Raw genomic sequence first — 115,343 nt, forward strand, 5'->3', positions numbered from 1 at the left:
TTGATCACCGAAAAATGATTGAGGTACGCCAACACTTTGCCTGATTTGTCTATTTGAAACGGATAAAGCGATCTTTTCATTAATACATAGGTGCCGTCGGCATGCAATAGCGGGAGCTGAACGACTATTCTGGGGCTCATAAAACCAAGTGTAACTTCTGGGGTATTGGCGGTGTCAAATGCAGACATAGCACTGAGGTTTAAAGCCGCACGATGTCGGGGGTGTATAATTTTAAAATAATCAATAAATCCAAAAGTATCGTCTGGGTAGCCCAGCCATTGACTTATTCCGTGTACGTGTTCAAGTTTTCGCTTTAAGAGATTTACCACAAAAAAGCATTGCTCGTATTTAATCGCTTTTGTTAAGTTTTCTATTTCTGCAATTTGTGTTTTTTCATCTATCAGGGGTTCATAGATGCCATTTATTGGGTATCTTTTTTCAAGTTCGGTTAGTGCAAATTCTAAAAAACTTTTGGTTTCCATATATTTTTTTTCGGTAGGATTATCCTACAAGTTATTCAAAACCAGTGTGATATTTTTGCTTAAGGATAATTTTTTTGTGGATTTTGCCTTAAAAAGTTAAATATTTAAGATACAATTCAGTATTTTAGAATCGAATATCCCCTATAATACCACAAAATGAAAAAACACTACTTTTTCGTATTTCTTATATACGCGGTTCTTTGCTCCCTAGGTAGCATAGCTCAAAAGTACCCCCTCATCCAATACACCACCCGTGACGGTCTGTCGCAGATGCAGTGCATGAGCATTTTCCAAGATAGCCGTGGTTTTGTATGGGCAAGTACCAAGGGTGGTTTAAGTAGATTTGACGGTGAAAAATTCACAAACTTCAAGCAAAAAGACGGGCTATTTTTTAATTCAAAACTAGGCGGAATAGTCGAAACAGCATCAGGCGAGCTTTACATTCAAAACAGTATTGGCCTAGTTAAGTTTGATGGTAAAAAGTTTAAGCAATTGCCATTTCCAGATGACTACATAACAGATTTTGGTAAAAGTACCTTTATCGACTCTAATGGGAAACTATTGGTGATGGTTTACAAAGTAAAAGACGAATATGCGTCTTCCACAATTTTAAAATATGATGAAAAATCAGGGTTTAAACCCTGGACTTTTCCATTATTAAAAGTCAATGTTAAATTCTATCCGAGATATTATGATAAAAAGACAGAAGGATGGTACGGGTTTTCGTATAATTTAGAAAGTAACGTTACCAAAGACTTTTATTTTTTTAAAAATGGCAAGTATGAAAGAGTATTTGAAACCTATGAAAACCAAGAAGTTAAAATCAGTGAGCTCAATTGCGATCAGCTTTTGTTTAGCTTGATTAATCCAAATAAAAAAGAAGAAGTATACATAGAAACTAGTCCGAGGAAATTTGAGAAATGGATAGATATAGACAGCAATGGAAAAATATTTAGCCTGTTTAATCTTAAAAATGACCAATTGTTTGAGATAAACAACATCCTTTATTTTTTTAACTCGGGCTCGGGTAAAATCGAGAAGGTAAATGATGACTTTTATCACGCCAATAAAATAATCCAAGACCGCAACAAATTTAGTTATTGGGTGGGGTCCGAAAGCGGCCTGCTTTACTTCCCGAATAATGGATTTAGGTATTTTGATGAAAAAGAAGCCCCAATAGTATGGAGTGTGGTAGAAGACAGCCAAAAAGACTATTGGTTTTTGGCTTATGGGAGCAGTCTAAAAAAGTTTAAAAATGGCAAATTAAGCACCGAAACCCGTCACACCAATCTTTTTCCTTTTAAAAATTCTGTAGGAAGTATATCTAATTTAACTTCAGCCATAAACTACTATTATAACCCATTTACAGACCGAAATGGCATCACATGGTTTCCAAACGAAGCTTGTTTGATAAATTATGACGGGAAAAAGTTTAATCGAATAGTCAATGGTGCGGCATTTTATATTTTAAATGATGAAAAAGAGAATATAATAATTCAATGTTCTTGGGATGGAATCTACATTATAGATAACGCTCCGGGTTTTCCAAGGTTTAAGCTTTCCAAAGAAAAAGACCTGATAAGCTACCCAAACTATATGTATGCCTATAAAGACCAAAAGGGTAGGTATTGGCTTGGTGGCTGGGGAGGCATGAACCGTTTTGAGAATTTCAATGATTTAAAAGCTAAAAAATCGAAAGAATATTCGTTTAAAAAAGGCACGATTCCTTTCCAAGGTTTTATTACAATGTGTACCGACCCCAAAGGGAATATTTGGGCCGGAACAGAGGATGGCCTTTATTTTTATGAAGAAAAAAATGACCGCTTCATAAGAATTGCTCCCGAAAAATTTGAAGGGATGATATTATCCCTAATTCTGATAGATGATACGCACATGTTGGTTGGAGCAAACGAAGGAATGTATGCCCTAGACCTTGAAAACTATTATAAAAGTGGAGGTGTATTTGCAAAGTTATATAACCACCACAATGGATATTTGGGATTAGAAGCCGGACAAAATGGAGCAACAAAAGACTCAAAAGGGAATATTTGGCTAACCTCAAACTCGGTGCTATCGTACATAGAGCCGGGCAAGCTTGACTTGTCGGTTAATCCGCTGATGCCATACATAGAGCAAATAAACAAAGAAAATGTCTCATGGGACACCACCCAAGTTTTTATGGTTGCCAACCGCTTCAATGACCTTTTTCTGAAAGTTGGAGCCACGGGGTTTAACAAATCATTTAGCACACAATACAGTTATTTTATAGAAGGGGTTTCCAAAAAATGGTCAGACTGGCAAACTTCTAACGAGCTTTCGCTTCTAAATCTCCCAAATGGCACGTATGACATTAAAGTAAAAGCCAAAACCGAGGGTTTGGTTGGCGAAGAGCCCAATATCGCCAAAGTAAGGGTCAATGTGAATGCCTATATTTGGCAAACGCCCAATTTTTATAAATACGCTTCACTTTTGTTTTGCCTACTGAGTGCACTTATATTTTATTATTATTATAGAAATGTAATTTCAAAAAGACGCCTAAAAGCACAGGAACAAGAGCTAAACTACCTGCAGGTGCAAACCCTACAGTCGCAACTAAACCCGCATTTTTTGTTCAATGCCTTGAGTTCTTTGCAGTATTTGATTCTTAAAAAAGAAACCGAAAAAGCCGACCGCAGCCTAACGCGACTCTCCAAACTGATGCGAAACTACATGGAGGCCTCGGTGGTTTCAAACGGCTCGCCCCGCACAGGTAACAAGATAGGAAATGAATTTAGTTTAGAAAGAAAAATAGAACTTATACAGTCGTACCTCGAGTTGGAGCAAATCCAATATGAGGATAAATTTGACTTTGAAATAATAGTTGCAGACGGAGTTTCAATAGAGCAACTCACCGTGCCGCCCCTGATAATACAGCCCTATGTAGAAAACGCCGTGAAACACGGCCTAGCACATAAAGAAGGAAAAGGAAAGATTAAAGTCACGTTTGAATACAATGACAATGTGCTCATATGCACCATAGAAGACGACGGAATTGGCAGAAAAAAAGCACAAGAAATAAAAGAAAGATCGAAGCACTCTTACAGGTCTATGGGCACCTATTTGGTCCAAGATCGCGTGGCGTTGCTTAACAAAGTCGGGTACAACATATCGATAGAAACCTTTGATAGACCCGATGGAGGCACAATTGTAAAAATAAAAATCCCTAATAAAAATGAAGATTAAAACAGCCCTAATAGAAGATCAACTAAAAATTAGAGAAACCCTAAAAATGATTTTGGAAGTTCACTTCCCTAACCTCGAGATTGTATGTGAGGCAGAAAGTGTAGAGGAAGGATATCAAAAAATTAAAGCCTGCAAACCACAGTTGGTTATCTTTGATATTGACCTAATAAACGGCACCAGTTTTGATATTCTAAAAATGCTTCAAAACGAAGATCTAATCGATTTTCGTCATATATTTTTAACAGCACACGACAACTCCCAAAATACCATAAAGGCCATAAAATATTCGGCCTCTGACTATATAGTAAAGCCGCTAGAGCTCGAGAAAATTAAGCCCGGGTTAGAAAAAGCGATTAACGAAATTGTTCAGAAAGTATCTCAAAACAAGAAAGTTGACCTACTGCTAGAGTTGTTAGAAAAGCCTTTTGGACAAAATAACCAAATAGTGATAGAAGGTCTTAAGGGCTTGCAGTCGCTCGTGAAAGTGCACGACATCATCCACTTTGAATCCGACGAAAATATAACCGTTTTTCACCTTGTGGGAGGAGCAAAAATAATAGGAAATCGAAACATCGGTCATTTTGCCAAAAGCCTATGTGTTGACTTTGATTTCCTTCAGGTTTCGCAAGGGGCTGTTATAAACTTGGCACACCTAAACACCTACCAACACGCCAACAAAACCCTGAGCCTCTCAGAAAATAAACACGTAACGGCCTCAAGAAATGGAGGAAAAATGTTAAAAGAATACCTAAAAAGCCACGACCCCAAGCGACTAAAGGCCAACTTCATAAAAGACTGGATAGAAAACTTAAAGTGGAAAAACTAAGCATTACGAAATGCACCGCTTAATAATATAGCCCACTCTCAAATTAGCTTACCAAATCTTACGAATATCTACCAAATTATATTTGGCATTTGCTGCACAATACAGATGTATTTATCTTCGGATTGAAACATAATCCCATATATAATGCATTTTAATCCCAGTAAACCCGAACAGCTTACTTTTCTCGAAGCGTCTGTTAACTACACGATATTGCACTATGCAGACGGAAGCACCGAAATTCATTCCTATACACTCAAAAAGTTCGAAGAAAAACTCGATTCCCTAAAAAGCTTTTCCCGCATCCACCGAAGGTACTTGGTTAACACCGCCTTCGTAAAACGCAGAAACACCGAAGAAGTCCTCCTATTTTGCGGCAAGCGTCTGCCTGTGGCTAGGAGGAGAAGGGTTTGAGAGTGGGGCTTTTAAAAAATATCCCAAAACCAATAAATAATATTTATATGAAACGTTTATTCCTAAAAAAACATATTAAAACTTTAATACTTATATTATTTATTTTAATATCAATTGATATTAATGGTCAAAAAAATGAAGTTTGTGGATTAAGTTTTAATAAAGAATATTCTACTAATGTTAAAACAATAAATAATCATTTAATTAAACCAGACTCTAGTATTATAATTAAAATCCCAATTGTCTTTCACATTTATCACCATGGAGAACCTGTTGGGTTTGGTAATAATTACCATATTGATTCATTGAAAAAGGCGATTTTTAATTTGAATTTAGCATTTTCAGGTAAAGGGGGATATAGAGAGTCTGTGGATACCAAGATAGAGTTTTTTTTGTTAAAAGATAGTCTTTCATGTGATGCGACAAATATCCCATCTAATGGAGTAGATCGAGTTAATTTGCATGATTTACCACAACTTTCAAATTTAGTTTATTTTTCATATGGCATGACTAAAAGTAATTATTATGTTTATTTTAATAAAGATATTTTTCAATTAAGCCCTAATCCTTTAACGCAAAAATGTTTAAATATAAGATTAATTCCAAATTTTTCAGAAGCACGTGGATTGGTGGGAGAAGGTGAGTTCGAAGATGTAGTGTTGAGGTCAAATACAATTGAGAATAGGGAAAACTCTTCCGTTTTAGTACATGAATTAGGCCATGTACTTGGGTTAAGCCATACCTTTAATAATTATGATGATAATTGTATAGATGGAGATGGAATAAGTGATACTGATCCTCATATGGTTTCTGATAATTCTAATCCTGATGATATTAATATTTGTACGGGAAAAAGAAAAGGAAAAATTATATACAATTTCATGAGTTATGGATCTTTTCAAAATAACTTCACCTCCATGCAAAAAGATAAAATGAGGTCTACAATAAATTATTATTTTCCAGAATTTATTAATAACAATACTAATCAATTATCGCATCCAGCAATTAAAGGTGGCCCCTCACTTTCTTGTGTATTTACAGCAAACCAAAATGCAGAAAATTTTAAAACACCAATTTCTTTTCATTTTAATAGCATCAATTATTCTAATTTTTATGAAAAAAATTTAAATTATTTAGACTATTCATGTGCTTTAAAAACAGAACTTGTAGCAAATAGAAGTTATAATTACAGTTTTTTTGATTCTAATTCTGAAAGCTTATTTTACAAGTTATTAATCGATTTAAATAATGATGGAGATTTTGAAGATGCAGGAGAGGTAATAAAATCGGGCATAAAAAATGCAAATTCAGAAATTTCAGGAATTTATTTTACTCCACCCAATTCGGCTCAATATACATGGCTACGAATGCGAATAATTCGGTCAAATACAGATTTGGCATCAAATTGTAATACTCCAAGTTACGGGAATGCAATGGATTTTAGTGTAAAAATAATATCAAATTGTGAAAAGCCTAATAGTCCTTCTGTAAATAATAAAAAAATAAATTATGGAGAAACAGTTATTTTAAACTCTACTGGTTGTGTGGGGTTAACAAAATGGTATTCTAATGGAAATGAAGTAGGTATAGGTGGCTTATATACAACAGTTAATTTAATTGCGGATACTTATTATCAAGTATCTTGTATTTTTAATGGTTGTGAAAGTTTAAGTACAATGGTTAAAGTAGAAGTTACTGAGAAATTTGAATTCGGACAATTTTCTAATAACCTTTGCATTAACAGTACATTAAACATACCGTTAAACACATCTAATATGGGCAATGATATATTATTTTTATTAAAAAAAGGAGATATAATATTATATTCAAAAATATATAAAAATGAAGGGGTTTTAAATTTTAAAATCCCTAGTTTTTTTAAACTTTACACAGGTGGTTTAAATGAAAAAATGACTTACGGTCAAAATTACTATTTTCAGATTGAAACAGTTAATGTATTTAATGGAAAGAAACAAACAAGTAGAAGTACGAATATAAATATTGGGGCTATTCGAAATGGCCATAGAATAGTTGAAAATCAAAATGAAATATATGATATTAACAGTAACGACCTAACTAAGGTCGATTATATTTGCAGTGGTAAGTCCAAGGTGTATTTTGCTCAAGTATTAAATTATTTTGGAAATTCTTTTGAAAGAGAAGGGTTAAATTTTAGTTGGAAAAGGAATGGAGTTTTACTTGGTACTTCAACATCGAGTCAAATTGAAGTAGGTCAAGATGGTGCCTATACTTTTGAGGTTAGTCAAGCTGGTTGTATTGGTATATCTGCAACTCAATATTTGTACAATAGTAATAATATATCTAATTCGATAAAGACTGTTGGTGAGGAATACGCTTGTGAAGGAACAAAAAAAGAAATTTTTTCTAATTATATTAGTAATTCGGCAAATTATAAATGGGAAAAGGATGGAGAATATATAATGAATGAGAATAAAAGTAGCTTTTTAGCTGACCAATCAGGTAATTATAATGTGATTGTGAATGAGAATAATTGCACAATCTATCAATCAAAATCTGTGCCATTAACTTTTTCAAAGTCTTTACCAACTAAAGTCTTAACTTATGGAGGTGATACTACTTTATGTTTCTCTTCTTCGTTTGGGTATATTTATTCAAACAACGTTATTCGGATAGAGGAATCATTTCAAAATAGCACTTCTTTGTCTTCTGAATTTAAATATCAATGGCTGAAAAATGGTTTTGTCCTTATAAATGAAGACAAATCATATATTGATATTAGTAGTGTTGGTCAGTATTCATTATTAAAAAAGCAAGGTAATTGTATTTCTAAAAGTAATACTTTAAATATTAATGAAAACACACAATTGCCGAAGCCGAAGCTTTATTATGGTTCCACTGTAAATGTTTGTCAATCTTCAATAGACTTAATGACTAATTTTATGTTGAGAGGTAATTGGTTCAAAAATAATGCTTCAACCGGAGTTTATTCTTATATATTAAACGCTTCAACATCAGGTATATATAAATATGTTGTTGGTGTTGGAACTTCTTGCGAAAGTCAATCAGATCCTATAAATATCACCATTGGCACTGGTTTTATTCCTAAGATTACTTATAAAGATTTTGATAAAAAGAACCTTTGTGGTGTAAATGATAATTTGTCTTTAATTTTTGATTTTAATAATTCTTCAAATTCTTTTTCATTCCAATGGTTAAAAAATGGAATTGAAATACTAGGAAATACTGGTAATAATATAAATATTAATTCACCTGGAACTTACTCTTTAAGGGTTAATAATGGGTTGTGTATTGCAATTTCAAATGAGATAATTGTTTTAAACAATAATAGTGATATTAGATTATTAACGACAGATACCGATTTGGATTGTACAAACAGAGCTGCTAAGCTTGAATTAAAAGGGCTCTCAATGAATACTATTAATGATATATTTGTTTGGAAGGAAAATGGGACAATTATTCCATTTGCAAAAACAAGTTATATTTATGTAAATAAGGAAGGAAATTATACTGTGGAATACAATAATGGGTTTGGTTGCTTATATTTCTCTAACGTTATTACTATTAAATCAGGAGGAGGAGAAATTACAGTTCCAGAAATTTTCACTTCCAAGGGTCAAGCAAGTCAATTGGTAGCTACTGGTTGTACAAATGGTACAGTAAAATGGTATTCCTCTTTAGATATGGAGTTAACATTAAAACTTGGAAGCGTTTTTAATGCTCCCCCTTTGGATTTATCAAGAAGTTATTTTTCTACTTGTTACAAGGGTGGGTGCGAAAATTATTTTCCAGTGGAAGGAAAAATAAATGTGTCAGGTTGTTTACAAAATCAAAGTTTTGAAAGTGCAGGTTCTCCAGCTGGAACCTATAGAGCTTTAAATAAAATTCGGTCAACTGGAATAGTGAATGATAAAATAATTTATTCCAGCGGAGCGTCAGTAGAGCTTTTACCAGGGTTTATGGTTCAAAATAACTCATCTTTTGAAGCTAAAATTGGAGGGTGTGAAAACTAGTTTATTTGTGATAAAAATTAAGTCTTTTAAATAAAATAGGATACAATAAATAATAAGTTAAAATGAAGTGTTTCATTTATAGTTTAATTGTCATTTTATGTTTTAATCGGTTTTATATAAGTGCCCAACAACCTATACAATGTGGTACCGATCAAGCTCTTCTAAATAATCCACAACTTCAACAGAGGCTAAAAGAAATAGAAAAAGACTATCAAAAAAAGAAGTTAACTTCTAATGTAATCCCTGATATGAACACGGTTTATACCATACCAGTGGTTTTTCATGTATATCATTTAGGAGAAGCAGTTGGTACAGGATCAAATGTTTCTGATGCTGCAATTCAGATAGCATTAAGTGAATTAAATGGGGTATTTAGAGCTCAAAATACCTACTCTGGCGTTTCTCCAGATGTAAAAATTCAATTTGTTTTAGCTTCGCGAACACCAAACTGTCAACCTACAAATGGTATTGTTAGAATTGATGGAAGGGTAATTTCTGGATATGAAATTAACGGGATATCCTATACTGATAATAGTATAATAAATCAAATTAGAACCTTGTCCACTTGGACTAATAGTAGTTATATTAACGTTAGAATTGTTCATAAGATAATCGGAGCAGGAGCATTTGCTAATTACTTAGGAGATTTATTTATGCCAAAATCAATAGTTCAGTCTGGTTATCAGGATGTTTGGGCTCATGAGATGGGTCATTCCATGAACCTTTATCATACTTTTGAAGGAGATGCGGGAGGTACTCAATGTCCTGTTAACAACAATCCAGACACGGATGGGGACCGAATCAGCGATACTGATCCACATAAAGTAAATATTTGTTGTGATGAAAATGTAATAAATGACTGTACATTAAATCCAATTGGCGAAGTTTTTAAAAATATAATGAGTTATTCATCTCCGCAGAAATTTACTATAAAACAAGTAGAAAGAATGCGATATGCATTAGTAAATTATCGACCTGGTCTTATTAATTCTCTAGGAAAAGTACCACCCAGTGGTTCTCTTCCAGCGTTAGCATGTATTCCAACTTCAGGTAACGGATTAAGTATATATTATGGCATTTCATCATTTAACTTAGGAGCCATTTCTTACACTAGTAGTTCATCTAGTAATGTTGGTATTAATTATCAAGATTTGACATGTCTTACTTTAACAGAATTTCAAATAGGTAGTTCAAATAGTTTCAGTTTGACGGGTACTTATGGAAATTCAATGTGGGGAAGTATTTTCATTGATTATAATAATGATGGGGATTTTGATGATTCAAATGAGCATGTTTATAATAGTAATGGAGCTTATACAACTTTTTCGGGAGTTATAATAACACCCATAATACCATTGACCAATACTTTGTTGAGAATGCGTGTTGTGTTAGACGGGGGGTATAACCCAACCGCATGTAATTTGCCTGGTAATTCAGGCTACGGCTCAGGTTCAATTGTGGACTTTTCTGTAATTGTTAAATCCCCCTGTCCAATTAATTTGGATATCAATACTAACAGTATTGTTGCAGGTGAACACAAATCATCCAACGAGATAAAAATAAACCAAAACGTTCCTACAGGTGTAATACTTAATGCAAAGAATAGGGTTATTCTAGAGCAAGGTTTTCAAGCTGGTTCAAATAAGGTTTTTGAAGCTAAAATTGGTGGGTGCCAAAACTAATCCCCACCCTCATTTTTATTATACGGTAATTATAATATTGGCAAAAGAGAGTAAATTGCGAAAACACAAATTGTCTTTCTTATGCTACAAAAAATTACGCTAACTTGTTTGATATTTGGGAGTTTGGGGCTTCGTGCTCAGTCCTTAGAATTGTATAAGGCCTCCAACACAGCGGGTGTTTATGCGGTTGGCTATAACCCCGCCATGATGGCCGACTCACGCATCGGCACCATGGTAAGTTTAGGTTCTTTTCATGTAAATACCGCACCAGAGGCTGTTTTTAATCCCTTTGTTCCGTCTTCTAAAATAAACCTGGGCCTAAAAGGAAACGCATTTAAGACCTCCGAAATCACGTTGCTTGGGCCATCGTTTATGAAGCAACTCAAGCGAAATGCCGCTTTTGCGATAAGCACACACTACCGAGCCATTCAAACTTCAAAAGGAAACTTGCCTCAGCTTTTTTCTGAAAACCTAAACTTAGGTACCAACCAAAGTTTCGATGGGGCATATATATCGAGGGGTTTAAAAGAAATAGCGTTTTCGTATGCACATCCTTTGGCTTTTAATAGCCACTTTCTCAAAATTGGGGCTACAGTAAAGTTGGCGTCGCTGTACCACAGCAATGACCTGCAGTCTATTGATTTAAAAAATACGGGCAATGTTTTCAATGGATCACTGGTGGGCAACTTAAGTACGACGGGTCAAAGTTTCAATTGGTTAAACATGGTAAAAAGTAAATCTATGGGTACGGGCTATGACCTAGGATTTGTCTATGAGTTTCGACCGAAATATTTAAGCTACGAATACGCAATGGATGGCCGAAAAGAGTATGACCCAACTCAAAACAAGTATTTGGCTAGGTTAGCGGTAAGTATTACAGACATTGGTGGGGTTAAATATTCATCATTCAATCAAATTGGAATTTATAATTCGACATTTTTAAATCCCAATAATCTAAAAGAGGGTGTGCCTACGGCATTACAAGAACTGAATCTCTCAGGCGAAAAATTAACGGAACAAAAGTATCTATTGCCTACTCGTATAAACATATTGGCGGAGGTGAAATTGGGCAAAAAAGGTTGGCATTTAGGTACTGCCTATCGTTCGGCTACAAAAAATACAGACACGGGCCTTAACCAACAAAGCATTTTGGCATTTTTTCCGCGTAAAGAAGCCAATGATTTCGAGTTTTCTACGCCCATTATTTACAATAAAACCACCAAAAAACTTGGGCTTGGCTTCCACCTTAAACTTGGAGCATTGTTTTTCGGTACAGAATCACTCAATTATCTGTTTGCTAAAAATGCTCCTTCGCCAAGTTTTTATGGCGGGTTTAGTTTTAACGGTTTTTCGAAAAAAATCAAAGACACCGATAACGATGCAGTTTCAAATAAAAAAGACAAGTGCCCTGATATTCCGGGGCTTTGGGTATTTAAGGGTTGCCCCGATACGGACGCAGACGGTATTCAAAATAGCGAAGATAAATGCCCAGACCATGCAGGACCTAAAGAAACTCAGGGTTGCCCTGATGCTGATGGAGATGGTATTTTTGATAATTTAGATGCCTGTCCACAGGTGGCAGGTTTGGCGAGGTTTAACGGCTGCCCTGATACCGATGGCGATGGCTTGCCAGACAGTGAAGATGATTGTCCGCTAAAAGCAGGGCCAGAAGAGTTTGGTGGCTGTCCGGATACCGATGGCGACGGCTTGATAGATTCTGAAGATAAATGTCCTGAAGTGGCCGGATCCAAACTTTTGGGTGGCTGCCCAGACTCAGACAGCGATGGCATTATTGATTCAGAAGACAACTGTCCCGAGGTGTTTGGAACTTTAGAGCACAATGGCTGCCCCGATACTGACGGAGATGGCATCATAGACAAAGATGACGCATGTCCAAACTTGGCAGGACCTGCTAATACCAAAGGCTGCCCAGACCAAGACGGTGACGGCATTAGAGATACCGATGATGCCTGCCCAAGCGAAAAAGGAAGCCAAGAGTTAAAGGGTTGCCCTGATACTGACGGAGATAAAATTCCAGATTATTTAGACAAATGCCCGACAGAGGCGGGTATAGTGGAGTGGCAAGGCTGTTTATTAGTTACTAGTTTTGACAGTTTGTCTTATTTAACTCCGGAGCAAAACAGTACGTTTAAGCTTTTTCTAGATGAACTCGCTAATCATCAGCTTAAAGAGGATTTGGGTCAAAAAGTCTCTCAAATTATTAGAACCTTACCAAATCCGGTTAAAATGATAGTTAAAGGAAACTTGTACGAAAAGCTTGTTGGGGATTTTGGTGAGAAGTTAAAAACTTTAGGGATTGAGGTAAGTAAAGAAGAAGGTTTAGGCGGAAAAAATACGATTCGTATAGAATGAAAAAACAAGTAATATTCTTATTAAGTATATCAGTTTTAACTTTTGGTCAAGGCAAAACCAGGCTGCCTAACCCCATAAATACGCCCAAAACCATCGAATATGCACCGTCAGTTACAGCAGATGGCCAAACGTTGGTTTATCAGTCTGATCAGTTTGGCTTATTTGTAAATTCAGCTAAAAAAGTCCCAAAAATAGATGCAGAAGGAAAAACGGCTGTGGTGTTAGATGAGTTTGAAACAAACTTTTTTGGTGTATATGAGGCCAAACTTCATCCTTCGGGCACATGGATGCCGCCTAAGCAAATAGCTGCCATAAACGAATACGCCAACGAAAACATGACACCCGTTATGGGAGGACCCAGCATCAGTTATGATGGGAACACCTTGTTTTTCTTTGCCAATTTCGGGAAAAGTGGTTTCGGGAGAGAGGATATTTATTTTTCGGAAAGAACAAAGTCGGGATGGACAAAACCCGAAAATGTAGGCTCAAATATTAACACGGATAACTACGAAGGCTTTCCTTCAATCTCGCCTGACGGCAAAAGGTTATATTTTACAAGAGAGATTTTGGGTAAAAAGGTAGACAACAAACAGTGCTACAAAATCATGGTTTCGGAAAAAGGCCGAAATGGAAAGTGGAGGTTACCATATGAACTACCAAGCCCTGTTAATCTTGACTGTGAAAAAGCACCTAGAATTTTAGCCGACGGAAAAACCATGGTCTTTTCGTCTATAAAAAAAGAAGGAAGGGGCGATTTTGACCTCTATAAAAGCACCATGCTAGACAACGGAGGATGGTCCGAACCACTAAACTTAGAGTTTATTAATTCAAAAAAATCAGATTTGTTTGTCTCGGTTAGTCCCTGTGGCGATTTAATGTATTATGTAAGCGACGGCGATATTTTTACGACTACAATTCCCGAGTCATTGCGACCCATAAAAAGTGCTACTATTCAAGGTTTTGTTTTAGACTCCATCACAAAGGCTCCATTAAGTACCAAAGTGGTAGTAAAAGAAAATGAGACAGGAAACATATTGTCGGTTTTGGATAATAACCCTTCAGACGGAAGATATACGGCTATCGTTCCTTTTGGCAAATCTTATAATTTGTCTGTAAATATTCCGCAATATTTTACAAAAACCATAAACCTTGATGGTGAACAAATCAAAGATTGTGAGCCTATTCCATTGGATTTTAAACTTCAAATTATTCCTACCAACAAAGAAGAAATTGTAAAGTTGGCTTTAGAAACCAATAGAGACAAAGTTGTGGTAGACCAAGTAAGGCTAGACGCAGAAAAGCAGAAGCAAGAACTGTTAGCCTTAGAGAAAAAACAAAAAGAAGAGCAGGAGAAACTTCGCTTAGAAAGTGAGCGGTTAGCCTTAGAGAAACAAAAGGCCGAACAGTTAGCATTAGAGAAAAAGCAAAAAGAGGAGCAGGATAAACTTCGTTTAGAAAGTGAGCGATTAGCTTTAGAAAAGCAGAAGCAAGAACAGTTAGCATTAGAGAAAAAGCAAAAAGAGGAGCAGGATAAACTTCGTTTAGAAAGTGAGCGATTGGCTTTAGAAAAGCAAAAGCAAGAACAGTTAGCATTAGAGAAAAAGCAAAAAGAGGAGCAGGATAAACTTCGTTTAGAAACCGAGCGATTAGCCTTAGAAAAGCAGAAGGCCGAACAATTAGCTTTAGAAAAGATGCAAAAAGAGGAGCGGGAGAAATTACGAATAGAATCGGAGCGATTAGCCTTAGAAAAGCAGAAGCAAGAACAGTTAGCTTTAGAGAAAAAGCAAAAAGAAGAGCAAGAGAAGTTACGCTTAGAAACCGAGCGATTAGCTTTAGAAAAGCAGAAGCAAGAACAGTTTGCTTTAGAAAAAAAGCAAAAAGAAGAGCAGGAGAAGTTACGAATAGAAACGGAGCGATTGGCTTTAGAAAAGCAGAAGCAAGAACAGTTAGCTTTAGAAAAGAAGCAAAAAGAGGAACAGGAGAAACTTCGCTTAGAAACAGAACGATTGGCCTTAGAAAAGCAAAAGCAAGAACAGTTAGCCTTAGAGAAAAAGCAAAAAGAAGAGCAGGAGAAGTTAGCTTTGGAAAAGAAAAGATGGGCGGATTCTGGCCTAACAATTACCCTATTAGACATAAATACCAATTTGCCCATTGATGGTACTGTGGTTATTTATAGAAAAAACAACAAGGACTCTTCTTCTTACCCTATTAAAAATGGCACGCTTCGTATTCCAATAGTCGAAAACGATACTTGGCGGATAAAAGCAAGTGCCCCAAATTATAATTCAATTGAGCAAGTTATAAAAATTGAGGTTCCGAAAGACGCCTCAAAGAATTTTACCTTGGAGCTTAAACTCGAAAAAGAAGTTTATAAGATTGAATTATTTGCGATTGACCTTAATACCGCCACACCTATTGTTGATGCCAAATTTGTAATCTTAGATTTCCAAAATAAAAAGATAGTAGAGCTCAAAGCTGACCCGAAAGGGTTTGCGTCTTTTACACTTCCTCAAAAAGGAAAATACACGGTGCAGTTTTCGGCTCCAAACTATAAAGAAGACGAACAAGTAATAAACGATGTAAAGCTTAATACCAAAGTTACCTTTAAGCCAATTGAGATAAAAATCCCATTGCACGAACTCAAGCTTTTCGTTTATGATAGATTTACAGAAGAAGAGCTTTTTCCTGATGTGACGTCAAATACTAAGGCAATAGGATTAGCTCCGGCGTTTATAAAAGGACCAGAGAAAACGGTTTTCGATATTGACCTAAAAGGAGAAAACATAAAACCTGAAAAGTACAGGTTGGCGTTTGTAGATAGCCTAATCAACAAAGTAAGTTGTAACCTTTTGGCACAAAAACTCTTTTACGAGTTTGAGTTTAGGTTTTATGATAAAAAAACCAAGAAACCCATAGTTAGGTTAGATCATAAAATTATTGATAGCGATACAAAAAGCGAAGTTCAACGTTTCTCTTCAGGGAAAAACCTTGCTTTGTTTGCCCCAGAGAAATCATACGTTTTTGTATTAAATAACCCAAACTACGAACCGATAACACAGAAAATAAACGCCCTCGACTGGATAAAAGAAAGAGAATTTGAAAGAAATATTTTCTTAAACCCAATAACCCAAGAGGTTGCTAAAGTGGAGCCCAAGGTTGAAAAAGTTATTTCTACAAAAACATTCGGAGATATAACAAAAGGAAAAAAAATAACGCTTGAAAACATTTATTTCGACCAAAGTAGCCCTGTGCTTAGAGAAGAGTCTTTTACGCAGCTCGACGAGCTTGTAACTGTGCTAAAAGACAACCCCGATCTGAAGATTGAAGTTAGGGGTCACACAGACAATGTGGGCGATTTGTTTGAAAACGTAAAACTTTCAAAAGAGCGTTGCGAGTCTGTTATCACATACTTAACCAAAAAGGGAATTAACCAAACTCGTATGGTTCCCGTTGGTCGTGGTCCTGTGGAGCCAGTGGCTACCAATAACACCGAAGAAGGCCGAAAACAAAACCGCCGCGTAGAGTTTGTCGTGCTGTAAAACTTTGTTGCTTTGATTCGGAAAAAACTCATTTGGGTTTACTTACCTTTGTCAAAAATTTAAGCATCAAAAGTAAGCCATGAGAAAACTGATATTAATTGCGTTGTTTAGCTGTATAGCTGTTGTTACTTCTTACGCACAAGCCGACACCATTTCGGTGGAACAAGCCGACAAGTTCATTGGCAAAGACGTAGTTTTAAAGGGAACATTGAAGGGTTTCAAGGAGTTTACAGACAAAAAAGGAAACTTGATTATGTTTCTTGATATTGACGACACCTATCCGAACACTTTAATTGGGGTTACTATTTTTCCAAATGCTTTTGCAGATATTAAATTGACAAAATCGGATATCGGTAAAACTGTTTATATCTCTGGCACAATGGAAACCTATAGAGAAAAAGCAAGTTTGCCTATTCATGAGGCCAGCCAGTTTAAAATAGTCAACTGACGTTAGGTTAAAACATAATATTCCCTTTCGAAGGCGAACATTTCTTTGAAGTGTTCGCTTTTTTCATTTAGGCCATAATTTATAGCGTACACTTCGCCTACAAGCTTTTTTAAGGCATTGCTCGTAATTTGTATCGGAATGTTTCCTCCTAATATTAACAAGGTTTGGTAAGTAGGAGTGGAGCCGTCTAGGGCAGGCAATATGTAGTTAAAGTCTTCAATTTGTTTCGCTCCTGATTTTCTGTAAAACGAAACACGTCGTTTTTTTTGTTCTGTATCAGTGCCAAAATCAGGGTCATCAACCTCCAAAAGGATTGATTTTCCTGAAAGTATTTCTTTCAATTTAATTAAAACTAAGGCTCCATATCCGGCATTTCGGCTCAATGAGTCAATGGCGAGGTAGTCTAATAAGTAGATGTCGGACTTGGGAAGATATAACAAAAAAGCGAAGCCAATAAAGGTCTCGCTTTTTTTGAATATAAATAATTTTTCAGATCTGTTTTTAACCCTTTCAATGAGTAATTCTGGCTTTTGTTGCTCATTTTTTGGAAAAGCCGAGGCATAAAGTGGCCAAACATTTTCCCAGTTTGGGTCAAAAGCAGTTAATATTTCTTCAGCAGTTATCATTCAATACCTTTTCCGGTAGCTGCCCAGTAAATACCGCCATAAATGTGGTCTAGAAACGTTTGGTCTGAGAAGGTAGCCGGAATATGTCCGAGGGCTGTATAAAACGCCCTGCCGCCGTCATACGGGTGATACCAGCTGATTGGGTGGAAATCGCCCATTCCTTTTCCTACGTTATCGCCCCATTTTGCGTTAGGGTTATATGTTTTCTCGTCTACTGTTACCAAAAACTTTAAGTCTGTAGACTTTGCGGCACTAAACTCGTACCATTCGTCTGTCCAAAGTAATTTTTTGGGAAAACGCTCCATACCTGGGAAGTTATGATCCAAAACTCGCAAATAGGCAGTTTGCTGTTCTGGGTGAATTTTAAACATCATACCCACCATTTTGGTGTACCATGGCCATCCGTATTCGGTATCTGATGCACTGTGTATTCCCACAAAACCCTTGCCTGATTGGATGAATTTTTCTACTGCTTTTTGTTGCTCGTCGTTAAGTATGTCCGCTGTGGTGTTCAGGAAAATTATGACTTGATATTTTTCAAGGTTTTTCTCAGTTACAAAATCCGTATTTTCCTGCCAGTCTACTTGAAAGTTATTTCTTTCGGCCAGTTTACGTATTGCAGCCACTCCTTCATGTATAGACTCATGGTGCCATCCGGCGGTTTTGGTAAACAAAAACACTTTAAATTGCTGGGCAGATAAAACCTGGCTGGTAAAAAGTAAAAGTAAACAGATAAAAACTAATCTCGCTTTCATAATATTGATTTGGTTGAATAAGCTTCAAAAATAAAAAAAAATCCTCGAATGTTAACTCGAGGATTTCAATAATGATTTTATAAAACGGAATTTAAGCGTGTACAAAAAACATTTTTTGTAATAAAAATACGCCAATACCCGCAAAGTATCCGATTAGTGCTAACCAAGAGATTTTCTTTAAATACCAGAAAAACTCAATTTTCTCAAGACCCATAGCAGCTACACCAGCTGCAGATCCGATTATTAAGGCACTACCGCCGGTTCCGGCACAGTATGCCAATAACTCCCAGAAAGGAGAGTCTGTTGGGAACTGCTCAAGCGAATACATGCCCATAGATGCAGCCACAAGAGGCACGTTGTCTACTACCGACGATAGCAATCCAATAACAGTTACAATTAGCGTTTCATTTTGAAGTGTATCTGTTAGCCAGTTTGCCGCCCCAGTTAAAACCCCTACAGTTTGAAGAGCAGAAACGGCAAGTAATATTCCTAAAAAGAATAATACACTTGGCATATCAATTTTTTCAAGAGCTCTATAAACCGACAGTTTCTTTTTCTCGTCTTCTTCCTTATTTTTTATCAATACCTCAGCTATGGCCCAAATTGCACCCAAAGCCAGTAACATTCCCATGAAAGGAGGAAGGTGAGTAACAGTTTTAAAAATAGGCACAGAGATTAAGCCGCCGATACCCGCATAGAAAATCAAAGATTTCTCAAAAGACGTATGTGGGTTTTTACCTGGTTTAGATTCTTTTTTTGCCGGTAGGTCCCCTTTTAGAGATCGTCCAAGTATAAACAAAGGGATTAACATACAAACCAAACTAGGAAGTATTAGCTCCAATACAATGTTTCCAGCAGAGATTTGCCCACCAATCCAAAGCATGGTAGTGGTTACATCACCCATTGGCGACCATGCTCCACCAGCGTTTGCCGAAAGCACGATTAGTCCAACAAACAATAGTCTTTGTTTTTGTTCGCTTACCAATTTTTTTATTAAAGTAACCATTACGATAGTGGTGGTAAGGTTATCTAAAAGAGCAGATAAGAAAAAAGTGATTATACAGATTATCCAAAGCAGTTTACTTTGGCTTCTGGTGTTAATTTTATCGGTGATGATGTCAAAGCCATCGTAGGTATCTATAAGTTCTACGATTGTCATGGCTCCCATAAGGAAAAACAAAATACTGGCGATTTCACTCACATGATGCATTAAGCTTTCTGTGGTTTCGTGCATGTTGGGCGAAATGATTGAAACTATGGTCCAACAAACTACGCCGGTTAATAAAGCTGAAGAAGACTTGTCAATGGATATATTGTGTTCTAAAACTATGGCTAAATATCCGAGAATAAATACTATTACTAGTAATGCGATCATATCTGGTTGTTTAAATGTTTTTTACGATGTTTCAAAAATACAAATGCTTATATATTTTGGGCAATTTCTGGGGCAAAAACTAAAAATAATACAGAAGTTAATGCGAATTTCCCAAATGAAAATTCAAAAAATAAGGCCAGAAATTAACTTCCTGACCTTGTTTTTTTCTATAGTTTAGGCATTTTTAATTCATTCCTTCTAAAAGAAGCTCCGCAAGGTCATATACTTTAACCTCATGCTCTCTTTCTTTGTTTTTTACGCCATCTGACATCATCACCATACAAAATGGGCACGCCACTGCGATGGCCTTTGATCCGGTTGAAAGGGCATCTTCTATTCGGGCTATGTTTATATCTTTAGTTCCTTTTTCGGGCTCTTTAAACATTTGGCCACCACCTGCTCCGCAGCACAAGCCATTTGTTTTGCATTTTTTCATTTCTACCAACTCCGCGTCAAGAGCTTTTATCAAATCTCTCGGTGCTTCATATATGTCATTTGCTCTACCGAGGTAGCAAGAGTCGTGGTAGGTGATTTTTTGTCCTTTAAATGAACCGCCGCCTACTTTTAATACTCCCGAGTTTATGAGTTCTTGTAAATATGTAGAGTGGTGTATTACTTCATATGTTCCGCCTAGTTCGGGATACTCATTTTTTAAGGTATTAAAACAATGCGGGCAAGCCGTCACAATTCTTTTTATGCCATAACCATTCAGTACTTGAATGTTTTGTTGAGCTAACATCTGGAAAGTAAACTCATTCCCAGCACGCCTGGCAGGATCTCCTGTACAAGCCTCCTCGGTACCCAATACCGCAAAATTGATATTTAATGCGTTTAAGATTTTAACAAAAGCAACTGTAACTTTTTTGTAGCGATCATCAAATGATCCCGCACAGCCTACCCAAAATAAAATTTCAGGGCTTTCTCCTTTTTGGGCCATCTCGGCCATGGTTTTTACTTTATACTCCATGATAATTTAAAGTTGAATTAAACAAAAATAGTATGCTTGCATAACATTTACAAGATTTTGATAAAATTTATAATTTGGGAGAATTTGAAATTATAACAATATAGAACTATTTTGAGAACATTTGTGAGTGGTTCATGGCAATTGGCAGATAATAATACAAAATTGCCAAGTGGTGTTTGGTTATGGTCAAAATAGCATAAAACAAAAGCCACTTAAAATCACTTTGGTAAAGGAATTCTCAATATTTTTGATAAAAATTATATAAACCAATAACATGTTAAATAAGTCAAAACTTAATAGCAGCTTCGACTGTAGTGCACTACCAGAAAAGGTCCTTCAATTTGGAACAGGAGTGTTACTTAGAGGCTTATGCGATTACTTTATAGATAAAGCCAACAAACAAGGGATTTTCAATGGTAGTATAGTGGTGGTCAAAACCACAGGGCCGGATGTTAGCGACTTTACTTCGCAAGATAACCTGTATACCATCAGCGTAAGAGGTATAGAAGGCGGATTGCTATTAGAAGAAGACATCGTTGTAGAAAGTATCAGCAGAGTATTAAGCACACACACACATTGGGACGAAGTACTAAAAACGGCCGAAAATCCAGAGCTTAATATTATAGTTTCAAATACAACAGAAGTTGGGCTTCAATATCACGAAGAAGATGTTTTGAGTGGTTGCCCAGACTCGTTTCCAGGCAAATTAACCGCTTGGCTTCATAGAAGGTTTGAAACCAACAAAAAACCGCTTGTGGTTATTCCTACCGAATTAATAGTAGACAACGGAAAAATCTTAAAAGACATTGTTTTTAAGCAAATCGAGTCTAATAAGCTATCAGGAGATTTTAAAAACTGGGTAACACAAAATGTACAGTTCTGTAGCTCATTGGTTGACCGAATTGTACCTGGCAAGCCAAATGCGGAAGAGTCAGAAGAGATATTTAAAAAACTTGGTTACAAAGATAATTTATTAATAAAAGCAGAGGCATATCGCCTTTGGGCTATCGAAGGTGAAAACCTTGAGGATATATTGGAGTTTGCAGAAGCTGATGCAGGTGTAAAACTTGAGAAAAACATCGAGAAATATAGAGAGCTCAAACTAAGGCTTCTAAACGCTCCTCATACACTATTGTGTGCTATGTCATACCTTTCGGGCTTTGACTATGTGAAAGACACGCTAAACGATGTCTTGATGGAAAAATATATCACTATTTTGATGTTGACAGAATTGGGCCCGTCTATTCCGCTTGATGTAGATTTGAAAACCACCCAACGGTACGGCAGAGAGGTAATGGATAGGTTCAGGAACCCATATTTAGACCACAAATGGATCAGTATATCGTTGCATTATACTATGAAAATGAAAATGCGAGCTATACCATTATTGACAAATTATTATGATGTATTCGGTACCGTGCCTCAGTATTTTGCAAGGTGTTTTGCGGCTTACCTTTTATTCATGAAAGCAGTGAAACTTGAAGACGGCGTTTATTACGGTCAAAGAGAAGGAGAGTTTTACCCGATAACATGCGACTCTGCGGCGTATTTTATGGATGTTTGGGCTACAAGTGACTGTAGTCATGTAATTAACACCGCATTGGCAAATGTTGAGCTTTGGGGAACTGACCTTACTAAGTTACCGGGCTTTGCCTCAAATGTTGAAAATCACCTTTCCAATATGATACACTTAGGTGTTAAAGAAGTTGCTTCGGCACTTAACGTTTATGCTTAATTTTAATAAAAAATTGACATAAAAAAATAGACGCTCAGAAATGGGCGTCTATTTTTTTTGCTTAAAAACTATATTCAGCCTTACGCTACTTTTTTAACTTCATAAAAAGTAGAATGTTCGAATTTAGCCTTGGCATATTCTAAAGAAACTGAGAATGTCTTAATGTTTTTGTCAGAAGGAAGCTCAAACATGGCGTCGGTTAAGATTGCCTCGCATATTGAACGGAGTCCTCTTGCCCCTAAGTTAAAGATGATGGCTTGGTCTACGATGTAGTCCAATGTTTCATCTTCAAATACTAGTTCTATGTCTTCCATCAAAAATAGCTTCTTGTATTGCTTAACCAAGGCATTTTGTGGCTCAGTTAATATTTTACGAAGGGTTTCTTTGTCTAATGGATTTAAGTAAGTCAATAACGGCAATCTACCGATTAACTCAGGTATAAGTCCGAAAGACTTCAGATCTTGCTGCGTTACAAACTTAAGCAAGCTATCTTCATTATTAATTTCAAACTTGTTGGCCTCTACTTTAAACCCTATAGGAGCTTTGTTTATTCTTTTGGCAATATGTCTGGCAATACCATCAAAAGCTCCACCACAAATAAACAGGATGTTTTCGGTATTAATTTGAATCAATTGCTGGTCAGGGTGCTTTCTGCCACCTTGTGGAGGTACGCCCACTATAGAGCCCTCTAGAAGCTTCAAAAGGCCTTGCTGTACACCTTCGCCACTTACATCCCGGGTGATAGATGGATTGTCAGACTTACGGGCTATTTTATCTATTTCGTCAATATAAACGATTCCTCTTTCCGCCAATTCTGGATTGAAGTCTGCTGCCTGAAGCAATCTACTCAAAATACTCTCTACGTCTTCTCCTACATAACCTGCTTCTGTCAATACAGTGGCATCCGCTATAGCAAAAGGCACTTGAAGCATTTTGGCGATAGTTCTGGCCAAATAGGTTTTACCAGTTCCGGTTTCGCCTACCATTATTATGTTTGACTTTTCGATGTTCACATCGTCGCCTATAACGGGTTGAGAAAGTCTTTTGTAATGGTTGTAAACCGCTACCGAAAGCACTTTTTTTGCTTCATTTTGGCCAATAATAAATTTGTCAAGATAGTTTTTTAACTCTATCGGTGGTTTTATTTCAAACTTGGGCAATTCACCTTTTTTCTTCTTTTTATTTTTTGGATTTACTCCGTATAGTTCTTGTTGTACAAGTTCGTGTCCTTGTTCTATGCAATGATTGCAAATATGACCTTCTGTGCCCGATAGGAGTAGTTCTACTTCATTTTTTTTTCTCCCACAAAATGAGCAAAAGGGTTCTTTGTTTGATGCCATTTCTGAATTTTTTTTCAAAATTAAGCTTTTTATCGCGTTTTTTAAACTTTGAGACCTTTTGGCCTTCTTTTATAATAAAAAAAGTGAGTCACTTTAAAGTAAAATGACTCACTTTCAAATTTTCTTACCAATGAACTTAGTTTCTGTATAAAACCTCGTCAATTAAGCCGTAAGCTTTCGCCTCTTCGGCCTTCATCCAATAGTCCCTGTCTGAGTCTTTTTCAATTTGCTCAAATGTTCGACCTGTATGTTTTGCTAAAATCTCATAAAGCTCTTTTCTAAGCTCTATAATTTGCTTAACCGTAATCTCCATGTCTCTAGACTGCCCTTGAGCACCACCACTCGGTTGGTGAATCATCACTCTAGCGTGAGGTAAAGCCGTTCTTTTTCCTGCTGCACCACCTGCCAAAAGCACTGCACCCATAGATGCCGCCAATGACGTACAAATAGTAGCAACTTCTGGTCTAACATATTGCATGGTGTCATACATTCCTAAACCTGCATAAACCGAACCACCTGGGCTGTTTATGTACATCAAAATGTCTTTTTTAGGATCTACTGATTCTAAAAATAACAACTGAGCTACTACGATGTTGGCCACTTGGTCGTCTACGCCCGTACCTAAAAATATAATACGGTCCATTATTAACCTCGAAAACACATCAATAGCAGCAAATCTCATCGGACGCTCTTCTATGATGTTTGGCGTCATGTTAGTAACATTGTGCTTCATATAATCATCAATCATGAGTCCGCTCATGCCTTGATTGTGAACTGCAAACTTTCTGAATTCTTCTCCTAAGTGCATATTATTCTATTTTATTTTTATCTATTTAAAAACTCTAATATAGGTCTAAAAGTTCAAAACAACCCACTGTCTAAAACACACAGCGTTATATTTTATTTAGAATATTAAAGTTCAAAAAATATGAGTGTTGGAATTATTAAAACAAAAATCGGATGAAAGCGATTGCTAACATCCGATTTTTTATAGTTTTTTAACTGATATTAAACTTTGTATTTCTCAGTAGCGATCTCGTTAAACTGATCTACCAATACTTGTTTTTTATCTGTTTTGATTTTCTCTTTTAAGAAACCGATTACTTTTCTACCAAATGCTTTCTCAAAGTATTTCTTAGAGTTGTCGTTTGATTTGTCTTCAAGTTGCTTCTTCGCCATGTTTTCTATAAAGTCTTCCATGCCGTCAAAACCACCTTGGCCACCAAAGTAACCTCTGATTTCGCTTTTAACTTCTTCTAAAACATCAGCATAAACTACTTTGATGTCGTTTTGCTTCGCTATTTCAGTTTTGATTAAGTCTAATTTAAGTCCTCTTTTGATTGCCTCAAATTCACGATCGATATCTTCTACAGTTGCTTTACCATCGTTGATTTCAAGAAGCCATTTTTTCAAAAACTCTTCAGGAAGATCAATTTGGGTATTATCTAAAAGCGATTTGTCGATATCAAAATCTAAAAGAAACTCAGATTCTCTGTTATAGTTAGATTTGATAATCTCTTTAACTTGAGCTCTAAATTCTTCTTCGTTTGTAGCTTTTCCTGGCCCCAAAACTTTATCAAAAAGTTCTTGGTTGAGTTCTGAAGGCTGCATTCTTGTGATTTTTTCAACAGTAAATTCAAATTCACCATTCAAAGACGCTGCTTCTTCGTCAGATTTTCCAGTAGCAAAACCTAATTCTTTAACAGATGCAAATATTGATTGGATGTCAAATTTGATGCTGCTTCCTTTTTCAAGGCCTTTAAACATATACTGAGACGCTTCTACTACTTTATCAGTAGGAATTCCTGATTGGAATAAAAACTCAGAAGATTCTTGTTTTAGGGTACCAAAAATGATGTCGCCTATTTCGGCTTCTTCACCTTCAGTTTCGTTTCCGAATCTGCTTTTCACATCTGTAATAGATTGCTCAAGTTGCTCTTCAGAAGGCTCAATTTCGTATTCAGTGATAGTAGGAAGTTTTTCTACATCTACTGTAAAGTCCGAAGCAAAACCAACCTCATATACAAATGTATACTCTTTTTGTTTTGTCCAGTCTATTTTGTAGGCATCTTCTTGTGGAAGTGGCTCACCTACTACTCTAATGTTATTCTCTGCAATACATTTGTTTACGGCATCAGAAGCAATTTTGATTACTTCGTCGATAAGTATACCTTTTCCGTAAATGTTTTTGATGTATTGAACAGGCACATGTCCAGGTCTAAATCCTTTTACTTGGGCAGTTTTAGAATATTCTTTGATTTTACTATCTACCTGTTTTTTGTAGTCTTCCTCAATTACCTCCACGGTAAGATGAGCATTGGTAGCTGACAGCTTGTCAAATTTTGTTTGCATTAAGGAAAAGTTTTTGTTCGAACTGATTTAAAAATTAAAAAACCCTTCAACCAATCATTGGTTTGAAGGGTTAAAAGTACGGGCGGAGGGAATCGAACCCCCACGCCTTGCGGCACTAGATCCTAAGTCTAGCACGTCTACCAGTTCCGCCACGCCCGCCTACAGATAAACCGAAATCGTTTATTTGGGCTGCAAAGGTAATTGCATTTTTTAATCTTTCAAATATCTAGCAAGAAATTTTTCATAATTTTTTAATTTTTTTTCCAAAGGTGCGTTTTTGCCTGTTTTTACTAGCATTAGCTTACTTTTTGTTTTTTTGTAATTATAAAAAATAGCTACTTTAAAGCCCAAGGATTTTTGTGTCGTTAAAAAATCTTTGTTTATGTTTACACAAGTGTTTTTTTTATAATTTTTATAAAAGGATATAGCAGAAGAATAAGGGGCTTTAAAAGCGGAGATACAACTATGGAAAATTTGAAAGAAGAAACCCAAAGCGAAGAAATACAATATTATAACGAAGCCGAGAAGAAAGAGATAACCAAAAGGTATCGAAGGATTCTTAAAAGTGCTAAGGAGTTTTTGAAAGAAGGCGATACTAAAATAATAAGGAAGGCCCTCGCTATTTCTATGGAAGCTCATAAAGAAATGAGGCGTAAGTCTGGCGAACCGTATATTTATCATCCTTTAGAAGTGGCTCTTATTTGTGTGGAAGAAATTGGACTTGGGCCTACTTCTATTGTGTGTGCATTGCTGCATGATGTAGTGGAAGACACAGATATTACACTAAAGGAAATCAACGCTGACTTTGGTCCTAAGGTTACGCAGATTATAGATGGCCTTACCAAAATAGCCGAGAACTTTGAGCAAACGCAGTCTGCCCAAGCCGAAAATTTTAGAAAAATGCTTCTTACGCTTTCGCAAGATGTAAGAGTTATTCTGATAAAACTTGCAGATAGGTTGCACAATATGCGGACGCTGGGCAGTATGGCCCGTAACTCACAGCTCAAAATAGCTCATGAGACCATCTATATTTATGCTCCATTAGCTCATAGACTAGGGCTTTATCAAATAAAGTCTGAACTTGAGGATTTATATCTTAAAACCACTGAACCAGAAATTTACAAAGATATTTCATCAAAACTAAACTCTTCAAAAGCTTCTAGAAAGCGTTTGATAGATAGTTTTATGCGTCCGATTTCCAAGAGATTACGAGCGGCAGGTTTAGATTTTTATATCAAAGGAAGGCCTAAACACATATACTCTATTTGGAAAAAACTTACCAAGCAGAACGTCGCCTTCGAAAACATTTATGACCTTTTTGCTATCCGAATTATCTTAAAAGGTGTTTCTCCCAACGAAAAAGAGAAAGAAAAGGCATCTTGCTGGCAGGCATATTCTATCGTTACAGATGAGTATAAGCCAAACCCCGACAGGCTTAAAGATTGGATTTCTACTCCGAGAGCAAACGGCTATGAGTCGCTTCACACTACCGTTATGAGCAATTCGGGTGTTTGGGTCGAGGTGCAGATTCGTTCGGAAAGAATGGATGAAATTGCCGAAAAGGGATATGCAGCCCACTGGAAATACAAAGGAGCAGATACTTCGCTTGACAAACCTTTAGATATGTGGCTTAACCAAGTAAGAGACACTTTGGCCGCCAAAGACAACTCCGCCATAGAGTTTTTGGAGGATTTTCAAAGTAACTTGTTCAACGAAGAGGTCTTTGTGTTTACGCCAAAAGGCGACTTAAAGGTATTGAGAAAGGGAGCTACTGTGCTTGACTTCGCATTTGACATTCATACTGAAATAGGTAGAAAGTGCACAGCCGGAAAAGTAAATAGCCACTTGGTACCTATTAGTCAAGTTTTGCAAAATGGCGACCAAGTGGAAATTTTGACTACAAAAAATCAAAAGCCCTCTGAAGACTGGCTTAGGTTTGTGGTTACTTCTAAAGCAAAAGCCCGTATTAAAGACCTTCTAAAAGAAGGAAATAAAGGGTATGTTACAGATGGAAAAGAGATAATTACCAAAAAACTGAAACATTTGGGCTTAGAAAGTAGCCTCGAGGTTTTTAATCAATTAAGGGCTTATTTTAACAAAAAAGATTATAACGAACTGTTCTATTTCTTTGGGAAAGGATATATTTTACCCGACGAAATAAAGAAGTTTAAACAAGAAAAGGATGCGATTTTAAATCGTCAGAAAAAGATTGTTATAGACGAGAAGGCTTTTAAAGATGCTAAGGCATTTGAAAAGGAGATAAAGAAAGTTAAAGGAAACGACACGCTGCTCATTGGCGATGACATGCAGCAGATAGACTTTACCCTTGCACGCTGCTGTAACCCAATTCCGGGCGATGATGTTTTTGGCTTTTTAACCATAAATGAAGGCATAAAAATTCACCGAAATTTATGTCCCAATGCTCAGCAGTTATTGTCAAATTATGGCAACCGTGTAATAAAGGCACGATGGGCCAGTCAGATCGAAAAGTCATATTTGGTTACCATAAACCTAGCTGGAATAGACAGGGTAGGGATGATCCAAGATATTTCAAAAGTGATTTCGAGCGAACTGCACATTAACATGAGAGGCCTTTCGGTAGAAACCTATGATGGAATTTTCGAAGGAAAAATTAAAGTTTATGTATTTGATACCGTACATTTGGATGTTTTAATGAATAAATTATCAGAAATAGACGGCATGAATTCGGTGCTAAGAGCAAATGCAGATGAAATAAATTGAAACGTAAATTTTAAAAATTGAAAAAATCGATAAACCACATAAAGGCACTTGGTGTTTTGCTTTTAACACTAGTTTTAGTTGTTGAAAATGCAAATGCTCAACAGCTAAGGGAGTTAGATAGCTTATATGCTGTAAGAAAAGTATTTGATACTAAAATCTATAACCAAGGCATAAAACTTAGTCCGAGCACTATTAAGGCTACCTACGGCTCAAACAACTACTTTAAGTCAAACAGACTATATAAAAGAGGCAGTATTATGGTATTTGCCGGCCCACCGATTATAGCTGGAGGTTTATACATTGGATATGATGCCATAAAAGGTGTGCCCAAGCAAGTCTATGTAGATGGTGAGTTGGTAAACTATACCAAAAGGTCAATAACACAATTGATAGGCGGTATAGGAGTTTTTGTGGTGGGTATCTGCGTTATGGAATATGGAAATGAATTTAAGCAAACCTCCGTAGATTTATTTAACAATGCCAAAAGTAAGGAACGTAATGTTTCTAAGCTTTCGCTCGGAATAACCCCTGAAGGAGGTTTTGGCCTTGTTTATGGTTTGTAAAAATCAAAAACGCCTGTTATAAAAATCGAGCAGAGATAACAAATTTTAAAAATAGATTTTTTCTACCACTAAAACCCTTAATTTTGCAGTTCAATAAAAACGCTGATTTGGGCCTTAAACTCCATGGTGTCTGACAATAACAAAAATTTTCAAGCCGCGAAGCAGATATTCACTGCATATCTCGAAAATAAGCAGCTAAGAAAAACACCCGAAAGGTTTGCCATTCTAGAGGAAATATACAATCGAACCGACCACTTTGATGTGGAAGACTTGTACATTTCTATGAAAAACAAAAAATACCAAGTAAGTAGAGCAACCGTTTACAATACACTTGATCTATTGGTGGAGTGTGACCTGGTTACGAAGCATCAGTTTGGTAAAAACCTCGCTCAATACGAAAAATCATACGGATTTAAGCAGCACGACCACCTCATATGTATGGACTGTAACAAGGTCTTGGAGTTTTGTGATCCAAGGATTCAAAACATTCAGAATATGGTAGGGGAGTTTTTGGGTTTTGAGGTGATGCATCATTCGCTGATATTTTATGGAAACTGTAAGCGAGAAAATTGTGAAAACAAAAAAGAATTAAGTAACTAATATTTTAACGTACAAACATTAATGGTTGACATTTTATTGGGTTTGCAATGGGGTGACGAAGGGAAAGGCAAAATTGTAGACGTACTCGCTCCAGATTACAAAGTAGTGGCAAGGTTTCAGGGTGGCCCTAACGCCGGTCATACTTTAGAGTTTGATGGCAAAAAACACGTTTTGCACCAAATTCCTTCTGGAATATTCAGAAATGATTGTATTAATATTATAGGTAATGGGGTAGTTTTAGACCCAATTATTTTTAGAAAAGAAATTGATGGATTAAAAGACTTCAATATCGATTTTAAGAAAAACCTATTTATTTCAAAGAAGACGTCGATCATTATTCCTACACATAGGATTTTAGATGCGGCTTATGAAAACGCTAAAGGAAAAGAAAAGATTGGTTCTACGCTGAAAGGTATCGGACCTACGTATTCTGATAAAATTTCGAGACAAGGACTTAGACTAGGTGATATTTTGTCGCCTAACTTTAGCGAGAAATATCAAAAACTAGTAGATGCACACAAGCAAATACTAACGTTTTTAGACTTTTCGTATGACTTGGCTCCACTTGAGGCCGACTTCTTTTCTGCAGTTGAGTTTATTAAAGGCTTCAACTTAGTAGACAGCGAATATTTGGTTAACCAAAACCTTAAAAACAACACGAGAGTTTTGGCTGAAGGTGCTCAAGGTTCATTGCTTGACATTGACTTTGGATCATATCCATTTGTAACGAGCTCAAGCACTACAGCAGCTGGAGTTTGCTCTGGTTTAGGTGTTTCTCCTTCTAAAATCGGTGAGGTATATGGAATCTTCAAGGCATACTGCACACGAGTAGGGTCGGGTCCATTCCCAACTGAGTTATTTGACGAAGATGGCGAAAAAATGAGAAAGGAAGGAAGAGAGTTTGGTAGCACTACCGGAAGACCGCGTAGATGTGGCTGGATAGATTTACCTTCTCTAAAATATTCAATCATGCTAAATGGCGTAACGCAGTTAGTGATGATGAAAGTGGACGTGCTTAATATTTTTGATGAAATAAAAGTATGTACGCACTATGAGCTACCAGATGGTACTATCACTGAGGAGCTTCCTTTTGATATCTGCGACATGGACATTAAGCCTATTTACAAGACATTTAAAGGTTGGGGGGCTTCATTAGAAGGAATCACAGACTTTAATGTAATGCCAGATAACCTTAAAGCATATACGGCGTTTTTGGAGCAGGAAGTTCAGGTGCCTATCACGTATGTTTCTACTGGCCCAGACAGAACTGCAACTATGACGAGAGTATCTGAATTATGAACAAACCTTTAGCTCAATATCTTTTTGGGAATGAAACACTTTTTGTGCTGGATAAGTCTGGCCCAGAAAGTGTTTCTGACTTAGGTATGGTTAAAGAAGTAATACAAAACGTAGTAAAGGAACCAACACAACAACTCAATACGGAAGCTCCCAAAGCACCAATGCCACCCCAAGATGTAGTTTTGACGTCTAAAGTGGTAGTAATGGCAAATGGCTTTACCGAACCTCAAATTGGTTTCTTGACCAAAGTATTGGCAGCAGTAAATTTTGATATAAAAAACGTTGAGCTGTTTGATGTATTGAAACTTCAAAACCAAATGGTGAACTTTGAGAGTTCGAGCAGCGAGAAGATTATAAGCTTTGGCGTAAACTTACGTAAAATCGGACTTAATCATCCTCTGAAACTTAATCAGATAATACCTATCGGTAGCAAACAAATACTGATAGTAGAACAAATAGACAAGATTCAGCTCAACCAAAATGACGAGAAGAAGATACTTTGGGGCTTACTCAAATCTGTCTTTGATATCAATTAAAATTAGCGAAAGGTATCCTTTCGGGTTATTTTCAAATTATTCTACGACCGAATAATCAGTTTTTTGATCTTTTTTGCCCCTTTTGATAAGCAAACAAAAATTTCTCCTCCACTTATCTAAAAAACAATACCAGTTATCGAATCTGGCTATGAACTAAGGAATAGGGGGGTGTATATTGCATCAAGAATTTATTAAAAAGCTTTCCTAAAAGATTTAAGACATGAAATTATTATACACAAAACCAGCAGCGGTAGTTACCAGCTCATTCAGACTCCCATCAGTAGGTGTACTTTCAACTGAGACCGAAATGCAGATGAGAGTAGCCGGAAAAAAGAACTTAATTGATCTTAACAATATCATATATTTAAAGAGTGCTAAAAACTATACTATTTTTAAATTAAAAAATGGTAGAGAAATTATCAGCTCTAAAACACTCGGAATTTTTGAAGATGAACTAAAAGGAGTTTCTAATTTCGTTAGACCTCACAGATCTTACATCGTAAATTTCGATTATGTAGACGATTTACAATTTAACTGTCGTGGAGGAGAGTTATTCCTTGATGACGAAATAATTAATATTTCTCGTAGAAAAGCTGCGGATTTCAGAAGAAAGTACAGGAAATTCTTGACTGCTTCTGGTAAAAATGTAAGCTCAACTATCAGAATGAAGACTAAACTTAGAGTGTCTTGATAAAATACACTTGAACGTTAATTTTTACTTTTTGGGTTACTAGGAATGAAGTGCAGTTATACAGCACTTCATTTTTTTTGTGCCAATTGCTATGGGGTCTATAAAGAACAAATAGCAGCATTAAATATTAACTTTAGGTGAGTGTTATCTCGAAAGCCTTTCTTTGTCTATCTCATAGCTCGGTACACTACATCGTGAATTCGCTTACGAGTTTTGTTTGCCAGTAGCTTATTGTTGGTACTTGAAGGGTACACGCGGTTCGCTAAAAAGATAAAAATCAAATCCTTTTTAGGGTCTACCCAAGCCACTGTACCAGTGAATCCGGTGTGTCCATAGGTTTCGTCGCTTGCGTATTCGGACACGCTGCCGTCATTGTCTTTTGGCTTGTTCCAGCCCAATCCTCTATGCGTTTGACTTGATTGATCCTCGGTAAAATAATCGATGGTTTTAGGCGAAAAATAGCTGTTTCCCGCATAAGTACCTCGGTTGAGGTTCATTTGGAAAAGCTTAGCAAGGTCTATGGTATTAGAAAATAAACCTGCGTGGCCAGCCACTCCCCCAAGAGGGCGGCATTGGGATCATGAACGGTACCCCATATGGCACTGTTTCTGAATAACTGCTCTATTTCGGTTGGTGCTATGTTTTCTTTGGGCTTCTTTTTATAAATATTATAGCCCGTGTTTATCATTCCTAATGGCTTATAAAACGAATCGTCAACCAATTGGTCTAGTGGCTTTTGGCTGATGTTTTCTACCACCCTTTGAAGTAATAATAGCCCAAGGTCAGAATACACGTATTTTTTGGAAGTACTAAGCGGACTTTCTACGATCCACTTCAGCACCGAATCCTGAATAGTTGGAATGATATATAAGTTTTCGGCCACTTTAAGCATTTGGTTCGTGGAGTCAGAGGTGCTATAATAAGCAGGGTTGAAAGCGTCTTTTTCTAAAACCGTTTTTTTCCAAAAAGGATAAAATGCTTTTAATCCAGACTCGTGAAGCAAGAGTTCTTTGATTGTGATGTTTTGTTTGTCAGTGTTTCTAAGTTCCGGCACATATTCCGATACGCGTTTATTTAGATCCAGTTTTTTCTGATCATAAAGCCTCATTATTATCTGTAATGTAGCCGATACTTTGGTTAAAGAAGCGATATCATAAGACACGAAGTCGGTTACGCTTTCGTTAAAATTATAACGCAGGTTTCCGAAGTTTTTGTTGTACAGTATTTTGCCATTTTGGGCCACTAGTATTTCACAACCTGGAAATTCCCCATTTTTAATTGCTTGACCTACGATATAGTCTATTTCTCCAAGTTTATTTAAATCGATATTTTGTCCTGAAGAACCATCAAAACCTATTCTTCCTAAAGCTAAAGTTTTGATGCCGTCATTTAGTTTTGCATCTGACGAGAGCGTATTTACGGGTATTTTTCCTGCAGATGAATTTACTCCAAAAATTACATTTGCAGCAGCTATTTGAGCCCACTTTTCATCCTGATAACCACACATAAGCGTTTCGAAATCGTTAAAAAGTGCTAAACTATATGGGTTTCCAAAAACACAAACCACTACGCGAGTTTTCTTGGCTACTTCTGATATAAAAGAAATGGTTTCTTTGGTAATTCCGAAATCACGGCTGTTAAGGTTGTGCGTATCGTGCACACTAAAAATCACCAAGTCGTGTTTAGACGCTTCGTCAGACAGCCACGCATATTCACTAGATTTTGTGGGTTTAAATGGCATGGTATATGACTTTATTGGGCCATACAAATTAAGAGTTTTCTGAAACTCATTGTCAGGTTTGGCTCCAATGGCCACTGACGCATACGAAAGTTGAGTCAAGCTCTTGATTGGAAGCAAGTTGTCAAAGTCTTTTACTACCGTAATGGCCTTGTCGTAGACTTCAGCAATCAGATTTTCCGACTCGGCATTGTTGATGTCATATTGGATGTTTTTTAAATCTACAGGCGTATAGTGATTTAAACCCATCCAAAATTTCGATTGTAAAATTCTTTTTACTTTAAAGTCAAGGTCATTTACGGAAATAGTACTGTCTAAAAGTCGTTCTTTAATTCGGTTAAATGCAACTTCAACATTGGCTGTTTGCAGCAAAACGTCGTTGCCTGCCTTAAAAGCCTCTACTTCAGCATCACCAATTGGATAATAACGCAAAAGTCCTCGCATATTTAGAGCGTCGGTAAATACTAGACCATTATATTTGAGCTCTTCCTTAAGGTATCCATCTATTATTTTTTTAGAAACACTAGCCGGTGTGTTTGCTTGAGACTCCAGCGTGGGCACATATAAGTGACCAATCATTACGCTGCCTATACTGTCAGCAAACAGCTTTTTGAAAGGATAGGTTTCTATGTCGTCTAAGCGTTTTTTGTTGTGATCAAGTACGGGTAGCGAGCGGTGGGAATCTACCTCAGTGTCGCCATGACCAGGAAAGTGCTTGGCACACGCCATTACTCCTTGCTCTTTCATGCCTGCACTAAACCCCCTCAACATACCCGAAGCAATGGTTTTTGACTCTCCAAAAGAGCGATAATTAATTACGGGGTTTTTTGGGTTAGAGTTTAAGTCAGCAACCGGAGCGAAATTGATATTTATACCAATTCGTTTACATTGTCGACCGATTTCCGCACCCACGCGTTCCATTAGTTCGGGGTCTTGGGTGGCACCCAAAGTGATGGCTTTGGGAAACGAAACAGAATTGTCTAAACGCATACCTAATCCCCATTCGCCGTCTATCCCTATCATTAGGGGCGTTTTAGACGCGGCCTGATATCTATTAGTAAGCATTGCTTGTGTTATGGGGTCTCCCTGAAAAAATATAACACCGCCCAAGTGAAGTCTTTTTATTTGTTCTTCAAGCTTGGCATAGTCGGCCTCGCTTCGGTTTGAATATGCCGAAACCATAAATAATTGCCCAATTTTTTCATCGAGGGTCATTTCTGACATTACGGTGTTTACCCATATCTCACGCTCTCTTGCAAATTTTTGTTCAGCGGTTTCTTTTTGAGAAGGTGCTGGCGTAACTATTATTTTTTTTGGAGCGGGTTTTTCGAAGGAAAGTATGCCAGTATTAGATACGAAAGAGCCTGAAATCAGGATCAGTGAAGTGTTGAGGATTAGTTTTTTGAATGTTAAGTCGATCAGCATAAATAATTTTTGAATTACCTTTAAAACACACTTTTTTCAATTTAAAGTTTTTGAGATAGATAATCAAAAAACAAAGTCAAAAACGGGGGCAAAAATACTTAAGCTCCCTAAGTATAAGTTTAACTTGCAAAAAAGCACAATATTATCTTTTAAAGAAAAGAAATGCAGGATTTTATGGCTAATCGGGAAGCGGGATATGTTTTTTTGATGAAATAATTAGAATTTGTTTATGCTTATATAGCTTTTAGGATTTTTGGGTTGAGTATCCATTTATATGTTACCTAGCATATAGCTATTTAGAATCTTGAATATTAGTATCACTAAGTTCTTTTTTTTCTTCTTCGCTTTATCGCCTATTTTTAGGCAAAAGGCGACTGTTCTTTCGTTGAAAATTGGAGTTTATTATTGTATAGTTTTATACTTCACCTCGGTTGCAAAGTCTTTTATTTTTTGCACCATTTCTTTGCCAAGGCCTTTTCTTCTATGGCTTTCTTTGAAAAAATATATCAATGATTTTATTTCATATTTTGAAGATGAGTTTTCAGTGTAGGGTTATTTGTTTTTACAAAGCCTCAGGCCCTGGTCTTCTCCTTTGGAATTGCCCACGTAGCTACCTTCGTAGGCGATTTCGGTGCAAAAATCTGCCCCAGCCCATCCGCCACCTTTCCATGGGCGTTCTTTTACCGTTTCACCCTCTAGTGCGTGCCAGCCATAACACCATTCTTTTACATTTCCTGACATATTAAATAGGCCTAATTCATTCGAGATTTTGCTGCTTATAGGTTTTGTTTTGCAGTTGTTTTTTTGGATTTCAGACCAATTCCAAAAACCAAGTAATTCTTTATCGCCTGAATTGGCATAAAACCAACCTGCTTCTTTCGCATCGTTGCTTCCACTATAAATATAGTCTTTACTCAATTGTCCGCCACTAGCGGCATATTCCCATTCTATGGTAGTAGGTAAGCGATAACCATTTGCTCCTTGATTGGTGCCTACAAGCCATTTGAGATTGTCTTTTTCGTCTTTTTTTTCTAAGTCTGTTTTAGTCGTGTCAAGGGTATAATATGGAACTAGCCCTTCTTTTTGGCTTTTTTTGTTACAAAACGCTATGCAGTCATACCAAGTAACGGTCTCTACCGGAAGGTTATCACCCTTAAACTTTGAGGGATTTTTTCCCATTATCTCGTTCCATTCTTTTTGTGAAACTTCATGTTTTCCAATATAAAAATCTGGGATAGTTATATTTGAACCGGAAAAGTTAGTTCTACTGTTTTTAAAAGCTCCGCCTTTTACCAATATCAATTCTTCATTTTTGCTTTCTTGTTTGCAAGAAATTAAGAATACGACTTGAAAAAGAAACAAAATATAAAACTGGTATTTCATTGAAAATAAGGATAGGTAGTATTTAGAAAAAAACAGAATATTAAACAAAAGAAAGGTTAAAGATGCCTGACTCACATAACACGAGTCAGGCAATATAAAATATAGATTAAAATGCTAAAACTTACCAAACTGTGGCATTTATAGAACCCGATTTGTTTCCAAATGCCTCTAATCCAAACACTTGATAGTCATAGCTTCCAAATCCTTGTCCACCTTTACTTTTCCAGTTATTAATATGCGTGGTCATGTTTATAGATTTACTTCCATTAAATGACTGACCACCCCAATTGTCGATATATTGCCAAAAATCGCCATTAACACCTGTAATGTTTGGTTGGTTAATTTGCTTGTGCTTGGCAAAAGTATAGGTATGACCATCTGCACTTATTGTATTTACAACACGCCCAGCATCTGCACCACTACCGCCGGCATATGGGATGTTTCCTTTTTCTACTACATAATACTCAATTAGCGGGCTTTTGGTCCAGCCATAGACTCCCACAAAATTGTAACTTCCACTAATCGAACCCACATTGTAATTAATGGTTCTCGATGAGCCTGGTTTCCACCCTTTTCCGCCAACTACATCACCCACATTTGTGTAATCTATTTGAAAGTTTCCCGCATAAGTGTTAGCATTGGGAAATGTTAAATCGGAAGTTCCACCACTGGTATAAAGTGTATAGAAAAATCCGTGGTCTGTGCCTGTTCCATTGCTTAATCTGGCACCTCGGTCTCTGCTAGTTGCGGTGCTAGGTGAAGGATTTACTTTTTCAGTTTCTTCCTTGGAGCAACTTGTGAAAATCATTAGAAATGCTGCCGAGCAGCTTAACACTTTGGCACCAATAGAATGGTTTGTTTTCATAATTGTGAATGTTTAAAAATTAAGATTGAAATGTTTTGATTTAATAAAACTATTTTAACAATTAATATAATTTTATTGGCACAAACGTATTCCACATACTTGAATTCACAATTAGGGATTACCCTAAAAAACTTTTTTTACTTGTTTTAACAACTATCCCAAATGTTACTTTTGTGTTTTAGAATCAACTATGGAGTGGATATTTGGGTAGAAATAGGATATCTTTTTTTTTAAAAAAAAACAGTGTCCCAAACGAGACACTGCTTTCTAAATCGATAAAGGATTATTTATCTAATTGGTCGAATTACATAACTATACCCAAGGTTACCCGCTTTTATCTGGTATTCTTTGTGTGGCATATAGCCCCAGCTGTTATCGCCACCTACGCCCATTTGGCCATAGTCTATGTTTACGCTTATCAGGTCTCTAACTGGGACGTCAAATGTATGACGTTGGTTTTTTTGCATGCCTTCGTCAAAATCTGAGTTTAACTGATTATGAGCACTAAAGCTAAATGTTTTTGGAGCCGAAATTTCGATTCCTTTTCCGCCAGTATTTGTAAATGACAAAGTTCTAATGTCGGTTCTGTACCCATTTTCTTGGGGACGAATGTAAGCAAAATACAAGTCTTTTACTTTGGCAGCATAACTTCCGATAAGTGCAGAGGTTTTTCTGTCTGAGTAGTTCTCGTGCTCTCCTCGGCCGTACCATTTTACGTTTTCGTAGCTTGGGTCAAGTATCAAGTTATTTCCAAATCGAGGTAAAATAGGCAAGTTTTCTTGTATGTTTTGAAGTTGCGTGTTTACCCAAATTTCGCCTTTGGCATTAATGGTATATGTAACCGTCACTTCTCCTTCCACAGCGGCTAATTTATAAGTGGCAGCAAGTGTTAGTTCGTTTTTTACTTCAATTGCATTATTAGAAATTTCAGAAGCAGTCGTCATTTTTTGTCCTCCATCAGTGCTAATATTTAAACTTACCAAATTTTGGCCATAGGTAGCGTCTTTCCACGGTTTTAGCATTTTTGGCATATTATAACCGAAGTCGTTGTCGTTTGGTGCACGCCAAAAGTTAGGTTGAATACCACTTTTTATTACGTTCCCATGGCCGTAGTCTAAAGCTGTCAATGTGCCTTTTTTTACATCAAAACTCATTTTAAATCCATTTCCGGTCACATTCACAGTCTCTCCAGATTTCACTAACAAAACACCCACTCCCGTTTTTTCGAAAGGAATTGGGGTGAAATTAGTAAGCTGAAATTGCTCATAAGCCATCAAATGCCCGGCCGGAATAAGGGCACTCGCGTTTTTAGAGTGCATATATACATTTAAAAAATACTCAGAATTTGGATTAGAAAGCTCCGGTAATTTTACCTGAACCTCTTTGGTAGCATAAGGAGCCAAGTCTAGGGTAGGCAATTCGCCAGTATCAATTTGCTTTCCGTTTTCCATCAAGGCCCAAGAAAAATGATACTCAGACAAGTTAGTAAAATCAAATTTGTTTGTGATGGCTAATTTTCCAGATTTGGGATCTTTCGACTTGATTTTAACGTATTGGTAAACTTTTTTGACTTCATAAAGTGCTGGATGAGCCGAGCGGTCCGGATTTACGATTCCGTTTAAACAGAAGTTATTGTCGTTTTGCAGGTCTTTTCCGCCTAAGTCTCCTCCGAAAGCGTAAAATTGAACTCCTTTGTCGTTTTTGGTTTTAAGCCCTTGGTCTACCCAATCCCATATAAAGCCACCTTGCAGCACGTCATATTTTTCTATAACATCCCAATAGTCTTGTAAGTTACCCATGCTGTTTCCCATAGCATGTACATATTCGCACTGAATAAGCGGGCGATTTGGGTTGTTTTCTGCAAACTTTATGGTTTCCTCTATTGTGGCATACATAGGAGCCTGAATGTCTGAGTTAGCATAGTTTGTGGCACCTTCGTACTGTACAGGCCTACTTTTGTCTTGAGACTTTAGCCATGCGTAAGTTGCCTCTAGGTTTGCTCCATTTCCAGCCTCATTTCCTAAGGACCAGGTTACGATTGAGGTGTAGTTTTTATCACGCTCAAACATTCGCACGGTGCGGTCCATGTGCATAGCTTTCCACTCAGGCCTATATCCCGGATGAATGGCCTTTGCTTTTTCGTCGTTGTCAAGACCTTGGTTGGTAGTTCCCATTCCATGAATCTCGATATTGGCTTCGTCTACGATATAAAAACCATATTTGTCTGCCATTCTGTAGAAAAACGGATTTTTAGGATAATGGCTACAACGGATGGCATTTAAGTTGTTTTGCTTCATTATCTGCATGTCTTTTAGGGTCAATTCCTCCGAAATCACGTGACCTTTGGTTTCGTCGTGGTCGTGGAGGTTTGTTCCTTTTATCAATACAGGCTGACCATTTACCAAAAACTGATTGTTCTTGATTTCTATTTTTCTAAAACCAATTTTCGAGCTAATTGCTTCTGTGGTAACGCCCTTATTTTTTAAGTTAAAAACCAGTGTATATAGATTTGGTTTTTCGGCATTCCAGGTTTTAATGTTTGGCAAAGCTTTTTCAAAACTCACAGCATTTTTTCCCTCTGTTAGCTTTAATTTCTTGGTTTCGGTATACATAATTTTGCTGCCGTCAAACAAACTTACCTCAAGCTGGTAAGCATCAGCCTTGGTGTTGGCATTGGCAATCACAAAATCTAATTTCAACAATCCGTCGCGGTAAGTATTGGTTAAATCGGCCAAAACGCGATAGTCTTTAATAGTCGTTTTGTTTGTGGCATAGAGATAAACTTCTCTGTCGATACCACTCAAACGCCAAAAATCTTGGTCTTCCATGTAGCTGGCATCTGACCAGCGTAGTACCTGCACAGCAAGCGAGTTTTTTCCTGATTTCAGGTATTTGCTAATGTTAAATTCTGCTGGCGTTTTGCTGCCTTCGTTGTATCCCACTTTTTGGCCATTTACCCAAACATACATGGCTCCACTTACGCCTCCAAAATGTATGAAAACATCTTTTCGGCCCCAGTTGGCAGGTATTTCAAAGTCACGTTTGTAGCTACCCACAGGGTTTTTATCATGGGGAATAAACGGCGGATTTTTCGGAAACGGATACACGATATTGGTATAAATAGGCGTGCCGTGGCCGTTTAGCTCCCAGTTAGAGGGAACCGTGATTTTGTCCCACTTTGAAGTATCAAAGTCGGCATTAAAAAATGTAGTTGGTCGCTCAGGAACAGTGTTGACATACTTAAAATCCCAAGTACCATTTAGCGATTTATAAAAAGGAGATTTCTCCCAATTTTCGTTTTGTAAGGCTGTTTTGGTGTCTGCATATCGGTAAAAAGTAGCAGTAGGAGCTTCGCGATTAATTTGGAAAACCTCGGGATTTTCCCATTCGGGGTTTTCCCATTTGGGAGCTTGTGCTTGACCACTTAGGCTCGAAAAAAGCAAAAGGGTTGCGGGTAAAAACTGTAGTGCAGTTCTTTTTTTCATAAAGTTTTTAATTAAGGTTGATTGAAATTCTCCCCAAAGCGACCCTCAGGGGTAGTCGATTGAGCAGTTTGTATGCAACACCTCGGCGGTTTCATACGCCCAAGAGTTACAAACAACTCACTAAAATAATAGATAAATGTGAGAGAAGGTAGTTTGTTGCTGTATTAATTGATTTGGGATTTAAATTCCTCTATTTCCTCTTTAGGTTTTGGAAGTTCTTTAATTATAATAGTCCAAATAACCTCATCTGAAATATTGTCGTATTCGTGGGCAATTCTTTTTCCAATAACCCGCTGGGCATTATTAATTTCAATTTTTGACTCTTTGTATTTCGTAATTCGATTGACTGCTTCTCCAATTATTTCGATGTTTCTTTCAACAGCCCTTTTAGTTTTTAGGTCGCCTTGATACACCTAGAAATCTCTTTTTTCCGGCAAGAAATCAAATATTTCATTAATGGACCGTGTAATATCTTCAAGCCATGACATTATTCTATTGTCCATAAATCAGTACTTTAGTTTCATTTAATTCCTTTTTAAAAAACTGATTATTAATGGCTCTTTCTTCAACTAGATCAACTTGTCTTTTTAAGAGGTCTTCAAGGTTTTCTTTAAGGTTGAAATACAAGTCAGTATATTTGAAAGGGTCATTTTCATTAAAGTCAACTATAAAGTCAATATCTGATTCTATATGGAAGTCATTGCGAGTTACTGACCCAAAGGCAGAAAAAGTTTTCACTTTGTATTTTTCACAAAGCTTTCTGATAGGATATATGTTTTTATCACTCAATTGCATAATTCAAAAATAGTTAAATTTTAATCCTTTTTACTAGGTTTTTGATTTGAAACTATAAAATATGGAGCTCATTTATTGGTAATTTAATTGTTATTATATGGTACATTAAAAGTTAATTGAATTTGTCTTTTTTAGAGATGTATTCAATTTTATATCGAGCTAAAGTGTGGAGTAAAGTTTGTTGTGAAATTATTTAAAAAAGCTCAAATGTTAGAATTTTAGTAAAAATAAATAATTAGTGAATATAAATAAAAGGATTTAAGATATACAATAAATATGATTCACTTTTTGTGGCAGGGATAGTAGCGGAGCTCTTTTGACTGGCTTGTTGGCCAGGCAAAAAGCGGGAGTGGATAGCCCGGTCTCGGCTTTGCCTGAGAGCCGCCCTTAATATTTTTGTTTTTGGGGTGTTTATGTAGCTTGTTTGGTTGTATTGGTGTGCGAAGGGCATGTTTCGGGAATTATTTGGCGAGAAGTTTATTGTATTGGCTTTTGGTTATTTTGTGTGATTTTGGGTTTGAGTGGACTTATTTGAGGTTGTGGCGGATATGCCATAACTAATTGCCTCTAGTTTTTCCTTTTGTGGGTATTAAATCGTAATTTTGCGTGCGATTTTTGAAGAAATCACTTCAGAAACAGAAAAAACAGTAATAGCATGCTTACAGTATCTAATCTTTCGCTTCAGTTTGGAAAGCGGGTATTATTCGAAGATGTAAATTTAAAATTTGTTCCGGGTAACGTATATGGCCTCATAGGTGCCAATGGGGCTGGAAAAACAACTTTTGTGAAAATCCTTTCGGGCGAAATAGAGCCTACCACAGGAACGATGTCTCTTGACCCGGGTGAGCGTATGTCGGTTTTAAAACAAAACCAGAATGCCTTTGATGAATATACCGTGCTCGACACGGTAATGCGTGGGAACGAAAAACTGTATGCGGTAATGACCGAAAAGGACGCCATATATATGAAGGAGGACTTTTCGGAGGAAGACGGAAATCGAGCGGCCGAACTAGAAGGCGAGTTTGCCGAAATGAACGGTTGGGAAGCGGAATCTGATGCAGGTTCGTTGCTTTCGGGTTTGGGAGTTTCGGAAGATATCCACCAGTCGCTGATGTCTGAGATTAACCCTGCCGAAAAAGTGAAGGTGTTATTGGCTCAGGCTTTGTTTGGTGACCCTGACGTGCTGCTTTTAGATGAGCCTACCAACAACCTTGACATCGAGTCGATTTTGTGGTTAGAGAATTTCTTGATGAACTTCAAAAACACAGTAATAGTGGTTTCTCACGATAGACACTTTTTAGATAACGTGTGTACGTATATAGCTGACCTTGACTTTAAGAAAATTACGATTTATGGAGGGAACTACTCGTTTTGGTATGAGTCTAGCCAGCTAGCTGCTCGTCAGAAGGCGGATCAGAATAAGAAAGCAGAGGAGAAAAAGAAGGAATTGGAAGATTTTATCAGAAGGTTCTCTGCCAACGTAGCGAAGTCAAAACAAGCCACTGCTCGTCAGAAAATGATTGAGAAATTGGATATTTCGGCTATACAGCCATCGTCAAGAAGGTACCCGTATATCGGATTTAAGCCTGAAAGAGAAGTGGGTGACCAAGTGCTTACAATTGAAAACTTAAGCTACAAAAATGAGGAAGGCCAATATTTGTTTAAAGACCTGAATCTACATGTAAACAGAAATGAGAAAATTGCGTTTTTGAGCAAAGACGGCATGGCGGTTACGGCCTTGTTTGATATTTTGATGGGTAAAAAGACGGCTACTTCGGGAGACTTTAAGTGGGGAGTAACTATAACGAAAGATTATTTACCAAATGACAACTCAGAATATTTTACAGACAGCAGCCTGACGCTTGTGGATTGGTTGAGAGACTATTCTACTGACAAAGACGAAACGTTTGTGCGTAGTTTCTTGGGTAGAATGTTGTTTGCAGGCGAGGAGGCATTAAAAAAATGTACGGTATTGTCAGGAGGAGAGAAGCAAAGGTGTATGTTCTCAAAAATGATGCTTTCGAACTCAAACGTGTTGCTTTTTGATGAGCCAACCAATCACCTTGACTTAGAGTCTATTCAGGCACTCAACAAAGGAATGGAGGAATTTGAAAGCAATATATTGTTTACATGTCACGATCATCAGTTGACAAATTCGGTAGCAAACAGAATAATAGAATTAGCTCCGAAAGGCATATTGGATAAATTAATGACGTTTGATGAGTTTTTAACAGACGAAAAAGTGAAAGTTCAAAGAGCGGAATTGTATAAGTAAGTAGTATATATTTATAGATATTTTAAGAAAAGCATACCTTTTGGGTGTGCTTTTTTTTGTCTACATGTTTTTTTAAGACGAAAGATTGATACTTTAGAGAAAAACTGAGACTTGAAGAGGAGTGAAATTTTGTAAATGGAGTGAGGAGTTATGTTATGAAAAGGATATTTAACGGTGTTATTTTTTGTAATTGTCAGAATTATATCTAATTTTCATTCCTTTTTTTATTCAAGTCAAAAAAAGTTATTGAAATAATAGCCCGATTAAGCACTTGAAGCTAAAAGAATTACGTTATGGTGTGACTGAAAATATTTTGGCACGATAATTTCAAATAGTGGAATATTATTAAATATTTTTTTTCATTCGGCGTTTAATACTATATGAGTTTTTTATTAAGTACGGCAAAAGTGAATAAGGCAATATTTTTTGGATTACTAATCAGCCCAACTATCCATAGTTTTGGGCAGCAGGTGGTGTATAAGTCGTCTTCGCTTTCGGTTAGTGATAACACCGTTAAGAAGTCATATGCAACGGTTAATCCTACTCCGGAAATTAAGAACCTCAACAAAGATTTGTTATCAGCACCTAACGAGGTAGACTCTAAGGTGGTCATAGTTGCCAAAACCGCTCCATTGGGTTTAGATATTAACTATGTGCCGTTTTTTGGAGGATATACAAAATCAGAAACCCAGCTAATAGACGACGAAATATTCTTGAAAGATTGTGATAAGTCATTTACCTCAAGAAATGAAGCGAGTGATTTTTTCGCTAAAATGGGATGGCAATATCTAGAAGAAGGACAAAAAGACCAATCTATTCATAGGTTTAATTTGTCGTGGTTGCTTAACCACCACAATGTTGACGCTTATTGGGGGCTTGGCGTGGTTGAGTATCAGTCTGGTTCGCCTTCAAAAGCAATAGATATACTAACCCAAGGTTTGGAGTTGGGTGAAAATAAGAACTATGTAATGATGGTAGATTTGGCTACAATATACATTCAGATGGCTACCAATAAACCAAACGCAGTGTTAGAAATTGCCAATGCTAAAAAGCTTTTAGAAACGTCGTTAGACCTTCAACCCGGATATACCACGGCATGGATGCAGATGACACTAGTAGAAATATTAGAAAACAACATAGATAAGGCTTGGGAAACTTTTCACAAAGGTTATGATATAAGCCCTTCAGAAATTAACCTTTCTATATTGGGGGAGCTTTTAAGCAGAAAAGAAGACCCCAAAAAAATCTTTAAAGCTGACAGATAAAATAGACTAAAGTATTATTTAATTGAATATATTATCCTGAATGATTAATTTTGTTCAGGATTTTTTGTTGTGAAACAAAGGACAAATTGCAGGATTAAAAGCAAAGTAAAATGCCTGAAGAAGGAAAAGTAAGAGTAAATAAGTTTTTGAGTGAAGTGGGTTTCTGTTCTAGAAGGAAAGCAGATGACCTTGTAGCGGCCGGAAGGGTAAAAATAAACGGGGTAGTACCCGAAATGGGCACTAAAGTGAGCAAATCGGATGTGGTAACCGTGGATGATAAAACGATTTTCGAGCCCAAAGAAGACTTTATTTATCTGGCATTTAATAAGCCCGTGGGCATAGTGTGTACTACAGATACCAAAGTAGAGAAAGACAATATTATTGACTACATCAACCATCCAAAGCGGATTTTCCCAATTGGAAGGTTAGACAAGCCCAGTGAAGGCTTGATATTTTTAACCAATGACGGGGATATAGTTAATAAAATTTTGCGAGCAAGAAACAATCACGAGAAAGAGTATATTGTGGAGGTAAATAAGCCCATATCGAAGGAGTTTATCCAAAAGATGGGTAATGGGGTGCCGATTTTAGATACTATTACCCGGAAATGCAAAGTAGAACAGTTGAGCAGACTCACTTTTAAAATTATATTAACACAAGGCCTCAACCGTCAGATTAGACGTATGTGTCAGTTTCTTGACTATGAGGTTATGCGACTAAAGCGTGTAAGAATAATGAACATTCACCTGGATGTGCCTGTGGGGCAATGGCGATATTTGACAGAAAAAGAAGTGGGAGAAATAAACAGATTGGCGGAAAACTCAGCGAAAACCTTTGACTGACGATTAAATTATTTCTGGTATTAGTTTCAAAAAGAAAAGCGAAGGATGTATTCCCTCGCTTTTTATATTTCTATCTAATTAATTCTTAAGCAGCCCCACCATTTACAGAGATACAGTGGCCGTTTATGTATGAAGACTCATCTGAGGCTAAAAACAGGTAAGCGTTTGCTATGTCTTCTGTAGTTCCCATGCGTTTTGCAGGTATTTCAGATACAATTTTGTTTCTTACCTCCTCGGGCATAAGGTCAGTCATTTCGGTTTTGATAAACCCAGGTGCCACGGCGTTAGCTGTGATATTGTGCTTTGCAAATTCCTTCGCCCAAGTTTTTACCATGCCTATTATTCCCGCCTTGGTAGCCACGTAGTTGGTCTGCCCAAAGTTACCTGTAATGCCAACAATGGAAGAAGTACAGACTATTTTGCCGTATTTATGCTCTACCATGTAAGGCACCACTTCTTTGGTGCAGTTAAACACACCGGTTAAGTTCACGTCTATTACCGACTGCCATTCATCTTGGCTCATTTTGAGAAATGAGCGATCTCTCGTAATGCCGGCATTATTTATCAGTATGTCTATTCGGCTATATTTTGCTATAATTTCATCTACAGCTATTTTTATTGCAGCAGGATCTGTTACGGCTACCTTCATGAAGGCTGCTTTTCCTCCATTTTTTATAATTTCATCAGCGGTTTCTTGCCCTTGTTCCAGTAAATCCCAAATGATGACGGTGGCTCCTTCTTTGGCAAAAAGTTCTGCTGCGGCTTTGCCAATTCCTCTGGCTCCTCCTGTAATGATCGCTATTCTGTCTTTTAATCTCATGTTTTATGCTACGTTAGGTTTGACAAATGGGGCTTTAGTTACCATAGCTTTTACAAATTTGTCTCTGATTTTTATAAAAACCTCCGTATTGGTTTTAGAAAATGCTTTTTTAACATATCCCATCGCTATTCCTTTCGATAGCATAGGAGACTGTGTGCCAGAGGTTATCTCTCCGATAGTATTTCCTTCAGCGTCGCAGATTTCGTAATGCGACCTTGGAATACCTCTGTCTATCATTTCTATGGCTACAAGTTTATTTTCTAAACCTTCCGTTTTCTGTTTTAAAAGGGCTTCGCTGTTAATAAAATCTTTCGTGAATTTGGTAACCCAGCCTAAGCCTGCCTCAAGAGGCGATGTGGTGTCTGTGATGTCATTTCCATATAGACAGTACCCCATTTCTAACCTCAACGTGTCTCTTGCACCTAGTCCGATAGGTTTTATGTCAAATTCAGCACCAGCTTCAAATATTTTTTTCCAAATATCAAGAGCCGCTTCGTTTGGCAAATAGATTTCAAAACCACCAGCACCTGTATATCCAGTAGCCGAAATCATTATATTTTTATGACCTGCCAAGTCGGCGTATTGAAATGTATAATAATCCATAGTAGAAAGGTCTACATTAGTCAGTTTTTGTAGCGTTTCTAAAGCTTTTGGACCCTGGACGGCAAAAAGACACGTGCTTTCCGAAATGTCTGTCATCTCTACACCGAAGGTATTGTGACTTGATATCCAATCCCAATCTTTTTTGATGTTAGAGGCATTTACTACCAAAACGTATTCATTTTGATTTACGCGGTAAACCAAAAGGTCGTCTACCACACCGCCAGTAGCGTTTGGAAGGTAGCTATATTGAATTTTGCCATCGAAAAGGGTTGAGGCGTCGTTGGCTGAAACTAGTTGGATTAGGTCCAAAGCATTTTCGCCTTTTAGTAGAAACTCACCCATGTGAGACACATCAAAAACTCCTACTGACTCACGCACACAGCGGTGCTCTTCATTGTCTGAGGAATATCTAACGGGCATGTAGTAGCCAGCAAATGGCACCATTTTGCCGCCGATAGATTCGTGATAGTCACTGAGGGGTATTTTTATTGCATCCATAGTATTGGTAGAAGTTTATTGATTTTACAAATATAGTTTTGAATTTCGACGTTTCTAAATATCCATTTAATCTCAAAATAAATGAATAGGAAATGAGCCGCCTTTAGGAAACAAAACTTCGTCAGACTCGGGCAGTTCTATAAAGCCATCGGCGTCAGAAAGGCTCAGAAAATCACCCGAACCGTTGTGCTGCACAGGCGTAGCGAATACCTTACTCTCATTATAAGAGATTTTTACTTGTAAGAAATACGTGAGTTGAGGCCTAAAACGAATGTCTTCAGTCAAAATAGCCGTTTGGCTCGTAAAAGCCGGCTGTCCGAAGTATTGGTTAAACCACGGAAGCACATATCTTACGGTACACAGAAAAGTAGAAACGGGATTTCCTGGTAGTGCAAAAACTAAGTTTTTATCAGTTTTGCCGAACCACATGGGTTTTCCTGGCTTCTGAGCTATTTTATGAAACAGCTTGGTCACTTTGTTTTTTTCTAAAGCTTCAGGTATATAGTCTTTCTTTCCCATAGAAATACCGCCCGAAAGAATCAAAATGTCATATTCTGAAAGTGCTTTTTTTATGGCTTCTGCCGTTTGTACTTTGTTGTCGGCAATGTGAATGTGCGTAGACGGAATGCCTTGCTTACGTAATAGTGCCGCAATGGCGTACATATTCGACATCCTGATTTGGTGGGGCAGCGGCTCTTTATCAATCGTGACGAGTTCATCTCCTGAAGAAATTAAAGCCACTTTAGGGGCTTTTATTACCTTTAGGCTTTGTTTTCCTAAAGTAGCCGCCACCGCTATGTGCGATGCATTTATTTTTTTACCTGCTTGTATCAATCTTTCACCCGCTTTTTTGTCCATTCCTTTAAAATGGATATTTTGTGCAGCAGTTACCTCAGCTTTTATTTCAGCAAAGCCATTTATGATTTCTAAATCTTCGTATCTAATTACAGTATCTGTGTTTAAAGGTAAAACAGCTCCCGTCATTACCTCCAAACAGCCCTTCGGAATAGTTAGTGTTTTTTGTGGATCGCCAGCAGCCTGTATTTCTTGAATTGCGAATGCCGTATTGCCGTTTTTGAAATCTTCATAACGAATAGCGATACCGTCCATGCTTACGCGGTCAAAAGGAGGGAAATCTCTATCTGCATGTAAGTCTTCGGCTAGTATTTTTCCGTAGGCGTTTTCTAAACTTAAAAGTTCACTTTGTGTCGGGAACTGGCATGCTAGAATTTGCTCTGTTGCGGTTTGTACAGAAATTAATTTCATATTTTATTTAAATATCATGGGTTGTTCGCGGTCATGAATAGGCAGCGGTCGGTTTCTAAGGTGTTCGCCGGAGCGGTTAGCGAAAACCATTTTAATTTCAGAAACTATAGAAAGGGCAATCTCATCGGGAGTGGTGGCTCCAATGTCAAGTCCAACTGGAGCAAATATGTTTTGGGTGTTCACTTCTGCTCCTTCTTGCTCAAGCTCGTGCCATATTTTTTCAGCCCGCACCCGAGGGCCAAGCATGCCAATGTAAGGTAAATTTAAAGGCAATGTACTTTTTAAATTTGCTTTGTCTGTATTTAAACTGTGAGACATAAGCAATATGGCTGAGTTTTTATCAAGCATTTCGGGCTTAAAGTCTTCCAAAACATGGCTTTTTAGCTGCTCCTTTATTTTGCTTTTTTCAGAAACAATAAATAAGTCCCAACCCAAAGACAAGACCAAGTCGGCGAGCGGATAAAGGTCGTATTGATTTCCGAAAATATAAACTTTAATGGGTTTAGGCACGAGTTCTACATAGACGTTTAGGCCATTTTCGAAAAACAGATTTTTTGATTTTTCTAAATTTTCGATTGATTTCGCCAAGGTTTCTAAATCTGAATAACCTGAAAGAGGCTTTAAGTCAGGAGCCTTATTATATCTAAAGATTTTCCCTAAAAGGTTTTTAGCATTTTCAGGAGCTTTGGTGATTGTAATTAGAATATGATTTTGTTCGGGAAAATGTAAGGTGTCTTCGAGTAATTTTATCGGGTTGTGGCTGTCGGTTTTATCTATAGGAACAAACAACACGTCGATAATTCCGTTGCAACCTAAGCCAACTCCAATTTGATGGTCGTCGTCGGTGGTGGTGTCATAGGTGACCAAACTAGGTGAATCCTTTAGAATCGCCATTTTGGCCCTTTTTAGGGCATCGCCTTCTAGACAGCCGCCGCTAATTCCGCCAACCCAAACACCTGTTTCGAAAACCAACATGCGTGCACCTGTGCGTCTGTATGAAGAGCCTTCTACACGAACCACTGTGGCCAAAGCAGCCCTCTCGGAGTGGCTATGATAGGCGTTTACGATTGATTTTATTTCTTTCACGTTTTATATTTTCGATTGAATAAAAACTAAGCTTTATACGATTTAAGTTTTCAGCCAATGATTACTTGTTTCAGAAAAGCATTCTTTCTTTACTTTTGTTTCCAAAACTTTAATTTCAAAGGCGAAAATAAGTATGCTATCTAAGTTTAGCTTAAATTTACCCATAAAATCAGTTTTATCGTAAATAGGAGTGCCCCTATTTTTTAAAAACAACAAAACATGAGCAGTTTTACGCATTTAGATACACAAGGAAATCCATCTATGGTAGATGTTGGGGCTAAAAAGGTTACCTTAAGAACGGCAATTGCAAAGTCGATTTTAGTTTTGGATGAACAAATAATGGCTCAATTTGGTCAAAATGATATTCAATCGAAAAAAGGACCGGTTTTTCAGACTGCCATAATAGCTGGAGTGATGGCAGCCAAGAAAACGGGCGAATTAATTCCGCTTTGTCATCCTTTGGGCTTAGATAATTGCCAAATTTCAATAAGGATTAATGAAAAAAATGAGGTAGAGGTAATTTGCAAAGCCTCGCTTACTGCCAAAACAGGTGTAGAGATGGAAGCTTTGGTTGGTGCTTCAATGGCAGCTTTGACTATATATGACATGTGCAAAGCCATGTCGCATAATATTGTGATTAAAGAAACGCGTTTAATAGAAAAAACAGGAGGAAAAAGGGATTTCAAACTTGAAGACTGATGACTAAGAAACACGAAAAACATACGAAATTAAAAAAGCCAGCGATTGGTTTTTATGGAAGAAATGAACTTGCTTTTGTGGGGGCACCGTGTGGCTTAATTCAAAAGTATGTGGAACGTTTAATTTTAAGCTTTGGTGACACCAAAAATGTAGTTTATGTAGACGCAGACCATGGAGCCAAGGAAGGAGGCATAGCCTTCGCTACTTTTCAAGATAAGATATCACACAAAAGATTTGAGAAAAAGGATGTGAATGACTTTGATCTGAAGTTTCTATTGAATGATCAAGACTTTATTTTTGTGAACGGAAATCACTTTCAAGCAAATAAGCAAGTGGTTTTTATTCATCCTGAAAAAGAAGCTTCTCTTAAAAAAAGAATAGGACAACTTACGGAAGTAATTGCTGTGGTTTTGGCTGAAGGAATGGATAAGCCTTTCGATTGGCTTGAGGATACGATAGGTACGGAGGTTAAAATATTAAAAATTGAGGATGTGGCCTATATGCACACTTTGGTTTTAGAAAAAATGACGCAAGTTCCTTTAAAGGCTTTGATACTTTCAGGAGGAAAAAGCACTCGAATGGGATTTGATAAAACGACTATTAACTACCACGGCAAACCACAAAGAGAGTATTTGGCTGATATTTTTGACAAGTTGGGGGTAGAAACATTTTTCTCATGTAGAGCTGATCAAGTTTCTGAATTTGGAGAAAATACGATTACGGATAAATTTTTGAATTTAGGGCCATATGGAGCTATTTTGTCGGCTTTTCAAACTGATCCTGATGCCGCTTGGTTGGTGTTGGCGTCTGATATGCCGCTCATACAAATGCAGGAAATTGAGTTTTTGATTCAAAAAAGAAATTCTTTTAAAACCGCTACGGCGTGCTTTAACCCAGAAACCAACTTCCCTGACCCACTTTTTACTATTTGGGAACCAAAGGCATATTTAAGTTTATTGAGTTATTTAACCTTGGGGTATTCGTGTCCTAGAAAGGTGTTGATAAATTCGGAGATAGAATTGGTGCAGCTGCCAGACCCAAAGGTATTAGCAAATGTAAACTCACAAGAAGATAAAGCTGCTTTGGGGCTTTAACTAAGGGGTAGCAGATACCCAGACTTCGCCGTCTTCAAAGTATTCTTTTTTCCAAATGGGTACAGTCTCTTTTAAGGTGTCAATAGCGTATTGACAGGCATCGAAGGCAGCTTTACGGTGTGCAGACGCCACGGCTATAATAACCGGAATTTCCCCAACTGCCAATGTTCCAACCCTGTGATGGATAGCGATTTTGTCTATATTGAATTTTGAAATGGCAGCTTTCGCAATTTTCCTCATTTCTGATATTGCCATAGGCTCGTACGCTTCAAAATCAAGTTTGCGTACAGTTTTTCCTTTTGTATGGTTTCTTACTGTGCCTACAAAATGCACAATGCCACCCAAAGCGGGGTCTAACACCAAGGCTTGGCACTCGTCTAAAGAAAGCGATTGGTCTGTAAGTTTTATATCTATCATGGTTAGCCTCCGCTTACGGGCGGTATAAGTACTATTTCGTCTGTTTCCTTTATTTCGGAGTGATCTTCCGCATATTCCTCATTTACAGCTATTCTGAGTGAGCTCAGTTTTTGAAAACTCGGATATTTTTCAATCAAAAAATCTTTTAAATCTTTGATTTTCGCATCAGACTCAAGTTCAAATTCGTGTGAAAACCCACCGAGGATTTCACGTGTAATTCCAAAACACAAAACGGTAACTTTCATTAGGTTTTAAAGGTATTTGGTAAGCAAAGTATAACTCACATATGCAATTAAAACGGCGGTTGCTTTTCTGATCATACTTTGATTAAACTTTACTGTGCCCAGATGGGTTCCTATTTGGCCGCCAACTGCCACAGCAACCATGAGTGCAAAAGCAAAACCCCAGTCCATCGAAAAGCCAGGCGTTTGAAACTGCCCCACGAGGCCAGATATAGAGTTTACTAAAATAAAAAAACTCGCCATGGCCGATATTTTCTGCGGCTTGTCCCAGTTGATGATATACAAAATCGGGGATAAGAAAATGCCGCCACCAATGCCAACCACACCGCTAATATATCCAATAAATGCCCCAATGACCAAGTTTAAAATTACATTATCGGAGTTGATGTTTTTAAAGTTGACTTTATTAATCAAATATGGCTGAAACCAAACCAATACCGCAGCGATTAATAAGGTAAAACCTAAAAGTATAAAAAAAGTGTTTTCAGAAAGTGGGGTTTTGCCTCCCAAATAGGCAAGCGGTACGCTTAGGGCTACCAAAGGCAGTGCTTTTTTGAAATCCAAAAATCCTTTTCTGTAATATTGAAAACTTCCGTTTGAAACCACCGTAAGGTTGCAAAGCAAGGCGGTGGCTCGTAAAAACTTAAATTCGAGGCCATACAGGGCCATAATGGCTAAATAGCTGGATCCGCCACCAAACCCTACAGAAGAATATAAAAGTGCAACTGTAAAAAAAAGCAGCAAAAGCGACCAGTTTTCTTGAATAAGGCTCATCGGTTTTTTGAAAAATTAAGGGTATGAAATATCGTAAAGCGAATATTGTTTCTGTCTACGTACGTAATGCCGTCTTTGGCTTGTTGGATCGACTTTAGAAAGCCAAGTTCTACAGTTAAGGGTTTAAATGCTTTATAAGCAGCGGCTAAATATAGTCGATTGGCATCGAATGTATTGTAAATGATGTTTTTTCCGGCATTAATAAAAAGCTCATCATGGGCTTTAAGAGCCCACTTGGGTGAGAGTGCGTAATTTACCGAAAATTGATATCTAAAACGCCAATTGAACATATACCCTTCAGAAAGCTCAATGCCGTTGTTTTTTCTGAAAAAACGCTGCTCAGACCTAAACCTTTGCTGCACCCGCCACTTAGAATTGAGCGTTTGTCTGATATAAAACTCTTGAAATGGACGCAGTTCAGGTACCCCAAGTCTGTAAGTGACATACGGGTTTGCAGGTTCGGTTTTGGCGTATGTAAAACCCAAAGATGCCTCTGTGGCAGAGGAGGTTTTGTAATGTAAATGTGTGTGTGCTATAAACTGGGCTTGTTTAAAATCTTCGATGAAAACTCGATTGTCTGCTTCGTTTACCCAAGAAACTTTTGGGCTCAACTGTGCAGTTACATGGTATCGGGTCCAAAGTAGATTTTGACCTTTTGATAACGTGTTTTTTTGAGCAAAAATAGTTAAACTTAAAAAGCTTAATATTAAAAGTAAGGCAACTGAATTCTTCAAATGGTTTATGAGGTTAAATCAACTTGCATGATAATTATTATTCTTCAAATAATGCTTTTTGAGGGTCAAAAAACTTTTTTTTATCTAGGGTTTTAGACAAAATTATTGGTTTAAATGAAGGTATTTGAATAATGAAAGTTTAACCACCAATGGTTGTCATGCTCTCGGTTACAAGGCTGCTTCTGTTGGCTTCTGCCTCAAAACCGTCTTTGGCTCGTTTTGAAATTGAGGCTTGAATAAATTGTTTTATTTCCTCGTCTGTTTTTTCCGCCCTTAGCAAGTCGCGGAGGTTCATTTTACCTTCATCATATAGGCAGGTTTTGAAGTCGCCAGTAGGTGTAATTCTGATACGATTACATGTGCCACAAAACGTACGGCTAAACGCGGCTATTACTCCTACATTTCCTTTAAAGTCATCTATTTGGTAATTATACGAAGTAGAGGTCGGCTCATTCTTAATTGCCTTCAATGAAGGATGACGCTCTTTTATTTTGTCTATAATTCGGGTATACGACAAAAAATATTCGGGCTTTATTCCTTCGCCATTAAAAGGCATTTCTTCTATAAAGCGAACCGATACAGGGTTTTCTTTGGCTAAATTTACAAGGTCAAAAATATCATCCTCGTTTTTTCCTGCCATCATCACAGCGTTAATTTTAAGCGGAATATCGTTTTTGAGTATCTCATCAAAAGTATGCAGCACATTGGGTAGTTCGTCTCTACGCGTCATTTCAAAAAAACGAGCACGGTCCAATGAATCGAGGCTAAGGTTTATAGAAGATATGCCAAGGTCCTTTAGTTCGTTTACATAAGGGGCTGTTAAAACGCCATTTGTGGTCAGGTTTATTTTTTCAATTCCAGGAGTTTCGGATATTTTCCAAAGGAATGGCATGAGGCCTTTTCTTACAAAGGGTTCGCCACCAGTTATTCGCACTTTTGATACGCCCATTTCGGCCATTAGTTTTATTAAGCGTAGCATTTCTTCATAGCTTAATAAATGGTTTTTGGGTAAAAACTCTATTCCCTCGTGGGGCATACAATAAAAACAACGCAGATTGCAACGGTCAGTAACCGCAAGCCTCAAATAGTTGATTGGCCTACCATGGTTGTCAATTAGCATACTTACTTTAAAATTAATTCCAGAAATATTTAATGTAAATTTAGTAAAAAGAAGGCAGAACGTTTAATTTGTGGGCAATTCAACCTAATTAAAAAATGAAAAAAATAATTATTCTCTTATTAGCATTCGCAAACTTCTCTGCTTTCGCTCAAAAACCACTTTTTGACTATCCATTTGGCTTTCAAGCCTACACGTTTCGCAATCATTTTCCGAAAGGGACCGAACAAACTTTAGACCTGATTCAGAAAATGGGTTTTACAGAGTTAGAGGGTGGCCCACAAAAAGGTCAGACTGCCGCAGAATTTAAGAAAATGTGTGACGATAGGGGAATTTCTATACCTTCTACCGGTTGTAGTTTTGAAGAATTAGAGAAAAATCCACAGGCAGTAGCCGATCAAGCGAAAGCTTTGGGTTCAAAATATGTGATGTGTGCTTGGATTCCTCACAATGGAAATAATTTTGATTTAGCGGATACCAAAAAAGCGGTGGAGGTCTTTAACAAAGCCGGTAAAGTATTGGCTGAAAACGGACTTATTTTTTGTTACCACGACCACGGGTATGAGTTTAGGACTCACGAAGATGGAACGTATATGGACTATTTAATCAAAAACACAGATCCGAAATATGTATCATTTGAAATGGATGTTTTGTGGACTATCCACGGTGGGGGAGCGGCTTCTCCTGAGCAATTGCTTAAAAAATATGGCAATCGTTGGAAACTAATGCACGTAAAAGATTTGAAAAAAGGAGTAGTAGGTGATAAGTCAGGCCACGAACCAGCTGAAAACGATGTGGTATTGGGAACGGGTCAAGCCGATTGGAAAAAAATATTGAAATTAGCCAAAAAAGCAGGCATTGAACATTATTTCATAGAAGACGAAAGCGAGAAAGAGTTAATTAATATTCCGCTTAGTTTGGCTTATTTGAGGTCATTGTAAAATAAAGCAATCGAAAAAGAGTGGAAAATGATCTTTTTCGATTGTCTTTTATGCCACTCATTAAAACTCCACCACGAACCCAATACTTGGGGTAACAATGCCACTTGCTTGGTCTAGTATTAATGGAATCGCATTTGAGCCGTTTTGCATAAGTGCTTTACCATCAGTGGTTGCAAAGCCCGTATTGTCGGCGTTTCTTTTAAATGTAAAATTTGGTATCGACTGATTTTTGGCACTTGTAATGTTTTGAATATCAAAGAATAAATCCAAAGACCAGTTTTTGTAATTCCATTTTTTATCGATACGTATATCTAGTTGACTGAAAGGCTTTAGTCGCTGCGTGTTCAATCTAGAATTGTCAAATATTCCGGTGCCCAGCGTCAAATAGTTTTGTTGAGAAGCCGCCAAGTCAAAAGGCGAATAAGGTGCACCACCTGCAAAACGATACTTAGCACCAAGCTCCCAGTTTTTACCGAATTTATAGCCATAAATAAACGAAAGCAAGTGTTTATAATCCCACGCAGAAGGCAATAACTCGGTGTTAACTCCGCCAAACTTACTTCTGACGTACGAGTACGAAAGTGTTACAAACTGTCTTTTGACAAGTTTCTGTTGCATAAAAAACTCAACGCCTACGCTTCGGCCCTTTCCGGCAGAAACCACCTTTTCGTTTCCTATCGCTCCAAAACCACCACCAAGGTTAGCCAAAGAGATGTTTTCGAAAACCGAAACGGGATAGTTGTTATATTCTTTAATGTATCCTTCTACTGTAAATCGTAAGTCGTTTTTGGGTAAAAACTCGATACCCGTTGCGTAGTGGAAATTATGAATGTAAGAATTGTCTTTGTTAGCAAAGGCTCCATTTTGGTCTTTGAAGCCTAACACGGTATAAATTGGGATTTTATAGTAGCTGCCCCAAGTTGCATTTAGTCGCCATTTGTCACCAAAAGGCACGGAAGCCGATATCCGAGGCGAAAGTGTTCTTAAAGGATTGTTTCCTGTGGTAGTAAACGAGTTCATATCAGTTCTGATTCCTGCTGAAAGGCTCATTTGGTTAGCAAAAGTCTTTCCTGCCTGAGCATAAAGGCCATATTTGAGAAAGCTTAGGTCTGTGTCAAAAGCTGTTTTTACTTGAGGCTGCGTCACATTTCCGTTGGCGTCTTTTAGTTCAGGTCTTATAATTGCGAAAAAATTATTGTTGTAAGTAACTTGCTGAAGCATTCCTCCATAACTGTAGCTAAATCCGTTTGCTGATTTTTTGATGTTTAGTCTCAGTTTGTTTTCTATTTCGTTAGACACACTCTGGAAATTTAACGTTTCTGGGTCTTTGATGGTGTTGTCTTCAAACTTCTCTAGCTCGTTATTAAAATGATTTCGACTTAAGCTAAGGCTCAAAAGGCCGTTGTTGAGGCGGTGTTTTAGCGTTGCACCTGCTGTGTAGTTCCACTGGCTGATGTAATTGTTTGATCTAAGGATGTACACACTTTCGGGGGTGGCGTCTTTGGGTACGGCAAATTTAAAAAGGTCTATGCCACTAAGTCCGATTATGTCTAAACTGGTTTTTTTGCCTAGTTTATGCGATATTTTGGTTTGAAAATCCCAATAGTCGGGTCGTATAGGTAAGTCTAAAAGAGTAAATAAAAACGCCAGATATGACCTTCTTGCCGACACCAAATAGGTGGTTTTGGGTCCTGCTGGCCCATCTAAAGTGGCCGCAAACTCCGATGCACTAAGACGTACATTGCCTTGGAGTTTTTCGCTGTTTCCTTCTTTTTGTTTGAATTCAAAAATACCTGAAAGAGAATTGTCAAATTTTGAATCGAAAGCAGAGGTCGATAGTTTAATGTCTTCTATAAATGAGATATTGATGATTCCTGCTGGCCCGCCTGCACTACCTTGAGTTGTAAAGTGGTTAAGAATCGGAATTTCAATGTTGTCTAGGTAATACACATTTTCGTTTGGTCCCCCACCTCTTAGTATAATATCGTTTCTGAATCCGCCGCCGCCCGTTGTTCCTGCTACGCCAGGTAGTGCTTGTACTACTTTTGAAACATCAAAGTTACCGCCTGGATTACTTCTTATCTCTTCTGAGGTTAGTGTTTGGACCGAAAGTGGCGTAATAACATCAGATGCCAGTGCCGATTTGGTTTTTGTTTGTGTTACAGAAACTTCGTCTAAGGTGGCAATATCAAGTGATAAACCGAAACTTACCGAAAGGGCATTGCCCGATGTAAGGGTTACGTTGTACTTTATTTGTTCTTTATAGCCTATGTAGGTGGCTTTTAGGTTGTAAACACCCACCGGAAGGTCTAACGAATACTTGCCGTCTATATCTACGGAGGTTAAATATTTTCCATCATTAGCCGATATTATGGCTCCGATTAAGGGCTCTTCTGTGTTTTTGTCTTTTACGGTTCCGTATATGGTTCCTTTGTTTTGGCCAAAACTAATGTTGGAAATTAATAAGCAAAGGAAGAGTATTTGTTTTCTCATATATAATTATTGTTGGCTCTGTAACAAATTTTATCAACAGTATGTTTTTGTGGTTTTTTGAAAATTTAAAAAGAATGCAGGTTAAAATCAAATTTAGCTTTAAAAAGGGAACTTCTATTGTGTTCAAAGAAACGATCGTTCTTCATTTGGGCAGATAGGTTAAAAGTTTTTATTAAATTCACATTTCTATTTTATTCAACCAAAAACAATAATAATGAAATCTTTAAGGATTCTTTCTCTGTGTGCTGCGACTCTTTTGTCAGCTACATTATTTTATTCATGTACGTCATCTTCTAAAACTCAGGAAAGTGCCTCGCCTGATATTAATATTTCTTTGGCACAGTGGTCATTGCATAAAAGTTTTTTTGGAAACACGCTCAATGGCGACTGGGCGGCATTTGGCAAAATGTTAATGGAAACACCTGATTCGTTGCTTAAAGGCACATTGCATCCAGACAACTTTCCTGAAATAGCGGCTTCTTATGGTGTAAATACTATTGAGCTAGTGAATACTTTTTATTTTAGTAAGGCCAAAGATATGGCGTATTGGGAAGCGTTTAAGGCAAAGTGTGACAAGGCAAATGTAAAGGTTGGTTTAATCATGTGCGACGCCTTGGGCGACCTTGGAGATGCAGATTCTGCTGCGAGAATGAAAGCGGTGGAGAATCACTACGACTGGGTAAAAATCGCGAAATATTTAGGAGCAAAATCGATTCGTGTAAATGCTGCAGGAAAAGGCACAGCGGAGGAAGTTGCCGTTCATGCAATAGATGGATTGTCAAAACTGGGAGCGTATGGAGCTCAAGAAGGAATTAATATCATAGTAGAAAATCACGGTGGTTTTTCTTCAAATGGAGCTTGGCTGTCGGGTGTGATGGCACAAGTTAAAATGGAAAATGTAGGTACGCTGCCTGACTTCGGCAACTTTTGCTTAGAGCGTGGACCAGATGGTTGCCTAAAAGAGTACGATAGATATAAAGGAATAGAAGAGTTAATGCCTTATGCAAAAGGAGTAAGTGCTAAAACATTTGATTTTGATAAAGACGGCAATGAAACCACCTTGGATTATCCGAAAATAATGGAAATCGTTAAAAAAGCGGGTTTTAAAGGAAACATCGGGATAGAGTATGAGGGAGAACGCCTTAGCGAAGACGAAGGAATTAAGGCAACTATGGCCTTGATACAGAAGATATTGAAAGCAGAAAAATAAGAAAATTGTAGAAAACAAAAAAGGCTTGGGAATCCCCGAGCCTTTTTTGTTATAATCCCTCTCTGCTGGTTATTCTTACCAGCTCGGCTGTATTGCTGAGGTTGGTTTTTTTAAGCATATTGGCTCTGTGGTTAGAGACTGTTCGTATGCTTAGGTCTAGCTCTTCAGCTATTTCTTGGCTGCTTTTGCCATCGGCAATCATTTTAAGAATCTGCGTTTCTTTTTTTGACAACATATCCAAAACACTTGTTTGGCTAGTTTGGCCTCCGCTTGGTTTTTTAGTTTTGGTTTGTAAGGCTTGCACCAAAATAGCCGAGACCGCAGGCGGGAAATACTTTTCGCCGTGGTAAACTATATCAATGGCATTTAGGATTTCTTCTCGATCAGAATCTTTTAATAAATAACCATCCACGCCATTTTCTATGCTGTTTAGTATGTAATCGGCATCACTATGCATTGAGAATACCAAAATCTTGGTTTTCGAATGTTTCTTTTTTATATGCTTTGCCGTTTCCATTCCTGACATTTCAGGCATGTTTAGGTCGAGCATTACCAAGTCTACTTCCTGAGTTTCTAAAAAAGCCAACCCCTCTTTTCCTCCCGATACATCACCCACAACTTCGATGTTTTCTTCGTCTTCTAATAGCGAAATAAGCCCTTTGCGAACTATAGCGTGGTCGTCTACCAATAATATTTTTATTTTTTTCATTTCTATCAAGATTCAAGCGGCAATTTAATGAAAATATTGGTTCCTTCGTTTAGGTTAGATATAACCTTGAAGGTTCCGTGCAATAGTTTTGTGCGAGTTTTCATATTCGCTACGCCATTATGTATCAAAGACTGCTCTTTTATTTTTTCAGGGTCAAAACCTTTGCCGTCATCCGATAATTCTACATAAACTAAGCCCGCTTTGGTTAAAACATTAATACTAAAAACTTTTGCTTCGGCATGTTTAAGTGTATTGTTTAAAGCTTCTTGAATTATCCTATAAATCCCAATTTCAAGTTTATTAGGTAGCCTGCCTGACGAAAATTCATAGTTGACGACAATACTGCTGTTTTTTTCGGTCTGAGCTTTCAAAATTTTTAAAACAGACTCAAGGCCATAGTCTTTTAGTACAGATGGCATTAGGTTAAACGAAACTCCTCGGGTGGCTTCTATAGTATCTTTTATTTGTGCCAATAAATCAGTTTGGCGAATAGCGAACTTAGGGTTGTTTGGGTCCATACTCGCTAGTTTTTCGGCCGAAAGTTTTATGCCAGTTAGCATTTGGCCCACACCATCGTGCATTTCTTGCGAAAGGCGTTTTCGCTCCTCTTCTTGGCCTTCTAAAAGCGAGGCATTTCTAATGTTTTCTTCCTTCAATTTAGATTCGTATTTTTCTTTGGAAGCCTCTTCTAGTTGTTTTTGAGTTTCCAAAAGCATCTTATTGGAGTATCTCAGTTGGGTATTAGTTTCTGTAAGCTTTTTCTCAGATTTGGTTAAATGAAAGATTACCTGTTTGACATACTCTACCAAAGGTCCAAAAATCATGAGTGCTTCCACAAACAAAGTTCCAAGGGTTAAAAACCCCAAAATAAGCTCATAGGATTTTACTGTATTTACACGCTTGGTGGCTTCTTTGTCATAGGTGGTTACTATTTTATCCATCCATGACAAGTACGGACCTTCGTTTTCAAGTATTTTTGAAATTATCTCCGAGGTCGGTTTGTTTTTTATACAAGACCTAAAAAGTGCATGTAGATTTTGGAAATAAGGGTTAATATTAGAAAAGTAAGACAAAATTACCTGACTGTTTGTGACATTGTATTTACGAGGTTTGGTTATGTTGTCTTTTTGTAGGTTGTTATGTACTTGTTCCCATTCTTCAAAAGAGGATTTTAGCTTTACTAAGCTTGAGTCATATAGCGGGGTTCCAATTTGCTGGTCTTTTAGTACCAATGCTATCTTTGTCATTTTCTGACTAAGCATTCTTTGCCTACCAGCAATATTAATTATGTGGGAGTCGTCTTGTGAGGTAGACAGGGTGTTATGAACCAAAAACTGCCCGAATACAGTCAATATGGCCACTATTGACAAGGCCATTATATATTGTACCGATAGTCTTTGGGCTACGGTTTTATCTAAATTTTCCAAAACGTTGTTGTTTTAGTTAACGAATTTCAAATTTAGAATAAAATGCATGCTAAACCCCTATCTACCTATATATTTTTGCAGAATTGTGATTTAAATCATAGCCAAAAACACACTCTCCCCTTCTACTTTTACAGGGTAGGTTTTTATTTGGTAATCGTCGCCTGAAAGGCAAGCTCCCGACTTTAATGAAAATGTCTTTTTATGAAATGGGCACGCTACTTTTGGTTCATCTCCAGCTGAGCCAATCATGCCTCTCGACAAAGCCATTTGTTGCTTATGTGGACAAAGGTTTTGGGTTGCATACCATTCGTTTCGTTTCTTAAAGTTATAGATTGCAATTTGTTCTCCATTTATCAATACACAAGCCCCTCCGTTTTCAGGGATATCGTCTTTTTTACAAGCCAAAGTCCAATTTAATGAGTCTGTGATAGTTTCGCTTGAGCTTATTGTTAATTCTTCCATTTTTCCTTTGGTTTAATATTCTTTATTATTTCAAAACAGCATTCCAGTCTTGTGCCTTTATTTGGTCACGAAGCGGTTCAAATGCTATCGTTGGATCTTTTTCTTCAGGAGCATTTACAAAGTGTACAAATCGCTTTCTGATTTCGGGTGTTTCAACGGCCTCTTTCCATTCACATTTATATGCTCCCACTAGGGTATCCATTTCGGCTTCCCAAAGGGCATTTTGCCCAAGTGCATCGTCTAGCACCACAGATTTTAGATACGCCAATCCACCTTCCATTTTGTCTAACCAAGGAGCCGTTCTTTGGAGTGGCTCAGCGGTTTTAATATAAAACATTAAGAAACGGTCAATGAGCTTTATACACATTTCTGAACTAACGTCAGTAGCTATTAATTCGGCGTGGCGAGGTTTAGACCCTCCATTGCCACACACGTATAGGTTCCACCCCTTTTCGGTGGCTATTATCCCGAAGTCTTTACTTTGTGCTTCTGCACACTCTCTAATACAACCCGAAACTGCCGACTTTAACTTGTGTGGAGAACGTAGGCCTTTGTATCTATTTTCTACCTCTATGGCAAAACTAACGGCGTCTTGCACACCGAATCGGCACCAGGTTGTTCCTACGCATGACTTGACCGTACGGAGCGATTTTCCGTATGCATGACCACTTTCAAAACCAGCGGCTATTAACTCCTCCCAAATATTGGGCAGGTCGCCGACATGTGCACCAAATAGGTCGATTCTTTGTCCACCCGTAATTTTAGTGTACAGGCCATATTTTTTTGCAACTTCGCCTATAACTATAAGTTTGTCAGGTGTGATTTCGCCACCAGGAATTCGTGGAACAACGGAATAAGTACCTCCTCGCTGGATATTTGCCAGAAATCGATCGTTTGAATCTTGTGCTGTGTCTTTCCCTTTTGTAAGTATGTTGTCATTCCATAAACTCGCCAATATAGAAGATACCGCTGGCTTGCAGGTTTCGCATCCGTCGCCATGTCCGAAAGTATCTAAAACTTCATCGTAGGTTTTGAGGGCATTTATTTTTACCAAATCAAGTATTTCCTGACGGGTATATTTAAAGTGCTCACAAATTTCATTTCTAACCACCATGCCTTGGCTTTTCATAATGCCTTGGAGCAGGTCTTTTACCAGTGGTGTACATCCACCGCAGCCGGTACATGCTTTGGTCGATTTTTTTAATAGATCTACTGTATTATTTCCGTTTTCTATTACTTCACGGCAAAGGTCGCCTTTAGTTACAGCCTCGCATGAACAGATTAAGGCTTCGTCAGGAAGTGACATTACGCCTGAGCTTTCTGAGCCCTCTCCACCTCTTGACCCCAATATTAAGTCCTCCGGGTTTTCAGGAATCGGGAGCTTGTTGTTGGTGGTTTGCAAAAGCATATTGTATTGTTCAGCATCTCCTATTAATATACCTCCTAGGAGTAGTTTTTTGTCGTTACTGATATTTATACGTTTATAAATGCCCTTGCTTTTGTTTTCATAAATAATAGTCTGGCAGTCGGGCTCTTCCACAAATGCATTTCCAAAACTCGCTACATCTACACCTATAAGCTTAAGCTTTGTAGACATATCAAAACCCGTAAACAGTTTAGATTCTTTACCTACTAATTGAGCTGCCACTATATCGGCCATTTCATAACCGGGAGCCACTAAACCATAGATCATGTGCTCGTGAAGTGCACATTCACCTATTGCATATATATTTGGGTCAGATGTTTGAAGGTTGTCATTTACCAGTATCCCGCCCCTTGAACCTACTTCTAGGCCTGCTATTTTGGCTAGTTCGTCACGGGGCTTTATTCCCGCGGAAATAACCAACATGTCAACTATAAGTTTTTCACCATCAGCAAAAGACATGCCTTCTATGGCGTCTCCACCGGTTATCTCTTGTGTGTTTTTGTTGCAGTGAATTTGTATGCCAAGCTCTCCAAGTTTTGTCTTAAGAATATCGGACCCAGATTGATCAATTTGTCTGGGCATTAACCTAGGAGCAAACTCTATTACATGCGTCTCTTTAATACCAAGGTCTAAAAGGGCTTTGGCCGCCTCGAGGCCTAATAAACCACCGCCAATTACGGCCCCTACGCTGGCTTTGGCAGCGTGTGATTTCATCATATCGAGATCTTCGATTGTTCTATATACAAAAACACCGTCTTTTTCTACTCCCGCTATGGCAGGTACAAAAGGGGCAGACCCGGTTGCAAATATTAGGTAGTCGTAGTTTACTTTTAGTCCACTGTGGGTACTCAAAGTTTTTGATTCAGGGTGAACATCCGTTACAGGGTCGCTTAGGTGTAGCGTTATTTCATTTTCCGCATACCAGCTCAAGGGAGCCATCGTAAGTTCTTCAATGGTTTTTTCACCAAAATATGCACTCAGATGCACACGGTCATATGCAGGCCTTGGCTCTTCGCCAAAAACCACAATTTCAAACTGACTGTTTCCTCCTTTTGCTACCAATTTTTCGCAAAACTTGTAGCCAACCATTCCATTTCCTATTACAACTACCCTTTGTTTCATTTCGATATGATTTAAATACTTAATTCATTTTAAAAAATCATTAATTGTACTATTTGTATACTTAGTATAAAAATGAGTAATAAGTGCAATTCAAAACTATGTATTTTTTTTTAATTCTAAATTTTTATATTAGAATTGTAGTGTATTTAACAGTTATTTACTTAAAAAGTACAATTTTTTATTCAGAAAATATTTTTTTGTAGTCTTGAGTAGTCAATATTTTTATAATTTTAAAAATAAGTATATATGCTTAGTAATGTTTATCCCAAAATCACTTTAGTAGGTGCAGGTCCAGGAGACGAAGATCTTATTACAGTAAAAGGAGCAAAAGCTTTGGCTTCGGCAGATGTTGTTTTGTACGATGCCTTGGCAAACAAAAACCTTCTAAACTACACAAGCCCACATTGCGTGCATATATATGTAGGAAAGAGATTTGATAACCACAGTTTGCCTCAAGAGGAAATAAATCAGTTGCTAGTTAATAGTGCAAAAAAATACGGACATGCTGTTAGATTAAAAGGAGGAGATCCAATAGTGTTTGGAAGGGCTACCGAAGAAATGGTTTTTGCGGAAGCAAACGGTATAGAGACCGAAGTAGTATCGGGTATTTCGAGCTGTATTTCAGTGCCTACGGCTATGGGAATTCCTGTAACTAAAAGAGGTATGGCAGATAGCTTTTGGGTAATGACTGGGCACACAAAAGCCAAGCAACTCCCTAAGGATATTAATCTCGCTGCCCAGTCAAACGCTACTATTGTGATATTGATGGGACTAAATAAGATTTCAGAAATCACGTCTATTTTCACTAGTTATGGCAAAAAAGACACACCCATAGCTATAATTCAAAACGGCACATGTCACAACGAAAAGTTTTTGGTCGGAAAGGTTTCTAATATAGAGTCAAAAATTAAAAAAGAACATCAAAAGCAGCCTTCTGTAATAGTAATAGGAGAGGTAGTGAGTTTAAATAAGTCCTATATTTTAGAATACGGTAGAGGTATTTTGGTAGAAGAACTATTGGGCGAAGAGGTTTTAGTTAAGTAAAAAAAATTGAAGGGTTATGTTAAATTCAATAAGGGAGTTTCGTGGATACTCTGGCTTTGCTAAATGAACATACTTGAATAGTTACGTACATTTAAATGATAGCTTAAATCAAGGTCTTAAGGAAATTCGAGTTTACGGAAATATGATTTTTTCTACAAAAATTAAAAAAAAGAAAAGATTAAAAGTTTCAAAAGTTAATTATATCAATTCTTTAATTGAGTATTAATACTCATTTGTATATTTGAGTATAAATTTTCTTTTTAGGTTTATAAATAGTGATTTAGTATACGAATTTCAGTTATTGAAAATGCAGTATTGAATCCAAAATATTTGATTTATGACGAATAAAAATACATATAAATCAACGTGTTGCTACTGCGGAGTTGGTTGCGGCACCATAGTGACCGTTCAGGATTCTGGCAGTGTAACTGTAGCGGGAGATCCGGAGCATCCGGTAAACAGAGGTATGCTTTGCTCAAAAGGCATGAATTTGCAATACACCGTTAACGACACTTCAGATAGGCTTTTGACTCCGCAAATGCGGCTTAACCGAAATATGCCGCTACAGGATGTAAGCTGGGATACCGCTTTGGAGCGAACGGCTAAAATATTTAAGACTTTTATTGAAAAATATGGTCCTGACTCTGTTGGTTTTTATGTTTCAGGTCAATGCCTTACGGAAGAGTATTACCTGTGGAATAAGTTAATGAAGGGCTTTATAGGTTCCAATAATATAGATACCAACTCAAGGCTTTGCATGTCTTCGGCGGTGGTGGGTTATAAAATGAGCCTTGGGGAAGATGTAGTGCCAGTTTGTTATGACGACATCGAGCTATCGGATGTGATTTTGGTGGAAGGTGGAAATCCGGCTTGGTGTCACCCAATCATTTGGAGAAGAGTGGAGGCCCACAAAGAAAGAAATCCTGATGTAAAGATAATTGTGGTAGATCCCAGAAAAACCCAAACGGTTAATTCGTGTGACTTGCATTTAGATATTTTTCCGGGGACAGACGTGTATTTAAACTACGCTTTGGGCAGAATTTTGATTGAAAAAAATGCCATTGACCCAGAATTTATAGCCAATCATACAGACGGCTTTGAGATATATAAAGAAAAAGTGTTTAGCTGGACGCTAGATGAATATGCCGATACTTGCAAAATAGAAGTTGAGAAAATTGAGTTAGCGGCCGAATGGATTGCTAAGTCGAAAGGCTTTTTGAGTATGTGGACCATGGGGCTCAATCAGTCGGTGATAGGCGTGAGCAAAAATCTTTCGCTTATAAATCTTTCTTTGATTACCGGAAAAATCGGAAAGCCTGGCAATGGGCCATTCTCGCTTACGGGCCAGCCCAATGCCATGGGAGGAAGAGAAGTTGGCGGGCTTTCGAACATGCTTGCTTCACACCGAAGCTTAGAAAACCCAGTGCATAGAGCCGAAATGAAGACCTTTTGGGGTGGGGGAGAAATCTCGGATAGGCCAGGGCTAACCGCCACAGAAATGTTTAAGGCACTAGAAAGCGGGTCTCTAAAAGCTATTTGGATTATTTGTACCAATCCTGCGGTGAGTTTACCTGACCTTAATATGGTAGAAGAAGGGCTTAAAAAAGCCAAACTAGTGGTAGTGCAGGATATTTCTTCAAAATCTGATACCGTAAAGTTTGCCGACATAGTGCTACCCGCAGCCGCTTGGGCCGAAAAAGAAGGTACTATGACCAATGCTGAGCGTAGGATTTCACTATTAGAAAAAGCAATACCCGCTCCTGGTCAGTGTCTGCCTGACGTAGAAATCATTTGCAAGTTTGCTGATAAAATGGGCTTTGGAGATTCGTTTAATTATGCTTCAACTCAAGATATTTATGCCGAATACGCCACTACCACCGAAGGTACTAACATTGATGTAACGGGAGTTTCTTACAAATCATTGAAAGAAAAAGGAACTATTCAGTGGCCGGCAACTAAAAAGTCTGAAAACAAAGGAACCGCCAGAATCTTTGAAGACAACGCGTTTTTTACCCCAAATAAAAAAGCTCAGATTAAGGTTTTGAATGAAAAAAATGATTCAGAATCTACTTCAGAAGATTTCCCTTTGGTTTTATTGACCGGTCGAATTAGGGACCAATGGCACACCATGACCAAAACCAGTAAGGTCAATAAGCTAAATCAGCATATCGGGAAACCATTTGTGGATATGCATCTGCAAGATGCTGCAAATAGAAATCTTAAAGCGGGAGATATTGTAAAAATTAAAAATAAGCGGGGAGAGGTGCAAGTTACCCTTAATATTTCTGAAGACATAAAGCCAGGCACTTGCTTTATGGCCATGCACTGGGGCAAAATACTGAATAGCACGTTTGGACGAGCAAATAACTTAACCAATAATTTGATTGATCCGATATCAAAAGAGCCCGACTTCAAATACGCAGCAGTGGAAGTTAGTAGGTTTTATAAGAAACCCGAGAAAGTTATAGTAATAGGTGCAGGCTCGGCGGGTTTAGGTTTTATAAATGCATACCGAAAGTTTAATCAAACTGACGATATCGAGGTTTTTAGTAAAGAAATATATCCGTTTTATAACCGGGTTATGCTGCCAGACTACGTAAGTGGTACCCAAACTTGGGAGCAGTTGGTTAAACTCCGTGAAGAAGAGTTTGAAAAACAAAATATCGTAGTTCACAAAGGAGTAAGCATTTTGAATATTGACCGCGAACACAAAATTCTAACCGACTCAAAAGGTAGGGAACACCACTACGACAAGCTGTTTTTGGGTATGGGCAGCCAAGCGTTTATGCCTAGGAACTTCCCTAAGATGGACGGAATATTTAACATGCGTAGCAGGTTTGATGCCGACTCTTTGGCTCCTTTTTTAAAGAAAAATGGACACGCAATTGTAGTAGGAGGAGGTCTTTTGGGTTTAGAAATGGCCGCTTCTTTGGTAGAAATAAATGTAAAAGTTTCCGTTATTCAGCGTATTGGTAGATTAATGGATAGGCAGTTGGACCAACTGGGAAGTTCGATATTACATGAAGAAATTATTCACAAAGGAATCGATATCTACTACAATGACGAAGTAGAGCAGTTTTTGGGAACAAATAAAATAGAAGGCATTCGTCTAAAATCAGGCAGAAAAATCATGTGTGACGTGATTTTGGTTGCAGCCGGCACTGTCCCGAGTATAGACATTGCCCGTCAGTCTGGGCTAGATTGTAACCGAGGCATAATTGTCAATGACTATATGCAAACTTCAGATCCGGATATTTTTGCCTGCGGCGAAATAGCTGAATGGCGAAACCAAATGTGGGGCATAACTGCAGCTGCGGAACAACAAGCCGAAGTGGTTTCTAACTTTTTGTTAGGAGACCTAGCGGCTTCTTACAGAGGTAGTCTTTCTATGAATATCCTTAAAATGCACGGTGTGGAAATCTGCTCTTTGGGGGAGGTGGAAATTCCGAAAGACGATAAAGGCTATGAGGAAATAATATTTTTGGATAAGTCTAAAAAGTATTATAAAAAGTGTGTCATCAAAGACGACAGGCTGGTAGGGGCCATTTTGATGGGTGACAAGTCGGAGTTTTTAGAGTTTAAAGATTTGATTTTTAACGGAATTGAGCTTTCTGAAAAACGGCTAAAATTACTTAGGTCGGGTCAAAAACAAGAGCCTGTTTTGGGCAAACTTGTTTGCTCATGTAACAATGTAGGCGAGCAAAACCTGTGCAATGCCATCGACTCGGGCTTTGACTCTTTTGAATCACTATGTAATAAAACCGGAGCCGGAACGGGTTGTGGGTCTTGTAAACCCGAGGTTAAACATATTTTAGACAAACAATTAGAGAAAAACCTTCAAGTGGCTTTGTAAAGCAAGTACTGGAATTTGAACGAATTTTAAAGAAAAAACATGAAAGACGCATATACCATTCGAGTAAACCTTAAAGGGGGGATTGTTTCAGTGGGTGAACTGAAATCAATTTTGACGGTGCTAAAAACTGCCCAAATTTCCGAAGTGTCTTTCGGACTTAGGCAGCAGCTTATATTTCATTTGCCCCACAGTAGGTCGGTATACTTGGGTTCTGAGCTTAGCAAAATGAATCGATCATATGAGGTCGACACCAACCTCAGACCCAATATTGTGAGTAGCTACGTGGCTGAAGAGGTATTTCAAAAGGGCAATTGGATTACAGAAGGCATATATAAAGACATTTTGGATTCCTTTGATTATGATCCTACACTGAAGGTCAACATTTCGGATAACTCACAGAGTTTTACGCCGTTTTTTTCAGGTCATTTAAACTTTGTTTCGTCAAACGAGCCTAATTTTTGGTATTGTTATTTGAGAAAACCTAAAACAAACGAGGTGCATGTGTATTCAAAGTTAATATTTACAAACGAAATCGTGCATTTGAGCAAGTTTGTAGAAAATAGACTAATCGAAAACCCTGCTTTACCTGTTTCAGAAATCTTTGATTCTATTCCGGATATGATTTCAGTGCCAAATGAAAAAGAGCTGAAATTACCCAAATTTACATTGCCGTACTATGAGGGTTTTAACCGTTATGGCAAAAAAACTTGGCTGGGTATTTATCAAAGAAACGAGCAGTTTACAACTGATTTCTTATTGGAGCTTTGCGAACTAGCACTTGCTTCTAAGATAGGAGAACTTTGCCTGACTCCTTGGAAATCAATAATAGTAAAAGGAATAGGCGAAGTGGATAGGCCTTATTGGAGTGCGATTTTGGCGAAACATAATATTAATGTGAGACACGCCGCTAATGAACTTAACTGGCAGGTAGAAGACGCATCTGAAGATGCTTTGAAACTCAAAAAACAGCTAGTTGAGAATTTTAACAAATTGGATATTCGTACGTTTGGTATATGTTTCGGAATAAAAACTATACCCAAAACAGAGGTATTTGCCTCTATAATGGTTAGGAGAAGAAGGTTTAAGCTTTTTAATTTTATTCCAACGTTTTTTGTGTATGATATTTCGTATACCGAAGATTTTGACCCAAATGGAAGAACAAAAGTATATTTTTCGAAAGGAGTGCAGCGGTTTAATTTACCTGAGCAGTTACGTAGGTCAGTTTTGCTTTATAACGAAAATTATTTAGGTAAAGTAAGGGAAAAACCAATTTCGGAATCTAAAAACACAAAGAAGTCAAAACCAGAAACTATTGAAGTGCATCAGTGTCCATCGTGTTTGTCTGTATATGACAGCAGGTTCGGGGATAACCTAGCTGGAATACCGGCGGGCATAACATTTGAAAACCTTCCGAATGAATACGAGTGTGGCGTATGCGAAGAGCCAAAAAGTAACTTCAAAGTTATAATAGTGGAAGATTTAGTGAAAACAACAGTGTAATGATTGATATTTAAAAAAGTAAAAAAAAGAGCCCCGAAAGGCTCTTTTTTAAGTTAAAATTTAATGTTAATTATTGGTTTTTGTAAACCACGCCGTCTTTCATCACAAACCCTACATTCATCATTGTGGTTAAATCTTTTACAGGATCGGCGTCTACAGCTATTATGTCTGCAAATTTACCGGGCTCTATAGCTCCCAGTTCGTTTTCCATGTCAAGAACCTTGGCGTTTGTTATAGTTGCAGCTTTGAGTGCCTTCATCATGGGCATGCCGGCTTCGGTCATATAAACAAACTCTTTGGCGTTGTATCCATGTGGATATACGCCCGCATCTGTTCCAAAACAAATATTAACACCAGCTTTGTAAGCTCTCGCAAAAGCTTCTTGTATCATCACGCCCGTTTCTAAAGCTTTTTTTACCACAAATGGATGATAATAACCCGGAATTTTTGCAGAGTCAGAAGCTGTTTTTCCGGCAATAATAGTAGGAACTAAATAAGCACCTTTTTCTATAAATAAAGCAATACATTCGTCGTCTAAAAACGAACCGTGTTCGATAGTAGTAACTCCCGCTCTAAGTGCACGTTTCATTCCATCGGCTCCGTGGGCGTGAGCAGCAACTTTAAAACCATAGTCTTTGGCGGTTTCTATCAGAGCCTTAAGTTCGTCGTCTTGAAACTGTGGTCCCTTTCCGTTTTTTGCAATACTTAAAACACCGCCAGTAGCCGTTATTTTAATCCAATCTGCCCCGTCTTGGTATCTTTGTCTTACTGCTTGTCTTGCTTCTTCTGGTGAGTTTACCACGCCGTTCATTACTTCTTCGTTGCTAAAAGTGTAGTTTGGACCAAGTCCATTCGAAGGGTCTCCATGCCCGCCGGTGGTTGCTATAGTTTTGCCTGAAGTAAATATTCTAGGTCCTATGGCACTTCCTCGGTTTATGGCACCTCTCAGCGAAATGTTCACGTTGCTACCTCCCAAATCTCTTACGGTCGTAAAACCAGCCATAAGCGTTATTTTGGCATATTTAGCAGACTCAAAGGCCACGTCGGCCGAACTGTACTGAATTCTTTTCTGAAATTGATCTTTTGCAGTTTGACTTTCTATATGCACGTGCATGTCTATTAGCCCGGGCATCACATATTTGTTTTTGAGGTTTATCACCACATCATTGGCGTCACCTTTTTGGTACCCTTTTTTAACCTCAACTACCTTGTTTTTTTCTACCACAATCGTCATTTCTTTGTTCATGACTTCGTTTCTGGTGTCTATCAAAGTGCCGCACTGTATGTAGGTTTTCTGGGCAAATGTGGTCCCAGCAAGGGCTAGTAAAAGTCCAACAGTAAATGTTTTTTTCATAAGAGTTTATTGAATAAGAGGGTTATTGGTTTTTGAAAAAATGTTTTAAAGTATTAAGCTAAAAATAAATAATTCTACTAACAAACTAATTCTGCTTTTCTATATTTTTTAGGAAGCATTCGTTTTTCTAACGTCAGTATTTAATTATTAAATTTTTTTATTAAAAAACTAAAAATAAATGAATTAACTGTCAGAATAAGTGTTTTGGCACTCCACTCATATAAAAAACCTTTTTATTGTCAGTCACAATCGATACTTTTAGTAGATATATCTCTTAAACTTTAATTTTAAACCTTCTAATTATGAATGTAAAACTACCAATTTTACTTCTTTTGATGTGCGGAGCTATCTCAGGATATGCTCAAAAAATCATCAAAGGAGTAGTAAAAGACGAAACCAGCTTAGAGGCTATACCGGGCGTTACGGTAACGGCTTTAGGCACTACCATCGGCACGTCAACCGACGTAGATGGCAACTTCTCTATTTCAGTTCCCAATAACACAAATGAGCTCACATTTAGCTTTATTGGGTATGACTCCAAAGTGGTTAGCTTGGGGGCTCTCAGTTTTCTTGAAGTAAAACTTAGCAGTGACGTTACCAACCTACAAGAAGTGGTGGTGAATGCCTTAGGTTTTAAAACCAAAAAAGACAGGTCAGGCTCTACATCTTCTAGTATTTCTTCTGACGCCATTAAATCAAGTGGCGAGGCTAACATTTTGAATAGTTTAGCAGGTAAGGCGTCGGGTGTGAAAATCGCGAGATCAAACGGTGATCCAGGTGCGGGAACAAACATCCAGATTCGTGGAGCTAACACTATCGGAGGGAATACTCAGCCTTTGGTGATTGTAGATGGAGTTCCACTTTCAAATGATAACTTGTATGGTTCAGGTAGTTCAAGATCAGGAGGTGTTTCGCAGCAGTCACGTCTGAATGATTTAAACCCTGAAGATATTGAGTCAACTCAAATATTAAAAGGTGCATCTGCTGCTGCTCTGTGGGGTTCAAGAGCCGCAAACGGAGTTTTGGTGATCACCACAAAGCAAGGAAAGCTTAACCAAAAAATGAAAATCAGCTACTCGGCAACCTATTCAATGGATGAAATAAATAGAAAGCATCCACTTCAAACGATGTTTGGTCAAGGTTCTGGCGGCAAATATAGCCCAACTGCCACAAACTCATGGGGCGACAAAATCGAAAATAGAGCGGGTGGTGAAGACATCGTAAATACCACAGGCGAATATTTTTTAGGAGACAATGGTCAAAAAATTTATCCCATTACCACTAAAAACTCAAAAGAAGTATATGTTGATAGAAACTTCGATCAAGTTTTTCAAATAGGTTCATTTTTAGATCACAATTTGACTATTTCTGGAGGTAGCGGAAAAACTACCAACTTCTTTAGTTTGGGTTATTTGAGCCAAAAAGGAATCGTTAAAAATAGTGATTATGATAGATTTACGATGAGGTTTAATAACCAAACGTTTTTTAATAATATGGTTAACTTAACCACCAAGGCTAACTACGTTTTTACAAATAGTAATAGAATTCAGCAAAACTCTAATACGGCAGGTCTTTATCTAGGCTTGCTACGTCAGCCTGCTGATTTTGATCAGTCGGCTTACATCGGAACTTATTTTGACAAGTCTGGTGTGCCTACTTTGGGAAGACAAAGAAGCTATAGAAGGTATTTGGCTAATAATATCAACCCTACCTATAACAACCCACTGTGGACTATCAATGAGCAAAAAGCTACTTCGGTGGTAAACAGGTTTAACGCAAACTCAAATCTTAATATTAACCCAATAAGCTGGTTACAACTAGACTTAAGAGGTGGAATTGATACTTACATCGACAAAAGAGTTTATTTCTCACCAATTGGTTCTGCTAGTTTTACCAATGGTAGATTAGTAAATGAAAACTTTATTAATACAGAAATTAACCTAGATGCGATTGCAAGGGCGGATTTTCCAAATCTTATAAAAGATAAAGTAGGCTTAAATGCTACATTGGGTTATAATATAAATGATAGAAACAGAAATAGTCTATATGCTGGAACCCAAAACTTCCTTGTTAATAGTGATTTGCAAAACTTCAATAATGGAGTTGCTCCCTTTGATGTGGCGAATAACCTAAATCACATTCGCTCAAATAGGCTGTACTCTATTTTCGCATTCGATATCTTCAAGCAAGTTTTCTTAAGTGTTTCGGGTACACAAGAGGCTGCATCTACTATGTCAGGAACGTACTTTTACCCGTCTATGGATTTGGCTTGGCAGTTTTCTAGCCTTCCAAATATTGTAAACGACGTGTTTTCTTTCGGTAAACTTAGATTTTCGTATGGCCAAGTGGGTGTACAACCAACTACCTATAAGTTTGGTACTACCTATGAAAACTTCACATATTCTACCTATGACGACGCCCTTGATATCAATGAATTTGGCGGAGGATTTAGACTTAATGACGACCAGGGTAACTCAAACCTTAAACCAGAAATTAAAACTGAGTTTGAGATTGGAACTGATCTTAGGTTTTTTAAAGACCGTCTAAATATTGGTTTAACGTATTATAGGAATGAGATAAAAGACATTTTGTTGGCCGTTAACCTTTCTCCTAGTTCGGGTTATCTTTCTAAATATGCAAATGCCGGAAGAATGGAAAACAAAGGCGTTGAGCTAGATTTTGGGTATAAAATCATAGACAAAAAAACTTATGGCTTTGATATTTATGGAAACTGGAATAACAACCAAAACAAAGTTCTTGATTTAGCTGGTGTAGACAGAGTGGCACTTACAGATCAATCAATTACGTCAAATGCCATAGTGGGTCAGCCATTGGGGATTTTGTTTGGTAGTAGAGCTTCAAGAAACGAAGACGGAACTTTAAAATTAGATGCAAACGGGTTTCCAACATTGGATCCTCAACAGGGAGTTATTGGTAATCCTAATCCAGATTGGAGAGGTGGACTTGGCATGAGGGCTTATTTTAAGAAATTTAGCTTTAATATTTTGTTCGAAAGATTCCAAGGAGGCGACTTTGCTGAAAGAACGCGTTTTGTTTTAAATAGCTTTGGTACCTACGAAGACACAGGTCACGAAGTTACCCTTACCAAAGACCTGAAGAACTCGGCCGGTAAAACAATACCAGCTGGCTCTACAGTTAGAGGAAATATCTACAATTATGGTGCAGGAGATGTACTACTTGACGAAGGTTGGTATACCTCGCTTGGTGGAGGCCTTGGTGGATCAGCTATAAACGAGTTCTCTATTGCAGATGGAAGCTGGACACGCCTTCGTGAGATTTCGATGGGTTATAATTTAGGAGGAGAAAAATTCAGAAAAGCAACGAAGTTCAATTCAGTTGACTTGGCTATCTCTGGAAGAAACCTTTTCCTATGGACCAAAATTAAAGGAATAGATCCTGAAGTAAACCAGTCAGGTGTTGACAATGGTTTTGGTATCGAATACTTTACCAATCCAAGTACACGTTCATGGGTGTTTTCGGCGAAACTTAATTTCTAAAATTTAACTTTGAAAAAAATGAAAAAAATAAAATATATAGCTCTTTCGCTGATGTTTTTCACTACGTTTAGTTGTGAAAGCTTAGTGGAAGGCATTAACAATAACCCAAACGAAATATCGTCAGATTCGTTTGAAGCGGGAGTTTTACTTCTGAAAGGAATTGAATTAGCCAACGTCTCAGTGCAAGCAGGTCACCAAACCCGAATAGGTGGTATGTGGAGTGGGCAAACTAAAGGCTTAGTGCTTTTGTACAAAAGTATCTATGAGTATAACTTGTCTGCAGAAGAAACAAATGGTATTTGGCAAAATGCATATCAAGGTGTAGTAAAGCAAGCAAGGGTGTTGAGAGAACAAACCAAAAATAGCCCAAAGGCAAAACAATATGCTGGTATTACGAAGGTTCTTGAGGCAAATGCCCTAGGAACTTTAGCAAGCTTATTTGGGGATATTCCTTTTAATGAAATTGCCAAAGATGAAATCTTGGACCCTAAGTTTGACTCTCAAAAAAACGTATTTGCGGGCGTTCAATCTTTGTTAGATGAGGCCATTGCAGACCTAGGTGCTTCTACAAACTCTGCAGTAGCAGAAGACTTAATGTTAGCAGGTAATGTTTTAAAATGGAGCAAAGTAGCCCATACATTAAAAGCGAGACTTTATATTTATACCAAAGAATATGATAAAGCATACCAAGAGGCCCTTTTGGGCATTGCCGCTACTTCAGATGCTTTAGCGTATACACCACCCAATATTGGAAATGGTAGCTTAAATCTTAATTATAAAATGATCAACGAGAGAGGGGGCTATTGGGGCTTTGCAGGCTCGCATTTAGATAACATTCTAAGAACTACAAGAAACAACGCAAAGACCGCGGAAAATGCTCGTTTGGCCTATTATAACTTCGATGGTGCTTCGGCTACCAACAACAAAGGTATCGCTGCTGCAAATACGCCAATAGTTTTGGTGGGTTACGAAGAGAATCTTTTGATTTTGGCTGAGTCGGCAGTTAGAACGGGTAAAACCACAGATGGCTTGGCTCAGTTAAACAAGCTACGTGCACATTTGGCAAGTGGGAAAGCTTTCACAAAACTAAACGCCGCAGATAATCTAAAATATGACGCATATGTGATTGCGGATTTTGAAAAAGGTGGAATGGAAAATGTGGATAACCTAGTAACAGAAAGAGCACTTCTTAGAGAGATTATCGAAGAAAGATATGTTTCTGGGTTTACAGGTCTTTTAGGTTTTGACGATTTGAGAAGACTAGGCACTAAAGAAAAAGACATAGCGGTGCTTCCTCCTTACAACTCGGCTACCATCAAACAGTATCCACAGAGATTTATAGTGGCACAAGCAGAATTAAGTGCAAACCAAAATGCTCCGAAAGATCCAGGTATATTTGCTCTTACTGAAGTGAATAAATAGTTTTTATTTGAGGTTAAAAAAAATGCCCTTTTGATTTAGTTCAGAAGGGCATTTTTGTTTATTTCTGTAGTAAGATCTCCATCATTTTTAAGGCCGATAGCTCACCTTTCTCTTCGATGAAATCTCGTGGCGTGTCATCGCCAATTTCATAGGTGATGCCTACGGCATTAAAGTTCACAAAAAACCAACCTTTAGAAACCGGCTGTCCTATTTTGGAAGGGGAGATTTTCGGCGTGTAGCCCGGTAGTCCATCTTTAATGCTTTTAAGCCAAGCACTCGTAAAGTTTGGTAAAACCGAAATAGAGTCAGAAAGGTTTGTATAATAAACATCGCTGTAGGTCGAATGGAAATCTAAACCCAAAACCACACGGTTTTTATTAGCTTCTGCGTACTTTTTTACAAAATCTGAAACGGCCTTGGTTTCAGGTTGATTATACTCCGCCCAGTCTCTATTTAAGTCAATGCCGCCCACATTGTGTCTCCAATGCCCCAGAGCTACACCATCAGGGTTTAGCATAGGAAAAACCAACACATTGTATTTTGAGAAAAAATCTTTTTGAATTTTGGAAGTCTTTAGTATACCGTTTACAAATGCCGTTAGGGCAAACTGCCCCGTAACTTCTGGCGGATGCTGTCTGCTAAAAAGCACTATCAGGTCTTTGTTTTTTTTAGACCTTTCCCCAATCTCAAAATACTTTAGGTCTCGGTTAAGTTTACTTTTTCCGGCATTGCCAATCGAAACTATCTGATTTTTTAGCGAAAGCTCCTTTAGCCAATTATTGAGTTCTTGTTCTGTAAATAGCTCCTGTGCCGACACCCACGTGGTATCGCTACTTATTTTCAGAGTAAGCATTTCATTGTTTTTAAACTTGCCCAAATTGCTCGAGTCGGCGGAGGTCCAAGTTTGGCCGTCTTTGCTTAGTTTAGGTAGGTATCTGTGCTGTGAGCCGCCATATTCAAAAACCAGGTATATCTTCTTTTGGGTTTTTGACCATATTTTAAAAGCATACCACGGACTTGGGTTTATGGGTTCGTTTTCAGGAAAACTCTCCACAGCGTATATAGAATCATTTAAAGCATAGAAATTATTTAACCTAGCCCCGTCAAACATATTACTTGCAAACACCGAATCGCTCGTTTTATATATTTTCTTTTCTTGAAAATTAATATCTCTCGTTTTGGTATCTATGATTTCAGTGAAACCATAAACTTTTTCATTCGCTTTCGGAGTCAAGTCTTTTTTGCAAGACCCCATAAGCAAACCCAATATGCCCAATACTAATACACCTTTTATAGTTTTCATGTTTTTTGATTTAAGTTTGAAATCAAACTATAGCCTCTCTTACCCTTACTAGGTTTTTAAGGAGCTCCTCAAGTTGGTCTAAAGGCAGCATGTTAGCTCCGTCAGACTTTGCAGTAGCGGGGTCGGGGTGCGTCTCTATAAACAGGCCAGATGCACCTACTGCTATGGCTGCTTTTGCTATGGTTGAGATCATTTTTGGGTCACCGCCAGTTACACCACTCGTCTGATTTGGTTTTTGCAAAGAATGCGTACAATCCATAACTACCGGCACACCGAAGTTTGCCATGTGAACCAAATTTCGGTAGTCCACAATTAAGTCCGAATATCCAAAACTATTGCCGCGGTCAGTTAAAATTCCTTGAATTTCAGGATTTACACTTTTTATTTTTTCAATCGCAAAACCCATTGAAGCCCCCGATAAAAATTGTCCTTTTTTAATATTTATTACTTTTCCTGTCTTCGCAGCAGCCTCCAAAAGCTCCGTTTGTCTACACAAAAAAGCGGGTATTTGCAGGACGTCTACAAAGGCTGCAGCCATGGCCGCTTCGTGTGTTTCGTGGATGTCTGTAACCGTAGGTACACCAAAGGTTTTGCCAACCTCTTCTAGGATTTTTAGAGCCTTTTCGTCGCCTATACCCGTAAAACTGTCTGCTTTTGTACGATTCGCCTTTCTGTAGCTTCCTTTAAAAATCAGAGGAATTTCTAATTTTAAACACATTTCACTTATCTTTTCGGCTATGCTAAAAGCCATATCTCTACCCTCTATTGCACATGGTCCAGCCATCAAAAAGAAATTGTCTTTTTGGTAGTTTGCCAACTTGGTCATTTTCAGTTTCATACTCTCAGTTTTTTATTTTTTTACAAATATCACAACTAATGTTCAATCAAAAAAAACTTAATCATTTTGTTGATTTCATTTAAAATACATTTCTTTGCATTGTTTTTCACCAAACTACATTTTTAAAATGTCAGATATAGCATCTAAAGTAAAGAAAATTATCGTCGAGAAGTTAGGAGTAGACGAGTCAGAGGTTACTACTGAGGCGTCTTTTACAAACGACTTAGGAGCAGATTCACTTGATACAGTTGAGTTAATCATGGAATTCGAAAAAGAATTCAATGTTTCTATCCCTGATGACCAAGCCGAGAACATTCAAACAGTAGGTCAAGCAATTAATTATCTAGAGGAAAACTCAAAGTAATTTTTTCTAATCTATTTAAGTTCAATATTCCTTGAAAATGCTAAATTGCGTTATCAGTGAGTATTGAACTTTTAATTTTTTATAACATATGGAATCGAAAAGAGTAGTAGTTACAGGATTGGGAGCACTCACGCCCATTGGAAATACCGTAGAAGAATTTTGGAACGGGTTAGCAAATGGCGTAAGCGGTGCTGACTTAATTACGCGTTTTGACGCAACCAATTTTAAAACAAAGTTTGCCTGCGAAGTAAAAAACTTTGAAGTGACTGATTTCATTCCGAGACAAGACGCTCGTAAAATGGACCTTTTCACTCAGTTTGGAGTGGTTATAGCGGATCAGGCAATAGCCGACGCGGGTCTTAACGAAGCTGATATAAACAAAGATAAAGTAGGTGTAATATGGGGTTCGGGTATAGGCGGTCTTAAAACTTTCGAAGACGAAATGATGGCCTTCGCTCAAGGTTCTGGTGTTCCAAGATTTAACCCTTTCTTTATTCCAAAAATGATAGCCGACAGCGTGTCGGGTCAAATATCAATCAAAAATGGATTTAGAGGACCAAACTATGTAACGGTTTCTGCTTGTTCTTCAGCTAACAACGCCATCATAGATGCCTTTAACTACATCCGTTTAGGACGTATGAAAGTGTGTGTTTCGGGTGGTTCAGAGGCTACTATTACACAAGCAGGTGTAGGTGGTTTTAATGCACTTAAGGCACTCTCAGAAAGAAACGACGATCCTAAAACAGCCTCTAGACCTTATGACAAAGACCGTGATGGCTTTGTACTGGGTGAAGGTGGCGGTGGTATTGTACTTGAAGAGTATGAGCACGCGAAAGCACGTGGAGCAAAAATCTATTGTGAGCTTATCGGCGGAGGTTTCTCTTCAGATGCATATCACATTACAGCACCACATCCAGAAGGTTACGGGGCATTTTTGTCAATGCAAGACGCCATCGAAGATGCAGGTATAGAACTTGCCGAAATTGATTATATCAATACACACGGAACCTCTACACCACTAGGTGATCCACAAGAAATCAAAGCCATCGAGCAGTTGTTTGGAGATCACGCTTACAATATGTCAATTAGTTCTACCAAGTCTATGACAGGTCACTTATTAGGTGGAGCCGGAGCCATAGAGTCTATAGCTGCGATATTGGCATTGGAGCATCAGTTGGTTCCTCCTACAATCAATATCTTTAATCAAGACGAAACTATCAATCCGAAAATTGACCTTACACCAAACAAGGCCAAGGCCAAAAAGCTAACCACGGTGCTTAGTAACTGTTTCGGATTTGGGGGGCATAATGCCACCCTGATTTTTAGAAAAGTATAAATACTCCCTTATAAAGTTTAGATGGAAGTAAGTAAATCATTTTTAGAGTTTTTCAAAAAAGACCCCAAATTCAAAGAGTTTAGGCGTTCTATAGAGCAAATCATTGGCGAAAAACCTAAAAATGATTTATTATATCAATTGGCATTCAGACATACTTCTGCCTCAAAACAAACCAAAATAAACGGCTTCAAGGAGTCAAACGAACGCCTCGAGTTTCTCGGAGATTCGGTTTTGGGAATGATAGTTGCCGAATATTTATTCAAAAAATATCCGTTCAAAGACGAAGGATTTTTAACCGAAATACGGTCGCGTATCGTAAATCGTGAGTCGCTTAACATTGTGGCAAGACGTATTGGGCTTGATAAACTTATAGAGTTTGACGGGCAGCGAAACTTCCACCGCACTTCCATGTTTGGCGATGCCATGGAAGCACTTATTGGGGCCATTTACCTTGATAAAGGTTTTACTTTTACAAAAAAATTCATCATCTCTAAGTTGTTGACCAACCATTTTGACTTAGACGAGGTAATATCTAACAACACAAACTACAAATCTACGATTCTCAGCTGGGCACAAGCCGATGGCCGCAAAGTAGAGTTTATGATTGTGGAAGAAAAAGGTAAAAATCACTCAAAAGAGTTTATCGCCCAAGTATTGGTAGATGCCGAAGTGATAAGCTCGGGGTCGGGTTGGAACAAGAAAAAAGCCGAACAAGACGCATCGCGTAGAGCATGCGAAACCTTAAATATTCCGATTTAATTTTTGGGCGAATCTCTGGCCGAAAAATTCATTTGGCAAACAGAAATAATACCTAAAGGCCAGAGTCGGGCTATCCACTCCCAATCTTTTTAATTTCCAAACGCACTATTCCAGCCACACAATAAAAAGGATTTTCGTTGCTATCCCTTTCGCAAAATAGGAAGTTTCATTTTTAATAATGAAAAGTCCAGTTTTCAGTTCAAGTAAATTTCAGGATATTTTTTCATGTAAAGCACAATAGTACTGGGCAACATATAGCGTTCCTTACCTTGTTTTTTAAACTTGTTTTGCTTTATTTTTTCCGAGGTTTCGGTACTCCAGGCATACAAGTATTTTCCTAAACCATGTTTAATAGCAATATGGTCAGTCTCAAACTCAAATCTATCGAGGTATTTGCTACTAATATGTCCAAAAAACACCTTAATCATATACCCTCGCCCGTGTGTATGAAAATCAGATACATGACTAAGTTCGTGACCCAGCACGCCAATTTTTGAAGAATCGCTTAGGTTTTTAACTGTTATAGGATTCAGAAACTTCAAGCTTTCGGTGCTGATAGCTATTGTATATTTCCAGTTCTGTTTTTTCCTAAAAACATTCCCTATTGAAGGTGTTGTAGTTAAGGGAATCATTTGTTTTCGTTGTTTCACATTTATATATACCTCATTTAACTCTGGAAAATATGGCATCAAAGTTTCAAAATAAGGTAAAAGACTAGAGTCAAGCTGTATTTGTGACAATTCAGTAGTGGAGGTTTTTATGCTTTGAGCGGTCGATTTACTAATCCCAATTGAGAAGCTAATCACAAAATAAAATAGGAGGAGTCTTACCATGCGAGTATCTTTGGGTTTTAATTATTGTTTCATTCAAAACAAGCTTTGCTTTCTGTGCGTTCACAAAACCGATCGCTTGTTTTTTTCTGAAAACCAAAGTCAAAGAATTTAAATTAAATGAATACGCTCTTAATAAAACTACTCATAATGCCACCTGTGATAGCGGCAGTAACCTTGGCGAGTAAAAAATGGGGAAATAGCATAGGAGGTATATTGGCAAGTTTGCCTTGGGTGGCGGGTCCTATTTTGTTGTTTATCGCTTTTGAGCAAGGTACGGGTTTTGCCATAAAGTCCATTTCGGGTATTATGGTGGGTATAGTAGGTTGGTTAGTTTTTTGTATCGTTTATATCACCGTTGGTCAAAAGTTCAATGCCTTAGTAAGTGTGCTAATTGGTTACTTGGCATATTTTTCGGTTGGTTTGGCCTTAAATCCGTTACTTCCTTCTTTTAATGTGTATCAATGGCTCATGTTTAGCATTTCAGCATTGACCATCGGTTTTATGTTTTTTCCGAAAGTAGATGACCAAGAAATAAAAGTTGGGAAAACTCTAAAGTTTGAAATACCCATGCGGATGCTTATGATCACTTTTTTTGTAATTACAATCACGTTTTTTGCCAAGAGTCTCGGACCAAACTGGAGTGGTATATTAACACCATTTCCTGTTATGACAGCGGTTTTAGCCATATTTACCCATTATACACAAGGAATTTATCAAGTTCGTAAAATCTACATGGGGCTATTTACCGGCACTTTTGGTTTCACCATTTTCCTTTTTTCTCAAGCACTTTTATTGCCCGTTTACAGTGTAGCAATTTCATTTTTAATTGGGATAGTTTTAGATCTAATCATCACTTTAATTATGAAAGCGGTTTTCTCTAAATTTAACCTACTTTAGAAGCATTAAGTGATAGACTTTCTTCTATCAAACTCCCAAAGGCATATAATTTAAAACAAAAAAATCCCCTCAGCTATGCTGAAGGGATTTCATATTTCTATTTCTTATTATTTTAAATAAGAATCTACTGCATTTTTTCTACTTGTCACATGTGATTTCAGGGTATTTATCGCTGATGAAAACTCGGAAGAATTTCGCAAAAATGTGTAACCTTGTTTTTCAGTTGTTGCATAAGGCTCCACCAAAGCTTGATATTTGGCATAGAGGGCCTGCATAGAAGTCGGGTTAAAGGCTCCTTCTGTCAAGCTTTTAAGGTTCGCTTTATATTTTGCTTGATACACGGCATCTTGGTATAAATACCCAATGATTGGCCATTGAGCTGAATTTAGACCTGCAAAGTCTAATGGAAGCGAACCTCCTTGTTTTCCAGTTTGAAGAGCTTCGTTGTTATCCCAAGGAATCCAAGTCAGCTTATTTGTGGCGGGGTTGTTATATAAGAAATAATTGTGGGTCATTCTTCCATAAGTATCCCAGTTTTGGATGGCCGTATTTATTGCCAAATAGTTCATGTACATGTCAGTGTCAAATACCGCATCGAGTCTTGTTCGCCACAAAGCCGGGCTGCTGGTCCTGCTTCCATCGTGCAAAATACTCAAAAGAGCCTTTACGTCTGTAAAGTCAGCGGCGTCTTCGTTGGTTTTTTTATACATTTGAGTTTCGTTAAAACTTCCGCTCGCAAAACTCGCCGCAGTTCCATCGGGCTTATATAGGTTTCCTTTACTACTTTTAAACTGAGTCTTTATTACGGTATCGTCAACTTCCTCAGTTAGGGTATACAATCCAAAATATATCGGGCCGTCACCATAATCTACATAAACTGTAAAAAATGCAGTATGCGAAGCCGCAAGTCCCGCATTTCTAAATACATCACCCGCTACTTTTTCCCTTAAAAAAGAGGCATCATCAAAATTGTTTTTAAGACTCAATTTTTTAAAACCATTAAATCGTTGGTTGTCTATTTGAGGATATTCTTTTTCAAACTCATCAAAATCTAATTTGAAAGACAGTTTCATATTGCCAGCCTTCCATGTACTTTGTAAACTTGAGTTCCCTTTAAATCTTATGCCGGCCTTGTACCATGTCTTCCCGTTATATAGCACATTCCCAGGAACCATTATTGGGTCATCAGCATCGGTAAGCCCGCCCCCTTGTCCACCGCTCGAAACTCCAAATGTCCCGTATTTTTTGGTCATGTCGGCTAGCATTATTTGCCATCTGTTTTTTGTGAGTACTAAGTCGATGCGTTGCACTTTGGTGTCATCAAATACCAAACTAAAATTTGGAACTCCGTCTTTGCTATGTGTTTGTGATGTCCAATCGGCAGCGACAAAATTGGTATCACTGTATGTTTCGGCTGTGACTCCAATCGAATTTGTTGAGGTTGGATCTATTGCTGAAGCAACATCTTTACATGAAAAAATCACGAAAGAAAACGTGAATAATAATAAAATGCACTTAACAACCCATGTTGTTTTTAATCTTTGATTCATATTGTTTGTTTTTTAGAGATATGAGCACGAAGCTACCATACTTTAATAGACGTAAATTTTTGAAAAAACCTGTGGTCAAAGATTTATTATTTTAGAAAATTTTTTTAAGTTTTAATTTTTGTATTAAAAATTGAGCAAAATAATTAAAGAAGCCTCTATAGGATGAGCCAAGAAAAAGTGATAAATTCAATATTCTATTCGTGTAAAATACTAGCCTTTTATGTTTAAGAAAATAGCTTTTATAGCCTCTTATTCTTTACCGTTAATTATTGTTTTGGCTTATTACTTGCCAAATCAGCCCATTACATGGACAGGAGCTTTTTATGTTTATGTGTTGGTGCCATTGATAGATATTTTAATTGGGAAAGACAGACAAAACGTGGTTAAAGAAGAGTTTGACAAACTTTTGAGTGATTCCTATTTTGACTTTCTTGTTTTCTCTCACATCTATATCCAATATGCCATGCTTGCTTGGGTCAGTTATGTTTTGGTTTATGACGATTTAACCACTACTCAAGCTGTAAGATTGGTAATTAGCCAGGGTATTTATGCTGGCACTATCATTAATGTTTCACACGAACTTGGCCACCGAAATACATTTTGGTCAAAGCTTCATGCTCGCCTTGGGTTGGTGTCGGTAGCGTATCATCATTTTATAGTAGAACACAACAAAGGTCATCATGTGCATGTGGCTACTCCAAAAGACCCTGCCACTTCTAAGTTTGGTCAAACCCTATATGGATTTTGGTTTCAGAGCATAATTGGCAGCTTTTTGTCTGCCTGGGAAATTGAAAAACAGCGACTAAACAAAAAAAGACAAAGGGTGTTGAGTTTTAAAAATCAAGTTCTGATGGGCGTATTTTCTAGTATATTACTTTTTGTTACCATCACTTTGCTTTTTTCTATAATTAAAGGAGCGTTTGAATTTGAAGTTTTATATTTCTTGTTGGGACAATCTGCGGTTGCTATTCTGTTATTGGAAGCTGTAAATTATATCGAGCATTACGGAATCGTGAGACAAGAAATTAACCCAGGGAAATACGAAAGAGTAAACCCTTTGCACAGTTGGAATGCCAATCACTTTTATAGCAACCTGTTACTTTTTAATCTTCAGCGGCATTCAGACCACCACGCTTATGCATCGCGTCCGTATCAAATTCTTCGACATTTTGATGAAAGCCCACAGTTGCCATTTGGTTATCCGCTTATGATTGTAATCTCTTTGTTTCCTTTTTTGTGGTTTAAAGTCATGAATCCTAGGCTCATAAAATGGAAAGAGAATGCTTACGACGCATCGCATATTAAAAAAGTAGTGGCTCAGTTTGTATAAAAAGGGATTATTGTAGTTTTGTAAAAGCTTAAACCCCCAAGTTTTTATATCTTTAGAAAAATATTCAACCCAAAAATTTACATTAATGAAAACCAGATTTTTACTTTTCCTTATCTGCGGAGTTTTAGTATTTAATAGCTCCATTGCTCAAAAACAAAAGAAAATAATAAAGACGCTTATAGTAGATGGGCAAAACAACCATAATCAGTGGCCGAAAATCACGTACATGATAAAAAAGGACTTGGAAGAAACAGGTCTTTTTAAAGTGGATGTAGAAAGAAGTGCTTTTACTTGGGGAGAAACCGAAGGCTTAATTGCTAACTTTCCAATTGCCGGTTTACCAGAAACCGAGGCTGTGCCAAAACCCCAAGCAGATCCTAATTATGCTCCGGATTTTAAAAAGTATGACTTGGTTATTGTAAATTTTGGCTGGAATGCTGCACCATGGCCACAAGCCACGCAAGCCTCATTAGAAAAATTCATAAAAAATGGAGGCGGCTTAGTAGTTATTCACGCTGCCGACAATTCATTTCCTGCTTGGCCGGCCTATAATCAAATGATTGGTTTAGGTGGCTGGGGAGACAGAACCGAAAAAGATGGACCTTATGTTTACTATGATCAAGAAGGGAAATTAGTTAAAGACAATACTCCCGGAAAAGCAGGTTCACACGGTCCTCAGCATGAATACCAAATAGAAATTAGAGAGAAAAATCATCCTATTACCAAGGGAATGCCTCTTAAATGGTTACACACCAAAGACGAGCTTTATGATAAGCTTAGAGGTCCAGCAGAAAACATGACGGTTTTGGCTACTGCTTATTCTTCTCCTGATAAAAAGGGAACAGGTCGAAATGAGCCTATGCTTATGACTATCGATTACGGGAAGGGAAGGATTTTTCATACACCAATGGGTCATGTAGACTATTCAGTAGAGTGCGTAGGTTTCATTACGTGTTTGTTGCGAGGCTCTCAATGGGCAGCTACTGGCAAGGTCACTATTCCTATTCCATCAGATTTCCCTACTGCCGAAAAAACCAGCAGCAGAGTTTTTATTAAATAAGATAAATATGAATAATAACAAAATAATTAAGTTGATTCTAACATTTTTCTTCGGAGCCTTCATGGTTTTTGGAGGGGCAAATCATTTCTTAAAACCAGAAATGTATTTTCCGTTTTTTCCTGATTTTTTGCCCAAAGAAATTTTGAACTATGGAGCAGGTGCTATCGAGATTGTGATAGGGGTGGGGGCATTTATTCCAAAGTTTAGAAAAGCGGCTTGTTTGGGTATTTTGATTTTAATGCTAATGTTTTTACCCCTTCATATTTGGGATGTCTTTAGAGATTATCCCGCTATCGGTACACATGAGGCTGCTTTGGTCAGACTTCCAATCCAGTTTTTGTTTATTGCTTGGGCTTGGTTTATTTATAAAGACTAAAATTCATTTAACTAAAAGAATAAAAGGGATGCAAATTGTAAAATTCGTATCCCTTTTTAGTAATCGCACCTTAATTTGTATTAATCAATAAAAGGAAGACCATCTAAGTTTGATAGCACCTTTTTGTCTACTGTTAAATCTAAAAAATTTACTACAGTTGGAAATATATCTACTATTGCAAGTCCATTATTAAACCGATTGTTCAGCTTATTTTTGTTTGTAATTATCCAAGTTGCTCTTTCTCTATCAGACTGCCCACCATGGTTTCGCCCTGTTTTTTCGTCTCTACCATGGTCGGTTGTAATTATTAAGAGCCAATCTTCGTCAAATTCCTTCTCTCTTTTTTCAATGGCCGACCACAGTACACCAATTTGATTGTCCATATGTTTTACGGCGTCGGTCATTTGTGGAGAATCGCCAAACTTATGTCCCATGTCGTCGGTGTATTCCAAATATACCCAAGACAAATCTGGCCCGTGCAAGGTAATCGTTTCCGATGCTTTTTTAACCACAAGGTCATCTATGTTTTTAATAAAAAGTCTTTCTTTATCATGGGGAAACAAAACCGTGTCATTTTCATATCCATCAAAGACGAAATTTATCTTTAAATGGTCCGTTTCTGATAAGCCTTCACCCAAAAGTTTAGTTCTATTGTCTTTCCAAGTAGAAAAAATCCCTAGATTTAAATTAGGCTTAGCCTCCCTTGTTACTTTAAAAATCGTAGGATAAGAATAGTTGGGTGCTTTTATGGCATTCCCCCAAACATTGTGTTTGTTTGCCCAAGTTCCGGTCAGCATACTATTGTAACCAACTGCCGAAATTGTTGGAGATTCAGAAGCTCCCCCTTTTTCTCCACCCACATAGGCGTCACCAAAACCTCCATTTTTCGAAATCTTATCTAAGTTTGGGGTGTCCGTATTTTTCAAAACATCTCTCGGGATTCCATCTACCAAAACCAAAAGGCATTTTTTGTTTTGAGCGTAGCCTTCAAACGATAATAATAAAAGCAAAAAGACGTAAAATTTCATTTTTGAAAGTGTTTTTATGATTGAAAAGGAGAGGCCTCCTATTTTTTGGCAAAGAAACAGGCTTTCCTTTTTTTAATTATGTCGCTATCAATATCAAATCATTAAGTTTCGGTCATTTGACTTTGTAAAAAGCGAATCAAATTAAACTTCCATTGAGAAGCTTCTTTCAAACTGTCCTCCTGCTTCTAAATCTATTATGCCTTCCTTATTTATTAGTTTTTGGTCTGTGTTTACAGCGTCCGCAATTCCACACCATGGTTCTATACACACAAATTCTGCGTTTTTGGCAGCCCAAATTCCCATATAAGGAAACGATTCAAATTTGAAAGTGAGAGAGTTTGGGTTTTTATCAGACTTTAAAGTAATGCTGTTGGATTTAAGATTTTTGAAAACTAAGGCATCTTCATAAAAAAGCTCTTTGTTCAATTGAAGTCGACGGGTATTTTTTTCAATTAATAGGGGGGTGGACATTACTAATCCTGCATCATCCAAAGGCCACTTTTCTAAATCTTCTTCTAAACTAAATTCCAAATAGTAATCATTATAAGTAAGGGTCGGGTCAATCGGACACTTAAAAGCAGGGTGGGCACCAATAGAAAACCAAATGTTTTGTTGGCTTGGGTTTGTTACTTGATATTTTAATTCTAATGAATTTTCTACTATACTATAAATAAGTCTCAGCTCAAACTCAAAAGGATATATCGATTCTGTTTCAGCATTATTTTTCAATAAGAAAGTTGCGGATTCTCCCAGATACTTTTCCACCTCGAAATCCATAGTCCTAGCAAAGCCATGTCTTGGTAAATTATACGATTTTCCTTCATGTATATACGTGTCATTTTTTAACCCTCCAACAATCGGAAACAACACGGGGGATGACTTGCCCCAAAACTCTGGTTTGGCATCCCAAATAAATTCAGTTTTTGTTTCAATACTATACAGGCTTACTAGCTCAGCTCCTTTTGGGTTTATAGTAGCTTTCAGTTTTTCATTCGAAATTTGTATCATATGATATAAGGCGTTTTCGTTTTAGAATCTTTTTGTTTCAAATATAGCTATCAATTACTGTTCCCAGATATACTTAAAGTGTCAAGCCATTAAATGTTGCTTTAGTATCATGTGAGGTTTTCTTTAAAAAACAAGGTTGGAGTATAAAGACACTCTATATGTGATACAAAATTCATATTTTTAGATTTGTCAAAAAGTAAAAACCATAAAACATGGGGTAAAAAAACGGTGATTTTTTAATTTCTAATGAAAGAAGGAGAAATATATTCATAAGGATATGAGGATTTTTCTTTAAAAAGGTAAAAAGCATAAAGTAAATATTGAAAAAACGGAGGCGAATAAGTCTACGATTATAATTATTTTGATAGTGAGCGAAGGTATTTTCAAAAAGAATTCAATTTAGTTATATAAAAATACCAAGGCCAAAAATGTAGGAGGATGATATTTTGGATTAAAAAGGCAAGAATTACGCAAAAAGGGGCGAGTAAATGAATAGGATTAAATAAAGAAGGTTTATAGAGATACGAAGTATTTAAAAATGTAAGTAATTGGGGTTAAGTAAGTTTAATAAAAGGGGTAAAAAAGATATGCAAGTATAATTTGGAAATGCGGAAAAGTAAGTGGTATCTTTGCACTCCCAAAACGGCAGAGGCGAATGAGTTAAAGCAAAAAACGGGAAATAAAGTTCATAATAATTCTTAATTTTTTTTCTCTTAAAATTTGGAATGTAAAAAAAGGTTATTACCTTTGCACCCCGGTTGAGAGAGAGGGAAAAAATAGGGAGCTAATAGATAGCACAAGTTCACGATATAAAGTGGAATAAAGTTCATTAACTTGTTGGGGATATAAACAAAGAAATTATACTAAAAATTTAAGTTGGGAGATCTTTTCGTATTAAAGTAATTTACTATGGAGAGTTTGATCCTGGCTCAGGATGAACGCTAGCGGCAGGCTTAATACATGCAAGTCGAGGGCCTAGCAATAGGACCGGCGAACGGGTGCGTAACGCGTATGCAACCTACCTGTATCAGGGGGATAGCCCTAGGAAACTGGGATTAATACCGCATAATAATAGGAATGGCATCATTTTTATTTGAAAGATTTATTGGATACAGATGGGCATGCGTAGGATTAGCTAGTTGGAGTGGTAACGGCACACCAAGGCGACGATCCTTAGGGGCTCTGAGAGGAGTAACCCCCACACTGGCACTGAGATACGGGCCAGACTCCTACGGGAGGCAGCAGTAGGGAATATTGGGCAATGGAGGCAACTCTGACCCAGCCATGCCGCGTGCAGGAAGACGGTCCTCTGGATTGTAAACTGCTTTTGAATGGGAAGAATGTGCTCCTTGCGAGGGGTAATGACGGTACCATTAGAATAAGCCACGGCTAACTACGTGCCAGCAGCCGCGGTAATACGTAGGTGGCGAGCGTTATCCGGATTTATTGGGTTTAAAGGGTGCGTAGGCGGCTTAGTAAGTCGGTGGTTAAAGGTAGTCGCTTAACGATTTTACATGCCACCGATACTGTTGAGCTTGAGTTATTTGGAGGCAGCTAGAATTTCCGGTGTAGCGGTGAAATGCATAGATACCGGAAGGAATACCAATTGCGAAGGCAGGTTGCTACAAATATACTGACGCTGATGCACGAAAGCGTGGGGATCAAACAGGATTAGATACCCTGGTAGTCCACGCCGTAAACGATGATTACTAGTTGTTGGGTTTTCGGACTCAGTGACCAAGGGAAACCGATAAGTAATCCACCTGGGGAGTACGCCGGCAACGGTGAAACTCAAAGGAATTGACGGGGGTCCGCACAAGCGGTGGAGCATGTGGTTTAATTCGATGATACGCGAGGAACCTTACCTAGGCTAGAATGTGAGCGAATTATTCAGAGATGGATAAGTCAGCAATGACGCGAAACAAGGTGCTGCATGGCCGTCGTCAGTTCGTGCCGTGAGGTGTTGGGTTAAGTCCCGCAACGAACGCAACCCCTATTGTCTGTTGCCATCAGGTTATGCTGGGGACTCAGGCAAGACTGCCTACGCAAGTAGAGAGGAAGGAGGGGACGACGTCAGGTCATCATGGCCCTTACGCCTAGGGCGACACACGTGCTACAATGGTTGGTACAGAGTGCAGCGAGCTAGCAATAGTAAGCGAATCACAAAAAGCCAATCACAGTTCGGATTGGGGTCTGCAACTCGACCCTATGAAGCTGGAATCGCTAGTAATCGCATATCAGCCATGATGCGGTGAATACGTTCCCGGACCTTGTACACACCGCCCGTCAAGCCATGGGAGTTGGGTAGACCTGAAGCGGAAGGTAAAAGACTTCGTTAGGGTAGAACTAGCGACTGGGGCTAAGTCGTAACAAGGTAGCCGTACCGGAAGGTGTGGCTGGAACACCTCCTTTTTAGAGATAATCGGTCGCAAGATTGATGAAATAAACAAAGGAAGGGTCTTGAAGACTAAAAAAAAGGTATAATGGAAAGTTTATATTCCCACCGACAAGTTATGTTGGTATAGTAGCGATATTATATCACAATTTTAGTGGTTTTGTAGGAATACAACGAACTAGAGGAACGTACATTGACATGATGGAAAAGACTGAGAAAAGAAATAACGAGAGTTAGATAAGGGCGTACAGAGGATGCCTAGGGTCTCAGAGGCGAAGAAGGACGTGATAAGCTGCGATAAGCTTTGGGGAGGTGCACACAACCGTTAATCCAAAGATTTCCGAATGGGGCAACCCTCTCATCTGAAGGATGAGAATTTATACTAAGTATAAAGGCGAACGTGGGGAACTGAAACATCTAAGTACCCATAGGAGAAGAAAACAAGAGTGATTCCGTAAGTAGTGGCGAGCGAACACGGACCAGCCCAAACCTAGCATGTTACGGCATGTTAGGGGTTATAGGACTGCATTTAGAAATAGATTTTAAGTTGAACAGGATGGGAAACCTGACCGTAGAATGTGAGAGTCATGTAAACGTAAAGAATCTAGGACGAGCAGTATCCTGAGTAGGTGGGGACCGGTGAAATCCCCTCTGAATTCGGCAGCACCATCTGCCAAGGCTAAATACTCCTGAGACACCGATAGTGAACTAGTACTGTGAAGGAAAGGTGAAAAGCACGGGGAGTACCCGGGTGAAATAGAACCTGAAACTGTACGCCTACAAGCGGTCGGAGCTACTTTGTGTAGTGACGGCGTGCCTTTTGCATAATGATCCTACGAGTTACTTTATCGAGCGAGGTTAAGTTTTTAAGGAACGTAGCCGAAGCGAAAGCGAGTCTGAATAGGGCGAGTAGTTCGATGGAGTAGACGCGAAACCTAGTGATCTACCCATGGTCAGGTTGAAGGTTGGGTAAGACCAACTGGAGGACCGCACCGGTATACGTTGAAAAGTGTTCGGATGAACTGTGGGTAGGGGTGAAAGGCTAATCAAACTGGGAAATAGCTCGTACTCCCCGAAATGTATTTAGGTACAGCGTCGGCGTTGAGTCTTATCGAGGTAGAGCTACCGATTGGATGCGGGGGAGTCACATCCTACCAAATTCAGACGAACTCCGAATGCGATAAGATATAGCCGGCAGTGAGGGCTCGGGTGCTAAGGTCCGAGTCCAAGAGGGAAAGAACCCAGAACTACTGCTAAGGTCTCTAAATTTATACTAAGTTGAACAAAGGAAGTCTGACTGCCGAGACAGCCAGGATGTTTGCTTGGAAGCAGCAATCATTTAAAGAGTGCGTAACAGCTCACTGGTCGAGCGGGGCGGGCATCGATAATAAGCGGGCATAAAGTATAATACCGAAGCATAGTCAAAGTAGCAATACTTTGGGTAGGGGAGCATTCTGTATGCAGCGAAGATATTCCTTGAGGAGTGTTGGAGCGTACAGAAAAGCAAATGTAGGAATAAGTAGCGATAATGAATGTGAGAACCATTCACACCGAAAGACTAAGGATTCCTCCGCTACGTCAATCAACGGAGGGTTAGTCGGCCCCTAAGGATAATGCGAGAGCAGAAGCCGATGGGAATCAGTTTAATATTACTGAACCAGTGTATACTTCGAAGTGGGGACGGATTTTAAAGCTTCATACGTAGAGACGGAATTCTGCGTTGAGATGCGTCTTCGGACAAGTCGAATGAGGGGATAAGGTTCCAAGAAAAGCCAATAAGAATAGGTATATACTGACCGTACCGCAAACCGACACAGGTAGTCGAGGCGAGAAGCCTAAGGTGCTCGAGTGAATCACGGCTAAGGAACTAGGCAAATTAACCCTGTAACTTCGGGATAAAGGGAACCAGCAGCAATGTTGGTCGCAGAGAAATGGCCCAGGCGACTGTTTAACAAAAACACATGGCTATGCGAAGATTAATGTCGACGTATATGGCCTGACACCTGCCCGGTGCTGGAAGGTTAAGAGGGGATGTCATCGCAAGAGAAGCATTGAATCGAAGCCCCAGTAAACGGCGGCCGTAACTATAACGGTCCTAAGGTAGCGAAATTCCTTGTCGGGTAAGTTCCGACCTGCACGAATGGTGTAACGATCTGGGCACTGTCTCAGCCGTGAGCTCGGCGAAATTGTAGTGACGGTGAAGATGCCGTCTACCCGCCACGGGACGGAAAGACCCCGTGAACCTTTACTATAGCTTAGCGTTGTGACTGGATATTTGATGTGTAGGATAGGTGGGAGACTTCGATGCTGCGTCGCCAGGCGTAGTTTAGTCAACGTTGAAATACCACCCTTTGAATATCTGGTTCCTAACCCCGAACGGGGGACATCGCTTGGTGGGTAGTTTGACTGGGGTGGTCGCCTCCAAAAGAGTAACGGAGGCTTCCAAAGGTTCCCTCAGCACGCTTGGTAACCGTGCGTTGAGTGCAATAGCAAAAGGGAGCTTGACTGTGAGACCTACAAGTCGAGCAGGATGGAAACATGGGTATAGTGATCCGGTGGTTCTGCATGGAAGGGCCATCGCTCAAAGGATAAAAGGTACTCCGGGGATAACAGGCTGATCTCCCCCAAGAGCTCATATCGACGGGGAGGTTTGGCACCTCGATGTCGGCTCGTCACATCCTGGGGCTGGAGAAGGTCCCAAGGGTTCGGCTGTTCGCCGATTAAAGTGGCACGCGAGCTGGGTTCAGAACGTCGTGAGACAGTTCGGTCCCTATCTGTGGTGGGCGTGGGAAGTTTGAGGGGCTCTGATTTTAGTACGAGAGGACCGAATTGGACATACCGCTGGTGTATCTGTTGTCTTGCCAAGGGCACGGCAGAGTAGCTAAGTATGGACGGGATAAACGCTGAAAGCATCTAAGTGTGAAACCCACCTCAAGATGAGACTTCCATAGAGGAACGTTGGAGACGACGACGTAGATAGGCTACAGGTGAAAGTGCAGTAATGTATGCAGCCGAGTAGTACTAATGAACCGATAAACTCTCACTTTTTTAATTTTCAGTCTTTTCTATTGGCAATGTGTTACAATCAATTGTAATACAGAGCAATGTCAAAAATATTAAAAGCTTCTAAAGAGATTTAGAAACTATTGAAGACCTTCATGGTGTCAATAGGGAGGGCGATGCGACGTTTCGCCGGTGCGACGAATCGCAACACATCTTCCGATTGAGAAATGAAAGGTACTAAAGACCTTCATGGTGTCAATAGGGCGGGTGAACACCTCTTCCCATTTCGAACAGAGCAGTTAAGCCCCGCACCGCCGATGGTACTTGGATCAAACCCGGGAGAGTAGGTAGATGCCAGTTATTTATTGAAGAACAAAGACCTCAACAGAAATGTTGGGGTTTTTTTGTGCCCAAAAACTACTGCGATTTTTTTATTCGCTGGGTAGGTTTTAAAAGTTATATTTTGAGTTAAATCCGGGTGAGTAACGGGCTGGTGTATCAGTGGTGCGTCATTCTGATAAGTGACAGATGTTTATTAAGGTCAAAAAGCTTAACAGAAATGGTGAGTTTTTTTGTGCCTAAAAAGTAAAGCGATTTTTTAAATCGCTGTTTAAGTTTGGTTCCCATTTAGTGCTTGTTTATAGGTTATACTGAATCTTTTTCGAAGCAAGTAGTAGTCGAGAGTTTGTGGTACTTGAAACGCTTATTAATCTCGTCTACGCTCGATTTGACAATGGTCTCCGCTCGATTTGACGGTGTGGGCTCGGTTTGGCAATCTTGTCTGTTCGAGCGTTAGTCTAGAGCTGCGGTACTTTAATCGCCTATGAATCTCGTCTCCGCTCGATTTGACGGTGGGGGTTTCGTTTTGTGGCATTCTTGTCTTCTCGAGCGTTAGTCGGAGCTATTTGTTACTGAATGTCTTTATCGCCATTTACTACGAAGTCTCCTTTGTGGAGTTGTTTGTTTACTATTTGTTCAGTGCCTACTTGCTGGGCTGCTGCTGAAATGGCCCAAACCCACAGTAAGGTCAGTAAAGTATGTTTCATGTTGTTTCGGTTTTTGTGGTTTTTCAATTTTGTATCTGTGGTCTATTTTATTTTTAATTACGTTATTTCTTTTTAGTATTAATTGCTTTTAATAGCCATATTCCTTCTAATAAATACTGCCTTGTATAAATTCTCTTTTGCTCTCTTTGATTCACTAGTTTGTTTAAATTCGTACTTATTCAATGTTTCATAGATTGCCTATTAAAGTGGGTCTTAATTTTACTTTGTCTATAATATTCAACTTAATTTGTTTGGCTAAACCATTATTTCTTTTGACAGTTGGATATTTCGTTTGCTCTCTTATTTGATATTCAGTTTCTGTATTTTTTTCTATTGTAGACTTTTTTGTTTATATTTTAGGAGCTTCTGCGGTCAAAGATCGTTTTCTCTAGGGTGTAAGTGGAATCTTCCGTAGGTAATTTTAACACTAATAAACAAACCTTTCATTCTAAATCTTTCTCAATTTCATTTCTTTCAGGTTGAATTCGTATTTTTCTTCTTCGCCCCATTGAAAACTGAAAACATCATTATTTATCCACTTTTCATCTGTAAAACAAAATGGAGGAACTTCGCCACCTCCGGTTTTAAATGGCTCATATTGTTTAAAATCAATTCTGTTGAGTAATACAGCTGAGTTTTCTTTTTGTCCTATTTCGAAATATTCAATATTGAAATTATCTCTATTATTTTGCATGTCTTTATAGTACGTTTTTTCTAGGCCTTCTATTTTTAATAATGCCAATCTATAGCTATCATAGTAAAACCCACTTTTAGATTGAATTCTTGCTACATATGTCTTTTTTTTATTTTGGTACGATTTAAGGATAATAGGCAAATAGAAATCTGAAGTACACATAAAATTATATGCGTTTGATATCTCTGTAGTTTCAATTTGGAATTTTTCACAAAAAACCAAGATTGAATTATAAATACATGTTAGTAAATAAATGTATCTTTCATTTTCAGAATCTAATGAGTATAATTTAGTTATTGAAATTAGTAATCTAGTTGAACCCATATATTGTCCTATTTTGTAACCTAGTTTAATAAAATCATGTTCAATTTCATTTATTTTTTCTTGACTTAAATTATCTATATCTACAAAACTTACACTTAACCAATCGGTATTTGGAAATTTTACTTTCTCATAAAATAATACAATGAAATTCGATGCAATTTTAGAGGTAATATCTCCAATTAGATGTCTGATATTATCGTTGTTTAAGACATTTGCTTTTTTTATTGAATCATAAATACTTTCGAAAGGATTCATTGAGTATAAAGGTCCAATTTCATATACTTTCAAATACTTTAAATTTTTATTTTCCATTTTTTCCTATTTGATCTTGAACATATTTTAATGCCCTTCTAACTCTTTCGTTTTCAGCAGCAATAGGATTCCAGGGGTCATCATTTTTAAAACTCGGTAATTTATGTTTGGGAGGTAATTTCCCCCACTTTATATACAATGTATAATGTGCAATTAAAGAATATTCCAATAATCTGGCAGTGACATCATCTAAGTTAGAAAAAATTATAGCATAATCAAAAGTAGTAACATTGTACTCTAAATTAAAATTTCTCTTTTTAGTATCTGGTCTATCATAAGATTTGTTCTAACAAGTCATTCCATATTTTGCTACTTCAATAGGGTGAGGTGGATTTTTGTAATGTTCAAAATTAGGCCCCCAAATAACATAAACAATGCAGTTTCCGTTTATGCCTGTTGGAAGGGCATGGTCAATGTCAATTGAAATATTTACTGGTACTACAACTGGTAGTTTAACTGCCAGCAAATAGGGCTCTAAAACACCTGCTCCATAATCTTTGTTTTGATCCGAAGTTACCAAAAACGGAATGGTACTTATTGCAGTTACTGATGCAGAGATACTAAAACCTAAAATTCGGGCCAATGATTGTCCAATGACCATTTCTAAACCTTCAAGCGTATAGGCTAAGGAACTAATTGAAGTACCTACTGAAATAGTGTTACTTTCAGTTACTCCTAAAGCTAATGAATAGGCAAGTTTATTGTAGTTTGTTTCGATGCTTGATTTCCAAATCTGCAACCCACTCCACTTGTAGTACCCATATAATAATTAAATGTCCAAGAATCTTTTTCGCCATACTTTGAATAGTGGGCTACAAATAATTCACCATCTAATTCGAATCTTACTAAAGCTGAAGAATGAACAGGTACATTTTTGGGTGTGTTTGTTGTAAATAAAGGTTTAGCTTAAGACTCAGCTGAGCGTTGTATGTACTTGGGCCGGGGGCTGTATATTCGGGTTTATTGGGTGCTCCGCTTATTGGGTTGCCGTTTAGCATCCAAGTTATGTTGTAGTTGCCAAAGGTGTTGGGGCCTTCAAAGGGCAGCACTTTTAAGGTTAGGGGCTGTTGTTAGAGGCATTGAGGTTTTCGGGTATGGCATTGGCCACCTTAAACTCCCTCACGGAATTTTTCCAATTGTTGGGGCTAATGCACTGCAGATAATAACTGCCGGGTCCGGTGGCGGAAATAGTTGGAGTAAGGTATGTGTTAAACAGATGACCGGCGGTTTCAAAAAGATTTACCGAAGCGGAGTTTTGCCTAAAGGTTTCTTTTGCTGCCCCGTCTTTGAGTACGTACCATTTGTAAGTGTAGCCTGCTGGGGCGTTTGTACCTGTCAATGTAATATTTTGGCCTACACATGCGTAGTTTGGACCTGTGGGTATTGGGACTATATCGTGTGGGATTAAACCTTTACCGTTTAGTTTCTTGCTTTTCTAAAAGTATATTTCTGTTAGATATAAAAAGGCTGAAGAACGAATTTCTACTTTATTGTTTTTTGATGAAATCAATAAATGGTAAACATCTTTAAGGATTTTATAGATGAAAATTTGAGGCTAAATACATGCCACTAAAACTTGAGGTTTAACGGTACGGACTTTGTACGATTATATTTATTGCGATTATGTCAATTTTATTGTTGAAGTCAGACATTTTTACGATTTAAAATGAAAACTAGCCAAGCCCATTGAATAAGTCGGTATATTTCAATAAAAGTCGCTATTTAAAATAAATGAAGAGATTCTTTTTTTACAAATACATTCCTTCTGACCGATTCAAATTTTGTGATTTTCACATAACCCTGGGGAGCATTTTTGTTTTTCAAAAACTCCCTAATGCGTGGAATCTCTAAATCGAGTGCCGTTAGGTATAGAATGTCATATTTTTTCGTATTTAAAGCTTCTGTCAAGTCTTCTTTATTTCCATCAAAACCATGTAGGGTACAATTTCCTTCAAAAAAGTAATATCCAAATATGTCGTTTGATAGCACTTCAATGTGCTTTTTCTTGGAGGCATTTTTTATGTACAAATACGACTCGAGGTTGCTGCCGGGTGCAATAGTTGGTTTTTGGGTAGCAATTCCACCTATAAAAATCAAAAAGATTGCCCCTTTTATCCAGTTTTCTATTTTGTTGGACTTCAAAACGATAGACTGTAGAAGAATAGCGACAACTAAAAAATAGATAGGTAAATCTAAAAGCGTGAAATGGTTTCTGGGATACACTATTATGGCGATTACAAAGCCTGGCAAAGAAAACATTTCGACGAAGCCCAAATTCGATTTATTAAAATACAATTGGGCTTTTAGTTTGTTGTAAGAGGCCTTTGCGTCTAACTTCACCACAAAAAAAGCCAATATAAGTAAGAATATATAGCGGGTGTTTAGTCCCAGTATAGAAGCGAAAGGGTTATAGAAGCAAGATTTTACAATTTTAAATACCGTAATCAGGTAGTTGTATAAATTTATTTTGATGTGTTTAAAAAACAATTGTGGATTTACGGTTGCAAACTCATATAGGCTATTTGATTTACCATAGATTCGATCAAACTCCCTTAGTTCGTCTTGAAAGTCATAATCTTCGCCAGTCCAATATTTCCAATTATCAAGAAAATGGTATTTAAACTCAAACACAAATGCCGACTGATTTTGGGTTCCGCCACCCAAATAAGCTAAAATTCCAAAAATGGCAAGTATTAGAGCAATGGGTTTGATTTTACTGATAGTGCTCAATGATTTGTGCGACAGGATTTTGTAACAACAGATTCCAAATGCAAGTAAAAAGAAGTATAAAAATTCGGTTACACTCACATAGTTACAAAGCAACAAACATACGGCTATATAGGCCCATTTAATATAACTTTCTGATTTTAATGTAATTATACTTAAAAATATAAAACCAAAAATCAAATTTAGAAGGGTGATTCTAGGAGAAAGGCTTATTTGGAAACTAGAAAACAAAAAGCCGATGGCTAAAAAATAACTTAGAACAAACCCTATTTTACAAAAGCGTAAATAATAAAAAAAGGTAATGAAAACGATGCTTGAAATAATAAAATAGAAGTTGAAAAGAAGGCTGATGTTGTTTTCGCTGAAATAATAAGTAAGCCGCATTAGGCTGGGGTATAGGAGGTTTTCGAACGATGGATTGGGTAGTTTTAAAAATAGGGCGGTTTTCAATAAAACATCGTCTTGCGATGGGGCCAAGTCATAATTTGCATAGGAGTACATAAAGTACACCCCGATTGTAGCCAAAAGCAATGCCACAGTGAACGGATTCTTATTGGCCTTTAAAAAAGTGAGTTTGATCATCTTAGCGTTGGAATGCTCAAAAATACGTAAAACTTTTGGCTCAGCAAGTTGGCATTCTGATAGTAGTAGGTAAGACGATTTTTCAATTCACTAAGTCTAATATCGAAATCCGAAATAGTAATGTTTTTGTATTATACACAAAGTGGAAAGGAAAGAACAATATGTCTGCTCGACCTGAGCCGAGAGCGGTTGTTATTTTAGTCGCTTGTGAATCTCGTCTCCGCTCGATTTGACAAGCGTCTCCGCTCGATTTGACAAGATGGGCTTGATTTGGTGATAGGATTTTCGTTTAGCGGGGAAGGTATGATTTTGGTTTGGCTTTGAGTCGTTGTAACTTGAATCGTTTGTGAATCTCGCCTCCCCCTTTTTATACTGTTTTTCTATATTTCCCTAAATTGCTTTAAATAGTCTTTTAATTTCTATATCGCACTTTCTGCGGGTAAAAACCGCTTTACATACCTACGAAGGCTTAACCTGCGTAGAACTGGGCCTTTTATCAACACTATAGTATGCGTGAAACAAACGTGAACTTTATTCCTTAAATAGAAACAACGTAAAAAATATTTTTCAATTCACAAATTAATCTCGAGTGTCTATCACCAACATTTTTTTATTTTTTTGAAATGAAATTTGTAGATTTAGTTTACTAAACAAAGCTATATGAGAACTCTTTTATTTTTATCCTTACTATTCATTCATTTTGCTTCATTTGCTCAAGTAAGCGTTGAAGTTAGTTTTCCTTCAAGTGAGAAAACATTAGACGGGAGGCTTCTGCTATTAATTTCAAACAATAACAAAAGCGAGCCCCGAATGCAGATCAACGAAGGGCATGACACTCAAATGGTTTTTGGGCTAGATTTGGACAATCACGCAGCCGCAAAATCAATGTTGATAAACAGTACCAATAGTTTAGGCTTCCCTATTCAAAGCCTTGCCGATGTACCTTCGGGCGACTATTATGTGCAGGTTTTATTGCATAAATATGAAATCTTTAAAAGGAAAGATGGGCACGTGGTGAAGTTGCCCATGGATAGAGGTGAAGGGCAGCAATGGAACTTGGCACCGGGCAATATTTATTCAAAGCCGATAAAAATCACGATTAATCAGAAAGTCAAAAGTTTAGTAAAGGTGGTTTTGAATCAGACGATTCCGCCTATTGAAGAGCCGAAAGACACGAAATACATTAAGCACATAAAAATTCAAAGTAAACTCTTGACGGAGTTTTGGGGAAGGCCAATGTATGTGGGGGCACACGTCTTGCTGCCCGAAGGGTTTGATGAACACCCGGATGTTAAATACCCGTTGGCTATTTTTCACGGGCATTTTCCGAGCGATTTTGATGGCTTCAGAACCACTCCGCCAGATGAAAACCTGCCCGATACCTATAATGAGCGTTTTAAGATAAATGGCTACGCCAAAATAGTACAACAAGAAGCCTACGATTTCTATAAAATGTGGACGGGACCAACCTTCCCAAGAGTGCTGGCTATCGAAATTCAACATCCGTGCCCATACTATGACGACTCATATGCCGTTAATTCGGAGAATATCGGCCCGTATGGCGATGCCCTGACGTATGAGCTAATTCCATACATCGAAAAGCAATTTAGAGGCATAGGCGAAGGCTGGGCGAGGTTTACCTACGGCGGTTCTACAGGAGGTTGGGAAGCTTTGGCGGTTCAGGTCAAATATCCAGATGAATACAACGGGTGCTTTGCGGCTTGTCCGGACCCGATAGACTTCAGGGCGTTTACAACTGTAAATATCTACGAAGATAAAAATGCGTATTTCTACGAAAGTGACTACAAGAAAACCTTAAAACCGGCTCATCGCGATTATTTGGGACAGATTTCTACAACGGTACAAGACGGGAATCTCCATGAGTTAGTATTGGGCACCAAAACCCGAAGCGGACAGCAGTACGACATTTGGGAGGCTGTGTATTCGCCAGTGGGCAAAGACGGCTACCCGATGCGAATATGGGATAAAAAAACGGGTGTAATAGATCACAATGTGGCCAAATATTGGAAAGAAAATTATGACCTCACGTACATTCTGAAGAGAGACTGGCCAGTAAATGGCCCAAAGTGGCAAGGAAAAATCAGGATTTACTGTGGTGATATGGATAATTATTACCTAAACAATGCCGTTTATTTGGCAGAGGAAGAGCTCAAAAACTTGACTGGCCCAACCTACGATGGCGAAGTAGACTATGGCGACAGGGCCGAACACTGCTGGAATGGCGACCATACACAACCAAACTATATTAGCCGGCTACGGTACCACCGCATGTTTATACCCAAGTGGGTAAAAGAAATGAAAGCACCAGCAGAGGCTGATGTCAGTAGTTGGAAATATTGAGGTTTTGGCATTAAGTTTTAGTCAAACGATACTGACTTTTTGTTGATAATTAAATTTTAAGTCACAAGTTGTTTTGCCTTATATTTGCAAAAAAAATATTCGCCCAATATTCAGCCTGAGTATTGGGCGAAATAATAATAATTTTACATTAAATAAAAGCATGCAACTGCTGCCGAAATGAAAAAACAAATTCTATTTTTCTTATTTATCTCTGTGAGTCTATTTGCTCAAAAGCCATTTGAAGGAACACTTACTGACAAAAACAACACCGAATATAAGGGTCAAATCACATTATTAGGCAATCAGAATGTTTTAGTAATGTCTAAAAACGCCAGCAAGGAGTTTAAGGTTGAAAACATTAAAGTTATAACTTCACCTAAGGTCTTTTATAAGGTTATAGAAAAAGAAGACATGTATTATTTAGCTCAAAATATTTTTAATGGGCCACTAAGTTTTTTTAAAATAACCAAAGGAGAAAACGTAACGTATGTGTTTAAAGAAAAAGAAACTTTTGAGTTCATTGAGCCAGGAGAAGTAAAAGCGTATATTAAAAACAAAATTTTGCCTACAAAAGACTTTAGTCTGATTCAGTTAATCAACAGCAAAGTCAACCCAATAAGCGAGAACGAGATTTCTGATTTAGTGAAAAAGTATAATAAGATTTCCTATTCACCTTCTGAAAATAAGCAGTTCAAAAACAAGCCAGAGTTGTCCATTGGCTTTGATTTGGGACCACAAGTTCAGTTTGTTAAATACGATTACTTAATTACGTATACCTTTTATAATAAACCAATTTTATATCTACAAAAAGACCTAAGGCCTCAGTTTGGCTTGGCTTTTCAGGTAAAACCAAATGAAAAAATAGCCGTAGAGATTGGCGTAAATCATTATTCATACAAGGCGAAGCATGAGCTCGTAATAGTAAACGTAGGATATACCCAAAATGACACCCTAAGTTTTTCAAACAGTTCAATCAATGTACCGATAGACTTTAAGTTTAATTTTAAAGCCAAAAAGCTGAATCTGTTTGTTGATTTGGGTCCGCAGATTGCTTTTAATTATAAGTTAAATAGTCAGATAAACGATTTTTACGGGGATAAAAAAGAACTATTCTTTAATACCAATTCAATCGGCTTTGGGGCTCATTTCGGTTTTGGGGTTACTAAAACCATAAATAATAGCCAAGTTTCGCTAAGCAACAGACTAACCCTCAATAAGCTTCGTGATGGCGTCACCAATACTGGAACCTATATATCAAATGGTGTTTTTGTGAACTATAGATATATTTTCCAAAAAGGAAAAAGGAGGGTTTAGCAAAATACTCTTTCATTAATTAAAAAACAGAATACTCGATTTTGGCATTCCGTTTTTCAATGTATGCTTTATCTTTTTCGTCTATTCCGCCAGCCTCATGGGTTTCATTTATAAGCACCTTTCCATTTGGCTTTAATGTAGAACTTGTACTGAAGTTTTCGTAAAAAGGAGCGTCTGCCGAGGTTTTAATATATGCAAATGGTACGCAGGCTGTCGTTTTGTTATTTTCAATGGTACTAATAAATAACACTTTGCCATCAAAGTACGGACAAGCCTCATAGCTGCTATAGTTTATCCCCCACACCCTAAGTGTTTTGGCTTCAGACACAGAAATGTCTTTTAATAAAATGCCTGTTATGTCTTTATACATACCGATATCGAGGCTTGAAATATAGTTTTCATACTTTCCCGCACTTTTTAATGAATCTAACCTTCTAAAGCTATTTAAAAGCTCAAAATATTCACTTGTATCAGGTAAGAATCCCCAAAGCGAGCTCGCTTCGAGACTTGAAATTTTAGTTAGACTGCTGTCTAAAAAAATAGACTCAAGTGCTATAGAATCAATTTTCATTTCAGCAACCTGTAAAGTCACATGCGTTTCTTTTTTTGCTTTTGTGCCACAGCCCCAAAGCGTAAATCCCAAAAAAGTCAAAAGTAGGTATTTCATCATAATGTATTTATTAATAAAGATATAAGGTAGGAAAGCCACATTTTCAAAACTGCCTCTTTTTATTCTTTTGACACTAAGGTCTTCATTGATATAAGTATTTAACTTAAAATGTTTAAGTATTGTATTATTTAAAGGTTCTTATTTAAAGTAGATAGTTGTCTATTTTCGTGAAATGAAAAATAGTAGTTTAAAATATCTTCAATATTCAATTTAAAAATGAATGAATACTGAAAATGAGTTTATAAAATGGCCAAAGGTGTAGACAAATATGAAAATATTGAAAAAATTAGTTTCTCTAATGAGTGCGTAAAAATTTAATGTTTTTTGTTTTATTTTTAGAAATATAAATTTTTTAATTTTTTATTAAAACTATAAAAGAACTTTTATGAGAATATGTAAAATAATACTCAAAAAAATTTGAGTACTTATACTTAGTTATAATTTCGAATCATCAATTTGATAATCAAGAGAAACTAAAAAGCCAGAAGGCTGTAATTAGGTAACAAAAGATTAAGAAAAATAGATAAAGGGTGGTGGAGCACCTGGTACTCTTGGATGCATACAAGAGCCGAAAAAAACGGCCGAAGGGGTATTGGAGTACCGCCGACGGCCTTGGGGTTTGCCTTCTGTGTTGAAACATATAGGCAGGGTGTAAAGAAAATTAATTATTTTCAAATAACAAACTGCTGACCTAAAAACGGTTTTTAAAAACCAGTGTTTCTTCTTATTTGTGTATGTGTAAAACTGGTGTTTAGAGGGTTTCTAAAACAGTCATTAAAAGTTTTATTTTATTAAGTTTATTCCAATGAGAAAGAAACAATTATTTTCAAAGAAAATCTGGTTATTTATACTTATTTATTTTATAAAAACTGCCGCTTCGGCACAAATGAGCTTAGTAGGTCAGATTCGCACACGTACCGAAGTTAGAGATGGGCTAGGCAATTTAGCTCCAATCGGTGCCAAAACCGCCGCCTTTACCTCACAGCGTACGCGTTTGACTTTCGGCTACAAATGGGATCGTGTTATTTTCACAACTTCTGTTCAAGACGTCAGAGTCTGGGGGCAAGACGCCTCTTCGATAAGCAACGCTGACGGTAGCAGATTGATGGTGCATGAAGCCAACGCCGAGTTAATCTTGGCCAATTCGGTAGACACAACCATCAAATTTAGGCCTATACAAAACCTTTCACTCAAAATAGGAAGACAAGAGCTCGTTTATGACGACGTCCGTCTTTTGGGTAACCTCGATTGGTTACAGCAAGCCAGAAGGTTTGACGCCGCCATATTTAAAGCTCAGCACATGGGCTGGCTGTTAGACTTCGGTGGTGGTTTTAACCAAAACTCAGATGGTTTCGGTGTAAACGGCACCTATTACACAGCAGGAAATGCACCCACTACGGCACTTTCAAACAAAAACGTAACCTTGGCTATTCCCGCAGGTTTTATTCCTACGGCAGGCAAAAACGGGGCTTTGGTATTGGCTACGCCTTTAAGTACAAACGGACAAAACCAACAGTTTAAGTCTTTTCAAATGGCCTACTTGACCCGAAAGTTTAAGCAAACCAAATTGTCAGCGTTGTTTTTTAAAGATGATTTCTCAAAATACGTATCAGACAGTTTAGGAAATGCCACCCAAGGGTACGTATACGGTCGCAGATACAACCAAGCTGGGGTAAACTCACGCATGACTTACGGCTTAATGGCCAACAACCAATTCGGAAACGCCTCTTCGTTTTTCGGGAAAGTTTCTACTCAGGCATGGTTTTATGCACAGTCAGGCAAAGACCGCGACGGCCTTAGCATCAAAAACGCGTATCACTATGGAGCGTTCGCTACTATGCAAAAAGGCAAGTGGTCCTTTGGCCCGGGTTACGAAGTATTGACAGGAAACAACGGACAAAAAGTGGTAGCAGGCCAAACTTCAAAATTTGACCCGCTTTATGGTACGCCACATAAGCATTGGGGCTACATGGATTATTTCTACGTAGGCACAGGTTCTCCAGCAGGAGGATTAAAAGATGCATATCTAAAACTAAAATATGTTAACAAAATATTTACTTTCACAGCTGACGGTCACTACTTCAGCTTAGCCGCACCAACCATTAATAAACTTGACGGTGCCAGCAAGCTTCTAAACTCAAAATTGGGTAGCGAGATAGACCTTGTAGGTCAAGTTGCCATGAATAAATTTACAACCTTAGAGCTAGGCTATTCGATAATGAAAGGCAGCAACTCTTTGGAATATGTAAAGTCTAACACCATGGACAAAACCAAGAAAACAGGCAATTGGGCCTACCTAATGCTTAATATTCGTCCTGACTTCTTCTATACTAAGCCGGTCGCTATCAAACAATAATTACCAAGTGTTTTCACTCCCAGTGTAGACCTATTTTTCACTATTGGGGGGTTCTAAAATCAGTATACTTTCTAAAAAAACATTAAAATGAAAAGAGCAATAAAATCTTTATCAGTAGCTATGCTTTTGGCGTTAGTTACCATAACTTCAGCGTTTTCACCTTCATCTGCTGGGGGTGTAATTAAGCTAGGCTTTATTCCACTAACCGACTGTGCTCCATTGGTGGTAGCCAAAGAGTTGGGCTTGTTCAAAAAATACGGCGTCAACGTTGAGCTTTCAAAAGAAGCGTCGTGGGCAAACATCCGCGACAAAGTTCTTAATGGTGAGCTTTCGGGTGCCCACTGTTTATTTTCTATGCCACTTTCGGTGTATACGGGCATCGGAGGCAAAGCGGGTTCTCAAATGAAAATAGCGATGGTACTTTCAAACAACGGACAAGCCATCACGCTTTCTAAAGACTTTTGTGGTGAAGTGGGTTTTAAAGAAACCAACAAAGTAGCTGCCGCAGTAGCCGCACTTAAAAAGAGAAAAGAAGTGACATTTGCCATGACTTTTCCCGGAGGAACGCACGACATTTGGCTTAGAAACTGGCTTGCAGCAGCAGGAGTAAACCAAAAATCTGTAGGTATAATCACCATTCCACCACCACAAATGGTAGCCAACATGAAAGTGGATAACATGGAGGGCTTCAGCGTAGGAGAGCCTTGGAATAGTGTAGCGGCTGCCCAAAACGTAGGTTTTACCGAGATAACCTCTCAAGACATTTGGAAAAATCACCCAGAAAAAGCTTTGGTAGTAAACTCAGAATTTGCGACTACAAACAAAGCAGATCTTAAAAACGTAATGAAAGCCATTGTAGAAGCGTGTAAATGGTTAGACGCAAGCCCTGCAAATCGTAAAAAAGCGACCACTTGGCTAACTAAACCTTACTACGTAAACGCTCCAATCGCAGCTATCGAAAGCAGAATTTTGGGTTCTTATGACTTAGGTTGCGACCTAGGTGCTCAAAAATACGGCGAAAACAACATGCGTTTTTATAATAACGGCGTGGTAAATACCCCGCTTAAAGCCCATGCAATCTGGTTTTTGGCTCAATACGTAAGATTTGGAATGCTAAAGTCGGCACCAAACTATAAAGACATCGCCGAAAAACTAATCCTCGATGACCTATGGGCAGAAGTAGCCAAAGAAACTGGGGTGCCTGTTCAGGCAGACATGAAAGGTTTTAAAACCAACTTAGACGTTGCTTTTGACCCAAATAACCCTGCAGCATATTTGAGTACGACAAAAAAATAATTCTTTAGGGAGGGAGGCCAATCCTTCTTCCCGTTTTTCACCATTAAGTCTGGTAATCATGAAAAATATTTTTTCTTTAAAAACACTAATCTCCTTTGCTTATTTTCTTGGAAGCATGGTCATTTTGTTAATCCTCTGGAGCTTAGTTTCGGTTTTTACCAAAGGCGAAATCCCCGGTCCGGCAGCCACGTGGGTGGTTTTCTTAGAAATGCTCAGCGATCCGTTTTATGACTACGGTCCAAACGACAAAGGCATCGGTATTCAGCTTTGGAGTTCTATCAAACGTGTCATGATTGGCTTCGGCATGGGTAGTTTGATCGCCATTCCTTTGGGTATGCTCATGGGTGGCTCCAAGTTCACCATGAATTTGCTTAACCCACTTGTTCAGGTTTTACGTCCAGTTTCACCGCTAGCTTGGTTTCCATTGGGGCTTTTGGCATTCAAGGCCTCTGAGGGTGCTACCGTTTTTATCATCGCCATTACTTCGCTTTGGCCCACGCTTATTAACACCGCATTCGGAGTTTCGAGTATTCCAGGCGACCACAAAAACGTAGGTAAAGCATTCGGCTTTTCTAAATGGAAATACATCACCAAAATCCTCATTCCATTCGCTTTGCCTCATATTATTACAGGTTTGCGTTTGGCTATCGGTGTAGCCTGGATGGTCATCGTGGCTGGTGAAATGCTCTCGGGCGGTGTCGGAATCGGCTTTTTTGTGTGGGATTCTTGGAATGGTCTTAGCCTTGAAAAAATCCTCTCGGCCATTCTTATCATTGGGTTTGTGGGGCTCTTGCTCGATAAGTTTTTTAGCGGTCTTCAAAATTACTTTGCCTACGAAAACAAAAAGTGATTTTTATAGGGCGTGTCCCTATCGGGTCGGGCTATCTGTTGCAAGTCCTCGCGGCTACGCCAGCTGTGGGCTTTTCACGCCTATCCCTCACGCAAAATGGATAAATTAAGTATAGGTTTCTAAATTTTTACATAATATGAACGCTACATTAGAAAAAGAGATCGCATTAGAAAAAGAGAAGGTTTTTGCTCCGTGTATAGAAGTAAACAACGTAACCATTTCTTTTAAAACCAATAATAAAACCGTATTTACGGCCGTAAAAGACATAAATTTAAAAGTTGGCCAAGGAGAAATAGTAAGCATCATTGGCCACTCAGGCTGTGGTAAATCCACGCTAATGAACTCCATAAGTGGCATGGTAACTCCCACGCAAGGCTCCGTAACCGTAAATAGCAAAACCGTTAAAGGACCAGGGCCAGACCGTGGCATAGTGTTTCAGAACTATTCGCTTTTGCCTTGGATGAGCGTCTACAAAAATGTGTACGAAGCCGTAGATTCAGTTTTGAAAAACAAAACCAAAGAAGAAAAACACCAAATAGTAGAATACAACCTACAGATGGTGAACCTCTCGCAACACAAAGACAAGCTGCCGAGTCAGTTATCCGGCGGTATGAAGCAGCGAACAGCCATAGCCCGTGCATTTGCCATTAACCCTTCGGTGCTTTTACTCGATGAGCCTTTTGGAGCATTAGATGCTCTCACCAAAAGCTCGATGCACGTAGAGTTGCTCAAAATATGGAACCTAAACAAAAGGCAACAAACCATCGTGATGGTAACGCACGACATAGAAGAGGCCATTTTCTTATCGGATAGGGTAGTGGTAATGAACGACGGGCCAGAAGCAACCATCCGCGAAATTGTAGACATAAACTTACCAAGACCAAGAAACAAAAAAGAGATTGTGCATTTGCCAGCTTACATGGCCGTTCACGACAAACTTTTGGGATTATTGGTTAAAAACCTTTCGATAGAAGACGAAGGCGTAATGTTTGAAAAATAAAGGAGAATCTCCTCTTTGAGTTTGGGGAGGTTCTTTTAATTTAAAATCTATTTCCACACTGACTTTTTGTTTCGACAATTCTCTTTCTCCTTGTTTTCTCCATCTGTCTCCATGGATCTTTTTATTGGAAATGTGATTTTCATATTCACAAATACGTCTTCTCTTTTTGTCAATTTCTCAGGAAATGTGATTTGAAATAATACCCAGAAGTTCACGTCGGTATTAGAAATATAACAATCTAAAGAAAGATTTATAATTGGGGCGGAAAATTGCCAAAAATACTTAAATTAATAGCCATTTATTTTTGAGTATTAATACTTAATTTTATTTTTGAGTATTAAATTTTGAAAATGCTTATTTATAGCCTTATTAAAGTTTATTTAAGTTATTCGTTTAAAAAACAATACTCAAAATATCACTAGTATGAACAACAATGCAAAGCCTTTAGAAAAAATCAAAATGTTTGATTTATCTACCGTTCAAATGAGGACTTTTCACATCACTTGGTTAACATTTTTTATGTGTTTCTTTGGCTGGTTTGGTATAGCACCGCTTATGCCAACTATCCGCGAAGACCTAGGATTAACCAAAGGTCAAATTGGAAATACAATCATTGCTGCTGTGTCAGCTACCATTATCGCTCGTTTATTAATTGGGAGACTTTGTGATACCTGGGGACCTCGCAAAACTTACACTACTTTATTGTTGGTTTGTTCTATTCCAGTGTTCTTGGTTGGTTTGTCTCATACCTACGAAACGTTCTTACTTTTTAGGCTGGCAATCGGTGTCATAGGGGCATCGTTTGTTATTACCCAATATCACACCTCGGTTATGTTTGCTCCAAATATAAAAGGTACTGCAAACGCTATTACTGGAGGCTGGGGAAACCTCGGTGGTGGAATCACCAACATGGTGATGCCTGTTATATTTGCAGTTATAGTAGGCTTTGGATACACAAACTCAGAAGCGTGGAGATTAGCAATGATAGTCCCAGGTACCTTGTTGCTACTTTGTGCATTTTTATATTACAAATTTACAACCGATACACCAGCGGGAAACTTCGAAGATATAAATAGAGAAATAAAAATAAAAGAGAAGCCAAACCTCAAAGAGGTATTAACTGACTGGAGAGTTTGGGCATTGGCTATGGCGTATGCACTTAGTTTCGGTATGGAAATTACGTTTGACAATGTGGCTGCCTTACACTTTGTAGACAATTTCGGGGTGGATCAAAAAAACGCGGGTTTCCTGGCAGGGCTATTTGGGTTTATGAATATATTCGCTCGGGCACTTGGTGGTATTTTTGCAGATAAAATAGGCAAGAAAAAAGGCCTTTCAGGCAAGGGGTGGTTGTTGGCAATATTTCTTGTAGTAGAGGGCTTGGGCTTAGTTTGGTTTGCAAATTCATCCTCTTTGGTGTTTGCTATCAGTAGCATGTTGTTTTTTGCTTTGTTTCTTAAAATGGCAAATGGTGCCAACTATGCTCTTACACCTTTCATTAATTCTAAAAACGTAGGCCTTGTAGCCGGAATAGTAGGAGCGGGAGGAAATATTGGAGGCATGGCAATGGGTTTTCTGTTTAAGTCTGAAAACATAAGCTATGGCGAGGCATTTCAATACATTGGATTTTTCGCAATTGGAGTAGGCTTAGTAATCGCCATAACTAAGTTTGAGGTGAAAGGCTTTTTTAACGGTTTTCTTAAAAATGAAATAGCAGAAACTAAGCTTAAAGAGGCCGTGATTTAAAAGGGCCTGCAAAGTTTATTGCGTTAACGATAGAAGCGGCATCCTTTTGTATTTCTGGCTTGGCCGAAATATAAAAGATATAGCGGATAGCGTGTTAAAACGCCCCAAATGAAAAGTAATTTTTGAAAATAGGTCAGTTTAAAACCACCGTAAATTTTGCGGTGGTTTTTGTGTTTTTAGGTAAATATGGCATTTTGATATCTTAAAATTTCGTAAAAAAAGCCATTTTGTTAGTGTATTTTCTTTATTCAAAATCCCCATTTGTGATTTGGGTGTTTTGAAGAAATAAATCAAAAATTTATTAGATTTTTCTTTTTTTTGTTAAAATTTCTTTGCTTTTTCGTGGTTTTTTTGTGATTTTTCAAAAAAATGCCTACCTTCGAAAAATATCAATTATCGTACCTTCGCTTACCTATATATCCGAGGGGCTTTTCCTTCCAAATTTTTATGAACAAGACAAAACATATCGAGAAAACTATTGCCTGGGCTATGAAAAAAGGTTTTTCAAACATTAAGGCTGATATTGAAGGTTACGAGAAGCCAATTCAGTTTGAACGCCAAGGAGATAATGTAATGTTTAATCCCGATATGACTGTGAAAACAGAAAGCGGAAAAACACATTATTTTCAGGTAGTATTGAAGGCAGATAACCTTAGAAGGACGGTTTCTGAGTTGACGTTGTTTCACGAAATGGCGAAAGTAAAAGACGGTAAATTGTTTTTGATGGCACCATCGGGTCACATCAAATTTGCGAAAGACATATTAGAGAGCGGCCGATTTGAATTGGCTGAGATAGTAAAAATATAAAGCCCTTTGGCTTGCGATTCTTTTTAGAGTCTAGGATTCCTCATTAGAAAATTTCTATTGAGGAGTTTTTGTTTTAAAGATAATTTCAAAAGCTTTTTGAACTGTATTAAAAACCTATATTTGTATAGTTCTTATTCCTCATTTTTTTTAAAAACCCACCTATGGAACTTTTTCATATTTTATCTGTACTTATCGTGCTATCCGCAGGCTTCGCATACATTAATTTTCGTTTTTTGAAGTTGCCAGCTGCTATCGGACTCATGTTGGTTTCTTTGGTATTTTCAATGATTATTATCGTTGTTGGATATTTTTTTCCAGTAATAAAAGACGACCTAACGGCTCACCTGAGTTCTATAAATTTTTCGGACCTCTTGTTAGAAGGGATGCTGAGTTTTATGCTCTTTGCAGGAGCGATACACATAAAATTTAAAGATCTTAGCAATGAGCGTTTGGCCATTTTGCTGTTTTCTACCATTAGTGTGTTGATTAGCACATTTGCTGTTGGCTACATTTCATATGGACTATTAAATAGCTTCGGAATTGAGGTTTCTCTCATTCAGGCTTTGCTTTTTGGAGCATTAATTTCTCCAACGGACCCAATTGCGGTTTTGAGTATATTAAAAAGTGCAGGCGTTTCTAAGTCTCTTGAGACCAAGATAGCCGGCGAGTCGCTGTTTAATGATGGAGTAGCGGTAGT

General features: G+C 37.9%; 88 protein-coding genes, 1 tRNA gene and 3 rRNA genes (2 of these 92 cut by a window edge). 46 read left to right on the forward strand and 46 right to left on the reverse strand.

Annotation, left to right across the window (positions count from 1 at the left end; translation table 11 throughout):
* Positions 1-482, reverse strand: partial view of a winged helix-turn-helix transcriptional regulator gene (locus ACFOOI_RS14735; protein WP_379838769.1) — the 5' portion only. Its footprint begins 346 nt before the window's first position; 482 of the gene's 828 nt are visible here — the first part of the coding sequence; the start codon lies at positions 480-482; the stop codon falls past the left edge of the window.
* A gap of 156 nt (positions 483-638) precedes the next feature.
* On the opposite strand from ACFOOI_RS14735, the gene ACFOOI_RS14740 reads away from it, so the two are divergent.
* The 8 genes from ACFOOI_RS14740 (at position 639) to ACFOOI_RS14775 (ending at position 16,996) form a co-directional block, all read left to right on the forward strand.
* The gene (locus tag ACFOOI_RS14740) at positions 639-3,704 is read left to right on the forward strand and encodes a sensor histidine kinase (protein ID WP_379838770.1); all 3,066 of its coding nucleotides are present in this window, start codon (positions 639-641) and stop codon (positions 3,702-3,704) included.
* Positions 3,694-4,530, forward strand: a complete 837-nt coding sequence (locus tag ACFOOI_RS14745; protein WP_379838771.1) for a LytR/AlgR family response regulator transcription factor — start codon at positions 3,694-3,696, stop codon at positions 4,528-4,530. Before ACFOOI_RS14740 ends, ACFOOI_RS14745 begins: the two co-directional genes overlap by 11 nt.
* Positions 4,531-4,674: 144 nt before the next feature.
* Positions 4,675-4,941 carry a LytR/AlgR family response regulator transcription factor gene (locus ACFOOI_RS14750; RefSeq protein WP_379838772.1) on the forward strand — a complete coding sequence of 89 codons (267 nt, stop codon included), beginning with the start codon at positions 4,675-4,677 and terminating at the stop codon, positions 4,939-4,941.
* A gap of 47 nt (positions 4,942-4,988) precedes the next feature.
* The gene (locus ACFOOI_RS14755) at positions 4,989-8,954 is read left to right on the forward strand and encodes a M43 family zinc metalloprotease (RefSeq protein ID WP_379838773.1); all 3,966 of its coding nucleotides are present in this window, start codon (positions 4,989-4,991) and stop codon (positions 8,952-8,954) included.
* 62 nt (positions 8,955-9,016) lie between these two features.
* Entirely contained in the window at positions 9,017-10,636 is a 1,620-nt protein-coding gene (locus tag ACFOOI_RS14760) for a M43 family zinc metalloprotease (protein ID WP_379838774.1), read from the forward strand.
* Positions 10,637-10,717: 81 nt separating this feature from the next.
* Positions 10,718-13,009 (forward strand): DUF5723 family protein, encoded by a 2,292-nt coding sequence (locus ACFOOI_RS14765; RefSeq protein WP_379838775.1) that lies wholly within the window; start codon positions 10,718-10,720, stop codon positions 13,007-13,009.
* Positions 13,006-16,548, forward strand: a complete 3,543-nt coding sequence (locus ACFOOI_RS14770; RefSeq protein ID WP_379838776.1) for an OmpA family protein — start codon at positions 13,006-13,008, stop codon at positions 16,546-16,548. Before ACFOOI_RS14765 ends, ACFOOI_RS14770 begins: the two co-directional genes overlap by 4 nt.
* Before the next feature lie 79 nt (positions 16,549-16,627).
* The gene (locus tag ACFOOI_RS14775) at positions 16,628-16,996 is read left to right on the forward strand and encodes a hypothetical protein (RefSeq protein WP_379838777.1); all 369 of its coding nucleotides are present in this window, start codon (positions 16,628-16,630) and stop codon (positions 16,994-16,996) included.
* A 2-nt stretch (positions 16,997-16,998) separates the two neighbouring features.
* Here ACFOOI_RS14775 and ACFOOI_RS14780 read toward each other — a convergent pair whose 3' ends face one another.
* From ACFOOI_RS14780 to ACFOOI_RS14795, 4 genes are all read right to left on the reverse strand, one after another.
* Positions 16,999-17,622, reverse strand: a complete 624-nt coding sequence (locus tag ACFOOI_RS14780; protein ID WP_379838779.1) for a GNAT family N-acetyltransferase — start codon at positions 17,620-17,622, stop codon at positions 16,999-17,001.
* Positions 17,619-18,377, reverse strand: coding sequence for a ThuA domain-containing protein (locus ACFOOI_RS14785; protein ID WP_379838780.1), 759 nt, complete (start codon positions 18,375-18,377; stop codon positions 17,619-17,621). Before ACFOOI_RS14785 ends, ACFOOI_RS14780 begins: the two co-directional genes overlap by 4 nt.
* A gap of 91 nt (positions 18,378-18,468) precedes the next feature.
* Positions 18,469-19,752 carry a sodium:proton antiporter NhaD gene (gene nhaD / locus ACFOOI_RS14790; protein WP_379838781.1) on the reverse strand — a complete coding sequence of 428 codons (1,284 nt, stop codon included), beginning with the start codon at positions 19,750-19,752 and terminating at the stop codon, positions 18,469-18,471.
* A 184-nt stretch (positions 19,753-19,936) separates the two neighbouring features.
* On the reverse strand, positions 19,937-20,719 hold the full coding sequence (locus ACFOOI_RS14795; protein ID WP_379838782.1) for a (Fe-S)-binding protein: 783 nt from the start codon (positions 20,717-20,719) through the stop codon (positions 19,937-19,939).
* A gap of 274 nt (positions 20,720-20,993) precedes the next feature.
* On the opposite strand from ACFOOI_RS14795, the gene ACFOOI_RS14800 reads away from it, so the two are divergent.
* Positions 20,994-22,454, forward strand: coding sequence for a tagaturonate reductase (locus ACFOOI_RS14800; RefSeq protein ID WP_379838783.1), 1,461 nt, complete (start codon positions 20,994-20,996; stop codon positions 22,452-22,454).
* 80 nt (positions 22,455-22,534) lie between these two features.
* Here ACFOOI_RS14800 and clpX read toward each other — a convergent pair whose 3' ends face one another.
* The 4 genes from clpX to ACFOOI_RS14820 all read right to left on the reverse strand — a co-directional run bounded on the left by clpX (position 22,535) and on the right by ACFOOI_RS14820 (position 26,305).
* Positions 22,535-23,794 carry an ATP-dependent Clp protease ATP-binding subunit ClpX gene (clpX, locus tag ACFOOI_RS14805; protein ID WP_379840226.1) on the reverse strand — a complete coding sequence of 420 codons (1,260 nt, stop codon included), beginning with the start codon at positions 23,792-23,794 and terminating at the stop codon, positions 22,535-22,537.
* A 136-nt stretch (positions 23,795-23,930) separates the two neighbouring features.
* On the reverse strand, positions 23,931-24,602 hold the full coding sequence (locus ACFOOI_RS14810; protein ID WP_379838784.1) for a ClpP family protease: 672 nt from the start codon (positions 24,600-24,602) through the stop codon (positions 23,931-23,933).
* Positions 24,603-24,802: 200 nt separating this feature from the next.
* Entirely contained in the window at positions 24,803-26,146 is a 1,344-nt protein-coding gene (locus ACFOOI_RS14815; protein WP_379838785.1) for a trigger factor, read from the reverse strand.
* A 77-nt stretch (positions 26,147-26,223) separates the two neighbouring features.
* A tRNA-Leu gene (locus ACFOOI_RS14820) sits at positions 26,224-26,305 on the reverse strand.
* Between the two features lie 306 nt (positions 26,306-26,611).
* Here ACFOOI_RS14820 and ACFOOI_RS14825 point away from each other — a divergent pair.
* The 6 genes from ACFOOI_RS14825 to ACFOOI_RS14850 all read left to right on the forward strand — a co-directional run bounded on the left by ACFOOI_RS14825 (position 26,612) and on the right by ACFOOI_RS14850 (position 32,577).
* On the forward strand, positions 26,612-28,888 hold the full coding sequence (locus tag ACFOOI_RS14825; RefSeq protein ID WP_379838786.1) for a RelA/SpoT family protein: 2,277 nt from the start codon (positions 26,612-26,614) through the stop codon (positions 28,886-28,888).
* Between the two features lie 17 nt (positions 28,889-28,905).
* Positions 28,906-29,451, forward strand: coding sequence for a hypothetical protein (locus tag ACFOOI_RS14830; protein WP_379838787.1), 546 nt, complete (start codon positions 28,906-28,908; stop codon positions 29,449-29,451).
* Positions 29,452-29,574: 123 nt separating this feature from the next.
* The gene (locus tag ACFOOI_RS14835) at positions 29,575-30,051 is read left to right on the forward strand and encodes a Fur family transcriptional regulator (protein ID WP_379838788.1); all 477 of its coding nucleotides are present in this window, start codon (positions 29,575-29,577) and stop codon (positions 30,049-30,051) included.
* Between the two features lie 21 nt (positions 30,052-30,072).
* Positions 30,073-31,350 (forward strand): adenylosuccinate synthase, encoded by a 1,278-nt coding sequence (locus ACFOOI_RS14840; protein WP_379838790.1) that lies wholly within the window; start codon positions 30,073-30,075, stop codon positions 31,348-31,350.
* Positions 31,347-31,886, forward strand: a complete 540-nt coding sequence (locus ACFOOI_RS14845) for a hypothetical protein (RefSeq protein WP_379838791.1) — start codon at positions 31,347-31,349, stop codon at positions 31,884-31,886. The genes ACFOOI_RS14840 and ACFOOI_RS14845 overlap by 4 nt, the downstream gene beginning before the upstream one ends.
* 220 nt (positions 31,887-32,106) lie before the next feature.
* Positions 32,107-32,577, forward strand: a complete 471-nt coding sequence (locus ACFOOI_RS14850) for a LytR/AlgR family response regulator transcription factor (protein ID WP_379838792.1) — start codon at positions 32,107-32,109, stop codon at positions 32,575-32,577.
* A 167-nt stretch (positions 32,578-32,744) separates the two neighbouring features.
* Here ACFOOI_RS14850 and ACFOOI_RS14855 read toward each other — a convergent pair whose 3' ends face one another.
* The 8 genes from ACFOOI_RS14855 to ACFOOI_RS14890 all read right to left on the reverse strand — a co-directional run bounded on the left by ACFOOI_RS14855 (position 32,745) and on the right by ACFOOI_RS14890 (position 42,268).
* Positions 32,745-33,131: a serine hydrolase gene (locus tag ACFOOI_RS14855; protein WP_379838793.1), complete on the reverse strand. Its 387-nt coding sequence runs from the start codon at positions 33,129-33,131 to the stop codon at positions 32,745-32,747.
* On the reverse strand, positions 33,095-35,740 hold the full coding sequence (locus tag ACFOOI_RS14860) for a glycoside hydrolase family 3 N-terminal domain-containing protein (RefSeq protein WP_379838794.1): 2,646 nt from the start codon (positions 35,738-35,740) through the stop codon (positions 33,095-33,097). Before ACFOOI_RS14860 ends, ACFOOI_RS14855 begins: the two co-directional genes overlap by 37 nt.
* 402 nt (positions 35,741-36,142) lie before the next feature.
* Positions 36,143-36,250 carry a GNAT family N-acetyltransferase gene (locus ACFOOI_RS14865; protein WP_379838795.1) on the reverse strand — a complete coding sequence of 36 codons (108 nt, stop codon included), beginning with the start codon at positions 36,248-36,250 and terminating at the stop codon, positions 36,143-36,145.
* Positions 36,251-36,292: 42 nt separating this feature from the next.
* Positions 36,293-37,123, reverse strand: coding sequence for a formylglycine-generating enzyme family protein (locus ACFOOI_RS14870; protein WP_379838796.1), 831 nt, complete (start codon positions 37,121-37,123; stop codon positions 36,293-36,295).
* Between the two features lie 121 nt (positions 37,124-37,244).
* Positions 37,245-37,988: a glycoside hydrolase family 11 protein gene (locus tag ACFOOI_RS14875; RefSeq protein WP_379838797.1), complete on the reverse strand. Its 744-nt coding sequence runs from the start codon at positions 37,986-37,988 to the stop codon at positions 37,245-37,247.
* Between the two features lie 287 nt (positions 37,989-38,275).
* Complete coding sequence (locus ACFOOI_RS14880) at positions 38,276-41,473, reverse strand: glycoside hydrolase family 2 TIM barrel-domain containing protein (protein ID WP_379838799.1); 3,198 nt, start codon at positions 41,471-41,473, stop codon at positions 38,276-38,278.
* 164 nt (positions 41,474-41,637) lie between these two features.
* Positions 41,638-41,886 carry a HepT-like ribonuclease domain-containing protein gene (locus tag ACFOOI_RS14885; protein ID WP_379838800.1) on the reverse strand — a complete coding sequence of 83 codons (249 nt, stop codon included), beginning with the start codon at positions 41,884-41,886 and terminating at the stop codon, positions 41,638-41,640.
* A gap of 79 nt (positions 41,887-41,965) precedes the next feature.
* Complete coding sequence (locus tag ACFOOI_RS14890) at positions 41,966-42,268, reverse strand: nucleotidyltransferase family protein (RefSeq protein WP_379838801.1); 303 nt, start codon at positions 42,266-42,268, stop codon at positions 41,966-41,968.
* Positions 42,269-42,923: 655 nt separating this feature from the next.
* On the opposite strand from ACFOOI_RS14890, the gene ACFOOI_RS14895 reads away from it, so the two are divergent.
* From ACFOOI_RS14895 to rluF, 3 genes are all read left to right on the forward strand, one after another.
* Positions 42,924-44,543 carry an ABC-F family ATP-binding cassette domain-containing protein gene (locus ACFOOI_RS14895; RefSeq protein ID WP_379838802.1) on the forward strand — a complete coding sequence of 540 codons (1,620 nt, stop codon included), beginning with the start codon at positions 42,924-42,926 and terminating at the stop codon, positions 44,541-44,543.
* A gap of 380 nt (positions 44,544-44,923) precedes the next feature.
* Positions 44,924-45,808, forward strand: coding sequence for a tetratricopeptide repeat protein (locus ACFOOI_RS14900; protein WP_379838803.1), 885 nt, complete (start codon positions 44,924-44,926; stop codon positions 45,806-45,808).
* 110 nt (positions 45,809-45,918) lie between these two features.
* On the forward strand, positions 45,919-46,650 hold the full coding sequence (rluF, locus tag ACFOOI_RS14905; protein ID WP_379838804.1) for a 23S rRNA pseudouridine(2604) synthase RluF: 732 nt from the start codon (positions 45,919-45,921) through the stop codon (positions 46,648-46,650).
* 85 nt (positions 46,651-46,735) lie between these two features.
* Here the strand turns inward: rluF and fabG are convergent, their stop codons facing one another.
* The 4 genes from fabG to ACFOOI_RS14925 form a co-directional block, all read right to left on the reverse strand.
* The gene (fabG, locus tag ACFOOI_RS14910; RefSeq protein WP_379838805.1) at positions 46,736-47,470 is read right to left on the reverse strand and encodes a 3-oxoacyl-[acyl-carrier-protein] reductase; all 735 of its coding nucleotides are present in this window, start codon (positions 47,468-47,470) and stop codon (positions 46,736-46,738) included.
* A gap of 3 nt (positions 47,471-47,473) precedes the next feature.
* On the reverse strand, positions 47,474-48,571 hold the full coding sequence (gene gcvT / locus ACFOOI_RS14915) for a glycine cleavage system aminomethyltransferase GcvT (RefSeq protein ID WP_379838806.1): 1,098 nt from the start codon (positions 48,569-48,571) through the stop codon (positions 47,474-47,476).
* 72 nt (positions 48,572-48,643) lie between these two features.
* Positions 48,644-49,837 carry a molybdopterin molybdotransferase MoeA gene (locus ACFOOI_RS14920; protein WP_379838807.1) on the reverse strand — a complete coding sequence of 398 codons (1,194 nt, stop codon included), beginning with the start codon at positions 49,835-49,837 and terminating at the stop codon, positions 48,644-48,646.
* A gap of 3 nt (positions 49,838-49,840) precedes the next feature.
* Positions 49,841-50,923, reverse strand: a complete 1,083-nt coding sequence (locus ACFOOI_RS14925; RefSeq protein WP_379838808.1) for an XdhC family protein — start codon at positions 50,921-50,923, stop codon at positions 49,841-49,843.
* A 219-nt stretch (positions 50,924-51,142) separates the two neighbouring features.
* Here ACFOOI_RS14925 and moaC point away from each other — a divergent pair, with 219 nt between their 5' ends.
* Together moaC and ACFOOI_RS14935 are read left to right on the forward strand one after the other, a co-directional pair.
* Complete coding sequence (gene moaC, locus ACFOOI_RS14930) at positions 51,143-51,622, forward strand: cyclic pyranopterin monophosphate synthase MoaC (protein WP_379838809.1); 480 nt, start codon at positions 51,143-51,145, stop codon at positions 51,620-51,622.
* Complete coding sequence (locus tag ACFOOI_RS14935) at positions 51,622-52,716, forward strand: NTP transferase domain-containing protein (protein ID WP_379838810.1); 1,095 nt, start codon at positions 51,622-51,624, stop codon at positions 52,714-52,716. The genes moaC and ACFOOI_RS14935 overlap by 1 nt, the downstream gene beginning before the upstream one ends.
* Here the strand turns inward: ACFOOI_RS14935 and ACFOOI_RS14940 are convergent, their stop codons facing one another.
* From ACFOOI_RS14940 to moaA, 5 genes are all read right to left on the reverse strand, one after another.
* On the reverse strand, positions 52,717-53,133 hold the full coding sequence (locus tag ACFOOI_RS14940) for a molybdenum cofactor biosynthesis protein MoaE (protein WP_379838811.1): 417 nt from the start codon (positions 53,131-53,133) through the stop codon (positions 52,717-52,719).
* A 2-nt stretch (positions 53,134-53,135) separates the two neighbouring features.
* Positions 53,136-53,378 carry a MoaD/ThiS family protein gene (locus ACFOOI_RS14945; RefSeq protein WP_379838812.1) on the reverse strand — a complete coding sequence of 81 codons (243 nt, stop codon included), beginning with the start codon at positions 53,376-53,378 and terminating at the stop codon, positions 53,136-53,138.
* A gap of 6 nt (positions 53,379-53,384) precedes the next feature.
* Positions 53,385-54,149 (reverse strand): sulfite exporter TauE/SafE family protein, encoded by a 765-nt coding sequence (locus tag ACFOOI_RS14950; protein WP_379838813.1) that lies wholly within the window; start codon positions 54,147-54,149, stop codon positions 53,385-53,387.
* Positions 54,146-54,883, reverse strand: a complete 738-nt coding sequence (locus ACFOOI_RS14955; RefSeq protein WP_379838814.1) for a DUF2490 domain-containing protein — start codon at positions 54,881-54,883, stop codon at positions 54,146-54,148. Before ACFOOI_RS14955 ends, ACFOOI_RS14950 begins: the two co-directional genes overlap by 4 nt.
* A 139-nt stretch (positions 54,884-55,022) precedes the next feature.
* The gene (moaA, locus tag ACFOOI_RS14960) at positions 55,023-56,003 is read right to left on the reverse strand and encodes a GTP 3',8-cyclase MoaA (protein ID WP_379838816.1); all 981 of its coding nucleotides are present in this window, start codon (positions 56,001-56,003) and stop codon (positions 55,023-55,025) included.
* A 95-nt stretch (positions 56,004-56,098) separates the two neighbouring features.
* On the opposite strand from moaA, the gene ACFOOI_RS14965 reads away from it, so the two are divergent.
* Entirely contained in the window at positions 56,099-56,941 is an 843-nt protein-coding gene (locus tag ACFOOI_RS14965; RefSeq protein WP_379838817.1) for a sugar phosphate isomerase/epimerase family protein, read from the forward strand.
* Between the two features lie 60 nt (positions 56,942-57,001).
* On the opposite strand, the gene ACFOOI_RS14970 is transcribed toward ACFOOI_RS14965, so the two are convergent.
* The gene (locus ACFOOI_RS14970; protein WP_379838819.1) at positions 57,002-59,434 is read right to left on the reverse strand and encodes a TonB-dependent receptor; all 2,433 of its coding nucleotides are present in this window, start codon (positions 59,432-59,434) and stop codon (positions 57,002-57,004) included.
* 214 nt (positions 59,435-59,648) lie between these two features.
* Here ACFOOI_RS14970 and ACFOOI_RS14975 point away from each other — a divergent pair, with 214 nt between their 5' ends.
* Positions 59,649-60,644: a sugar phosphate isomerase/epimerase family protein gene (locus tag ACFOOI_RS14975; RefSeq protein WP_379838820.1), complete on the forward strand. Its 996-nt coding sequence runs from the start codon at positions 59,649-59,651 to the stop codon at positions 60,642-60,644.
* Between the two features lie 49 nt (positions 60,645-60,693).
* Here ACFOOI_RS14975 and ACFOOI_RS14980 read toward each other — a convergent pair whose 3' ends face one another.
* The 4 genes from ACFOOI_RS14980 to nirB form a co-directional block, all read right to left on the reverse strand.
* Positions 60,694-61,353 (reverse strand): response regulator, encoded by a 660-nt coding sequence (locus ACFOOI_RS14980; protein ID WP_379838821.1) that lies wholly within the window; start codon positions 61,351-61,353, stop codon positions 60,694-60,696.
* 5 nt (positions 61,354-61,358) lie between these two features.
* Positions 61,359-62,780, reverse strand: coding sequence for an ATP-binding protein (locus tag ACFOOI_RS14985; protein ID WP_379838822.1), 1,422 nt, complete (start codon positions 62,778-62,780; stop codon positions 61,359-61,361).
* 90 nt (positions 62,781-62,870) lie between these two features.
* Positions 62,871-63,242 carry a nitrite reductase small subunit NirD gene (nirD, locus tag ACFOOI_RS14990; RefSeq protein WP_379838823.1) on the reverse strand — a complete coding sequence of 124 codons (372 nt, stop codon included), beginning with the start codon at positions 63,240-63,242 and terminating at the stop codon, positions 62,871-62,873.
* A 25-nt stretch (positions 63,243-63,267) separates the two neighbouring features.
* The gene (gene nirB, locus ACFOOI_RS14995; RefSeq protein ID WP_379838825.1) at positions 63,268-65,790 is read right to left on the reverse strand and encodes a nitrite reductase large subunit NirB; all 2,523 of its coding nucleotides are present in this window, start codon (positions 65,788-65,790) and stop codon (positions 63,268-63,270) included.
* A 246-nt stretch (positions 65,791-66,036) separates the two neighbouring features.
* Here nirB and cobA point away from each other — a divergent pair, with 246 nt between their 5' ends.
* The 3 genes from cobA (at position 66,037) to ACFOOI_RS15010 (ending at position 72,187) form a co-directional block, all read left to right on the forward strand.
* Entirely contained in the window at positions 66,037-66,834 is a 798-nt protein-coding gene (gene cobA, locus ACFOOI_RS15000) for a uroporphyrinogen-III C-methyltransferase (protein ID WP_379838826.1), read from the forward strand.
* A 337-nt stretch (positions 66,835-67,171) separates the two neighbouring features.
* Complete coding sequence (locus ACFOOI_RS15005) at positions 67,172-70,687, forward strand: molybdopterin-dependent oxidoreductase (RefSeq protein ID WP_379838827.1); 3,516 nt, start codon at positions 67,172-67,174, stop codon at positions 70,685-70,687.
* 39 nt (positions 70,688-70,726) lie between these two features.
* Positions 70,727-72,187: a rubredoxin gene (locus ACFOOI_RS15010; RefSeq protein WP_379838828.1), complete on the forward strand. Its 1,461-nt coding sequence runs from the start codon at positions 70,727-70,729 to the stop codon at positions 72,185-72,187.
* Positions 72,188-72,257: 70 nt separating this feature from the next.
* Here ACFOOI_RS15010 and ACFOOI_RS15015 read toward each other — a convergent pair whose 3' ends face one another.
* Entirely contained in the window at positions 72,258-73,541 is a 1,284-nt protein-coding gene (locus ACFOOI_RS15015) for a metal-dependent hydrolase family protein (protein WP_379838829.1), read from the reverse strand.
* Positions 73,542-73,843: 302 nt separating this feature from the next.
* Here ACFOOI_RS15015 and ACFOOI_RS15020 point away from each other — a divergent pair, with 302 nt between their 5' ends.
* Positions 73,844-77,059 (forward strand): SusC/RagA family TonB-linked outer membrane protein, encoded by a 3,216-nt coding sequence (locus ACFOOI_RS15020; protein WP_379838830.1) that lies wholly within the window; start codon positions 73,844-73,846, stop codon positions 77,057-77,059.
* An 18-nt stretch (positions 77,060-77,077) separates the two neighbouring features.
* On the forward strand, positions 77,078-78,481 hold the full coding sequence (locus tag ACFOOI_RS15025) for a SusD/RagB family nutrient-binding outer membrane lipoprotein (RefSeq protein WP_379838831.1): 1,404 nt from the start codon (positions 77,078-77,080) through the stop codon (positions 78,479-78,481).
* Between the two features lie 58 nt (positions 78,482-78,539).
* Here ACFOOI_RS15025 and ACFOOI_RS15030 read toward each other — a convergent pair whose 3' ends face one another.
* Together ACFOOI_RS15030 and kdsA are read right to left on the reverse strand one after the other, a co-directional pair.
* A complete protein-coding gene (locus tag ACFOOI_RS15030; RefSeq protein WP_379838832.1) occupies positions 78,540-79,784 on the reverse strand; it encodes a M14 family metallopeptidase in 1,245 nt (414 codons plus the stop codon).
* Positions 79,785-79,806: 22 nt separating this feature from the next.
* Positions 79,807-80,622: a 3-deoxy-8-phosphooctulonate synthase gene (kdsA, locus tag ACFOOI_RS15035; RefSeq protein ID WP_379838833.1), complete on the reverse strand. Its 816-nt coding sequence runs from the start codon at positions 80,620-80,622 to the stop codon at positions 79,807-79,809.
* A 127-nt stretch (positions 80,623-80,749) separates the two neighbouring features.
* On the opposite strand from kdsA, the gene ACFOOI_RS15040 reads away from it, so the two are divergent.
* From ACFOOI_RS15040 to rnc, 3 genes are all read left to right on the forward strand, one after another.
* Positions 80,750-80,986, forward strand: a complete 237-nt coding sequence (locus ACFOOI_RS15040; protein ID WP_379838834.1) for an acyl carrier protein — start codon at positions 80,750-80,752, stop codon at positions 80,984-80,986.
* Between the two features lie 88 nt (positions 80,987-81,074).
* Entirely contained in the window at positions 81,075-82,322 is a 1,248-nt protein-coding gene (gene fabF / locus ACFOOI_RS15045; protein WP_379838835.1) for a beta-ketoacyl-ACP synthase II, read from the forward strand.
* 21 nt (positions 82,323-82,343) lie between these two features.
* Positions 82,344-83,081 carry a ribonuclease III gene (gene rnc / locus ACFOOI_RS15050; protein WP_379838836.1) on the forward strand — a complete coding sequence of 246 codons (738 nt, stop codon included), beginning with the start codon at positions 82,344-82,346 and terminating at the stop codon, positions 83,079-83,081.
* 194 nt (positions 83,082-83,275) lie between these two features.
* Here rnc and ACFOOI_RS15055 read toward each other — a convergent pair whose 3' ends face one another.
* Positions 83,276-83,914 carry a hypothetical protein gene (locus ACFOOI_RS15055; protein WP_379838837.1) on the reverse strand — a complete coding sequence of 213 codons (639 nt, stop codon included), beginning with the start codon at positions 83,912-83,914 and terminating at the stop codon, positions 83,276-83,278.
* Positions 83,915-84,031: 117 nt separating this feature from the next.
* Between ACFOOI_RS15055 and ACFOOI_RS15060 the strand changes: the two genes are divergently transcribed.
* On the forward strand, positions 84,032-84,811 hold the full coding sequence (locus ACFOOI_RS15060) for a hypothetical protein (protein ID WP_379838838.1): 780 nt from the start codon (positions 84,032-84,034) through the stop codon (positions 84,809-84,811).
* A 107-nt stretch (positions 84,812-84,918) separates the two neighbouring features.
* On the opposite strand, the gene ACFOOI_RS15065 is transcribed toward ACFOOI_RS15060, so the two are convergent.
* Positions 84,919-86,361 (reverse strand): CotH kinase family protein, encoded by a 1,443-nt coding sequence (locus ACFOOI_RS15065; protein WP_379838839.1) that lies wholly within the window; start codon positions 86,359-86,361, stop codon positions 84,919-84,921.
* Positions 86,362-86,581: 220 nt separating this feature from the next.
* Between ACFOOI_RS15065 and ACFOOI_RS15070 the strand changes: the two genes are divergently transcribed.
* The 3 genes from ACFOOI_RS15070 (at position 86,582) to ACFOOI_RS15080 (ending at position 89,127) form a co-directional block, all read left to right on the forward strand.
* Entirely contained in the window at positions 86,582-87,691 is a 1,110-nt protein-coding gene (locus ACFOOI_RS15070; protein WP_379838840.1) for an alkane 1-monooxygenase, read from the forward strand.
* Between the two features lie 85 nt (positions 87,692-87,776).
* Complete coding sequence (locus ACFOOI_RS15075; protein WP_379838841.1) at positions 87,777-88,751, forward strand: ThuA domain-containing protein; 975 nt, start codon at positions 87,777-87,779, stop codon at positions 88,749-88,751.
* A 7-nt stretch (positions 88,752-88,758) separates the two neighbouring features.
* Positions 88,759-89,127: a DoxX family protein gene (locus ACFOOI_RS15080; RefSeq protein ID WP_379838842.1), complete on the forward strand. Its 369-nt coding sequence runs from the start codon at positions 88,759-88,761 to the stop codon at positions 89,125-89,127.
* Positions 89,128-89,207: 80 nt separating this feature from the next.
* Here the strand turns inward: ACFOOI_RS15080 and ACFOOI_RS15085 are convergent, their stop codons facing one another.
* Complete coding sequence (locus ACFOOI_RS15085) at positions 89,208-90,155, reverse strand: alkaline phosphatase family protein (protein ID WP_379838843.1); 948 nt, start codon at positions 90,153-90,155, stop codon at positions 89,208-89,210.
* A 141-nt stretch (positions 90,156-90,296) separates the two neighbouring features.
* A complete protein-coding gene (locus ACFOOI_RS15090) occupies positions 90,297-91,163 on the reverse strand; it encodes an aldose 1-epimerase family protein (RefSeq protein ID WP_379838844.1) in 867 nt (288 codons plus the stop codon).
* 906 nt (positions 91,164-92,069) lie between these two features.
* On the opposite strand from ACFOOI_RS15090, the gene ACFOOI_RS15095 reads away from it, so the two are divergent.
* From ACFOOI_RS15095 to rrf, 3 genes are all read left to right on the forward strand, one after another.
* Positions 92,070-93,575 (forward strand): 16S ribosomal RNA (locus tag ACFOOI_RS15095).
* Positions 93,576-93,785: 210 nt separating this feature from the next.
* Positions 93,786-96,603 (forward strand): 23S ribosomal RNA (locus tag ACFOOI_RS15100).
* A gap of 206 nt (positions 96,604-96,809) precedes the next feature.
* A 5S ribosomal RNA gene (gene rrf / locus ACFOOI_RS15105) occupies positions 96,810-96,921 on the forward strand.
* Together the 16S, 23S and 5S rRNA genes form the textbook arrangement of a ribosomal RNA operon.
* A 138-nt stretch (positions 96,922-97,059) precedes the next feature.
* On the opposite strand, the gene ACFOOI_RS15110 is transcribed toward rrf, so the two are convergent.
* The 7 genes from ACFOOI_RS15110 to ACFOOI_RS15140 form a co-directional block, all read right to left on the reverse strand.
* Positions 97,060-97,188 (reverse strand): hypothetical protein, encoded by a 129-nt coding sequence (locus ACFOOI_RS15110; protein ID WP_379838846.1) that lies wholly within the window; start codon positions 97,186-97,188, stop codon positions 97,060-97,062.
* A 281-nt stretch (positions 97,189-97,469) separates the two neighbouring features.
* Positions 97,470-97,607 carry a hypothetical protein gene (locus ACFOOI_RS15115; RefSeq protein ID WP_379838847.1) on the reverse strand — a complete coding sequence of 46 codons (138 nt, stop codon included), beginning with the start codon at positions 97,605-97,607 and terminating at the stop codon, positions 97,470-97,472.
* Between the two features lie 448 nt (positions 97,608-98,055).
* Positions 98,056-98,937 carry a hypothetical protein gene (locus ACFOOI_RS15120; protein ID WP_379838848.1) on the reverse strand — a complete coding sequence of 294 codons (882 nt, stop codon included), beginning with the start codon at positions 98,935-98,937 and terminating at the stop codon, positions 98,056-98,058.
* A gap of 286 nt (positions 98,938-99,223) precedes the next feature.
* Positions 99,224-99,676 (reverse strand): hypothetical protein, encoded by a 453-nt coding sequence (locus ACFOOI_RS15125; RefSeq protein ID WP_379838849.1) that lies wholly within the window; start codon positions 99,674-99,676, stop codon positions 99,224-99,226.
* 106 nt (positions 99,677-99,782) lie between these two features.
* Positions 99,783-99,986: a hypothetical protein gene (locus tag ACFOOI_RS15130; protein WP_379838850.1), complete on the reverse strand. Its 204-nt coding sequence runs from the start codon at positions 99,984-99,986 to the stop codon at positions 99,783-99,785.
* A gap of 8 nt (positions 99,987-99,994) precedes the next feature.
* Complete coding sequence (locus tag ACFOOI_RS15135; protein ID WP_379838851.1) at positions 99,995-100,276, reverse strand: hypothetical protein; 282 nt, start codon at positions 100,274-100,276, stop codon at positions 99,995-99,997.
* A gap of 383 nt (positions 100,277-100,659) precedes the next feature.
* A complete protein-coding gene (locus tag ACFOOI_RS15140; protein ID WP_379838852.1) occupies positions 100,660-102,246 on the reverse strand; it encodes a hypothetical protein in 1,587 nt (528 codons plus the stop codon).
* 660 nt (positions 102,247-102,906) lie between these two features.
* On the opposite strand from ACFOOI_RS15140, the gene ACFOOI_RS15145 reads away from it, so the two are divergent.
* Entirely contained in the window at positions 102,907-104,607 is a 1,701-nt protein-coding gene (locus tag ACFOOI_RS15145) for a hypothetical protein (RefSeq protein WP_379838854.1), read from the forward strand.
* A 177-nt stretch (positions 104,608-104,784) separates the two neighbouring features.
* The gene (locus tag ACFOOI_RS15150) at positions 104,785-105,921 is read left to right on the forward strand and encodes a hypothetical protein (RefSeq protein ID WP_379838855.1); all 1,137 of its coding nucleotides are present in this window, start codon (positions 104,785-104,787) and stop codon (positions 105,919-105,921) included.
* A gap of 19 nt (positions 105,922-105,940) precedes the next feature.
* Here the strand turns inward: ACFOOI_RS15150 and ACFOOI_RS15155 are convergent, their stop codons facing one another.
* The gene (locus ACFOOI_RS15155; protein ID WP_379838856.1) at positions 105,941-106,591 is read right to left on the reverse strand and encodes a hypothetical protein; all 651 of its coding nucleotides are present in this window, start codon (positions 106,589-106,591) and stop codon (positions 105,941-105,943) included.
* Positions 106,592-107,396: 805 nt separating this feature from the next.
* Here ACFOOI_RS15155 and ACFOOI_RS15160 point away from each other — a divergent pair.
* The 7 genes from ACFOOI_RS15160 to ACFOOI_RS15190 all read left to right on the forward strand — a co-directional run.
* Entirely contained in the window at positions 107,397-108,947 is a 1,551-nt protein-coding gene (locus tag ACFOOI_RS15160; RefSeq protein ID WP_379838857.1) for an alginate export family protein, read from the forward strand.
* 87 nt (positions 108,948-109,034) lie between these two features.
* Positions 109,035-110,243 (forward strand): CmpA/NrtA family ABC transporter substrate-binding protein, encoded by a 1,209-nt coding sequence (locus ACFOOI_RS15165; protein WP_379838859.1) that lies wholly within the window; start codon positions 109,035-109,037, stop codon positions 110,241-110,243.
* Positions 110,244-110,301: 58 nt separating this feature from the next.
* Positions 110,302-111,093, forward strand: coding sequence for a nitrate ABC transporter permease (ntrB, locus tag ACFOOI_RS15170; RefSeq protein WP_379838860.1), 792 nt, complete (start codon positions 110,302-110,304; stop codon positions 111,091-111,093).
* Positions 111,094-111,229: 136 nt separating this feature from the next.
* Positions 111,230-112,093 carry an ABC transporter ATP-binding protein gene (locus tag ACFOOI_RS15175; protein WP_379838861.1) on the forward strand — a complete coding sequence of 288 codons (864 nt, stop codon included), beginning with the start codon at positions 111,230-111,232 and terminating at the stop codon, positions 112,091-112,093.
* A gap of 423 nt (positions 112,094-112,516) precedes the next feature.
* A complete protein-coding gene (locus ACFOOI_RS15180; RefSeq protein WP_379838862.1) occupies positions 112,517-113,839 on the forward strand; it encodes a NarK family nitrate/nitrite MFS transporter in 1,323 nt (440 codons plus the stop codon).
* A gap of 447 nt (positions 113,840-114,286) precedes the next feature.
* Entirely contained in the window at positions 114,287-114,646 is a 360-nt protein-coding gene (locus tag ACFOOI_RS15185; RefSeq protein WP_379838863.1) for a hypothetical protein, read from the forward strand.
* Positions 114,647-114,807: 161 nt separating this feature from the next.
* A protein-coding gene (locus ACFOOI_RS15190) for a cation:proton antiporter (RefSeq protein WP_379838864.1) crosses the window boundary here: on the forward strand, positions 114,808-115,343 show its beginning. 694 nt of this gene lie beyond the right edge of the window; only the first 536 of its 1,230 coding nucleotides appear in the window; the start codon lies at positions 114,808-114,810; its stop codon lies beyond the right edge, outside the window.

Origin of the sequence: Lacihabitans lacunae, assembly GCF_042649125.1 — a bacterium.
In the GTDB taxonomy this organism is placed as follows: domain Bacteria; phylum Bacteroidota; class Bacteroidia; order Cytophagales; family Spirosomataceae; genus Leadbetterella; species Leadbetterella lacunae.

Excerpts from the sequence above, each read along its gene's own strand:
- ACFOOI_RS15070 (WP_379838840.1), top strand. The coding sequence starts at position 86,582 with ATGTTTAAGAAAATAGCTTTTATAGCCTCTTATTCTTTACCGTTAATT.
- ACFOOI_RS14965 (WP_379838817.1), top strand. The coding sequence starts at position 56,099 with ATGAAAAAAATAATTATTCTCTTATTAGCATTCGCAAACTTCTCTGCT.
- ACFOOI_RS15085 (WP_379838843.1), bottom strand. The coding sequence starts at position 90,155 with ATGAAATTTTACGTCTTTTTGCTTTTATTATTATCGTTTGAAGGCTAC.
- ACFOOI_RS14770 (WP_379838776.1), top strand. The coding sequence starts at position 13,006 with ATGAAAAAACAAGTAATATTCTTATTAAGTATATCAGTTTTAACTTTT.
- ACFOOI_RS15150 (WP_379838855.1), top strand. The coding sequence starts at position 104,785 with ATGAAAAAACAAATTCTATTTTTCTTATTTATCTCTGTGAGTCTATTT.
- ACFOOI_RS15010 (WP_379838828.1), top strand. The coding sequence starts at position 70,727 with ATGAAAGACGCATATACCATTCGAGTAAACCTTAAAGGGGGGATTGTT.
- ACFOOI_RS14935 (WP_379838810.1), top strand. The coding sequence starts at position 51,622 with ATGACTAAGAAACACGAAAAACATACGAAATTAAAAAAGCCAGCGATT.
- ACFOOI_RS14880 (WP_379838799.1), bottom strand. The coding sequence starts at position 41,473 with ATGAAAAAAAGAACTGCACTACAGTTTTTACCCGCAACCCTTTTGCTT.
- fabF (WP_379838835.1), top strand. The coding sequence starts at position 81,075 with ATGGAATCGAAAAGAGTAGTAGTTACAGGATTGGGAGCACTCACGCCC.
- ACFOOI_RS14785 (WP_379838780.1), bottom strand. The coding sequence starts at position 18,377 with ATGAAAGCGAGATTAGTTTTTATCTGTTTACTTTTACTTTTTACCAGC.
- ACFOOI_RS15155 (WP_379838856.1), bottom strand. The coding sequence starts at position 106,591 with ATGATGAAATACCTACTTTTGACTTTTTTGGGATTTACGCTTTGGGGC.
- moaC (WP_379838809.1), top strand. The coding sequence starts at position 51,143 with ATGAGCAGTTTTACGCATTTAGATACACAAGGAAATCCATCTATGGTA.
- ACFOOI_RS14890 (WP_379838801.1), bottom strand. The coding sequence starts at position 42,268 with ATGCAATTGAGTGATAAAAACATATATCCTATCAGAAAGCTTTGTGAA.
- ACFOOI_RS15145 (WP_379838854.1), top strand. The coding sequence starts at position 102,907 with ATGAGAACTCTTTTATTTTTATCCTTACTATTCATTCATTTTGCTTCA.
- ACFOOI_RS14950 (WP_379838813.1), bottom strand. The coding sequence starts at position 54,149 with ATGAGCCTTATTCAAGAAAACTGGTCGCTTTTGCTGCTTTTTTTTACA.
- ACFOOI_RS14775 (WP_379838777.1), top strand. The coding sequence starts at position 16,628 with ATGAGAAAACTGATATTAATTGCGTTGTTTAGCTGTATAGCTGTTGTT.
- ntrB (WP_379838860.1), top strand. The coding sequence starts at position 110,302 with ATGAAAAATATTTTTTCTTTAAAAACACTAATCTCCTTTGCTTATTTT.
- ACFOOI_RS14975 (WP_379838820.1), top strand. The coding sequence starts at position 59,649 with ATGAAATCTTTAAGGATTCTTTCTCTGTGTGCTGCGACTCTTTTGTCA.
- ACFOOI_RS15030 (WP_379838832.1), bottom strand. The coding sequence starts at position 79,784 with ATGAAAACTATAAAAGGTGTATTAGTATTGGGCATATTGGGTTTGCTT.
- ACFOOI_RS15115 (WP_379838847.1), bottom strand. The coding sequence starts at position 97,607 with ATGAAACATACTTTACTGACCTTACTGTGGGTTTGGGCCATTTCAGCA.
- ACFOOI_RS15140 (WP_379838852.1), bottom strand. The coding sequence starts at position 102,246 with ATGATCAAACTCACTTTTTTAAAGGCCAATAAGAATCCGTTCACTGTG.
- ACFOOI_RS14860 (WP_379838794.1), bottom strand. The coding sequence starts at position 35,740 with ATGCTGATCGACTTAACATTCAAAAAACTAATCCTCAACACTTCACTG.
- ACFOOI_RS15020 (WP_379838830.1), top strand. The coding sequence starts at position 73,844 with ATGAATGTAAAACTACCAATTTTACTTCTTTTGATGTGCGGAGCTATC.
- ACFOOI_RS14840 (WP_379838790.1), top strand. The coding sequence starts at position 30,073 with ATGGTTGACATTTTATTGGGTTTGCAATGGGGTGACGAAGGGAAAGGC.
- ACFOOI_RS14810 (WP_379838784.1), bottom strand. The coding sequence starts at position 24,602 with ATGCACTTAGGAGAAGAATTCAGAAAGTTTGCAGTTCACAATCAAGGC.
- nirB (WP_379838825.1), bottom strand. The coding sequence starts at position 65,790 with ATGAAACAAAGGGTAGTTGTAATAGGAAATGGAATGGTTGGCTACAAG.
- ACFOOI_RS15185 (WP_379838863.1), top strand. The coding sequence starts at position 114,287 with ATGAACAAGACAAAACATATCGAGAAAACTATTGCCTGGGCTATGAAA.
- ACFOOI_RS15080 (WP_379838842.1), top strand. The coding sequence starts at position 88,759 with ATGAATAATAACAAAATAATTAAGTTGATTCTAACATTTTTCTTCGGA.
- ACFOOI_RS14835 (WP_379838788.1), top strand. The coding sequence starts at position 29,575 with ATGGTGTCTGACAATAACAAAAATTTTCAAGCCGCGAAGCAGATATTC.
- ACFOOI_RS14745 (WP_379838771.1), top strand. The coding sequence starts at position 3,694 with ATGAAGATTAAAACAGCCCTAATAGAAGATCAACTAAAAATTAGAGAA.
- ACFOOI_RS15025 (WP_379838831.1), top strand. The coding sequence starts at position 77,078 with ATGAAAAAAATAAAATATATAGCTCTTTCGCTGATGTTTTTCACTACG.
- ACFOOI_RS14875 (WP_379838797.1), bottom strand. The coding sequence starts at position 37,988 with ATGAAAACAAACCATTCTATTGGTGCCAAAGTGTTAAGCTGCTCGGCA.
- ACFOOI_RS15065 (WP_379838839.1), bottom strand. The coding sequence starts at position 86,361 with ATGAATCAAAGATTAAAAACAACATGGGTTGTTAAGTGCATTTTATTA.
- clpX (WP_379840226.1), bottom strand. The coding sequence starts at position 23,794 with ATGGCATCAAACAAAGAACCCTTTTGCTCATTTTGTGGGAGAAAAAAA.
- ACFOOI_RS14895 (WP_379838802.1), top strand. The coding sequence starts at position 42,924 with ATGCTTACAGTATCTAATCTTTCGCTTCAGTTTGGAAAGCGGGTATTA.
- ACFOOI_RS14825 (WP_379838786.1), top strand. The coding sequence starts at position 26,612 with ATGGAAAATTTGAAAGAAGAAACCCAAAGCGAAGAAATACAATATTAT.
- gcvT (WP_379838806.1), bottom strand. The coding sequence starts at position 48,571 with ATGGATGCAATAAAAATACCCCTCAGTGACTATCACGAATCTATCGGC.
- ACFOOI_RS15015 (WP_379838829.1), bottom strand. The coding sequence starts at position 73,541 with ATGAAAAAAACATTTACTGTTGGACTTTTACTAGCCCTTGCTGGGACC.
- ACFOOI_RS15075 (WP_379838841.1), top strand. The coding sequence starts at position 87,777 with ATGAAAACCAGATTTTTACTTTTCCTTATCTGCGGAGTTTTAGTATTT.
- kdsA (WP_379838833.1), bottom strand. The coding sequence starts at position 80,622 with ATGAAACTGAAAATGACCAAGTTGGCAAACTACCAAAAAGACAATTTC.
- ACFOOI_RS14900 (WP_379838803.1), top strand. The coding sequence starts at position 44,924 with ATGAGTTTTTTATTAAGTACGGCAAAAGTGAATAAGGCAATATTTTTT.
- moaA (WP_379838816.1), bottom strand. The coding sequence starts at position 56,003 with ATGCTAATTGACAACCATGGTAGGCCAATCAACTATTTGAGGCTTGCG.
- ACFOOI_RS15055 (WP_379838837.1), bottom strand. The coding sequence starts at position 83,914 with ATGGTAAGACTCCTCCTATTTTATTTTGTGATTAGCTTCTCAATTGGG.
- ACFOOI_RS14800 (WP_379838783.1), top strand. The coding sequence starts at position 20,994 with ATGTTAAATAAGTCAAAACTTAATAGCAGCTTCGACTGTAGTGCACTA.
- ACFOOI_RS15040 (WP_379838834.1), top strand. The coding sequence starts at position 80,750 with ATGTCAGATATAGCATCTAAAGTAAAGAAAATTATCGTCGAGAAGTTA.
- ACFOOI_RS14970 (WP_379838819.1), bottom strand. The coding sequence starts at position 59,434 with ATGAGAAAACAAATACTCTTCCTTTGCTTATTAATTTCCAACATTAGT.
- ACFOOI_RS15160 (WP_379838857.1), top strand. The coding sequence starts at position 107,397 with ATGAGAAAGAAACAATTATTTTCAAAGAAAATCTGGTTATTTATACTT.
- fabG (WP_379838805.1), bottom strand. The coding sequence starts at position 47,470 with ATGAGATTAAAAGACAGAATAGCGATCATTACAGGAGGAGCCAGAGGA.
- ACFOOI_RS14780 (WP_379838779.1), bottom strand. The coding sequence starts at position 17,622 with ATGATAACTGCTGAAGAAATATTAACTGCTTTTGACCCAAACTGGGAA.
- rnc (WP_379838836.1), top strand. The coding sequence starts at position 82,344 with ATGGAAGTAAGTAAATCATTTTTAGAGTTTTTCAAAAAAGACCCCAAA.
- ACFOOI_RS15180 (WP_379838862.1), top strand. The coding sequence starts at position 112,517 with ATGAACAACAATGCAAAGCCTTTAGAAAAAATCAAAATGTTTGATTTA.
- ACFOOI_RS14980 (WP_379838821.1), bottom strand. The coding sequence starts at position 61,353 with ATGAAAAAAATAAAAATATTATTGGTAGACGACCACGCTATAGTTCGC.
- ACFOOI_RS14920 (WP_379838807.1), bottom strand. The coding sequence starts at position 49,837 with ATGAAATTAATTTCTGTACAAACCGCAACAGAGCAAATTCTAGCATGC.
- nirD (WP_379838823.1), bottom strand. The coding sequence starts at position 63,242 with ATGGAAGAATTAACAATAAGCTCAAGCGAAACTATCACAGACTCATTA.
- ACFOOI_RS14750 (WP_379838772.1), top strand. The coding sequence starts at position 4,675 with ATGCATTTTAATCCCAGTAAACCCGAACAGCTTACTTTTCTCGAAGCG.
- ACFOOI_RS15165 (WP_379838859.1), top strand. The coding sequence starts at position 109,035 with ATGAAAAGAGCAATAAAATCTTTATCAGTAGCTATGCTTTTGGCGTTA.
- ACFOOI_RS14845 (WP_379838791.1), top strand. The coding sequence starts at position 31,347 with ATGAACAAACCTTTAGCTCAATATCTTTTTGGGAATGAAACACTTTTT.
- ACFOOI_RS14815 (WP_379838785.1), bottom strand. The coding sequence starts at position 26,146 with ATGCAAACAAAATTTGACAAGCTGTCAGCTACCAATGCTCATCTTACC.
- ACFOOI_RS15090 (WP_379838844.1), bottom strand. The coding sequence starts at position 91,163 with ATGATACAAATTTCGAATGAAAAACTGAAAGCTACTATAAACCCAAAA.
- ACFOOI_RS15110 (WP_379838846.1), bottom strand. The coding sequence starts at position 97,188 with ATGGGAACCAAACTTAAACAGCGATTTAAAAAATCGCTTTACTTTTTA.
- ACFOOI_RS15175 (WP_379838861.1), top strand. The coding sequence starts at position 111,230 with ATGAACGCTACATTAGAAAAAGAGATCGCATTAGAAAAAGAGAAGGTT.
- ACFOOI_RS14760 (WP_379838774.1), top strand. The coding sequence starts at position 9,017 with ATGAAGTGTTTCATTTATAGTTTAATTGTCATTTTATGTTTTAATCGG.
- cobA (WP_379838826.1), top strand. The coding sequence starts at position 66,037 with ATGCTTAGTAATGTTTATCCCAAAATCACTTTAGTAGGTGCAGGTCCA.
- ACFOOI_RS14945 (WP_379838812.1), bottom strand. The coding sequence starts at position 53,378 with ATGAAAGTTACCGTTTTGTGTTTTGGAATTACACGTGAAATCCTCGGT.
- ACFOOI_RS14755 (WP_379838773.1), top strand. The coding sequence starts at position 4,989 with ATGAAACGTTTATTCCTAAAAAAACATATTAAAACTTTAATACTTATA.
- rluF (WP_379838804.1), top strand. The coding sequence starts at position 45,919 with ATGCCTGAAGAAGGAAAAGTAAGAGTAAATAAGTTTTTGAGTGAAGTG.
- nhaD (WP_379838781.1), bottom strand. The coding sequence starts at position 19,752 with ATGATCGCATTACTAGTAATAGTATTTATTCTCGGATATTTAGCCATA.
- ACFOOI_RS14795 (WP_379838782.1), bottom strand. The coding sequence starts at position 20,719 with ATGGAGTATAAAGTAAAAACCATGGCCGAGATGGCCCAAAAAGGAGAA.
- ACFOOI_RS15005 (WP_379838827.1), top strand. The coding sequence starts at position 67,172 with ATGACGAATAAAAATACATATAAATCAACGTGTTGCTACTGCGGAGTT.
- ACFOOI_RS15060 (WP_379838838.1), top strand. The coding sequence starts at position 84,032 with ATGAATACGCTCTTAATAAAACTACTCATAATGCCACCTGTGATAGCG.
- ACFOOI_RS14740 (WP_379838770.1), top strand. The coding sequence starts at position 639 with ATGAAAAAACACTACTTTTTCGTATTTCTTATATACGCGGTTCTTTGC.
- ACFOOI_RS14765 (WP_379838775.1), top strand. The coding sequence starts at position 10,718 with ATGCTACAAAAAATTACGCTAACTTGTTTGATATTTGGGAGTTTGGGG.
- ACFOOI_RS14940 (WP_379838811.1), bottom strand. The coding sequence starts at position 53,133 with ATGATAGATATAAAACTTACAGACCAATCGCTTTCTTTAGACGAGTGC.
- ACFOOI_RS14870 (WP_379838796.1), bottom strand. The coding sequence starts at position 37,123 with ATGAAATACCAGTTTTATATTTTGTTTCTTTTTCAAGTCGTATTCTTA.
- ACFOOI_RS15120 (WP_379838848.1), bottom strand. The coding sequence starts at position 98,937 with ATGGAAAATAAAAATTTAAAGTATTTGAAAGTATATGAAATTGGACCT.
- ACFOOI_RS14850 (WP_379838792.1), top strand. The coding sequence starts at position 32,107 with ATGAAATTATTATACACAAAACCAGCAGCGGTAGTTACCAGCTCATTC.